This is a genomic window from Arthrobacter sp. zg-Y919 (assembly GCF_030142045.1).
Classification (GTDB): Bacteria; Actinomycetota; Actinomycetes; order Actinomycetales; family Micrococcaceae; genus Arthrobacter_B.
The window spans coordinates 2739425-2851054 of the sequence record NZ_CP126242.1; the positions used below are offsets into that span (position 1 = coordinate 2739425).

Sequence of the window (111630 nt, forward strand, 5' to 3'; positions counted from 1 at the left end):
CGCCGCGCTGCTCCAGGGACAGGACGGCACCTGGACCCTGACCGGAAAGGACGAGATCAGCTCCGGGCTGCGCGGGCCGCTGTCCGAAGCCCTGACCAGCTACGTCATCAGTGAAAACGCGGCCGCTGCCGGCACCACGGCGGAGGAGCTGACCGCCGGCAGCGCGCTGGACGAAGCCCTGCTCGAAGGAGACGCAGACAAGGCCGTTATGGCCTCCATCGTCGGCTTCGCCTTCAGCTTCCTCTTCTACATGGCCACCATCATCTTCGGCATGGCGATCGCCACCTCGGTGCTGGAGGAGAAGCAGAACCGGGTGGTGGAAATCCTGGCGACCGCCATTCCCATCCGGCAGCTCCTCTACGGCAAGGTCATCGGCAACACCATCCTGGCCGTCGTGCAGCTGGCGCTCTACGGCGGCGCGGCCCTGCTGGCCCTGAACCTGACCGGGACCGCGGACATGGTCGGGTCCATCATCCCGGTCTCCGGCTGGTTCCTGGTCTTCTTCCTGATCGGGTTCCTGATCCTGGCCGCCGGCTGGGCGATGCTCGGGGCCATGGCCAGCCGGTCCGAGGACCTGAACAGCAGCTCCACCCCGGTGATGGCGGTCATCTTCGCGGCACTGTTCGCCGGGATGTTCGCCAAGGGGCAGTTGCTGGTCATTGCCTCGTTCGTCCCCGTCATTTCCTCCGTGGCCATGCCCATCCGGATGCTTAACTCGGATGTGCCGCTGTGGCAGACCTTCGCAGCTTTGGCCATTGCGCTGGCCGCGGCCTACGCCCTGCTGGCCTTCGCCGCGAAGATCTACCGGCGGGCGGTACTGCAGAGCGGAGGCGCACTGACCCTGCGCAAGGCCATGAAGCTGGAGCAGTAGCCCTAGATCCCCTTCTGCATCAGGGCGGCCAGGGAGCGGAACCGTTCGTTCCGCTCCAGGCCGTCCAGCAGCACCGCTTCACCGTCGGGACCGCAGAGCGGAATCCGCCAGTTGGGATACTCATCGGCGGTCCCAGGCTGGTTCTGCGTCTTTTTCTCGCCGACCAGGTCGGCCAGGGCCACGCCCAGCAGCACCGACGGCGTCTGCAGGATGAACTTATGCAGCCCCTCCACGGTCTGCTGGATTTCTTCCCCATGCATCTGCCCGGCCACCTGCTTCGAGGCGGATTTCGGCAGCAGCCCGCGCTGCCGGAGCCCGTCCAGGACAGCTTCCTGGGCCTTGCTGTCCGCCGCACGTTCCTCTTCCACCGGCCGGTTCAGCAGGCCCAGGGACTCACGCAGGTTCACGTGTTCGCCGGCCAGGTAGCCGGCCGTCGGCGGAAGGTCATGGGTGTTCACGCTCGTCAGCGCCCCCACCCGGTATTCCTCGGGAGCGCGGGGACCATCCTCCGTCTGTTCGAACCACAGGATGGAGGTGCCCAGCACGCCCCGCTCCCCCAGGTACTCCTGAACCCACGGCTCGAACACGCCCAGGTCCTCACCGATTACGACGGCGCCGGCCCGCTGCGCTTCGAGCGCCAGGATGCCGATCATCGCCTCGTGGTCGTAGTAGACATAGGCACCTTCACCGGGCGACTCCGCGTTCTGCGGAATCCACCAGAGCCGGAACAGGCCCAGGATGTGGTCCACCCGGATGCCGCCGGCGTGCCGGAGGATGGTGCGGATCATGTCCCGGTAGGCGGCGTAGCCGGACTCGGCCAGGCGTCCCGGGTGCCACGGCGGCTGGCTCCAGTCCTGGCCGCGCTGGTTGAACATATCCGGCGGGGCACCCACGGAGATGCCCTCGGTCAGCACATCGCGGAGCATCCACGCGTCGGCGCCGCTGGGGTGCACTCCCACGGCAAGGTCATGGATCACGCCGATCCCCATGCCAGCCTTCTTCGCCGACCGCTGCACGGCCTCGAGCTGTTCGTCGCAGATCCACTGCAGCCACTTGAAGAACTCGATCCGTTCCTGCAGGCGGGGCAGCTGGCGGACGACATAGTCGCTGTCCGGGCTGGAAGCCTCGGCCCATTCGGGGGCACCGGGCGCCAGGTCCTCGGCGAGGGCGCACCAGAGCGCAAAGTTGTCCAGGCCCTGGCCGGCGTCGGCCTTGAAGGCATCAAACTGCTTCTGCCGGCTGGGGCTGCGCTCCACCTGGTACACATCCTGCAGCACTGACAGTTTGGCCCCGTAGCTGGCGTCGCGGTCCAGTTCCCCGGCGGAGGTGTTGGCCGGGTAGAGGGAACGGGCCGCTTCCTCCGCGGCTTCCCGCTCGCCGTCGGTCAGGTAGGCGTACTCCGGGACGGCTTCCACCCGGATGTACAGCGGATTGAAGAACCGCCGGGTGGTGGGCAGGTACGGGGACGGTTCGATGGGCGGCACGGGTTCCGCGGCGTGCAGCGGGTTGATCAGGACGAACCCGGCGTCGTACTCCGTGCCTGCGACGGCGGCGAGGTCCGCCAGGTCGGTCAGGTCTCCGATCCCCCAGGAGCGGGAGGAGCGGACCGAGTACAGCTGGGCCTGAACACCCCAGGTGCGGCGGGCTTCGAGGGCGTCCGCGGTGTCGAGCCGGTCCGGGGTGACCACCAGGACGGCGCTGGCGGAAATGTCACCGCTGCGCACCTGAAGCCGGTGCCAGCCCAGGTCCAGGTCCTGCGGCAGCGGGACCAGGGTGCGGGCCAGCAGTGTGCCGTCGATGTCCCGTTCCTCGTCGGACTGCTTCGGCCAGTCGAGTTCCTGCTCGGAGCCGTCCTCCAGCTGCAGGGTGAGCTGCGCGGAGCTGCCGGCGGGCAGATGTACCGGCACGCTGCCGGGCTTGCCCTGGCGGACGACGGCGGTGGGCGGCAACGGCCGTTTCCAAGCGGCGGCCCTGGACTCGGCCAGGGACCGTTCCAGATCCTCCTCCGAGCCGGTCGCCATACCCATCGCGGAAAGAACACTGCGCAGCGTGGCATCGGAGACCTGCTGCTCGGAACCGTCCCAGCCCGTGAAGGTGGTGGCTACCTTGTGAAAGTCGGCAAGCTGGCGGAGCAGATCCGGCGTGGAGGGGGCTGTTGGCTTTTCACTCATAAAACCAATCTATGGCCCGCAGGCCGACGCCCGCATCTTCAGCCCCGGCCCCGGACCCCCGGGCCCCGCCAGGCCCGGCCGGGCGGTGCTCCTAGGGACGTTCCTGCGTCAGGCGCCAGGTGTCCTGGAAATCCGGATGGTCCTCGTGCACGGAGGCAAGGGCGGAGAGGGCCAGCCGCGTCCATTCCAGTTCCTCACGGAACTGGGGGTCGTCGTCGGGATCCACCACCATGCGCGAAAGGGCATGGCGGCGGGCACCTCCGATGATCTCGATGAGCATAAGCTTCGTTTCGCATTCCTTCAGCAGCCGCTCTTCGTACCAGCGGTCGGAAAGTGAAACATCGGAGGAGGAGAGTAGTTTGCGGGCCTCGGAGATGTCTTCCTGGAAACGCGTGACCAGGAAATCGACGATATCCATGGCCGAATCCTACCTGCCGCCATGCCTGCCGGTCAGGGGTCCATGCGTGAACGGGAATATTTACCGGCGATGCCGTGGTTAGTGTAAGTATCAACTAATTCAGGAGATGCATTTTGTCGGTAACCAGCGACCACTCCCCCGTCACATCTGCGCGCGCCCGGCGCGTGCGCAGCATCCGTTCACTCCACCGTGGAGACACCGTTGAAGCCCGCAGCGGCGGCACCACCTATTTCCGTGGCGAGATCCAGGACACCGCGCCGGGCCTGGCCACGGTCTGGATCCGCGATGAGTCCACCGGCCTGCGGAGCGCGGCCAGCATGGACGATTTCAGCATCTGGAAAGTCTAGAAACCCCGCTGCCAACCTGCTTCAGCGGTCGATGAGGGCCCCGGCGCTGATATTCAGCGTGGCCGCGGTCATGCTCGCAGCGCGGTCTGAGGCCGCGAACGCTGCCGCGTAGCCCACATCCTCCAGGGTGGCTGCGTGGCCCAGCATGGTGGATTTAGTGATGGCGTCGGCGATCTCGCCGGCGCCTTCCATGTTTTCCGGCAGGGTTTCCGGGATTCCGCCCGAGCGCAGGGTCAGCACCCGGATGCCGTAGGACCCCAGTTCACTGGCAAGCTGGCGGCGCATGGCCTCCATAGCTTCAAAGGCGGTCAGCAGCCCGCCCAGGTACAGTCCCGGCACCGGATCACCGGAGCCGCCAAAAACCAGGATCACTCCGGAACGCTGGCGCATCATCTGCCGTGCGGCGGCCTGCGAGGTCAGGAAAAACGTCTGGACCGCCGTGGCGACCGGCCGCAGGTAGTCGGCCAAGGGCATCTCCACCATCGGTGTTCCCTGAACGTCGCCGTGCTGGATGACATTCAGGGAGATGTCCAGGCTTCCTGCAGCCGCAACCACGTCATCGGCGTGTTCGCGCACTGCCCGCTCATTCGTGGCGTCCAGCAGCGCCGTGTCCACTGTTCCGCCGGCATGGCGGATCTTCGCCGCCACGGCTTCGAGCGGCTCCGGCGTCCGGCCGGCGAGGAATACGCGTGCCCCTTCCCGGGAGAAGGCCTCCGCCACGGCGCCGCCGATCCCTCCGCCGCCGCCGTAGATCACCGCGTTCTTACCGTTGAGCATTCCCTGCTGCATGGCGTCCTCCCGGTTGGCTTGACCGGCCCCATCATGGACCGTGCCACGCGCAGAGGCAATGCCCGGGGAACGCCTAGATCAGCGCGTCCGAGAGGAAGTTCGGCGTTCCGAAGCGGTGGGCGGTGATGCTGACGGCCTGCTCGTGCAGGAACGGCAGCAGTTCCAGGCGGCCCGACTCGGTCACGGGCTGGGCGTAGACCGCAATGTCCGGGGTGCCTCCGGTGGCTTCGGCCAGTGCCTGCACAGACCCGCCAATCAGCCGGATACGTCCGGACGTGAGCGAGGCAGCGGAGGCCAGCCACGCGGCGTCGTCCTCCACCCGGAACTCAAGTCCAAGTTCGGTCAGTACGGCCCGAACCCCGGCGGGGAGGTCGACGGCGGTGGAGATGGTGACTGCCGATCCTGCGGTCAGTGCCGCGGCCAGGACCCTGACCAGCAGGGCTGCGGGCTGTCCCTCCGACAGCCGGACGGTGACGGGAACGGGCACGTACCGGAAGACGTTGCGTTCGGCGGAGAGGCCGGACACGTCCTTGGCGGTGCCGAATTCGCTGTTCCAGGCACGGATGTCGCGGTTCGCGGCGCGGCGGAGGAAGGCGCCGTCGTCGGCGGTGAACATCGCACCGGCCGATTCGGCGGCAGCGACAAGGCGTGCTGCCGGCGCGGCGGCGGGAAGCTCGGTGGCGGGAGCGGAGGTGCCGTTGACGGCTTCCCAGTTGCCCAGCCCGATCAGGTAGTTCGGGCCGCCGGCCTTGGTGCCGGCACCGACGGCGGACTTCTTCCAGCCGCCGAAGGGCTGGCGGCGGACGATGGCGCCGGTGATGCCGCGGTTCACGTACAGGTTGCCGGCCTGTATGCGGTTCAGCCAGACGTCCATTTCCGCGGGTTCGAGGGAATGCAGCCCGGCGGTCAGGCCGTAGTCAATGTCATTGGCGATATCGATGGCCTCTTCGAGGGTCGCGGCGGTCATCACGCCCAGGATCGGGCCGAAGTACTCGGTGAGGTGGTATTCGGAGCCGCGGCGGACACCGGTGCGGATGCCCGGGCTCCACAGCCGGCCGCTCTCGTCGAGCTGTTCAGGCTGCAGCAGCCAGGTTTCACCCTCGCCGAGTTCGGTGAGGCCCCGAAGCAGCTTGCCCGCGGCGGGTTCGATGACCGGACCCATCTGCGTAGTGGGATCCTCCGGGTAGCCGACCTTCAGCGACTGGACGGCATCCACCAGCTGGTTCCGGAAGCGCTGGGACTTCGCCACGGAGCCCACCAGGATCACGAGCGACGCGGCGGAGCACTTCTGCCCGGCATGCCCGAAGGCGGACGCGGCGACGTCGCGGGCGGCGAGGTCGAAGTCCGCGCTCGGGGTGACGATCACGGTGTTTTTGCCCGAGGTTTCGGCCAGCAGCAGCAGGTCGGGGCGGAAGGAGCGGAACAGTTCGGCGGTCTCGTAGCCTCCGGTCAGGATCACGCGGTCCACGGCCGGGTGGGAGATCAGCTGGCGGCCGAGTTCCGTTTCACCCAACTGCACGAGCTGCAGGACGTCGCGCGGAACGCCTGCTTCCCAGAGGGCTTCGACCATGACGGCCCCGCTTCGTGCGGACTGGCGGGCGGGCTTGATGACGACGGCGGACCCTGCGGCCAGGGCGGCGAGGGTCGAACCGGCCGGGATGGCAACCGGGAAGTTCCACGGCGGGGTGACCACGGTCAGGCGGGACGGCACGAAACGTGCACCCTCCACGGTGTCGAGTTCGCGGGCAAGCTCGGCGTAGTAATGCGCGAAGTCGATGGCCTCGGACACTTCGGGGTCCGACTGGTCCAGGGTCTTGCCGGTTTCGGCGGCCATGACCTCCATCAGCTCGGCCCGGCGTACCTCCAGCACTTCGCCGGCGCGGTGCAGGACCTCGGCGCGGTCGGCGCCGCTGAGTGCACCCCACGCCTTGCCCCTGGTGACCGCGGTGGTGATGACGGCGTCGAGCTCTGCTTCGGTTTCGACGGCGGCAGCTGCCACTGCGTCCTTGCCCAGCTTCGATCCGGGGACGCGGGACAGGATGGCCCGGCCCCAGGCCTGGTTGGCGGGCAGCGACGGGTCGCTGTCCGGGGTGTTGTCGAAGCTGTCCGTGACGGCGGCGACGGCGGGCAGGTTCCGGTCCTGCACGCGGTGCGGGGCGGGCACGGCGGTGTCCAGGTTTTCCAGCGAGGCCAGGAAGCGCAGCTTCTCGCGTTCGAACAGTGCCTCGTTGTCGGCCAGTTCGAAGACGGCGGACATGAAGTTCTCGGAGCTGGCGCCCTCCTCGAGGCGGCGGATCAGGTAGGCGATGGCGACGTCGAACTCCGCCGGGTGCACCACCGGGGTGTAGAGCAGCAGGCTGCCGACGTCGCGGCGCACCACCTCGGCCTGGCCGGCGGCCATGCCCAGCAGCATTTCGAATTCGATGCCGTCCCGCACTCCGCGTTCCCCGGCCAGCAGCCAGGCGAACGCGACGTCGAACAGGTTGTGTCCGGCGACGCCGATCCGCACGTTCTGAATGCGGTCCGGGTGCAGGGCGTAGTTGATGACGCGCTTGTAGTTGGTGTCGCTGTCCGCCTTGGTGTGCCAGGTGGCCAGCGGCCAGCCGTGCAGCGAGGCTTCGACCTGCTCCATCGGCAGGTTGGCGCCCTTGACCACGCGGACCTTGATGGCGGCACCGCCGTCGGCGCGGCGCCGGGCAGCGAATTCCTGCAGCCGCATCATGGCCGAGAGGGCGTCCGGGAGGTAGGCCTGGAGCACGATCCCGGCTTCCAGGTCCTGGAACTCGGGCTGCGAGAGGATGCCGGTGAAGACCGCCATGGTCATCTCCAGGTCCTTGTATTCCTCCATGTCCAGGTTGATGAACTTCTTCACCGGGGACTGCGCGGCGCGGCGGAAGAGCGGGGTCAGGGATTCGATGACGTGCTGCACGGCCTCGTCGAAGGCCCACGGGGAATGCGGGGCCACGGTGGAGGAAACCTTGATGGAGACGTAGTCGACGTCGTCGCGGGCCAGGAGGGCATGGGTGCCTTCCAGCCGGCGGGCTGCCTCGTGCTGGCCGAGGACCGCCTCGCCGAGGAGGTTCATGTTCAGCCGGATGTTGTCCTTGCGGATGCCGGCGATGGCCTTGCCCAGCTTGGCGTCGGTGGCGTCCACAATCAGGTGCCCGACCATTTCGCGCAGCACCTTCCGGGCTGCCGGAATGACGATCTGCGGAACCACCGGGCCGAGGATGCCGCCGGCACGCACGGCGGCGCGCATGTACCAGGGCAGGAAGCCGGGTACGCGGGGAGCCAGGGCTGCGAGGTTGCGGGCGGCGACGCGGAGATCTTCGGGGCGGACGACGCCGTCGACGAAGCCCACCGTGAACCCGAGGCCGTCCGGGTCCTTCAGGACTCCGGCCAGCTGGGCGGCGGAGGCATCCACGGGGACAGCAGCGGCTTCGGTCAGCCAGCGCCGGACGAGGGCGACGGACTGCTCCGCCAGCTCGGCGCTGGGAACGGCGTCGGCGGTGGCGCGGTCTTCAAAGATATCGGTCATGATGTGGTGCTCTTTTCACAAGTGGCTGTCCCCGGAGTACTGACCCAGTCTGCGCTTGATGTTCAATTAGATAAAGCGATCTTTTCCGACCGGTACAGATTGGTTTTCCTTAACGATTCGAAGGGCTCCCTGCATGCTCGATATCCGTCGCCTGCGGCTGCTGCGCGAACTCAAAATCCGGGGCACACTGGCCTCCGTCGCTGCGGCCCTCAACTTCAGCCCGTCCTCGGTGTCGCAGCAGCTGGCCCTGCTCGAAAAGGAAGTGGGAGTCCCGCTGCTGCGCAAGACCGGACGCCGGGTCACCCTCACTCCGCAGGCCGAGATCCTGGTGGATCATGCGGCCGGAATCCTGGACGCCCTGGAACGGGCCGAAGCGGATCTGGCCGAGTCCCTGACCACCGTGACGGGCACGGTCCGGCTGGCCGTTTTCCAGTCCGCGGCGCTGGCCCTGCTGCCGGACGCCCTGACGATCCTGGGCCGGGACTACCCCGAGGTGCGGATTGAAATGATCCAGCGTGAACCCGAAACGGCGCTGTATGAAACCTGGGCCCGGGATTTCGATCTGGTGATTGCCGAGCAGTACCCCGGCCATGCCGCGCCCCGGCATCCCGGGCTGGACAGGGTACAGCTCACCACGGACGCCATCCATCTGGCTGTGCCTTCCGGCGGGCAGGGCGGGGACATCCGTTCCATCGAGGACACCGCCTCCCGTGCCTGGGTGATGGAGCCCCGCGGTGCGGCGTCGCGGCACTGGGCCGAGCAGGCGTGCCGGCAGGCCGGGTTCGAACCGGATGTCCGCTACGAGACGGCCGACCTGCAGGCGCAGATCCGGCTGATCGAGTCGGGCAACGCCGTCGGCCTGATGCCGGAACTGGTGTGGACCGGCAGGGCTCCCACGGTCCGGCTCCTGGACCTGCCTGGCAGGCCGCGGCGGACCATCTTCACGTCGGTGCGGGAGGCAGGAGCCCAGCGGCCGGCCATTCTCGCGTGCCGGGAGGTGCTGGAGCGGACCGCGCGGCTGGTGTCCTAGGGCTGGTTTCCTGACGGCGTTCTCTGTCTGCGTTCTGGGGGTGGGATTCTGCGTTCCCGGGGTGGGATTCTGCTGACAGCGTTCCGCGATCCTGCTGCCGGTTCGGGGTTCTGCTGCCGGCGGTCCGAGATTCTGCTGCCAGTTCGGGATCCTGCAGCCAGTTCGGGGTTCTGCTGCCAGTTCGGGGTTCTGCTGCCAGTTAGGGGTTCTGCTGCCAGTTAGGGAAATTCCTCCACTGCAGCGTGGCAGGGATTTCCCAAACCGGCAGCGTTTTCCCATATCGGAGGGTTTACTGCGGTTCCTCAGCTCCCGGGTTTACTCCGGACCAGGTGGCGGCACCCCCCGAGTTGGGGAAGACGGTTGTCTTCATGGTGCGGTCCCCGGCCACCCCGGCCGGAACGTAGTACGCCGACAGGTCAGGAACGTTGGGGTCGTAAGGCGCATAAAGTCCCGGTGCGAGCGCAACCACCAGCCCGTCAACAAGCTTCCCGTCGAACCATGCGCCCACCCGGTAATCCACGGAGGCGACGTTGACGATCATGGGGTAGCCCGGGAACGATGCGCTGGCCTCGTCCGCCGTTGAGGAGGCAGGTGCAGCGGGTGCCGTCCCGGCGTCGGCCGCGGTCTCGTAGGGCGCGCACTGGATCAGGAGTTCCGAAACAGCGTCTCGCCAGGCAAAGATATCGAAGCCCGGGAAGGGACCGGGGCCCTCGGCCAGCGGTATGGCGCCGTCCATCGAGGCTGACAGGTCCTTGAGCAGGATGCCCATGCCCTCCGGGGCGCTGGCGGCGATATCTTGGACTTCCGCGTTAACGGTGCGGGCACTGTCGGCGGAGCCCTGGACGCTGAACGTTGTGTCGTTGTCTTTCACAAAGTAGATGGCTTGGTACAGGGGCCCGTTACCGCCGGTCCCGAGGAGCTTGAGACATGTTCCCTCCACCGAGTCCAGTGCCACCGTTTCGGCGGTTGCGGAAGGCTTCGCAGTTGCGGCAGCGGGAGCTGAAGCGTCCGGCTCCGCTGCTTCTGCGCTGCAGCCGGTGACGAACAGCAGGGCCAAGGCCGGTACGGCAGCAGTTTTGCGCATGGTTCCCCCAGGAATCGTAGACAGTGGCCCCACCCTAGCGCCTAAACCGGAGCGGCCGGGGTTTTTCGGTGCCGGGGCTCGGGTGTACAGCTAACGGGCTCATTCCCAACCGATGTCCGTTCGTAGTACAGCTGATGGGCTTATCGCCGCCGGATAAGCCCATCAGCTGTACTAGCAATGGTCCGCACGCCACGGCCGGGACCAAGGGCCAGTACCCGGGGTTGTGCCGACGGCCGCGCGCAGAAGGTCCCACGAAATGGTGCTGTTGTTACTGACGAGGTCCCACCAGTACCCGTATGCCCCAAAGGTTGGGACCCTGTGCTGGCCCTACTGAATAAGTGCTCCCAGCCCACGGCCGCGCGCACAAGGTCCCACGAAATGGTGCTGTTGTTACCGATGAGGTCCCACCAGCACCCGTATGCCCCAAAGGCTGGGACCCTGTGCTTGCCCTTCGATGCTGCGCCGTGCGGGACTGATCTACTGAGCAGCAAATGGGCTTATGGGCATCCCAAAACCCCGCTTTGTGCTCAGTAGATTCGGCCAGGGCCGGATTAGCCCCGTTATGTGCTCAGTAGATCCGCAAAACTCCCTTATCTGCTCACTAGATTCAGCCCCGGGAACCCGCACAAACAAGCCGCACAGCAGAACGGCGGACCCCGGAAACCCGGGACCCGCCGTCGTGCCTAGTGCGTCGTGCGCGCTGAAGAGTTAGGAGCCGGACCCCGACCCCGAGGACCCTGACCCCGACCCCGACCCCGAAGACCCCGAACCGCCCGACTTCTTCCCGTGGGAGGAGGAGTCGTTGACGTCCGTGTCGATCTGCTCCTTGCGGACCTCCTCGGAGACGCTCTCGGTGCCTGTCACCGTTTCGGTATCCAGGCGGACGCGTTCCACCGGCTCGGTGTGCTTGGACACCACTGCTTCTTCGGCGTGCAGCGTCACCTCGTGCTCGTCCTCAGTGAGCTCGGAGCCGGACAGTGCGTCCCCGGCATTGGCGTCCGTGATGGGTTCACGCTCGATCCGCACCTCTTCGTGACTGACCGGAACCTGCTTGGTGACGGTCTCCGTCACGATGTATTTGCGCAGCCGGGCCTTGCCCACCGCACGGCTCTCGGTGCCCACGTTCAGGCGCTCCTCGGACCGGGTCATGGCGTCATCTCCGCTGGATCCCGAACCGGAGGACGAGGAAAGGTTGGACGTGCCCGAACTGGTGGACGTGCCGGCGGTCCGCGAATCCGACACCGTGCCGCTGCTCAGGTCGCTGTCCCGCGTCTCGGTAATCGTGTCGGTTTCCGAAATCGATTCCGAAGAACCGTCGTCGTAGCTGAAGCCGTAATACCGGTACAGCGTGACTTCCTCTTCCGGGCTGATCGATCCGTCGCTTTCGATATGCGGCGCGTTCCGAACCTCTTCCTTGGAGTAAGGCACCATGACGTCGGCGCCGTCAACGCTCGCCTCACTGAGGGGGATAAAGGTCTCCGACGTGCCGAAGAGGCCGGTGTTCACAGTGACCCATGCCGGTTCGTCGGTCTGGTCATCCAGGTAGAAGGTGCCTACGGAACCAATTGTGTCGCCGTTCGGCCCCACCACGTTGCCCGAACCACTCATGAGTCCTTCGACCTGCTGATTCGTGATCATCTTGTTCTCCTCGCGACAGCGAATCCGCCGGATCGGTTGACCGGCGGCGATTCACCACAGGCCCGGTTCGGAGACAGACGACAAGACGGTCGGTTACCCGCCTACGGCTCCGGGGCCGGCTGGTTGACTGGTGAGGAACCTGGCATACATACCAAGCCCACTTATCATTCCAGCCCCCCACCGGGAGACCCGTCAATAGGTACTTGCAGCGAGGAGGTGAACTACGCGTCCTGCAGCAGTGTGTCCCGCACCTGGCGGCGCAGGACCTTGCCCAGCATGGACTTGGGCAGTTCCTCAATGGCGACAATCCGGCGCGGCACCTTGTAGGGCGTCAGACGTTCCCGGCAGTAGGCGCGCAGCGCGGCCTCAACGAGTTCGGCACCTTCCTGGAGTACGACGGCGGCCACCACCTGCTCGCCGCCGTCGGCCCTCGGCAGGCCCACCACCGCGGCGTCGAGAATGTGCTGGTGCGTGCGCAGCACGTCCTCCACCTCGGACGGGGAAACGTTGAACCCGCCGGTGATGATCAGTTCCTTGCGGCGGTCCACCACCTTCACGAAGCCGTCCTCATCCACAGTGACAATGTCGCCGGTACGAAGCCAGCCGCCGTCGAGCAGCACCTCGGCGGTACCCTCGGGGTTGTTCCAGTACCCGGCAAAGACCTGCGGTCCGCGGACCAGCAGTTCGCCGGCGGCGCCGGGCTCGACGTCGTTCTCCGGGCTCTCCGGATCCACGACGCGCATCTCGGTGCTCGGGAACGGAACACCGATGGTGCCGTTGCGGCGCGTCTCGGCGAAGGGGTTGCCCAGGGCCACCGGGGAGGATTCGGTCAGGCCGTAGCCTTCCACCAGCAGGCCGCCGGAGACCTCTTCCCACAGCTTCACGGTCGCGGCCGGCAGGGTCATGGCCCCGGAAATGGCGTACCGGATGGTGGACAGGTCCACGCCCCGCTTGATGGACTCGTGCGCGGTCTTTTCGTAGATCGGCGGAACGGCGCAGAAGACGGTGGGCTTCGACTTCTTGGCGGCGGCCAGCACCAGGTCCACGTCGAACTTGGGGAACAGGACCAGCCGCGATCCGGTGAGGACCGAGAAGGTCAGGTACAGGGTGAGGCCGAAGGCGTGGAACATCGGCAGGACACCGTAAATGACTTCCTTGCCCTCCTGCGCGCCGTGCATCCAGGCCTTGCCCTGCAGGGCGTTGGACCGCAGGTTGTAATGCGTCAGCATCACGCCCTTGGGCAGCCCGGTGGTGCCGGAGGTGTACTGCAGCGCCGCCAGGTCGGTGACCGCCGGGCGCGGGTGCTCCGGCGCCAGGGGTGCGTTGTCCAGCAGCTCTTCCCAGGACATGGTGTGTTCGGTCTTGGTGGTCAGGCCCTCGCGGGTGCGCCGCAGGGAGGGAACCGGAAGGGCGAGCGCCATCCGTTTAACCCGGGGCATCGCCTTGACGATGTTCACGGCCACGATGGTTTCCACGGCCACGTCGCCCGGGAAGTCCTGGACCTTCGCCACGGCCTTGTCCCAGACTATGGCGACCTTGGCGCCGTGGTTCTCGAACTGGTGGCGCAGCTCCCGCTCTGTGTAGAGCGGGTTGTGGCCGACGACGACGGCCCCCAGCCGGAGCACGGCGTAGAACGCGATCAGGTACTGCGGGCAGTTGGGCAGGATGACAGCCACCCGGTGGCCCTTGCGGACGCCGAGTTTGCGTAGGCCTTCAGCAGCCCGGCGAATCCGGTCGCCCAGGTCCTTGTAGGTGGTTTCGGCGCCGAAGAATTCCAGTGCCACCTTGCTGCCGAACCGGTCCACGGCGTCTTCCATCATGGAGGTGAGGGATTCGGTGGGCAGCTCAATCTGCGCGGGAACGCCGGGCTGGTAGTTCTTGACCCAATGCGGTTCCAGGGCAGCGGACATGGAGGTCTCCTTCGGGTTGGGCTTTACAGCACGACTATATCGACGCGGCAGCCCTGTGGATAAAAAAGTTGTGCCGCACCACGCTATCCCACGGGTGCTGTCAGGGAGGCGAGATACCGGGCGAGCGCGCGGGGCGCGGACCGCGGCGCCACGGCTTCGACGGCGGCGTTGTAGTTGGTGTTGGTGTTGACGTCGTACGTAAGCAGGCGGCCGTCGGCGGCTTCGATGAATTCAATACCGCACACCTCCAGGCCGGTGCGGCGGGCAAACTCCAGGTACTTGCCGATCACGGGATGGTCGAAGTCCCCGCGCAGGCTGAACAGCTGGGTGTCGGCATCCGGGGCAATGGTGGCACCCGGCGGCATGATGGGTTTGCCGGTGGACGGGTCGATGGCGCAGGCATCGGCCGGGCAGAGCTGAAACCCGCCGCGGGCCGTATCCGCCTTGATGGCGTAGATGAACTCCCCGCCCACGATTTCCGCCCGGGTGATGAAGGGTTCCGCTGCCTGGATGTACTCCTGGATCAGGGTGATGCCGTCCGCCGGCTCCTCGAACTCCGCCGATGCCACGTAGTCCGCCAGTTCCCCGTGCGAGTCGAACTTGCGGACCCCCAGCCCCTTGCCGCCCTGGTTGTGCTTGGTGATGAACGGTGCCTCGAAGTCCTTCGCTGCGGCCAGGATCTGGTGGCGCCCGACGGCGGCGACGGTGCGCGGAGTGTCGATGCCGGCGGCCCGCAGCGCGGTCAGCTGGTCGACCTTGCTCATTTCCAGTTCCAGCACCCGGCGGCCGTTGACCGTGCGCCGGCCGTGCGCTTCGAGCCAGGACAGCACCGCGCGGGCGTAGTCCTTGGACAGGCCGTGGTCCCGGGTGTGCGAGGAAGCGCTGATCCGCGACCAGAAAATCCCCTCCGGCGGCACCGAATCCAGGTCCAGGACGCCGTCGGTCAGCAGCCATTCCTCCACATGTACACCTTCGGCTTCGAAGGCGCGGGCAAAGGGCGGGAACCACTCCGGGTTCTCGTGAAGGGCATAGACCGTGGGGGTGCCGGTGCTCATGGGGCTCACTTTCGCCGGTGTCGTCGTCGGACCCGGGATGGGCCGGCGGTGCACAGCAACCCTAGGCCCGACGGCGGGGCACCGCCAGCTCCCGTGACGCCCGACGTCGGCCGCTCCCCTGCCGCGCCCAACCCGCCGGCCTGAGGTCAACCAACGTACTTACCGCCCGCGGCCCGCCAACCGGGCGACCAGCGCCTGCGGGGCCCGGCTGCCCACGGCCGCGAGGAACCGGTACCGCTTGGTCGGAATGGAGATGCCCTTGCCCGCGAAGGCATCCGCCAGGGCTTCGCGCACCACGCGGTCCGCGTTCAGCCACATCCACTTGGGGTACAGGCTCTTGTCCATTTCCATCCGGGCATGGAAGTCCGTGTGCACAAAGCCCGGGCAGACAGCTGTGACGGTGACGCCGCGGCCCTTGTAGTAGAGGTTGGCCCAGCGGCTGAAGCTGATCACCCAGGCCTTTGCCGCACTGTAGGTTCCCCTCGGGATGAAGCCGGCCACGGAGGCGACATTGATGATCCGTCCGCCGCCGTTAGACAGCATGGCGTTCAGTGCGGTGTGGCTCAGCTGCAGCGGCGCCCCCACCAACACGTTCAGGTGGTCCACCTCCGCCTGCAGCCCGTTGCGGGCAAAATCATTCTTCAGCCCGTATCCGGCATTGTTCACCAGGAGTCCGACGTCGGGCCGCTGCACCCGGCGGGCGACGGCGGCAACTCCCTCCGAGGTCGCAAGATCGGCGGCGATCCACTCGGTCTTGACGGAGTAGGCCCGCGCCAGTTCCGCTGCGGTGGATTCCAGCCGCTCGGTGTTCCGTCCGGTGAGGACCAGGCTGTAGCCGCGCTGTGCCAGCTGGCGGGCAAACTCGGCCCCAATACCGGAGGTGGCCCCTGTGATTACTGCTGTCTGAGTCATACCGCCACTTTTCTATGCCGCGCCGGGTTTGGCAACGCGAGCGGTTGCGCTGCCTCTTGCCGGTGCCCGCAGCGGACCCTAGCTTGGGAAGAACACGCTGTATTCCCCCACCCGATCCGGTCATTCCCATGTTTTCCGCCTCTGTTCCGTCCCCCGGCTGGCAGGACCGTACCGACGCCGGACGGGCGCTCGCCGCCCGGCTGGCCGGCTACGCGGGCGCCCCGGGCCTGGTGGTCCTGGGCCTTCCCCGCGGCGGGGTTCCGGTGGCCGCGGAGGTGGCCCGCGCCCTGGCCGCACCGCTGGATGTGGTGGTGGTGCGCAAGATCGGCTATCCGGAACAGCCTGAGCTCGCTGCGGGGGCGGTGGCGGGCATTGCGGGAACGGTCTGCGTGGTCCGCAACGAGGATGTGCTCCGGTACTGGCGCAGCCGCCGTTCCGATGCCGAGGCCCGGTTCGCGGCCGCCGCCGAGGACCAGCTCGCCGAAGTCCGGCGCCGGGAGGAACTCTTCCGGCCGGACGCACCGGCGCGGAGCATTACCGGCGGTACGGTCCTCCTGGTGGATGACGGACTGGCCACCGGAGCGACCATGCGGGCGGCGTTGGGTGCCGTCCGGAAACTGGCTCCCGCCCGCCTGGCCGCTGCCGCACCGGTGGCGTGCGGCAATGCGGCGGACCTCCTGGCCCCGCCGGCGGACGACGTCGTTGTTCTCTGGCCGGACAGCGGGCTGGAGGCCGTGGGGCTGGCCTACCGCCGCTTCGGCCAGGTTTCCGACGCCCAGGTCCGCGGACTGCTGGGACTGTAAGCCGGCCGCGGCCAGAGGCTCATGCCAGCCGCAGCGATCCGGTCCGGGCCACGCCCGATCCGCGGCCGGTCCCTAGAGAAGCCGGGTGCCTGCGGCCGATACTGGAGGGACCGGCGCTCCGCCGGGGCCGATGGGGGAATCTCCTTGGAGGTCTTGAGAATGTCCGCATCAGGCAGCACTTTCCATCAAGAGGGCGGGTTCGCGCTGGACGCCCTGAACCTGGCCAAGTCCGCCGTCCGCGGCATCCGCCTCGGCCTGGGTATCACCGGACTGGTCTCCGTGGTCCTGGGGCTGCTGATCCTGTTCTGGCCGGGAGCGACGCTCGAGGTCCTCGCCGTCCTCTTCGGCCTGTATTTCGTTATCGCCGGCGCTGTCCGCATCCTCCTCGGCGTCTTCACCGGGCTGGGCGCAGGATTGAAAATCCTGAATATCCTGGTGGGGCTGGCCCTGCTGGTGGTGGGGGTTATTGCTGTCCGCAACCCCATGGAAACCCTCACGGCCCTGGGACTGGTGATCGGGATCGCCTGGATTGTGGAGGGTGTGATGGCCCTGGCCGAGTCCGACCGCGGCGGGTCCCGCTGGTTCGCGATTGTCCTGGCCGTCCTGAGCATCCTCGCGGGGATCGTCGTGCTGTTTATCCCGCTCGAATCCCTCGCGGTCCTGGTGATTTACGGCGGCATTTTCCTGGTGGTCCTGGGCGCCATCCAGATTGTCCGCGCATTTGCCTTTGGACGCGGCATGCCCCGGACCGCCTAGTCTTCCGTTCTTCCCCGCCCGACGGCGGACCCCTCCGACGGCGGCCCTCCCCTGATAGCGCTGCCCTGGATACCGCGTCCAGAAACCTCCCAGCCGGCGTCCAGCCTGCGTTAACGCAGCGATAACCTGCAGGCGCTCCCGGACGAAACATCCCGCCCGCACCCTTAAAGCAGCACCTCGTGCAGTGCGGTGCCGGTCAGCCTCGGGGGGCTGGTCCGTCCATATTCTCCGTCCGGCTGCATCGGCAGAGGCAGAAACGGGCGCAACCCGAACGGGAGTACCTCCATGGACTCTGGAAACACGGCCTGGCTGCTCGCCAGTTCCGCATTGGTCTGCCTGATGATCCCCGGGATCGCCTTCTTCTACGGCGGCATGGTGGGCTCACGGCGGATCCTGAACATGATGATGATGTGCTTCGGCGGGGCCAGCCTCGTGGCCGTCCTGTGGGTGTTTTACGGCTACTCCGCAGCCTTCGGCGACTCGCTGGGCGGCTTGGGCCTGCTCGGCAGCCCCACTGAGTATCTCGGCCTGTCCGCCCTCCTGACGGAAGACCCCGAAGCGTCCATCCCGTTGGCTCTGTTCGCGGCCTTCCAGCTGATGTTCGCCTGCGTGACCACGGCCCTGGTGGCCGGGTCCGCCGCCGGCCGGATGAAGTTCGGCGCCTGGATGGTCTTCGCGGGCCTCTGGGCAACGCTCGTCTATTTCCCGGTGGCGCACTGGGTCTTCGCCTTCGACAGCGCAGACGGCACCGTCGTCGGCGGATGGATCGCCAATCAGCTGGGCGCAATCGACTTCGCCGGCGGCACCGCGGTGCACCTGAATGCCGGCGTCGCCGCCCTGGCCCTGGCGCTGGTCCTGGGCCGGAGCAAGGGCTGGCCCCACTCGCACGGCCAGCCGCACAGCCGGCCCTTGATCCTCCTGGGAGCGAGCCTGCTGTGGATCGGCTGGTACGGCTTCAACGCCGGCTCGGCCCTGAGCGCCGGACACTCCGCCGCCGTCGTCTTCCTCAACACCGCCGTGGCCGCGGCAGCCGGCCTGCTGGGCTGGGCGCTGATGGAACGCCTGCGGTTGGGCCGTTCCTCGAGCCTGGGCGCGGCATCGGGGCTGATTGCCGCATTGGTGGCCATCACCCCGGCCTGTGGAGCGGTAAGCCCGCTGGGCGCCGTCGCCATCGGTGCGATTGCCGGGCTGGTCTGCTCGCTGGCCATTGAACTGAAGTTCCGTCTCGGGTTTGATGACTCGCTGGATGTCGTGGCGGTACACGCCGTCGGCGGCCTGCTGGGCACCCTCCTGATCGGCCTGTTCGCCACCGAGGCAGCACCCAACGGGGTGAGCGGACTGTTCTACGGCGGCGGGTTCTCCCTGCTGGGCATCCAGGCCCTCGCCTGCGGCGCCGTCCTGGTCTACTCCTTCGTGGTGACCTGGCTGATTGCCAAGGTACTGCAGCTGACCATCGGGCTGCGTATCCCGGAAGAGAGCGAGCTGAAGGGCATCGACCTGATGGCGCACTCCGAATCGGCGTACCTGAATGACGAGGAACCCGTGGAACTCGGTGCACCGACCCGCACTTAGCCGGGGCGCCGAAAGGAGGAACGGGTGTATCCCTCGTGGGGTACACCCGTTCCGGCATGCCGGGGCCCCTCCCCCGACGGGGAATCAGAGATCCCGGTACAGGCCCTCTTCCTGTGCCAGATAGACATCCAGCAGCTGGCGCGAATGCTCCCCCGCCGCCCCTTCCTGCGCCAGCCCGGCCTTCATGGTTTCGGCCTGGGCTGCGCCGCTGGGGAACGGCGGCAGCAGGGGCACCGCGGGATCGGTGACCACCTCGATCAGGAACGGCCGCTTGGCGGCGAGCGCCACGTCCCAGGCCTCGCCCAGCAGCTCCGGATCCTCGATCCGGATGGCTTCCAGCCCCAGCAGCTTGGCGTACTCGGCGTATTTGAAGTCCGGCAGCGACTGGCTGTCCTCGAACCGCGGATCGCCCTCCATCTCGCGCTGCTCCCAGGTGACCTCCGCCAGTTCGCGGTTGTTGAGCACACAGATTACAAACCGCGGATCTTCCCACTTCTGCCAGAGCCGGCTGAGGGTGATCATTTCGGTCACCCCTGCCATCTGCATGGCGCCGTCACCGGAGAGCGCCACCACCGGCCGGTCCGGGTACGCGAGCTTCGCGGCCAGGCCGTACGGCACGGAGCAGCCCATGCTGGCCAGCGTGCTGGAAAGGTGGGCAGGTACACCCTCCGGAAGATGCAGCTGCCGTGCGTACCAATACACGGAACTGCCGACGTCGACCGCCACCTGGGCATTGCCCGGCAGGCGCAGATTCAGCTCGTACACCACGCGTTCCGGGTTGACCGGATCGGCGGGTGTCATGGCCCGCACCCGGGCCAGCTCGTGCCAGCGGCGGACGCTTTCCTCGATCTGCCCCCGCCATGCGGCGTCGGGGCGGGCTTCCAGCAGCGGGATCAGGGCGTCCAGGGTGGCTGCGGCGTCTCCCGTGATGCCTACTTCCACCGGGTAGCGGTTGCCGACCGCGGAAGCATCCCGGTCAATCTGCACGCCCCGGGCAGTGCCCGGCTTCGGATAGAACTCGGTCCACGGGTCGCTGGATCCGATGATGAGCAGGGTGTCACAGTTGTCCATCACGTACCCGGCGGAGCTGGTCCCCAGGTGCCCCATGGTTCCGGCGGCGAGCGGCAGGGTCTCATCCACATACGGTTTGCCGAGCAGGCTGGTGGTGATGCCCGCACCGATCTTCTCCGCCAGCGCGGCGACCTGGGCGCGGGCATCGCGTGCACCCTGCCCCACCAGCAGGGCCACCCGCTGCCCGGAGTTGATCAGGTCCGCGGCCGCCCGGATATCCGCTTCGGCCGGTGAGGTGCGCGCGGGGCTGAACACGGGAACGGTATTGAGGATGCCGTGTTCCTGTTCGAGTTCCGGTGCAGGGGCCTGCTGCACGTCATGCGGGATGATGACGACGGCGGGAGTGCCCGTGGCCAGTGCCTTCTTGAACGCGCGGTCGAGCACCAGCGGAACCTGTTCAGGAGAATTGATCTGCTGCCGGAACGCCGAGGCAACGTCCCGGGTCAGGTTCATCAGGTCCACTTCCTGCATATAGGAGGACCCCAGCACGCTGCGGGACTGCTGGCCCACTATGGCCACCACGGGCGCCCCGTCCAGCCGGGCGTCATACAACCCGTTGAGCAGGTGGATGGCGCCCGGCCCCTGGGTGGACATCACCACACCCACCCCGCCGGTGTACTTGGCATGTCCCACAGCCATGAAGGCGGCGTTTTCCTCGTGCCGGACCTGGATGAACTCGGGATCACCGCTGCGGCGCATCGCGCCCAGGACGGTGTTGATGCCGTCCCCGCTGTAGCCGAACACCCGGTCCACGTTCCAGGCCTGCAGGCGTTCGACAATCAGATCCGCTACGAGCCGCTCGCTCATATTCTTTTCCTTCCGCGCTGTTCCACCGGGCTGGTCCGGCGCAACACCGGCCGGCGGATAAATAGTCAGGCTGCTTATGGTCCACCGTCTATCAACCTATCCCAGATACGTCCCCCGACGCCTCCGCAATACATGATTTCCCTGCCCGGGGCGGGCGGACTATTGCGCAGGTATTCCGTCCCGCGAAGAACAGGTTTGGAACCCGCCACTGACAACCGGCATGTGGGCCCCGCTATCCTCATCCCATGCCCAAGGTCATCTATTACGTCGCGTCTTCCCTGGACGGTTTTATTGCCACCGAGGACAACCGGCTGGACTGGCTGCTCCACTTCGGCTTTGAGGCCTTCCAGGAGCATTACAACCGGTTTATGGCCGACGTCGGCGCCGTAGTGATGGGCGCGGAAACCTACCGCTGGCTCCGGGCGGAGGAGCCGGATACCTGGGAGTACGCCCAGCCATGCTGGGTGCTCAGCCACGGGGAGGAATCCGCACCGCCGGCGGGGGATGTCCGCTTCGCCGCCGGTGATGTGCGGGAAGTCTTCCAGGACGCGCGGAACGCTGCCGGTGAGGGCAACATCTGGGTGGTGGGCGGCGGGAATGTGGCGGCGCAGTTTGCGGAGGCGGGCCTGCTGGATGAACTGTGGGTGACCTACATGCCGGTTGCCCTGGGCAGTGGGCGGCGGCTGCTGCCCGTGTCCGGCCCCACCTCCCCCATGCGGCTTATTGCCAGCACGCAGTTCGACGGCGGCGCCGCCGAACTCCGTTATGCAGTGGGCTGATCATCAAGGCACCTGGTGGCACTTTCTTCGCGGGAAATGCGGCTATTGGTATAACCGCCTTTTCCCGTGCACTTTCTTCCTATTCCCTCCGGACCGCCACGGACATTCCAACCGCACCCCGGCTGGCCGTTTTAGGAGTCCCGGCCCTGTAAGGTTTGCTGTGACTCCGCTTATGGCATTGGGGCAAGGCGCATAAGAAGAAAAGCAGGCACACAGGCAAATGAAGACTGATATCCGCACCCGGAACAATGTTCGGGTTCTGGGACGAGCAGATGGACCCGTACTGCTTTTTGCCCACGGTTTCGGCTGCGACCAGGGCATGTGGTCGCGGGTGCTGCCGCGCTTCACCGACGAGTACAAAGTGGTGCTTTTCGACCATGTTGGTGCCGGCGGTTCCGATCTGGATGCCTACACCCCTGCCAAGTACGCCACCCTGGACGGCTACGTCGCCGATGTCCTCGAACTGTGCGACGAACTCGACCTGCAGGATGTCACCTTCATCGGCCACAGCGTCAGCGCCATGATGGCCATCGCCGCCGGAGCCGCCGCACCGGAGCGCTTTGCCCGGCTCATCCTGGTGGCACCGTCCCCCAGCTACATGGACTATCCCGAAGACGGCTACGAAGGCGGTTTCAGCCGGGCCGATCTGGACGACTTGCTCGAATCCCTGGACACCAACTATTTGGTCTGGGCTGCCAATATGGCGCCGGCGATCATGGGTGCCCCCGACGATCCTGCCCTGGGGGAAGAGCTCCAGGGCAGTTTCTGCCGGGTCAACCCGTCCATTGCCCGACAGTTCGCCCGCGTCGCCTTCCTGACGGACGTCAGGAGCCTGCTCCCGCAGGTAGCCGTCCCCGCCCTCATCATGCAGGCATCGGCGGACCTGTTGGCTCCGGAGCACGTTGGCCGGTACCTGCAGGAGCACATCCCGCAGAGCACGCTCGTGCCGATGAAGGCCACCGGCCATCTCCCCCACGTCAGTGCACCGGGAGAAACCGCGGACCTCATCCTCGCCTACCTGCAGCACTCAGAGTAGACGCGCCATGGACCTGGATTTCCGGCTTGATTACCGTGCCCTGTCCGAATCGGCTCCGGCGGGCTATTTCATCACCCTGACGGACGGTACGGTGGTGAACGCCAACGGCACCGCCCAGAGGTGGATAGGCAAGACGCTGGACGAAGTCCGCGGTACCAGCCTGTTGAAGCTGCTGCCCGTGGGAGACCGGATTGTCTACACCACCCATGCCATGCCGCAGCTGGAACTGAACGAGGAGTTCGCCGAACTCGCCGTCGACCTCCTGGGTCCCGAGGGCCAGCGGATCCCGGTGCTGCTCTCCGCCACCCGCTCCCCCGCCTCCGACGGGCGGCCCGCCCTCGACCAGGTGGTGGCGTTCTACGCGCACGAACGCCGGCTGTATGAACGGGACCTCATCTCCGCCCTGCGCACCGCCGAGGACGCCGAAGCCGCACGGGCGGAAGCCGAAGCCAGCCTTACCGCCCAGGCCGCGGTGCTGCAGGAAAAGGACGTGGTGCTGCAGGCATCGCTGATGGAAAGCCTCCGCAAGGAGTCCATGCTCGAAACCATCCTGAACACCATCCGCGTGGGTGTGGCGGTCATCGACGAGGACGGCCGGCGCATCCTCACCAACTCGCGCCAGCGTCTCCACGAGCGTCTCGCCGCGCCCTCCTTCACCCACCGTCCCACCGAAGCCGAGATGCAGATTTTCGGTCCGGACCGCATTACGCCGATCCCCGTGGACCAGCGCCCCGTGCAGCGGGCAGCCTCGGGCCAGTCCTTCTCCGACCAGCTCGTCTGGTACGGCAACGGTGAGGAGCAGAAGGCGCTGAGCGTCTCGGCCCGGTCCGTCAAGGGCGACGACGACGCCTTCCGCGGCTCCGTGATTGCCTACAGTGATGTCACGGGACTGGTGAATGCCGTGGCCGCGAAGGACGATTTCGTGGCCAATGTGTCCCATGAACTGCGCACACCGCTGACCTCGATCATGGGCTATCTGGAACTGGCCCTGGATGAGGAAGACGCCATCCCGTCCCATGTGGCCTCTTCGCTGAAGGTGGCACAGCGGAATTCGGAGAAGCTCCTGCACCTGGTCTCGGATCTGCTGACCGCCGCGGCCGGGTCCGCCAACATCCAGCAGGAAGTCACCGACCTCAGCGAACTGGTCCGCGCCGGCATCACCTCCGCCGCCCCTCGCGCCGAAATCAACTCGGTGGATATCGTTGCCAAGGTTCCCGAAACCCTGCCGGCCATGGTGGACCCCAAGCGCATTTCCCAGGTGCTGGACAACCTGCTGTCCAACGCCGTCAAGTACTCGCCCGACGGCGGACAGGTGACGGTCAGTGCCTGGCGCACCGACGCCGGTTCCACCGTCCTTCAGGTAGCGGACTCAGGCATCGGCATGACCGAGGCCGAGCAGGCGGAAGTCTTCACCAAGTTCTTCCGCTCCGGCACCGCGCGCCGGGCCCAGATCCCCGGCGTCGGGCTTGGGCTGGTCATCACCAAGCGCATCGTGGAGGAGCACGGCGGCACCATCGCCATGGCGAGCGAGGCCGGCAAGGGCACCGTCTTTACCGTAACCCTGCCCTGACCGGACTTGCATTCCTCCCGATTTTGCGGCCATTTAGGCGCTATGTAATCATCCGAAAGGTAAAAGTCCCAGCCCGCATACACGCAGCGGGCAAGGGCAGGGAACGGCGTCCCGCAGCAGCGGGTTGAATGGATTGTCGGCAATGGCAGAAACCAGCAGGATGCACAGGGTGGTCAGCCGACTGGGCTCGTTTTCCGCCGTCGGCGCCGTCGCCTTCGTGGTGGACGTCGGCCTGTTTAATCTTCTCTCCGCCACGCTGATTCAAGACAGCCCCATCCTGGCCAAGACCGTCTCCGTCCTGGCGGCCACCACCGTCTCCTGGCTGGGCAGCCGGTACCTGACGTTCCGGAAGCTGCGGACCCGCAGCATCCGCAGCGAATCCCTGCTTTTCGCCCTGACGAACCTGGTGGGCCTGCTCATCTCCACGGGCTGCCTGTACATCTCGCACTATGTGCTGGGTTTCGACAGCCACTTTGCGGACAACGTTTCGGGCAACATTGTCGGCATCGCCCTGGGCAACATCTTCCGCTATTTCGCGTACCGGTATGTGGTGTTCAACGGACCCAGCAGCCGCGCGGAGCAACCGGAGGAAGAACCGGAGAGCGCCCGCGCGGCCTAGGGAAGCGTTACTGCTTCCGCGGGGTGCGGATCAGCTTCTTGTTGACGAACTCGGCCATGCCGAAGCGTCCCAGTTCCCGGCCGACGCCGGAGCGCTTGACGCCGCCGAAGGGCAGGTCCTCCTGTGTGCCGGATGTGCCGTTGATCCAGACCATGCCGCTTTCGAGCCGGTCAGCCACGTCCAAGGCCCGGTCTTCGTCGGTGCTGAACACCGCTCCGCCGAGGCCGAACGGGGAGTTGTTGGCCAGTTCAATGGCCTCTTCCTCGCTGGCAACCTTGTAGATGACGGCGGCGGGGCCGAACAGCTCTTCGGAGAAGGCCCGCATTTCGGGCGTGACGCCGGTCAGGACGGTCGGCTGGACGTAGGCGCCCGGTCCGTCGATCAGGCTGCCGCCCGTGTGCAGGGTGGCGCCCTTGTCCACGGCGTCGCGGATCTGCTCCACCAGGCCGTCTGCGGCCGCCTGCGTGGAGAGCGGTCCGAACCGGGTCTCCGGCTGCAGCGGATCGCCCGGCTCAATAGCGGACATCCGGGCGGTGAACTTCTCCACGAAATCGTCGTAGAGGTCTTCCATCACGATGAAGCGCTTGGCGGCGTTGCAGGCCTGCCCGCCGTTGCCCATCCGGCCGGCGACGGCGGCCTTGACCGTGGCGTCGAGGTCTTCGGTGTCCAGGACGATGAACGGATCGCTGCCGCCGAGTTCCAGCACGTACTTCTTCAGGTTCCGGCCGGCCACCTCGGCCACGGCGGATCCTGCCCGCTCGCTGCCGGTGAGGGACACGCCCTGGATCCGCGGGTCGGCGATGATGTCCGCGGCCTGCTCATTGGTGGCAAAGAGGTTGACGTAGGCACCCTCCGGCACACCGGCGTCGGCGAAAATCTGTGCCATTGCCAGGGCGGACTGCGGGCAGTTGTTCGCGTGCTTGAGCAGGACGGTGTTGCCCAGCATCAGGTTCGGGCCGGCAAAGCGGGCCACCTGGTAGTACGGGTAGTTCCACGGCATGATGCCCAGCAGGGCGCCGACGGGCTCCGTGCGGACAACGGCGTTGCCGCCGCCCTTCACATCCAGCTGCTCATCGGCCATGAAGCCGGGGCCCTGGGTGGCGTAGTACTCGTAGATGTTGGCGGAGAGGGCTACCTCGTTTTTCGCCTCGCGCAGCGGCTTGCCCATTTCCAGGGCGATCAGCTTGGCGAGCTCCTCGGCGCGCTCCCGGTACAGTTCCGCAACGCGGGTAATGACCTTGGTGCGGTTCTCCACGGGCTCGTTCCGCCAGCTGGCGAAGGCTCCGTGTGCTGCGGTGACGGCCTGGTTGATTTCGGCGTCGGTGGATTCAGCGAATTCCTGAAGGGTTTCTCCGGTGGCTGGATTTACGCTCTTGTAAGCACTCATATTGGCCACGCTACTCCCGCAAATCGAGTCTGCAAAAGGCTGGAATTCCGGGACTAAATCCGCGTCGGGGCTTGTTGAACGGCAGCGGCGGGCCACCGCCGAACGGCGGAGATTAACGGCACACAGAGACCGGTTGCCGTCCGTCAGCGACGCAGGCGCGCTTTCCAGAATCGAGGACGCGGCCAGCCCTGCGCCGGGCTCCGGCGGTCCTCGGTGCGGGGGCGCCGGCTGAGCCGGACACTGAATTCCCCGGGTCCGGGCAGCCGCCACCCACGCCGGCGGGCCACCGTGCACAGCACGGCACAGGTGCCGATGGCCACGCCCATGCCCACGTTCTGCAGGCCCAGATCGTAGAGGATGGCCATTTCGACGGCGGCCACCAGGGCGCCCGTGGCGTACAGCGTGTTGCCGCCGAAGATGGCGGGCACCCGGCCCACCACGATGTCACGGATCATCCCGCCGCCCACCGCGGTGACGACGCCGATCAGGATGGCCGGCAGCCAGTCCAGCCCCAACCCCAGCGCCTTGGCGGTGCCGGTGGCAGCCCAGCAGCCCAGCGCGAATGCATCAATCACGATGAGGAACCGGTTGGCCCACTTACCCTTGAGCTCAATGGCATAGGCAATGAAGGCCCCGGCAATGGCGGTGAAGAGATAGGCGGGGTTGGTCAGCGCGACGGGCGGACCGGCCTGCAGCAAGGTATCGCGCAGCACGCCGCCGCCCAGCGCCGAGGTCAGCGCCAGAACCAGGAACCCCACCGGGTCCATCCGCAGCTGCCGCGCCACGGCTCCGCCAAGGACGCCGTTGGCCAGCACACCGGCGAGGTCGACGACGTCGAATACCGCCCCCGGGTCGAAAAGGTCCACGCCGCTCCTGCTGTTTCCGTCGCCGGTTCTGCCGGGGTCCATTCTACGTGGCTGCGGGCCCGGAAAGCGGGGTCAGCCCTCGTCCCCCGGCGGATAGTCGTCGTCGTTTCCCGGGACGGCCGTGTTCTGCTCCAGGATGTCGGCCTCGGATCCGTCGGGGTGGACCGCACCCTCGGGCCCGGCGTCCCCTGCACCCGGCACGGCGGGAATGTCCTGCTCAATGCCGTCCGCCTCGGAACCATCGCGGTGGATCTCCCCGGCTGGGCCGGCATCACCGGCACCGGGAACCGCAGGCAGTGACTGCTCCGCCCGGTCCGCATCCGAACCGCTGGGAATTACCGGTTGATCAGCGTCCTTGCGCATGTGCATGCCTCCAATGCGGGTTGCCGTTACCGCCGCGGGCGGCTTGGGTCTCTTCTGTCTATCACCGAAGCCGCCCGGTAGAAATAGCCTGCGGAACGGTTAGGCGTCCCGCAGGTCCAGCACTACCTTGATATCGCCGTCGTGGTCCTCGAAAGCCTGTGCATAGTCGGCCAGCGCAACGCGGCGGGAGATCAACTGCTCGAGCCACCGGGAATCGCTCTTGGCCAGGGCCGCGGCAGCCTTGAGGTAGTGGCGGCGGTTGGCATTGACGGTGCCGAAGACCACGCGGTTGTCCATCACCAGGTCCAGGTTCAATTGGCCCAGATCCACCGGCTGCTCACCGCCGGGCTCGGAAACGCCGGTGAGGCAGGTGACCGAGTTCTTGGCGCCGTGGTGCAGGACGTCGTTAATCACCGTGGGCACGCCGGTGCATTCAATGATGATGTCCGGCTTGATGCCGGATTCCGGAAGGGTGTCGGTGTGGAACACGGCGCCAAGTTCCTTGGTCAGCTTCTCCTTGGGCCCGTCCTCTTCCAGATCGAAGACATGCACTTCGAGTCCGCGCTGCACACCGAGCAGCGCGGCAAGCAGGCCCACGGGGCCGGCGCCGGTGACCGCGACAACGCCTGGCCGGAAGTAGGCACGGCCGCCGATCCGGTCGATCTGTTCCCAGGCCTTGGCCAGGATGGTGGCAGGTTCCAGCAGCACTCCTACGCGTTCCAGCGACGGTTCGAGCTTCACCATGTCCTCGGGGTCGCCGCGCCAGTATTCGCGCGCGAAGCCGTCGAGCCCCTCGATGCCGTGCTCGGTATAGGTGCCGGTCAGGCACATGTCCCACTCACCGGCCGCACAGGCCCGGCAGTTTTCGGCACAGGGGCGGCGGACAATGCCCACCACCAGATCGCCGGCGGCAAGCTCGGAATCCTCCGGCGCCTCGACCACGCGGCCCAGATTCTCATGTCCCATCACCAGGTAGTCCCGGTCCGCAGGTGCCGTGCCGAATTCGGCCGCAATAACCTCACGGTCCGTGGCGCACAGTCCCACTGCGAGCGTCTCCACCAGCACGCTGCCTTCGGCGGCTTCCGGCTCCGGAAGATTCCGCAGTTCGAGCGAGTCCTTCTGTCCGGGGGTAATCGTCAGTGCCTGCATGTGTTTCCCTTCCCGCGTACCAAGGCTGCTTGCCCGTCTGTATCCCAGATTAGCGCCGCCGGGCCCCGGTCAAGCAGGGGCGCCCGCCGGTGCGGCGCAAACCGGCGGGGAGAAGCCGCTGGAGCCAGGCGTTACGGAAATGGGTCCGGAAGGACTGGGTTCCGTGTCCGGGGCTTCCGTGTCCAGGAAATTCCGGGCCTGGAAACAACGAAGGCCCACCCCGGGGGCAGGCCTTCAAAGTGGTGGAGATGGGGGGAATCGAACCCCCGTCCGGTGTTGTTTTGTCAGGGCTTCTCCGGGCGCAGTATGCGTCGGATTTTCTCGGCCCCAGCCATCTTGCATACAGGTGGCTGTTCCAGGCCCAGCCGTCAAAATGTCCCGAACACCCCGACGGCGGGAGTGTTCAGCAGTGGCCCTCTAAACGACGCCAGGATCCGGAGCGAGAGCAACTCCGGGCTGACGGACTACTCCGGCTACTTAGGCAGCGAGAGCGAAGTCAGTGCGCATAGGTTTGGCACTTATTGTTTTGCAGAGAGCGTTAACGAGATAACTCTGCGTTCTCGGCCCGCTTCCCCTGGCTCAACAAACATCGTCGAAACCGATCATCCCCGTATTGAGTTACCAATCAAGCGGCAGCAGCCGGTGATCCGGCCCCTGCATCACGGCCCTGCTCAGGCCGTTCAGTAGATACAACGACCCGTTTCCGCAGATCATTCCCGGCTGCTGCGGCGTTTTGCTTCCGCGCGTGCGGCGGCTCCGAAGCCAGCTTTTCCCACCGCGGAACCGCTGCACGCCTTCGCGGCTGGCCCTAGCGGCGGCGGCCGAAAATCAGCGAAGCTGCGGCCACGGCACCGGTGACGGTGTACACGGCAGGCCAGGCACCCATCTTCTTGGCCAGCGGGTGGGACAGACCGAACGCGGCCACGTAGCCGGCGGTCAGTGCCGCGGCGGTGCCCGTTCCGGCGTCGCGCTTCCAGAGGGCAAACGCACCGGCGCCTGCGGCTGCGAGTACGGCGCCGCCCAGCTGGCGGTTGCCGGTGTCACGGGCGGTCTTGTAGCCGCCGATCAGGCCGGCTGTGGTGATCAAAGGGGTCAGCAGTGACAACGGTTTCTCCTCAGATAGATGACAGTCCCAGCTTATGCCGGGGCCGGCTGGCCGCTACCCGCTGAACCCGCCGTCGGACTTGTAGGTGAGAGTGGCAGTGGGGCCACTGAACCGGTCATCACTTTCGCTCCATCCCGATAGTTCGTAGCCACCGTCCGCAAACCCGGTAAAGCCGACGAGGACTTCGGGGTCCCAGTAGCTGCCGTCCGTGACGAAGGCAATGTGGTTGAAGCCGTCCGTCTCCCAGTCACCCAGAACCCCGTTCTCGGCAAGGAAGCGGTCGATCCTTCCGATGAGGTACTGCAGGTGCGCATAAACACGGTTGCCTTCAAGGTCCGCCGTCTGAATGGGTCCAGCTGCATAGGGGTCTGAACCCGACGGTGGCATAAAAGCGTCCAGCTCAGAGAGCGTAGCTTCGCCTGACTCCAGGCCGGACAATTCTCCGTCCACCCCACCTGCCGGTCCCGTTGCCCCACTGGTGCCGGGGGAAGGAAGGCTCTGGTTATCGCTGGCCGCGTTTTCTGGAGCCGACCGGCCCCCATCAGAACATGACACCACTGCACCCGACCCCATTAGCAGCGCAACGGCCATCAATGTGACCCGCTGATTCATCTTGGTTCTTACAGGCATGGTGCTACCGCACAATGCTTGGGTTGGCTGTGTATTCGATGAAATAGATCGGGACATTTCCGTGTCCCTCATGCCCCTGTTCCAACCACCAGGCCGCTGTCCCTTCGACCCGGACGAACGTTTCCCCGTCGCCGTGCTTGGGCTCCTCCTCCAGGAATGCCTCCCACTGTTCGTCGGTGGTATTGGCCTGGCTTCGTGAGATCTCCCGCGCCACCTCTTCGGAGACCCGATAATTCACCCACCATTCAGTGTCCAGCACTGTGTAGTAACCCTCATCGCGTTGGCTCCAGCTGGCATCACCGAAGCTGATGTCGGCATCGGCGATGCGGGGTTTGCCATCGTGGATCAGTGTTGATTCCCGGGCTGATCCGAAGAGGTTTCCCTCGCCCAGGACGCCCCACTGGTCCTGCCCTCCAAGTTCTCCGTTCAGCCACGACAGCGTCGTCGGAGAGGAGGAAAGCTTGCCTTCGGCCAGGGCAGCGGCCTTCCATGCATTGAAATCCTCCGCGCCGCCTTCCAGTGCTGCGGAGTCGAGCCAGTCATTAAAGAAGTATCTGGTGATCGTTGCCCGCTCTCTGATGGGGTGGTACGTCGAGAGCGGCATAGTTGGATCGTCCCGGTTGGGAATGTCAACAGAACCACTGCCCGCGGCTTCGAGGACGGAGTTGATGTAGTCGTCGCTGACGCGGATCGACGCGTACTTTCCAGTCGGCGTTTCGACTTCACCGTCGATTTCCAATTTCTCGGAATGGCTCGGACCAGAAACGGCCTCATATGCAGACTTCATCTCCGCACAGCCCGATAGTGCGAGGACAACTGCGGCACCTGCCAGCAGAGTCACGGATTTCTTCAATTGTTCCCCCCGGAATGTTTATTGCCGTTGATAAACGACGGTTCACTGTAACCGTCTCCCGAATACCGGGAACTGACCGGATTCGGCGTTTTGCCTGCCGTCCAAATCGTTATGCCGGAAGGGGTCAGCGGCGGGGTGCTGGCTGCGAAATCGTTGGCGGGGGCCGGCCGGAAGCGTGTAGAACTGAAAGAAAGCCGGCCGCTAAGACGGAGGAAAAGTGAACGGTTCCATTCAGCTTCCCGAAGGGCTGGCCGAGCGGCTCACCGGATTGGCCAGGACGTCGGCCGGGACGGTCGTCGTCGGCGTCGCCGGTGCCCCGGGAGCTGGAAAGACCACCCTGGCCGAAGCACTGGTCCGCGAGTTGAACGGCGGGGTTCCCGACGTCGAGCAGCACCGCTTTGCGCACGTGCCGATGGACGGGTTCCACCTTTCGGACCGGGAGCTGACCCGGCTTGGCCTGTTGAACCGCAAGGGCGCCCCGGAAACCTTCGACGCCTATGGCTATGCCGCACTTCTGGAACGGCTCCGCTCCCCGCGGACCGCGGTGGTCTACGCGCCAGGATTTGAGCGGACCCTGGAGCAGCCGCTGGCCGGAGACATTCCGGTGTTCCCGGCCGCGAAGGTGATCCTGACCGAGGGAAACTACCTGTTGCTGGACCGGCCGGAATGGCAGGAGGTCCGCTCCCGGTGCACCGAGGTCTGGTACTGCGAGCCCGACGAAGAGCTGCGCGTCCGGCGGCTGGTGGAACGGCACGTCCGGTTCGGGAAGTCCCCGGAGGAGGCCGCGGCATGGGTGCGGGACGTGGATGAGGGCAACGCGCGGCTGGTCCAGGAGACGAAGGCACGGGCAGACGTCGTCGTCCGCCCGGCGTGGCACTAGCCGCTCCGGACCGCTCCCGGACCCCCCCTGTCGCGGTCCAACGCCCGGCCCCGGGCTTTGGGCCGCAGTGCAGCCTCGCGTATAAAAGGACGCAGGCCACCCGCGCGAAAAGGCAGGACCCAATGATCAGGCCCTTCAGAAGGAGACACCGCATGGACGCACGCCAGACACTGCTGGAAGACGGAGCCTCGCTGGAGCAGGTGGGTACTGGCGCGGTCTGGGCCGAGGGTCCCATCTGGGTTCCGGAACGCAATGCCGTGCGCTACAGCGACGTACGCTCCAACCGGATCCTGGAATACAGCGAAACCACCGGCGAACTGAGCGTTTACGGCGAGGACATTGAGTTCACCAACGGCCGCGCCCTGGACCCGGACGGCTCCGTGGTCCAGTGCTCGCACGGGCGCCGGGCCATTGAACGCGACCGCAACGGCACCGTGGAAACCCTGGTGGACCGCTTTGGCACCGTCCGGTTCAACTCCCCGAACGACGTCGTCGTGAAGTCCGACGGCACCATCTGGTTCTCGGATCCCTCCTACGGGATCGATAACCCGGCCGAAGGCCACCCCGGTGAACTGGAATACGGCGACCGGTACGTGTTCCGCTTCGACCCCGCCAGCGGTGAGCTGACCGCGGTGATTACCGACATCATGGCCCCCAACGGGCTGGCGTTCTCCCCCGACGAGTCCGTCCTCTACGTCTCCGACACTGCCGAGGACGCCGTCTCCCCCTACGGCCCGGCGCAGTCCGCGGGCAACCCGATCCGCGCGTACGACGTCGTCGGCGGCCGGCAGGCGAAGAACGGCCGGGTCTTCGTGCGCGTTGCCCCCGGCGTACCCGACGGGTTCCGCGTGGATACGGACGGGAACATCTGGTCTTCCGGCGGCGACGGCGTACGCGTCTTCTCGCCGTCCGGTGAACTGCTTGAACACATTCCGGTGCCTGAAACCGTCAGCAACGTCTGCTTCGGCGGACAGGACGGCCGGACCCTGTATATGACGGCCACCTCCAGCCTGTACCGGATCCGCACCACGGCCAGCGACGCCGCGGCGGCCCTTCGGGCTAACCGGTAGCGGCGCGCGAACCGGTAAGGGACGACGGCGGTGCAGACTGGGCAGCCGTTCGCCCGCTTTAGACTGGGGATATGTCAGCGCCGCTAGGCAGTGCATTGGCGCAACGCGTCGTGGACCGCATCTCCCCCACGCTTCACCACAACGTCAACGTCATGGACGCAGCGGGACTCATCATCGCCTCGCGGGACGCCTCCCGCATCGGGACACTGCACGCGGGTGCCCGGGAGGCCGCAGCCACGGGGAAACCCGTCGTCATCCGGCCCTCCGCGGAACGCGACGGCATGCGGGCCGGTGTGAACTGTCCGATTGAACTCGACGGTGCCGTTGTTGGGGTGGTCGGCCTGACCGGCGCCCCCGACGTGGTGATGCCACTGGCGGACGTCGTGGTCCTGACCATCCGGCTGCTGCTCGAGCGCGACCGGGAGATGGACAGTACCGCGTTGCGTGAGGCGCGGGACAGGGAACTGCTCGCGCGCCTGGTCAACGGCGGCTCCCCGTCGGCCTCCCTGGAACAGGAGCTGGCGGCGGGTTCCCCAGCCCTGCCTGGACCGTGGCGACTGGCCGCCGTCCTGGACCGCACCGCCGCAGGTCCGCCCGCCCACCGGCTCCCTGTCCGTTCCGGCCCGGTCGGTGATCTGGTGTCCCGGTCGGGCCGCTACCGTTCGGCTTCGTTCCAGGGTGCCCTCTGGATTCTGCTGCCAGCCCACGACGCCGGAGCGCTCAGCACCGCGGCATCGGATAGCGGCTCGGTGCTGCTGCTGGGCGATGCCTGCACCGGGACGGAGTCGCTTCAATCGGCCGCGAGGTCCCTCGGCCTCCTGGTTGCCCGCCCGGAGATCCTTCCCACGGCATCCGCCGTCCTCCACCTTCGGGAGTTAAGCGCCGAACTTGCCGTGGCCTGCATGCCCCGTGAAACTGCCGGGCACCTGGCCTCCCGCATAGCTGACCTGACCGACACCCAGAGGACAACGCTGTCCGCTTTCCTGGACGCCGGCGGGTCCTTCTCCGAGGTTTCCCGCGTCCTCTACGCACACCGGAACACCGTCATCCAGAGACTCGACCGCATTGCGGAGGTGACGCAGCTGAACCCCCGGAACGCACATCAGGCGTTGACGCTGCGGCTAGGTCTGGTGGCTGCACGTCTATAACCCGTGCGTTATGACCACTAAACAGCTCTGAAAGAGAATACTTAATGGCCATTTTCACCATAGGACTGTGAGTATCAACACTCTAATGTTGACAGAGTGCCAAATTCCCGCCCACCCGTAATTGTCGTCGCGCCCGATTCGTTTAAGGGCAGCGTTTCCGCCGCCGGTGCCGCCGCAGCCATGGCCCGCGGCGCGCGATTGGTGTTCGGAGCGGCTGCCGAGATCGTTGAGCTGCCAATGGCCGACGGCGGCGAGGGGACACTCGACGCACTGCTGGCAACCTGGCACCGCCCGCCGTTGAGCACGGCGACTACCGACGCGCTGGGACGCCCGAAGGCGGCCCGCTACGGCAGCTCTGCAGACGGCCGAGTCGGCATCATCGAAGCCGCCGAGGGAAACGGTCTCCCTGGTGTTTCGGACGTTCCCCTGCAGCCGCTGCGGGCGGACAGCCACGGCGTAGGCACTATCGCCAAGCGGCTTCTGGATGACGGCGCCGAGGAGATCCTGCTGTGCATTGGCGGTTCGGCCAGCACAGACGGCGGAACCGGCCTGCTCACAGCCTTGGGGGCACGCTTTCTGGACGCAGCCGGCAATCCCGCAGCGCCAGGCGGCGGCGGGCTCACCAGTATCTGCTCCGTCGACAAGTCCGGCCTGCATCCGCGTGCGGCCACCGTGCAGTGGAGGATCGCCGTCGACGTGGACAATCCCCTGTGCGGGGAACGAGGAGCGGCGGCGGTTTTCGGGCCACAGAAGGGTGCAGGCCCGGCGGACATCGAGTTGCTTGACGCCGGTCTCGCCAACCTCGCCCGGGTCCTTGCCGACCTCGCTGCAGAAACCCGGCCACCGACGGAGGGCAAGTCCAGCCGTCAGGGCCCACCCTATCTCTCCACCCCCGGTTTCGGTGCTGCCGGCGGCCTGCCGTTGGCGCTGGTGGCCCTGCTCGGAGCAGAAACCGTTCCGGGAGCGCAACTGGTGGCAGACGCGGTCGGTCTCGACGCCGCCTTGGCGCGCGCCGACGTCGTCCTGACCGGTGAAGGCTGCCTGGATACACAGTCGCTGGGCGGCAAAGTGGTAGACGCCGTCCGCCGCCTCGCGCCGGCGTCCGCCCCCGTCCTTGTGGTCGCCGGAACCGTCCAGCTCAGCGCGGCGCAGTGCCGGGAGGCCGGCATCACCGCGGCAGTGTCCATCGCCCGGGGAGCCTCAACGCTCCCCGAACTTACGGCCGCTGCGGACACCCTCATTGAGGACGCCGCCGCCCACATGTGCTCCGTGCTTGCGTTCGACTCCGCCGCACCAAGGAGTTTGGGACTTCACGAAAAGTCGTGATTCCATGATTTGCCCCGTTGATGAACACCGAAGTTTTTCACTTTAAAGGAACCCCATGATTGATCTGCTGATATTGCTGCTGCTGGTGATCGGCATTGTCGCCGTCACCGCGAAGCTGAAAATCTCTCCATTCCTCGCCCTCCTCGCAGCCGCCTTCATCGGGGCATTGGCGTTTCGCCTGCCGGTCGAGGAAATCATCCCGACCATTACGACGGCGTTCGGCAACACCATGGGCAACATCGGCCTGGTGATCCTTTTCGGCACGATGATCGGCGTCATTCTTGAGCGGTCCGGCGGCGCGATTGCCATGGCTGACGCACTGATCAAGGTCCTGGGGACGCGGTTTCCCACCCTGACCATGAGCATCATCGGCTACATCGTGTCCATCCCCGTGTTCTGCGATTCCGGGTACATCATCCTCAACTCGCTTAAGAAAGCCATGGCTGAACGGGCCAAGGTGTCCCTGGTCGCCATGTCGATAGCGTTGATGACCGGCCTGTATGCCACTCACACAATGGTTCCGCCCACTCCGGGCCCGCTGGCCGCCGCGTCCAACCTGAATGTGGTGGACAGCCTGGGCCTGCTGATTGCCCTCGGCCTCGTGGTGGCCGCAATTTCGGCGGGGGCCGCCCTGCTCTTCGCCAACCGGTTCCTGAACAAGGACGTTGAACTGCTGCCCGTTCCCGCCGAAGAGGCGGACGTGAGCTACGAGGATCTGCGGACCCAGTACGGAAAGCTGCCGAGCGCCTTCATGGCCTTCCTGCCGATCCTGCTGCCCATTGCGCTCATCTGCCTGTCCTCGATAGCCAAGCTGCCCGGCGCGCCCATGGGTAGCGGCGGCCTGGCCGCAACCGTGAATTTTGTCGGCACCCCCGTGGTGGCTCTGGCGCTCGGCCTGGGGGCGGCGGTGTTCCTGCTGCGCGGCAAGGGCAAGCTCGAGTCCTTCAATACCCAGATCACGGATTCCATCGTGCTGGCAGCCCCCATCCTGCTGATCACCAGTGCCGGGGCAGCCTTCGGCGGGGTGCTGGGGAAGAGTTCAATCACCACTTTCCTGTCCGACAACCTTGCAACACTGGGTCTTGGCATTGCGGTGCCGTTCGTGATCTCCGCGGCGCTGAAGACCGCGCAGGGGTCCTCCACGGTTGCCATGGTGACGACGTCGGCCATGCTCCTGCCGCTGCTGGAGCCGCTGGGACTGGCCGGTGGTGCAGGTCCCGTCCTCGCGGTGCTCGCCGTCGGTGCCGGTGCCATGGTGGTGTCACACGCCAACGACTCGTACTTCTGGGTGGTCTCCCAGTTCAGCCGCATTCCGACGGCCACCGCGTACCGCACGCTGACACCGGCCACCGCCGTACAGGGCGTTGCCGGCTTTGCAGCGGTATGGGTCCTGAGCCTGCTTCTGCTCTAAGGCTGCCGGTGCCCGGCGGAATAAATAGCCGGCGGGGGTACCCGCCCGGCGGACGCAGGTCCATACTTCTGCGGTAGCTGGTGTCCAGGCACCTTCATTCCCGGCGGCACCGCTGCCGGTACGGATGGGAGCAGATATGTCCACAGCCGCCGGCCGCGGAGGTTCCGTTCTCCGCCGCAAGCCCATCGAGGAGATTGACGAGGAAAAAACCGGGAACAGGCTGTTCAAGAGCCTTGGGCTCTGGCAGCTGACCGCCATCGGGGTAGGCGGCATCATCGGCATCGGCATCTTCACCCTCGCCGGCCTGGTCGCCAACGGCGGCGCCGATGCCTCCCCCGTAGGCCCGGCAGTGCTGATTTCCTTCCTGGTCGCGGGCCTTGCCAGCGCCGCGGCCGCCCTGTCCTACGCCGAGTTCGCCGGGATGGTGCCGCGCGCCGGGTCCGCCTACACCTACGGGTATGTGGCGCTGGGGGAGCTGGTGGGCTGGTTCATCGGCTGGGACCTGCTGCTGGAATACACCGCGATCGTGGCGGTGGTGGCCATCGGCATTTCCGGTTACTTCACCGAGTTCCTGGCCGGATTCGGCATCGACATGCCGGTCTGGATGCAGGGCACCGGAGACACGGTGGAGGGCGGACTGATCAACCTGCCCGCCGCCGTCGTCTGCCTGTTCATCACCTGGATCCTCAGCCGCGGCACCAAGACCTTCGGACGCTTTGAACTGGTGGCGGTGGGCCTGAAAGTACTGCTGATTCTGTTCATCGTGGGGCTGGGGTTCTTCTACGTGAACACGGACAACTACACCCCGTTCCTACCCAGCGGTTTCGGCGCCGTCTTCACCGGTGCCGCCACCGTGTTCTTCGCGGTATTCGGCTACGACGCCATGAGCACGGCCGCCGAGGAAGCCACGGACGGCAAGAAACACATGCCCAAAGCCATCCTGCTCTCCCTGGCCGTGGCGATGGTCCTGTACATCCTCGCCACGCTGGTGCTCACGGGGATGCAGAATTACCGGGACATCAGCCCCACGGCCGGTTTCGCCTCGGCGTTCCAGTCAGTCGGGCTGCCCGTCATTGCCACGGTCATTTCCGCGTTCGCCGTGCTGTCCATCCTCACCGTCATGCTTACCTTCCTCTTGGGCGTCACCCGGGTGTGGTTCTCCATGAGCCGGGACGGACTGCTGCCGGGCTGGTTCTCCGGGACCGATAAGCGCGGAACCCCGCAGCGGGTGACGTGGATTGCCGGCGGCGCTTCAGCCCTGCTGGCCGGTTTCTTCCCCATCCGTGCCGTGGCCGACCTGACCAACATCGGCATCCTCGCTGCCTTCGTGGTGGTCTGCGTGGCGGTGATTGTGCTGCGCTACCGCCAGCCCGACGCTCCCCGCGAATTCCGGCTCCCGCTGATGCCCTGGGTACCGGCGTTCGGGGTGCTGGCCTCCGGGTTCCTGATGCTGCAGCTGCACTGGGAAACCTGGCTGCGCTTCGGCATCTGGCTGGTCATCGGGGTCCTGGTCTACGCGCTCTACGGCTACCGCCATTCGCTGCTCAATCCCAACAGTCCCCGGCACGGACGGATCAGCCCGGCTCCCCAGCCGGAAGGGTAAGCCGGGGACTGGATCAAATGAATGCGGCGGTCAGGAGCAAAGGAATGGGGCGCCGAATGATCTTCCGCTGGGGAAAATACCGGCTATTATCAGCGTTAAGCCTTCCGAATATAAGGGGCTTTCAGCTGGGGAGAAAATAACCGAAATGGGCAATCAGTCTCAGGCCGTGCCTTCTGCACGCGGACGCTCCGCCATGCTTTACCGCCGTGCACGCAGCGGCCTTTTCCTCATTGCCCTCTTCTGGGGATGGATGCTTTTGGGCGCCGCGGATTTCATCGCCGCCCTTTTCGGATCCCCCGCATATGCCGCCCTCGCCGTATTAGCTCTCGGTGCGCTGACGCTTGTTTCCTTGCTTTTCCTGCCGATCTGCATTGCCTACCTGGTGCTCAACCGCCCGCGGGTCCCGGGGCAGGCCGACAGGACGGCATCCCGGTCCCGGGACGCGCACCGCGCACGCCTGGCACCCGTGGTCCGGATGGCCCCACCCCGCGGCACCGCCCGCGGTGCCGCACCGGCCGCACCGGCCGCCCCTGCCAAGCGGCGGGACCTCGCCTCCTAACCGGCCTGCAACACCGTTTCGGCAGGAATGTCAGAGGCGGTTGTCATTGTGGAGGACATGAGTTCCTCCCTGGGCACCCGGATGCCCACCACCCCCGCCGCCCCCGTCACCCATGCCCACTACCGCCGGGAACCCTACGTCCGCTGCCGGACCGGCAACGGCACGGTGGACGGCAAGGCCGTGGCCTGGACGCGCACCGAGGTCCTGCTGCACTGGATTGACGACCACGGCCAGGCCCACAACCGCTGGACACCTGCCTCCACGGTCAGCCGGATTGCCCGGGACGAGTCCGCCTGGCGCGATCCCTACGATGATTTCCGGTTCTATTACTCCCCCTCGCCCGCCGCCGCCGGAGCTGGCCGCGCTGCCTGAAAGCGGCCTGAAAGCCGCCGCCGGCGGGCAATGCTCCCCCGTCATAGGGACTCCCGGAAGAATTGTTAGGCACGCCGAACTTTGAGTGCTAGGTTGCTGTCATGGTACGTACAGTCCCACTCCCAGACACCACCGCGCGCCCGGTAAGCAGGCCCCGCAATATCCTGTGGCTCCTCGGCCCCGCGCTCGTGGCGGGAGTCGCGTACCTGGATCCGGGCAACGTAGCCAGCAACATGACCGCCGGAGCCAAGTTTGGGTACCTGCTGGTCTGGGTGGTGGTGACCGGCAACGTCATGGCGTGGCTGATCCAGTACCTTTCGGCCAAGCTCGGCCTGGTCACCGGCCGCAGCCTGCCCGAACTCCTGGGCGAACGCATCGGACGGAAACCGGCCCGGCGGCTGTACTGGCTGCAGGCCGAACTCGTGGCGATGGCCACCGACGTCGCGGAGGTGATCGGCGGCGCCGTCGCACTCTGGCTGCTCTTCGACCTGCCGCTCTTCCTGGGCGGAATCATCACCGGCGGCATCTCCATGGTGGTGCTGCAGCTGCAGAACAGCGGCCGGCACCGGAGCTTCGAGTACGTCATCGTCACGCTGATGCTGGTGATCGCCGTCGGTTTCACCGCGGGCGTGTTCCTGAACCCGCCCGACGCCGGTTCGGTTGCCCAGGGTCTGCTGCCGCGGTTCGAGGGCAGCGAATCGGTGCTGCTGGCCGCCTCCATCCTGGGTGCCACCGTGATGCCGCACGCCATTTACGCCCACTCCGCCCTGACCCGGGACCGCTTCCCCCGCCGCACGGCCACCCTCACCACTCCCCGGCTGATCAAGGCCACCAAGTGGGACGTGACCATTGCCCTGGCTGTCGCCGGTACCGTGAACCTGGCCATCCTGCTGCTCGCCGCCGGTTCGCTGCAGGGCGTGGAGGGCACGGACACCCTGGAGGGCGCGCACGCGGCCATCTCCGCGTCGCTGGGCGGGGTGGTGGCCACCCTGTTCGCCGTCGGGCTGCTGGCCTCCGGGCTCGCCTCGACGTCGGTGGGCGCCTACGCCGGGGCCGAGATCATGCAGGGCCTGCTGAAGGTGCGCATCCCCATGCTGCTGCGCCGGCTGATCACCCTGATTCCCGCCCTGGCGATCCTCGCCGTCGGGATCGATCCCACGTGGGCGCTGATCCTCAGCCAGGTCATCCTGTCCTTCGGCATTCCCTTTGCCCTGATTCCGCTGGTCTGGCTGACCGCGCAGCGGGACCTGATGGGCGTCCACCGCAACCGCTGGTGGACCACCGGCCTGGGTGTGCTGGTCTCGGTGCTGCTGGTGGGGCTGAACATCACCCTGCTGGTGCTGACCTTCACCGGCGCCTGACCGCTACCCGTTCAGCACACCCTCCACCAGTGCGGTGGCGATGCTGTCCGCGTCCGCCTGCGCGGCCAGGTACCGTTCGGCATCCAGGGCGGCGGAACAGCCGGTGCCGGCCGCGGTGATCGCCTGCCGGTAGCGGTGGTCCACCGCGTCGCCGCATGCAAACACCCCGTCCAGGTTGGTCTGGGTGCTGGGGGCGGCCACTTTGATGTACCCCTCCGCGTCCAAATCCACCTGTCCGGCCAGCAGATCCGTCCGCGGGGCATGGCCAATGGCTACGAAGATCCCCTGCACCGGAAGTTCGCGGGTAGTACCCGTGACGGTGTCCGTCAGCGTCATCCCGGTGACCTTGTCCGTTCCGTGGATCGCGGTGACCTCGTTGTTGAACTCGAACCGGATCTTGGCGTGGTCGCGGGCGCGCTGGGCCATGATCCGTGAGGCGCGCAGGGCGTCCCGGCGGACGACGACGGTGACCGAGTCCGCGAAGCGGGTCAGGAACAGCGCTTCCTCCATCGCCGAGTCCCCGCCTCCGACCACCGCGATGTCCCGGTTCCGGAAGAAAAACCCGTCACAGGTGGCACACCAGGAAATACCCCGGCCGTTGAGCTGTTTTTCCTCCGGCAGTCCCAGCTCCTTGTACACGGACCCGGTGGCGAGGATGACGCTGCGGGCCTTGTAGCTGTTCCCGCCGCCGGTGGCCACGCGCTTCGTGTGGGCACCCAGGTCCACCGACACGACGTCGTCGTACTCCACCAGGGCACCGAACTTTTCCGCCTGCCGGCGCAGGTTCTCCATCAGGTCGGGCCCCAGGATGCCGTCCGGGAACCCCGGGAAGTTCTCCACCTCGGTGGTGTTCATCAGGGCGCCGCCCGCGGTGACGGAGCCGGCGAGGATGCGCGGTTTCATGCCGGCCCGGGCGGCGTAGACCCCTGCGGTGTAACCGGCCGGACCGGAGCCGATGATGAGGACGGAATCGGTGCCCATCTGGTCTTCCCTTCGACGGCGGTTCTTCCAGTCTGGCGGGCGGCAGGCCAGCGTCGGTAGACCGGGTGCGTCTTTAGCGGATGCGGGAGCGTATCCGCAGCGCCGCCAGCGCAGTCAGGACCACCACCATGGCTGCGAGCACAAACACCACGTAACCGGTGGGCACCACCCAGTCCCCCACCCTCGCGGTGATCCCGAAGATGTCCTGTACTACGGCCGCCGCTTCGGGCACGTCGGTCACGGTGTCCATGGGTCCGGCGGTCATTTCCTGGCGTATCACCATGGAGGACTGCATAAAGGGCAGCGCACTCACAAAATTCCGCACCCCTTCGGGAAAGGCTCCGACCGGAACATAGGACCCGGCGGCGAAGCCCAGGACCGTGCCCACCACCGTGGACATGGCGGCAAAGGCGCCGGGCGTACGGACATAGGTCACCGCGAAGGCGCTCAGTGCACCGAATGCCGCGCAGCTGAGGACCACGTAGCCGTACGTGCGGGCGAGCTGCCCGCCGGTGAGGGCCACGCCGTCGACCAGGCCGAGGTAAACCAGGCTGGCCACCATCACCAGGGTCGTCATGATCAGCGAGATAGCGATGATGGAAAGCAGGTACCCGAGCACCAGCTGGCCGCGGCTGATTGGAGAAACCAGGAAGTCCCGGAAACGGTCGGTGGCCGTGTCATCCACCACCACGTTCGCGGCGGCCAGGCCCGTGGTGATGGTGGTGATCCCAACGATTCCGGCGAACATCCAGCTGTCCACCAACCCCTTGACCTCCGCCCTGGTGGCCTGCGGAAAGGATTCGGAAAGGCTCTCGACCTGCTGGTTGCCAAGGAACAGCGTGTAGAGCAGGAACAGGACCAATACGGCAATCAGGGAAAAGAACACATTGAGCCGGTCGCGGAAATACAGGCGCAGGTTACGGCCGGTGAGGTCCATAACTATGTTCATGCCGCTTCCCCCTGCCGGCCGGTCAGGGCCAGGAAAACGTCGTCCATGGTCCCGTGGCGGAATTCGAAGTCGAGCACACTGTCGCCGTGCGCGGCGAGGAGCCGGCGGGCAGTGTCGGACCGGTCCACCCGCAGCCGGAGCACGTTGCGGTCCGAACCGACGACGGCGACTCCGGCGTCGTCGGCCAGGCCGGCCAGCGCCTGCGGATCGGCGGAGGTGATGGAGAGGATACTGCTGCTGTATTCGGCCCGCAGGGTGGTGGGCGTGCCGTCCGCGATGATCCGCCCCTTCTCAATCACGCAGACCCGGTCGGCTTCCTCGGTCTCCTCCATGTAGTGGGTGGTCAGGAAGACGGTGAGGCCGTGGTTTTCGCGCAGGTCGTGGATGGTGGACCAGACAACTGCGCGGCTGGCCGGGTCCAGGCCGGCGGTGGGTTCATCCAGGAAGATGATCGACGGCGAGTGCAGCAGCGCCCGGGCGATATCCACCCGGCGTCGTTCCCCGCCGGAATAGGTGGCATAGCGCCGGTCGAGGAAGTCCCCGAGGCCAATCATGCGGCCCAGCTCGTTAATACGTGCATTATTGGCAGCTTTGTCCGGGGAGTAGAACCGTGCCCGGGTTTGCAGGTTTTCCCTTCCGGTGAGGATGGGGTCCAGCAGGGAATCCTGGAACACCACACCGATGGCTTCACGGACCCCGTTGCCGCTGCTGCCCACATCATGTCCCGCGACGGTAACCGTGCCGGCGTCGGGCGGCAGGACGGTGGTCAGGCAGGAAATGGTCGTGGACTTCCCCGCCCCGTTGGCCCCCAGGAAGGCGAACACGCTGCCGGACTGCACCTCGAAGGACAGATCGTCGACGGCGGTCACGCGGCCGAACCGTTTGGTCAATCCCCGGACGGAAATAGCAGTTTCCGCAGTCACCTATCGAGTCCCCAGCCTTGCTGGTTGTCGGCGGCCGGCCCTTCCAGGCCGGCCGGGGCGGTCACAGCGCGCCGATACGGTCTTGGCTCTGCGCCTGGGCTGCTTTTTCCGCTTCTTCTTCGAGCTGGCGGCGCCAGCCGCGCGGCGGCGGCCACGGGATACCCCAAAGGGCAAGCTGCTGCTTGGTGAAACCACCTGCAGGTGTGCGTGCTGCTTCTATTTCTTCACGGGTCGGCATTGGCAAATCATGACATGCAACCGTGGGTATGTCACCGAATAAATCTGACATTTCTTAGTTGGTCTGGCCGGGTCATTGATGGTGCGCCAGCCAGCCCACCTAATTCCGCCAAAATCCGCGGATTCCCGCGGTTACAGGGACCGCCGGTACCGCTAAAAAATACTTATTAGATACTCCCGGTACCGCCAATTCCGGCAATTAGGAATTAGGGATGTGTGGTCACCATAAGCAATTGCCACCCTTCGGGGACCTGTTGCTGGAGCGCTTCGCGGGCCTCGAGGAATCCATCCCCTTCGGCTTCCAATTCACGGGTTTCGACGGGACGCATAATGCCGGTGACTTTCATGGTTCCAGCATAGGCATCCGGAACCGGACCCCTGTTCACCCGGGGCCGCGGAACACTCGGTACGCGGAAGAGTGGCTAGGCCAGGTTTGCCGGCTCGTTGTGGACCAGCTGATCCTGCACGACGGGATTTCCGGAAACGCTCAGCGAGGAAACTACGCGGTAAATGCCCCTGAGGAGCATCGAGACACCGGCGATGGCGACGGCCACGCCGAGATACAGGAACATCACACTGTTCCGCGTATCCGAATGAGCACCGGATGACATCAGAACATCCATGGCCGAAAAGAGGATAAAGAGGGCACCGAGGAACAGGATCGCGCCGCCCCAGGAGATGAGCGCCGCGCTCTGCTTGAAGTTGTTCACGGAGCAACTCTATCGCCCCCACCGGGCCCCCCGTCCCGGAGAGGCAAGGTCCGGACAAAGCAAAAACCCCCGGTTTCCCGGGGGTTTCCTTGTGGAGCTTAGGGGAATCGAACCCCTGACCTTTTCATTGCGAACGAAACGCTCTACCAACTGAGCTAAAGCCCCGGAACTGCACCGCGCGCCGTCGTACTCGGTCCGATACAAATCGAACTCGCTCGAACCACCGGCCCCGCTCGGTTACACCGATTCTAATCACCCTCTCCAGCCCGCACCAAACCCCTGGACACCTAGGAATGCCCCGGCACCCCCGTTACGGTCAAGGAACCGGCGCGGCCTGCCCGGGGAGAGCGGTCCTGCGAAGCACACCGGAACCCACACCGGAACCGAGGAGAAGGCGATGTCCCTGATCATCGAAATGCTCGAAAACCATCCCGCCGGAGCCCGCACTCCGGATCCCCGCCTTCTCGCCGAATGCCTGCGGGCCTGCGGTGACTGCGCCTCCGTCTGCAATTCCTGCGCGGATGCCTGTCTGGGTGAGGACATGGTGGGTGATCTGCTCAGCTGCATCCGCACCGATCTGGACTGCGCGGAGATCTGTGCAACCACGTCGGCGGTGCTGTCCCGGACAGGTACCACCGGTCCGGCCACCCCCAGCCTGCTGCACGCCTGCATTGCCGCGTGCGCTGCCTGTGCGGAGGAATGCCAGCAGCACGCGTCCATGCACCCGCACTGCCGGATCTGCGCGGAAGCCTGCCGCCGCTGCCTCAACGCCTGCCAGAAACTCCTGGCCTCCCTCGGTTAGGACCGCCCGGCCATCACCATGCCCCGGACATAGGCTGCCTGGCCCACGTGCTCCAGGCAGTCCGCCAAGGTGCTCACCAGCCGGACGCCCAGCGTCACCGGCGGATCCCAGGCCCGGTCCACAACCGCGTCCAGATCCTCCGCCGACAGCCCCGAGATGAAGGCCGCGGTTCGGGAGTGCACGTCGTCGTAGTAACCCAACAGTGTCTCCGCGGAGCGCACCTGGACCAGGGACACCTGCTCGGAGGTATGTCCGTAGCCGGTGTCCTCCACCGCCAGCGGCAGTCCCACCCGGTCCGCCCATCCGTCCGCGGTCCAGGCCTGTTCCTGACCGGCCACCTCGGCCACCTGGTGGTCCTCCACCCGGGCCAGGTGCCAGATCAGCCAGGAGATGGAGTTTCCGTCCGGGTAGGGACGGCGGTTCAAGGCAGCCGCATCAAGGTTGTTCACGGCACGCCGGACGGCGCCGGGCAGCCGCCCGAAGGCATCAACAAGGAGATCGCTCTGGTTCATGGCGGCAGGTTCCCTAGGGGTCGGCGGCACGGTTTCGTCATCCTTTCACGGTCCTCCGGGTCCCGGAAGGGGCATTTTTGGGCATCAACAGAAAAAGCGGGATGGGCCGGTTCCATTCGCCGCGTGCGGTTCTAAGATTGCTCGCATGAGCTGGACAGACGAGCGTCCTGCATGGCTTCCGCCCATCCCGTCACCACACCGCGGCCAGACCCGGATAGTTCTCGGAATGATCCTGGTCTGTTCCACTATGCTCGCCAGCCTCGTGGTCGCGGCGTTCGGCGCATTGTTGAGCATGTACGTCCTCTGGCCGCTCGCCGGCGGCCTGCTGCTGCTGATGTCCGGGCTGCTCAGCCGCCGCGGCGTGTAGTCCCGCCGGGACCGCCCGCGGATCGAGGCGGCCCTGCGCCCAAGGGCGGGGAAAATTTAGGTAAGGATTATCTTGCTGGAAAGTACTGCTCCGCAGGCTTAAAACGGAGGCATGTGGAGCGGAAGACTAGGGAGGATCCCGGAGGCGGTGCGCCGTTATCCGCTGGTGTTCGCCACGCTGCTGGCGGGTGTGGTGGTCCTTGCCCTGCTCACGGCCGGCGCCGGTACCGCCGCGGCCTGGACGGCAAGCCTGTACGCGGGTGCCGTGGCGCTGAAGACTGCCGCTGGAATGGTCCGGAATATCCGTGCCGGGAACTGGGGGCTGGACATCCTGGCGCTCATCGCGATCCTCAGCACCATCGCCGTCGGCGAATATCTGGCCGCGCTGATCATCGTGCTAATGCTCTCCGGCGGCGAGGCACTGGAGGATTATGCCGCCGGCCGTGCCCGCAGCGAGCTTGATGCGCTGCTGGACCGCGCACCCCAGCTGGCCCACCGGCTGGCGGCGGACGCCGTCGTCGACGTTGCCGCCACCGATGTCGGGCCCGGTGACGTCCTGCTGGTCCGGCCCGCCGAGCTGGTGCCCGTGGACGGCATCCTGCTGGATCCGGCCGCAGAGTTCGACGAATCCTCGCTCACGGGGGAATCCCTGCCCGCCCTGCGCACCGCCGGGGAGGCGGTGCTCAGCGGGTCGGTCAACGGCACCGCCGCCGTCCGCATCCGCGCCACGGCGACGACGGCGGACAGCCAGTACCAGCGGATCGTCGCCCTGGTGCAGGAGGCCGCGGCGTCGCGGGCACCCCTGGTGCGGCTGGCCGACCGGTATGCGCTGCCGTTTACCGGGCTCACCCTGCTGATTGCCGGCGCTGCCTGGCTGGCCAGCGGCGATCCCGTCCGGTTCGCGGAAGTACTGGTCCTGGCCACGCCCTGCCCGCTGCTGATCGCTGCCCCCGTGGCCTTTATGGGCGGAATGAGCCGGGCGGCCCGGCACGGCATCATCGTCAAGGGCGGCGCAACCCTGGAACAGCTTGCCCGGATCCGCACCGCGGCCTTCGACAAGACCGGCACATTGACCGCCGGCCGGCCGAAACTGGTGGCAGTGCATCCGCAGCCGCCGTTCACGGCGGATGAGCTGCTGTCCCTCGCCGCATCCGCGGAGCAGTATTCCTCCCATGTGCTGGCCGCCGCGGTCCAGTCGGCGGCCACCGCCCGGGGGCTGGCCTTGCTGCCGGCGGACTACGCCTCGGAGGCGGCGACCAACGGGGTGGAAGCGCTGATCGGCGGCCGCAGGATCCGCGTGGGCAAGCAGCGGTTCATTGTCGGCACCGGCGCCCACCCGGCCGAACAGTCCCTGCAGCCCGGCGAGCTGGCCGTCTATGTCGGGGTGGAAGGCGTCTTCGCCGGCACCCTGGTGCTCAGCGACACCGTGCGCCCCAATGCCGCGGCCACACTGACGGACCTGCAGCGCCTGGGCGTCCGGTCCACGGTCATGCTTACCGGTGATGCGGCCGCAACTGCGCACAGCGTTGCCCAGGGACTGGGCATTACGCAGGTCTCCGCCGGACTGCTGCCGGCGGATAAGGTCCGGGCCGTTGCCGCCCTGCCCGGCCGTCCGGTCCTGATGGTGGGCGACGGCGTCAATGACGCGCCCGTGCTGGCGGCGGCCGACGTCGGCATCGCCATGGGTGCCAGGGGTTCCACGGCGGCGGGTGAGTCCGCCGACGCGGTGATTGTTGCCGACGACCTCTCCCGGGTGGCCGTCGCCGTCGCCATCGGCCAGCGCACGCGGCGGGTGGCGCTGCAGAGCATCCAGCTCGGCATCGCGCTGAGCGTGGTCCTGATGCTGGTCGCGGCCTTCGGGTACATTCCGGCCGTCCTCGGCGCCATGACCCAGGAATTGGTGGATTTGGCCGCCATCCTCAATGCCCTGCGTGCACTGCACGGACCTCGGCACCGTGGCGCCCGGAGTGCCGGGCGGCACGGGGATCGGCGGGAAGGGGATAATGGTCAGTGGCCGGCGCCGGTGCCCGGCCTCTCACGTTCTATTTAGACGCTTTAGACGCTAGGGGATGTCCATGACGTTGGTCGACAATGCGGTGTACGTGGACGGCAAGCGCCACCATGATCCGGACAGCCTCGATGAAACCTTTGAACTCACCCGCAGCTCCGGCGGCATGGCCTGGATTGGCCTGTACCGTCCGGACGAGGTGGAACTGCTGGCCGTGGCCGAGGAATTCGGCCTGAACCTGCTTATTGTCGAGGACGCCCTCGCCGGCCACCAGCGCTCGAAGCTTGAGCAGTACGGTGAGCAGCTCTTCCTGGTCCTCCGCCCCGCCCGCTACCTGGACGACGTCGAACGCGTGGAGTTCGGGGAGCTGCACCTGTTTGTGGGTCCCAACTTCGTGGTGACCGTGCGCCATGCCGAATCCCCGGACCTGACCCGGGTCCGCAAACGGCTGGAACAGGAACCGGATCTGCTGGCACTCGGCCCGCAGGCGGTGCTCTACGCCGTGCTGGACCAGGTGGTGGATGAATACGCTCCCGTGGCCGCCGGGCTGGAAAACGACATTGACGAGATTGAGGACCAGCTGTTCAGCGGAGACGCCGAGGTGTCCCGCCGCATCTACGAACTCTCCCGCGAGGTCATCCAGTTCCACCGTGCCATCAGTCCGCTGGAAAACGTGGTGGGCGAACTGCGCCAGAATGCGGACCAGTACGGCATCCCGACGGACCTGCATGACAACCTCGGCGACGTGATGGACCACGTGCTGCGCCTGATCGACCGGGTGAACGCCTACCGCGCCATCCTGGACAACGCCCTCACCCTCTCCTCAACGCTGGCGTCCAACCGTCTCGCGGAAACCAGCATTGAACAGAACGAACAGGTCAAACGCATCTCCTCCTGGGCGGCCATCCTCTTCGCGCCCACCCTGGTGGGCACCATTTACGGGATGAACTTTGAACATATGCCCGAACTGGCATGGGAATGGGGCTACCCGCTGGCCATCCTGGCGATGTTCGGGATGGGCGCCGTCCTATACGTGACCTTTAAGCGGAACAAGTGGCTCTGATGCGTCCGGCCCTGGTTCCGGTGCTGCTTCCGGCGCTGCTGGTGGTGCTGCTGCTGGGCGCGTGCGGGAACGACGCCGGTGCGTCCCCTGATCCCGGGGAAAGCGGCGACAGTCCGGCGGCCGATGTCACCGGCGCGTGGGGCGACGTCGAAAATCCCGACGCACCGTCCCTGGACTTCAGCCCCGACGGGCGGGTCAGCGGCACGGACGGCTGCAACCGGCTGATGGGGCACTGGAGCATCTCCGGCAACCGCGTCAGCCTCCGCGACATGGCCACCACCCTGATGGCCTGCCCGCCCGGAATGGACACCTGGCTCTCCGCGGGTGCCGCCGCCGACGTCGACGGCGGCACCCTGCGGATCTACGACCAGGCTGGCACCGAAATCGGCGTCCTGCACCGGTAAATCACTGCCTTAGTGCCGGGCACGCTGCTTGGGTGAGCCCTCCACATGCAGGTCCGTCCCCTTGGTTTCCTTCACCATGGTCACCGCTACGAGGGAGACCACGCAGAGCACCATGATGTAGATGCCGATGGACGGCGACCAGCCGGTCTCGTTCAGCAGGGCCTGGGCAATGGTCGGCGCGAACGCTCCGCCCAGGATGGCCCCCAGCGCGTACCCGATGGAGACCCCCGAGTACCGCACCCGGGCCGGGAACATCTCCGCGTACATGGCCGACTGCGGACCGTAGGACAGCCCCAGCCCGATGGTCAGGACAAAGATGGACACCGCGAACAGCACAATGTTGGTGGTGTCGATGAGCAGGAACATCGGGACCGCCCACAGGAACACCCAGGCATACCCGATCTGGAAGGTGCGTACCCGCCCGATTCGGTCGGAGAGGATGCCGCCGTAGAGCGTGAAGATCAGCCAGCCGAAGGAGCCCAGCGTGGTGGCCAGGAGCACCGACGGCCGGTCCATTCCCAGCCCGCCGGTCTCCGGTTTGCCGGTGGCGTAGGACGCGAAGAAGGCAATCACCAGGTACCCGGCCGCGTTGTTGGCGACGAAGATCAAGGCGCTGAGGATGACCTCGCGGCTGTTGTGCCGGAACAGCTGGCGCAGCGGCGCGGAGGATTCCTTCTTCCGTTCCTGGATCTCCTTGAAGATGGGGCTTTCGGCCACGGAACGGCGGATGAAGTAGCCGACGACGATGAGCACCACCGAGAGCAGGAACGGGATGCGCCAGCCCCAGGCCAGGAAGTCTTCCTCGCTCAGGCTGGTGCTCAGCACGTACATCACGAACGTCGCCAGGATCATGCCCACCGGCACGCCGATCTGCGGGTACGCGCCGAAGAGTCCGCGCTTATTCACGGGAGCGTGTTCCACCGACAGCAGCGCGGCTCCGCCCCATTCCCCGCCGGCTGAGAAGCCCTGCAGGATGCGCAGCACAATCAGCAGGATCGGTGCGGCAATCCCGATCTGCGTGTAGGTGGGCACCAGACCGATCAGGGCCGTGGAAATACCCATCATGACCAGCGTGAAGACCAGCATTTTCTTCCGGCCGATCCGGTCCCCCAGATGCCCGGCGACGACGGCGCCCAGTGGGCGGAAGAGGAAGCTGATGCCGATGGTCGCAAAGGAGACCACCTGCCCCAGCGGTCCGTCATTGATCGGCCCGAAATACAGGGTGGCCAGCACCAGGCCGGCTGCCTGGGCGTAGATGAAGAAGTCGTACCACTCGATGGTGGTGCCCACGAGGGTTCCAGCGAGGACTTTGCGTTCCTCCCGGCTCATTTGTCCGGAAGAAGGCACGGCGGATGCGGCGTTGGTACTCATCTAAAACTCCATTGTTTTGAGACGGATAGTGATTCGACGCGGATAGGGGATCATGCACCTGCACGGTGTAAAACTGGTTGCGGGCCATTAGCTCCCGCAGGCAATCCAACACTTCCGGATTGCACGCATCGTAACCATCTCCTCGACCGAACGGCAGCAACGCACCGTGAATAGCTCCAAGCCGGACATCAGACCCTGGCCAGCACTCTGGTCCCTGGTCATCGGGTTCTTCATGATCCTGGTGGATTCCACGATCGTAAACATCGCCACCCCGGCCATCATGGCGGACCTGGGTGCAGGGCTGGACCAGGTGATCTGGGTGATCAGCGCCTACCTGCTGGCCTACGCCGTGCCGCTGCTGATCACCGGCAGGCTGGGCGACCGGTTCGGTCCGCGCCGCGTCTACCTGATCGGTCTGGTGGTCTTTACCCTCTCCAGCCTCTGGTGCGGCTTCGCGGACAGCGTGGAAGCACTGATCCTGGCGCGCGTGGTGCAGGGCTTCGGCGCTGCGCTGATGACTCCGCAGACCATGTCCGTGATCACCCGCATCTTCCCGCCGAACAAGCGCGGCACTGCCCTGGGCCTGTGGGGCGCGACCGCCGGCGTCGCCACCCTGGTGGGACCCATCCTGGGCGGCGTCCTCGTGGACGCGCTCGGCTGGGAATGGATTTTCTTCATCAACGTGCCCGTCGGCGTCGTGGGCTTCATCCTCGCCTACCGTCTGGTGCCGAAGCTTGCCACGTCCGTGCACCGCTTCGACTATCTGGGCGTCCTGCTCAGCGCGGCGGGCATGTTCTGCCTGGTCTTCGGCATCCAGGAGGGCGAGAGCTACGACTGGGGAACCATCGCCGGTCCCATCTCTGTCTGGTCCCTGATCATTTCCGGCATTGTGCTCCTGGTGCTCTTTGTTGTGTGGCAGCGGTTCAACCGTGCCGAGCCGCTGCTGCCGCTGAAGCTTTTCCGGGACCGCAATTTCTCCCTGGCGAACATCTCCATCACGGGCATGGGCTTCGCCGTGACGGCCTTCTCCCTGCCCTTGATTCTCTTCGCGCAGAACGTCCGCGGGTTGAGCCCCACGCAGGCGGCCCTGCTGCTGGCCCCCATGGCGGTCCTGTCCGGGGTCCTGGCCCCGATTGCCGGCAAGACCGTGCAGCGGGGGAATCCCAAGTTCATTGCGGTGTTCGGGTTCGCGGCGATGGCCGCGTCCCTCATCTGGCTCGGCGCGCTTCTGAGCCCTGACGTGCCGTACTGGCAGCTTGTGCTTCCCATGCTCCTGATGGGCCTGGCGAACGCCTGCATCTGGCCCTCGGTTTCCCTGACGGCGACGCGGAACCTGGCGGCCGACGTCGCCGGCGCCGGTTCCGGTGTCTACAACACCACCCGGCAGTTCGGCGCGGTGATCGGCAGCAGCGCCATCGCGGCCATCATGCAGTCCCGGCTCGCGGCGCATCTGGGCGGCGGAGCGGCCGACGGCGGGACGGCGCCGGCCGCGGGCGCGTTCCCCGAAGCGCTCAAGGCGGGCTACTCCGGGGCGATGGGCCAGTCCCTGTACCTGCCCGCCGCGGTTATTCTCCTGGCCCTGCTGGCGTCGCTGTTCTACGCCAAGCCGGACCCGGAGCTGACCTCCGGCGGTGCCCGCGAAACGGCACGGAGCTCTGGCCCCCAGGCCTGACCTGCGCGCCCGGCCCGGACCCGGACATTAGGAAGCCGGGCGGAGCACCGCTCCGCCCGGCTTCTTTCGTGCAGCGCAGCTATTCCTTGTTCAGCTTGTCCTGCACTTTGCCCGCGGCCTTCTCCACGGGGTTGGGCACATCAGTGGTGCCGTAGAACCGTGCGTCCGGCCGGGTGGGCGGAGGCATCGGAGCTCGCGTGGTGGGCCCGTCGTGGTAGCTGAACTCGCCCTTGCCGTCCGGCGTCGGACCCTTGGCCCAGGAACCTTCCTTCGCATGCTCCCCGTCGGAGAAGTTCAGGTACTGGTAGGACACCTCGCGGTGTTCCTTGTTGAGCGGGAAGTTGCTGGGTACCGGGAGCTGTTCCATGTTCTCCGCCTGAAGTTCCAGGGCCGCGGTGGTCCACTGGTTCTGGTGCATGGTGTCCCGGGCCAGCAGGAACGCCAGCAGGTCCCGCACCCCGTGGTCATCGGTCATGTGGTAAAGCCGGGCGACGGCGAGGCGGCCCTGCATTTCAATGTTGGCGTTGGACGTAAAGTCCGCCAGCATGTTGCCGCTAGCCGTGATGTAGCCGCCGGTCCAGGGATTGCCGTTGCTGTCCACCGGGCGTGCACCGGCACCGGCCGCAATCGCGTGCTGCACGTCCATGCCGCCCACCACTGCTGCAACCGTGGGATCGTCCTGGACGGCGTCGCTGGTAATCCCCAGCGGGGCCTTTTCCAGCAGCTGCGCAATCATGACGGCCAGCATTTCCACGTGGCCCATCTCCTCCGCAGCAATGCCGTACAGGAGGTCCCGGTATTTGCCGGGGATGTGCGCATTCCAGGATTGGAATCCGTACTGCATGGCTACCGTGATTTCGCCGTACTGCCCGCCCAGGGCCTCCTGCAGCTTCCGGGCGAATACGGCATCCGGCTTATCCGGGGTCGCTTTGAACTGGAGTTCCTGTTTGTGGAAAAACATGCATTCCTCCGCACCTTATGGACCGGCATCGAAGTCGGCTTTCTCCGCTGTCGGGGCGCCGTGGCCGGTCACGGTGGTTCCAACGTAGACCCGTGCCGGTACCCACGGAAGAGTAGGCAGACCACTTGGCCGACACAGGCAGCAACCGCAGCGTTTTCCTCCCTCTTTTTCTCCAGCCGCACCGGTAGTGTCCTTGCCATGGTCTCCTCGGAACACACTGAAACTCCCGCACCCGGCCCGGAAACGGCTCCTGCCACGGACGTCACTGACGACTTCGCCGTCCGCCGGCACACGCTGCCGTCCGGCCTCGGTTACACCACCACCACCGGGCGGATGGTGTTCCGTAAGGAAGAGGTGAAGGACGGGAAGTCGGACGGCTTCCTGCCCAAGGCCGAGATTTTCCTGGTCGCCTACACCGCGGATGCTCCCGAGACCGGACCCAACCGCCGTCCCGTGGTCTTTGCCTTCAACGGCGGCCCGGGTTCCTCCTCGGTCTGGCTGCACATGGGTCTGCTGGGACCGCGGATGGTGGATTCCGGCGACGCCGGCGCGCTGACCCCTCCCCCGTTTGATCTGGTGGACAATCCGCAGACCCTGCTGCAGCACGCGGACCTGGTTCTGATCGATCCCGTGAACACCGGTTTCTCCCGCGTGGTGGACGGCAACGACGCCGCCGAGTTCCACGGGTTCGAGGAGGACCGGGACCTGGTGGCGGAGGTGATCCGGCTCTGGACCACGCGCAACAACCGCTGGCTGAGCCCGAAGTACCTGGTGGGCGAGTCCTACGGCACCCTGCGCGCCGTGGCCGTGGCCGGGAAACTTTTCGATGCCTACGGACTGGCGGTCAACGGCCTGGGGCTGATTTCCACGGTGCTGAACCTGGCCACCCTGGATTTCGCGCCCGGCCGGGACGCCCCCTACGCCCTGCACCTGCCGACCTATGCCGCCATCGCGCACTTCCACGGCCGCCTTCCGGGCCGGGAGCTGGCCGACGTCGTGCGCGGGGCCGAAGAGTTCGCAGCGCGGGAGTACGGGTACGCCCTGACCCAGGGTGCGCGGTTGAGCGCCCAGGAATTTGACGACGTCGTCGCCCGCCTGGCGGAGATCACCTCCCTGAGTGAGGGGTTCATCCGCCGCACCAACCTGCGCTGGGACTACTCGCAGTTCTCCGCGGAGCTGCTGCGCGGGGAGAACCTGGCGGTGGGGCGCATTGACGGGCGCTTTACCGCCCCCGCGGAGGACCCACAGGCTTCCATTAACTGGGATGATCCCAGCCTGGCGGCCATCAACGGGCCCTACTCCGCGGCCATCAACCACTATCTCCGTGCGGAACTGGGGTACGAGAACGACCTCCCGTACGAAATCCTCAGCGCCCGGGTCCAGCCGTGGAGCTACAAGTCCTTCGAGGGTGTGCCCGTGGATGTCACCGGAACACTGGAACGGCTGCTGGCGCACAACCCGGCGATGCGCGTGCATGTGGACTACGGCTACTACGACGGCGCCACGCCGCATTTCGCGGCGGAGTACGTCTGGGCGCACCTGCGGCTGACCGAGGAAGCACGGGCGCGGTTCACCCACCACTACTACGAGGCCGGACACATGATGTACGTGAACCCCGGCTGCCGCGCGGACCAGCTGCGGAACCTGGCGGGGTTTGTGACCGCGGGCTAGGGTTCAGCCCTCCGGCGGGCGGCGGAACAACGCGGTGAGCAGGAAGGATTCCCCAAACCACGGTGAGTCCGGTTCCTGGGCAGCCATGGGGCGGATCTCGATTTCCTCGAAGTCCGCAAAGACCCACCGCAGGTCGTCGGGACTGAAAGCGATTCCCGCTTCGAATGTCCCGTCCATGTAGAGCTGTTCGTCGGGAGCTTCCGACCCCATCCGGCCCCGGGCAAAACAGGCCAGCCCCAGATAGCCGCCGGGCGCGAGGGTGCGCTGCAGCAGTTGCAGGTAGCTGATGCGGCGGTGCGGGGGAAGGTGATGCAGGCAGCCTGAGTCGTAGACCAGTCCGTACGTTCCCGAAAGCGCCTCCGTCGGCAGGGCAAAGGCGTCGCCACAGGTAAATGACACCTCCAGCCGCCGGGCTGCGGCACGCTCCCGGCCCCATGCAACGGCCTCGGAGGAGAGGTCCACGGCATCCACCGTGTAACCGTTTTCCGCTAGGAAAAGGGCGTTGCGGCCGGGACCCGAACCGATGTCCAGTACCCTCGTCGGCGCGCACACTTCGTCGCTTACCCACCGCGCCAGATTCTCATCGGGTTTGTCGGCGAAGAACGGGACGGGCCGGGTCCGGTCTGCATAGAACCTGTTCCACCAGGTGCTGCCGGCGTCGTTGGTCCAGCGGACCGAATCACGGGCAAACAGCCCGTCCATCAGTCTCAGGAGATCATCAACGGACCGCAGGCTGCGGTAGATCGGCGGCTCGCTCATAACGCCAGACCCTACCCAAGCGGATCACCCGGGGGAACGGTGTTACCGGGTGGCGAAGTGCAGCCAGACGGCTCCGCCCCAGATGGCACTTGCGGTCAGGGCCAGTGCCAGTTCCGCCAGGATGCCGATGCCCATTGCCTTTAGTGTTGCCACGCTCGAGGACCACGCGGCGGGCAGGTCCCGCTTGCGGAGCCATTCACTGAGCAGCAGCCCGGCGGCGAACCCGATGAACAGGCCGACGGCGGGAATGGTGAACATACCGACAATGCCCAGGCCCACCCCGGCCACGATGGAGCGGGTGGGGATCTGCCGCTCCTTGAGCCGGCGTCCCGTGAGGAACGCACTGGACAGCATGCCGGCGATCAGGAGCACCGCCCCGATCCCGAAGGCCCACCAGCCGGCAGCGCTCTGAACCCCGAGTGCCCAGCCCAGCAGGGCAATGATGATCAGGATGCTGCCCGGAAGCACGGGCACCACAATGCCGGTCAGGCCCACAGCAATTACCAGGGCGGCGGCACTAGTTACAAGAAGGTCGGGATCCATTTCTCCAGTCTTTCATCAGCGGTTCTGCCCCGGGCGCATTTGCGGTCCGGGGTGGTTTCGGCCTGCCGGTTTGGGATCCTGCTGCCGGTTTGGGAAATCCCTCCGCTGCGCAGTGGCAGGGATTTCCCAAACTGGTCGGTTTTTCCCGAACGGTAGCGTTTACGCGATCCGCCGGCCCTGAATCCCGGGCGTGGCGTGTCACACACCCGGCGCGGCCGGGTGGAGTAAATACTAAGGATGCTTATATGGTGGCATCTTCAGCCCGATTCACCGGACGGAAAACAGGAGAGCAGTAAATGAGCACCGAACCAGGGAACACCGCAAACGCTTCCACACCCGGACGCGGCGCCTCCGACGGCGGCCCCTTCCGGGACCGCACCGAGCGGCCGGCACCCATCGACGACAGCCAGGCTGTTGCCGACGGACACCGGGACGAGAGCACCGCCACCCGGGCAATGGACACCGACGCCGCCACGGCTCCCGCTGCTCCGCTGCAGACTTCCGGCCGCCGATCGGGCAGCCACGCAGCCGAACCGGCAGCGGGCTACCCGGACGAAACCGCCCGGACCGCACCCGTCACCGATGCCGATGACACCCGGACCCGGGTCGCACCCGTCACCGGTTCCGCCGCTTCAGCCGGTTCCGCAGACCAGGACGGCACCGGCGAACACCGGGGCGCCACTTCGGTTTCCGCCGTGCGGGATCACCGCGACACGGACAGCGACGCCGACGTCGTGCGCGACCGCGATGACCGGGACGCCGTCCACACCCGCGAGGCATCCCTGCCGAACCGCGAGGCACTGCTTGCCCGGGAGAAGGAACGCTTCGGCGGCTTCAAGTTCGGTGCAGCGTTCTTCGGCTGGCTGACCGCTACGGGAATGGTTGTGCTGCTTTCGGCACTGGCTGCAGCGATCGGCGCAGCCGTGGGTCTTTCGGCTGAAACCAACCTCGGCGCGGCACTCGAATCCGCGGCTGCCAACCAGTCCGCCGGGATCATCGGTGCCATCATCATGCTGCTGGTCCTGCTGCTCTCCTACTTTGCCGGCGGATACGTTGCCGGCCGCATGGCCCGTTTCAACGGCGCCAAGCAGGGCGTGGCTGTCTGGCTGTGGGCACTGATTGCCGCCGCCGTCGTCATCATCCTGGGCCTGATCTTCGGTAACGACATCCGCAGCATCAGCCAGCTGAACTCCGTGGCACCGCTGCCGGAGGATCTGGAAGGCGTTGACGCCGGAACCTGGATCGCCGTTGCCGCAAGCCTGGTCGCCACCCTGCTGGGTGCCATCCTGGGCGGACTGGCCGGCATGCGCTACCACCGCCGCATCGACCGTGCAGACTTCCGCACGGAGGAGACCACCGTCCGCTAAGACGCGGATTTCGGTTTCAACGGCCGCTGCCCCGGTTTTCGGGTGCAGCGGCCGTTTTGCGTTCGGTGCCTGTTAGTGGCGCAGGGTTTCCGGCCGGTGGGGCGACTGAGGCTCCCGGCTAGAGGCGCGCCGCAGGATGTCCCAGCTCCTGGGACGGGTGGTACTGGTGAGACCCCATCCGCACCAACTGCACCACTTCGTGGGACCCTCTGCGGCTCCAGGCCCCGGGACCGCACGGTGTCCCAGCCGGTGGGACACCTGAGGCTGCTGATACCCCACCCGCACCAGCCGCACCACTTCGTGGGACCCTCTGCGCGCCAGGTCCCGGGGACCACACAGTGTCCCGGCCGCTGGGACCTGTAAGGCCGGTGATACCCCATCCGCACCAACTGCACCACTTCGTGGGATGCTGTGCGGCTCCAGGTCCCGGGACCACACCAGACCCGGAAACCCCGCAGCGTGCCCGCCTGAACACCGGCTTAAACACCTGAGGCCCCGCAGATGCGGGGCCTCAGGTGTAGCGGGAGCAAACCGCCGTTACGGCGAAGGGGTTCCGCCGTTGACGTTCAGGGTTTCGCCGATCACGTAGCTGGACTCCGGGGACGCCAGGAAGACGTAGGCGGGAGCCAGTTCGGTCGGCTGGCCGGCGCGGCCCAGCGGGGTGCTCTGGCCGAACTCGGGCAGGTCTTCCTTATTCTGCCCGTCGGTCGGCTGCAGCGGTGTCCAGAACGGCCCCGGCGCCACGGCGTTGACCCGGATGCCCTTGGGTGCCAGCTGCTGGCCCAGACCCTTGGTGAAGTTGTTGATGGCCGCCTTGGTGCTGGCGTAATCCAGCAGGTTCGGGGACGGCTCGTAGGCCTGGATCGAGGTGGTGTTGATGATGCTCGAGCCGGCCGGCAGATGCTTCAGGGCAGCCTTCGTGACCCGGAAGAACGAGTAGATATTGGTCTTGAAGGTGTGGTCCAGCTGCTCGTCGGAGAGATCTTCAAGGTTGTCCACGGCAATCTGCTTGCCGGCGTTGTTCACCAGGATGTCCAGCCCGCCCAGAGCGGATACGGCATCCTCGACCACCTGGCGGCAGTACTCGGGATCCTTCAGGTCACCGGGAAGCTTCACAAGCTTGCGGCCGGTCTTCTCGACCACCTCGGCAATGTGCTGGGCGTCCGGCTCCTCCTCGGGAAGGTAGGAGATGGCGACGTCGGCACCCTCACGGGCGAAGGCGATGGCCACTGCGGCACCGATGCCGGAGTCACCGCCGGTAATGAGCGCCTTGCGGCCCTCGAGACGGCCGGTCCCACGGTAGGTGTCCTCGCCATGGTCCACGTGCGGGGTCATTTCCTTGTCCAGGCCGGGCTCAGGCTGGTCCTGGATGGGCGGCGCGATGGACGGGTAGCGGTCCACGGGGTTCTGGAAGGTGTACTGGTCCGACTTGTTGCCGTTTGTCATAGAAGTTCCCACTTTCGGTAGGTCAGTCCATTCGGGCGGTCCGGCTAGGGCCACCCTAAAAGGCGGACGCTCACGCTAACGTAAGCATGCTTATCACCCTATGCCCGATGAGCGGTTCCGCTCAAGTCCGGGGTTCCACCACACAAATCGCCGCTGCTCTGGCCCTGCCTACTGCCGGGGGCGCAGACTGCTGCATATCCAACTGCTTGGAAGGGAACATCATGGCTGAGGGAACCCGGAAGCGGATTGTCGTTGGCGTGGACGGCTCGGAGGAGTCGCTGGAAGCGCTTCGTCTGGCCCGGCGGCTGGCGGACCTGCTGGACTGCCGCATTGACGCCATCACGGTGTGGGAGTTTCCGGCAATGCTGGCCACACCGTTTCCCACCACCGATTGGTCGCCCCGGGTGGAAGCCGAGCGGGGCCTGGCCGAGGCCGTGGAAGCGGCCTTCGAAGGTAAAGGCACTCCGGAGGGTCTCACCCAGTCAGCGGTGGCCGGCCAGGCCGCCGGGGTGCTGATGGAAGCCAGCCGCGGGGCGGAGATGCTGGTGGTGGGCAACCGTGGGCGCGGTGGGTTTGCCGGCCTGCTGCTTGGTTCTGTCAGCACCACTGTGGCGGCGCACGCCTACTGTCCGGTGCTCATTGCCCGTCCCCACCGGGACTAGGACCACCGGTGGACCGGGCCCCACCGGGACTAGGACTACCGGTGGGCCGGAACGCGGCGCAGCAGCACGGCTGCACCGGCGGCGGCCAGCACCATGGTGAGCATGCCGATCAGCGACGTGATGTTGACGCCGGAATCGAAGGCGGCCTGCGCGGAATGCAGCAGCGCCGATCCTGCCTCACCCGGCAGGCCGCGGGCCGCTTCCACCGCTCCGCCGAGGGTTTCCCCGGCCGCGGCGGTCTGTTCGGAACTCAGGCCGGCCGGAACCTCGACGCCGTTGCGGTAGGAAGCGGTCAGGATGCTGCCCAGCACGGCCGTCCCCAGCACGGAGCCGATCTCGTACGCGGTCTCGGAAATGGCCGAAGCGGATCCGGCGCGGGACGGCGGAACGCTGGCCAGGATCAGGTCGTTGGAAATGGTTTCCGCGGCACCCACGCCCACTCCCAGGAACAGGAACGCGATCACCAGTTCCAGCAGGGTCACTGATTCACCGGCAACAAAGACCAGGCCGTAGCCGGCGGCGTTGAACAGCAGGCCGGCCGCAACCACGATCGCCGGGCGGACACGCTTCACCAGGGGCACCACGGCCAGGCCGGCGATGACGGTCAGCACCAGGCCGGGCAGCATGGTCAGGCCGGCTTCGATCGGCGTCTGCCCCACCACCAGCTGCAGGTGCTGGGAGAGGAAGAAGATGAAGCCCACCATGGCGAACAGGCTCAGCAGGTTCGAGGCGATGGAGCCGCTGAAGACCGGGTTCTGGAACAGCCGGACATCGAGCATGGGCTTTTCGCGGGACAGCTGGCGGCGGACAAACAGGAAGCCGAGCACCAGGCCGACGGCGATGAACGGCAGGCCGGCCGCGGCGCCGTCGTGCGCAAATTCCTTGATGCCGTAGGTCACGGAGAGCATGGCACCCATGACTAGCACGACGCCGAGCCGGTCAACGGCGCCGGGGCTGGGGTCCTTGGACTCGGGCAGCAGGATGGGGGCGAAGATCAGCAGCGGCAGCAGCACCGGGATGGACAGCAGGAACACCGAGCCCCACCAGAAGTGCTCGAGCAGCACGCCGCCCACAATCGGGCCGAGGGCCGCGCCGCCGGAGAAACCGGCCGCCCAGATGGCAACGGCAAACCGGCGCTGGGACGGGTCGGTGAAGATATTGCGGATCAGGGACAGTGTGGCCGGCATCAGCATGGCACCGAATACAGCCATCAGGGCGCGGGCAACGATCAGCAGCGCCGCCGAGGGCGCGAACGCAGCCACCAGGGAGAAGACCCCGAAGCCCACACTGCCGATCATCAGCAGGCGCAGCCGGCCGATCCGGTCACCGAGGCTGCCCATCGGCACCAGCAGGCCGGCCAGGACCAGGGCATAGACATCCACAATCCACAGCAGTTCGACGCCGGTGGGCGCCAGAGCCTGCGACAGCGACGGGATGGCGAAGCTGAGGACGTTGTTATCGATGGAGACGAGCAGCACGGGCAGCATCAGGATGACGAGTCCCCACCATTCGCGCGTGCCTGCACGCGTAACTGCGGGATTTTCCTGGACCGCCAGCACAGCGACCTCCTTCTGGAACAACGTTAGGGATTCATCACGGGAAACATACGAATATCTACTGTACCGTCTAGACTGTACGGTGGCGAATCTGCGGCAGTTTCGTCCGCCGATGGCGTAGCGTGAAACCATGCCCAACTCTCGTCCCGCCCGGGACCGCATCCTCGACGCTTACGAGGACCTGCTTATTAACGAAGGCCCGCGAGGTGCCACCCTGGATGCCGTCGTCGCGCGCGCCGAGGTTTCCAAAGGCGGCCTGCTCTATCACTTCAAGAACAAGGAAGCGATGGCCAGCGCGCTGATCGAAAGGCTCCGGGAGCTGGCTGCCACCGATCTGCAGACCATGCGTGAGGACCCTGAAGGCCCGGCACGCTACCTCGTCCGCAGTTCCGTGTATGTGGGCAGCGAGCTGGACCGGGCGTTGATTGCCGTGGTGCGCCTTGCCCAGGCCTCGGATACAGCGGCATCGGACCTGCTGCAGGAGATCCACCGCAGCTGGTTCGACCTGGTCCAGCAGGAGATCGGCGATCCGGCCATTTCCCGGGCGGTTATGCTGCTCGCGGACGGGCTCTACTACAACGAGGGACTGCCCGGCGGCTGGCCGCAGGACACCCGGGACACCCGCTCCCGCTCGGTTCCCGAACTGCTCAACGTGGTGGACCTGCTCAAGTCCCACGCGCAGCAGGCGCGGGCGTAACCCGCCCCTTCCCGCGATTGCCCGGCGTGGCAGGGCGGACTCCGCATGTGGCATCTGGCACTCTAGGGGCATGGAAACAAGCACAGCTGACCTGTACGACGAGCGCGGAGACGACCTGGTCTCGGTGTCCCTGCAGTTCCAGGACCTGGGCGGGCACATCGGTTTCACCGGACCGGTCCGCACCGTCCGCTGTCTGGAGGACAACGGGCTGGTCAAGTCCCTGCTGAACTCCCCCGGGGAGGGCGCGGTGCTGGTGATCGACGGCGCCGGGTCGCTGAACACCGCATTGATGGGGGACATGATCGCGGCCGCCGCCGCGGAGAACGGCTGGGCCGGCGTCGTCATCAACGGCGCCATCCGCGACCGCGCCGCCGTCGCGAAGCTGCCGCTGGGGGTGAAGGCGCTGGGATCCAACCCGCGCAAGAGCGCCAAGAACTCTGTCGGCGAGGTGGATGTGCCCGTAGAGTTCGGCGGCGTCACCTTCCGTCCCGGCGCAGTGCTCTACGCCGACGAGGACGGGATCCTCGTCGAACCCTAGGAGTCCCAATGGCCAACGTCCTGCTGTTCCACCACGCCCTTGGGCTGACGTCCGGCATGGACGCCTTCGCCGAGGTCCTGCGCGAAGCCGGCCACACGGTGACGGTGCCCGATCTCTATGACGGGCGCACCTTCACCGATCTGGCGGACGGGGTGGCCTACGCCCAAGAGATCGGCATGGACACCATCGAAGAACTGGGCGTCAGTATTGCGAACCGGTTCCCGGAGGAAATGGTCTATATCGGCTTCTCCCTCGGCGTGATACCGGCCCAGTGTCTGGCGCAGACCCGCCCCGGTGCCCGTGGCGCGGTGCTGGTCAGCGGCTGCGTGCCGCTTGGCGCCTTCGCTGACACCTGGCCGGCCGATGTGCCGGTGCAGATCCACGGCATGGACGCCGATGAAGAATTCGTCGACAGCGGCGACCTGGACGCGGCGGAAAACCTGGCCGCCACCACACCGAATGCCGAACTGATCCTGTATCCAGGCACCGCGCACCTGTTCGCGGACATCAGCCTGCCTGATTACGACATGGACCACGCGTTTGCCCTGACCCGGATGGTGCTGCAGTTCCTGGACCGGGTGGGCTAGCAGGTCGTCCGGTCCGGGAACCGCAGCACCCTACGCACCGACCACCTGCGGGTAGTGCCGCACGGTGAATGGACATGGTCGGCGCAGTCTGCCACCTTTATTTATTGGAAGTGTGGCGGGCATCTCACCGCACCCCCAACGACTGCACCACCTCGTAGACCAAGGACGTTCACGATCATGCAAACACAGAACCGGAAATGGGTAGTCATTCTTTGCTGGCTCACCGTCGTTTTCGAGGGTTTCGATCTGGTGGCGCTGGGCGCCTCGATCCCCACCCTTCTGGACACCCAGCACGCCGGCATCGACGCGGCAGGGGCCACCTTCGTGGCAACGATTTCCCTGGTGGGCGTCGGCATCGGCGCAGCCTTGATCGGCCCCATCTCCGACCGCTTCGGCCGCCGGCTGCCGCTGATCATCTGCGTTTTACTCTTCTCCATCTTCACGCTGCTGTTCCCTCTGATGCCGACCGTGGCCACCATGGGCCTCCTGCGCCTCCTGGCCGGTCTGGGCCTGGGCGGCTGCATGCCCATCGCCATCACCGCCATGCAGGAAGCATCCTCCAGTGAGCGCAAGGCACACTCCAGCACCCTGACCATGACCGGCTACCACGTCGGCGCTGTCGCCGCGTCAGTGGTGGCGCTCCTGGTGGGAGCGAACTGGCAGTGGCTCTTCTACGCCGGCGGCATCCTCGGGCTTCTTGCCGTTCCGCTGATGTGGGCGAAGCTGCCGGAAACCTCCCCCGTGGTCAAAGCCGTCAAGGCCGATAAAGCGGCAGCACCCAAAGTCCGGGTTGGTGACCTGCTGAGGAAGCCGTACCTGCGGATCACCCTGGGCCTATGGGTTGCGGCCTTTATGGGCCTGCTCCTGGTCTACGGACTGAATACGTGGCTGCCGCAGCTGATGCGCCAAGCCGGCTACAACGTGGCGGATTCCCTGGTGCTGCTCCTGGTCCTGAACGTCGGCGCCATTGCCGGCCTGCTCACCGGCGGCCGTGTTGCCGACCGCCGCGGCGTCAAGGGCACCACCATGTTCTGGTTCGCGTCCGCCGCCGTGCTGCTGGTTATCCTGAGCATCCGGATGGAGAATCAGCTGGTGCTCAACGGCGTCGTTCTCGTCACCGGCTTCTTTGTCTTCTGCGCCCAGGTGCTGGTCTACGGCTTCGTCGGCTACCTGTACCCCCGCCACATCGTCGCGTCCGGCATGGGCTTCGTGTCCGCCGTCGGGCGTCTTGGCGCCATCACGGGACCCTGGCTGACGGGCACGCTGGTGGCCGCCGACCTCGCCTACCCCTTCAGCTTCTACGTCTTCGCTGCGGCGGCCGTGCTTGGACTCGTGGCGGTGTCCGTTGTCCCGAAGGCAAAGCGCGGAGCCGACGAGCCCGTGGCGGCACCGGCAGGATAGGAAAGCACCACCATGACAACTGTCCGCGACGCCACCTACGAGCTCCTGCGCAGGCACGGCCTGACCACCATTTTCGGGAATCCCGGATCCAACGAGCTGCCCTTCCTGGCCGCCATGCCGGAGGACTTCCGGTACATCCTTGGACTCCACGAAGGCGTGGTCGCCGGCCTGGCGGACGGTTTCGCGCAGGCGACGCGGCAGCCCGCGCTGGTTAACCTGCACGCGGCCTCCGGGTCGGGCAATGCGATGGGCGCCCTGACTAATGCCTGGTATTCGCATACCCCGCTGGTGATCACGGCCGGCCAGCAGGTCCGCGACACGATCGGCCAGGAGGTGATGCTCTCCAACGTGGAGGCCGCCTCGCTCCCCCGCCCGCTGGTGAAGTGGAGCGCCGAGCCAGCCTCACCCGGCGACGTCGTGCGCACCATAGGGCAGGCCATCCACACGGCGGCGCTGGATCCGGCCGGTCCCGTGTACGTCTCCATTCCGTACGATGACTGGACGCAGGAGACGGGCGCGGCGGAAGCCCATCTGGCGGACCGCACGGTGGAACAGGCCGGCGAACTCTCCGAGGGCCAGCTCGCGGATCTCGTGGCGGCGCTCAATTCCTCCCGCCGCCCGGTCCTGGTGCTGGGTCCCGACGTCGACTCCGCCCGGGGGAACGCCGACGCCGTCGAACTAGCCGAGCGCCTCGGCGCGCCGGTCTGGGTTGCGCCGTCCGCGTCGCGCTGCCCCTTCCCCACCACGCACAATGCGTTCCGCGGCGTCCTCCCCGCGTCGGTTGCCGGGATCACCCGCCTGCTGGAAGGCCATGACCTGATCCTGGTCGTCGGTGCCCCGGTGTTCCGCTACCACCAGTACGAGCCGGGGAACTACCTGCCGGACGGGACCTCGCTGCTGCACATCAGCTGCGACCCCGGGGAAGCCGCCCGCGCACCCATGGGCCGTGCCTTCGTGGCCTCCATCGGTCCCGCACTGCGCCGCCTGGCGGCAGCAGTGGCACCGCGCGGCATACAGCTCGCCCCGCGTGCGAAGCCGGCCGCGGCACCGGCTGCCCGGGCCGGCGAACCGCTGGCACCCGAAGCCGTTTTCGACCTGGTCAACGAACTGGCCCCCGAGGACGCCGTGTACGTAAACGAGACGACGTCGACGGTCAACGCGTTCTGGGACCGGATGGACATGCGCCATCCGGGCAGCTATTACTTCCCGGCCTCGGGCGGACTCGGCTTCGGCATGCCCGCCGCGGTGGGTGTGCAGCTGGCGGATCCTACGCGCCGGGTGGTCGCGTTCATTGGCGACGGGTCGGCCAACTACGGCATCACGGCTCTCTGGACAGCCGCTCAGTACGGGATTCCGGCGGTGTTCGTCATCCTGAACAACGGCACCTACGGCGCGCTCCGCGGGTTCGCGGCAAAACTCAATGCCCTGGACGCTCCCGGGCTGGACGTACCCGGCATTGACTTCGTCTCGATTGCCGCCGGATACGGGGTGGACGCCGGCCGGGCGGAGACCCAGGACGAGCTCCGTGCCCTGTTCACCAAGGCGCTGGGCTCGGACTCACCCACCCTGATCGAAGTCCCCATCACCACGGTTTCCCCGTTCTGACCACGCGGGAGAACGCGTTGACCGGAGGTGCTGTGGCTAGGTTCTAGGCGTTCCAGAGTCCGTAGGAGTCCGCCAACGAGGAGATTTTCTGCGCACGGGCCAGGCGCGGCAGGTAGGAGCCGTCACCCACCACGGCGCCGGCGGCGTGTGCCTCCAGCAGTTCATGGGCCCACATGATTTCGGATCCGCTCGGGGAAAGTCCCTGGTTGATGAAGTCCGTGGCCTCGGGCATCAGGCACAGCTTCCCGGTCATACCCATGCTCTGGGTCACCTTGCAGGCTTCCAGCAGCTTGTCCCCCAGGGCACCGACGGTGGGACCGTCGATCGGGCCGGGCAGCTGGCCGACGCGGGAGGCGACCACCAGCTTGGAGCGGGCGTAGGCCAGGGCCATGGGATCGTCCGAAGCACCGGTGTCGCGGCGGAAGTCGCCGACGCCGAACGCGAGCCGGAATGTGCCCGGGGCGCTGGCAATGGCGGTGGCGTTTTCAATGCCGAGGGCTGATTCGACCAGGGCCAGCACCGGGGTTCCGGCCTGCAGGCGCATGGCGGTGTGGGTGACTTGTTCGGGCTTTTCCGTCATCGCCAGCATGACGCCGCGCAGGCCCGGCGCCTTGGACAGGGCAGCGAGGTCATCGGCCCAGTAGTCGGTTTCGATGCCGTTCACGCGCACCCAGGCGGTCATACCGGTGGAGAGGGCCTCGACCACGCGTTCGCGGGCTTCAGCCTTGCCTTCGGCGGGAACGGCATCTTCCATGTCGAAGACCACCGAATCAGCCTCGGACGCCAGCGCCGGTGCAAAATTCGCTTCATCTGCGGCGGAAGCCAGCAGCCAGGAACGGGACAGTTTTGCGGGAAGGGCAGCGGCGCGGCTGTTTCGGAAAGGGGCCATAAGTAGACATTACTTTCACGGCTGGCGGTTCCGAAAATGCGACGGGCGTCATGTGGCTACCGTCACCCGTGTAAGGGGCACGGATGCCGGTTACCCCTCGCCCCGGTGCAGCAACGGGTCATGCGTCCAGCAGTCCTTCGAGCCGGAGAATGGCGGTGTCGCGCAGCTGGGCGGCGGCCTCGTCCCGGGGTGGGACCTGCGTTTCGGTGCCGGCGGACTGGTCCCCAGGGTGCGGATGGTGGGCGAGGGCAGCGTCAATCTCCGCCTCAGTGAAGTCCGGGGCGGCGAGTTCGGCGAAGCTCAGCAACTCCCCTGCCGTGGTGAAGGGCCGGGCAGCGGCCACCTCGTTGTACCAGCGGGGAATGTCCGCGCAGGGGCGCAGCATCGCCTCCGCGTCCCGCCGGGAAGCGGTATTGAACGCGGTAAGGAAATCCGGTGCATCCGTCGGCACGTCTTCAAAAGGCACGGGTGGGTCAGCTTTCGGTCGGAACTCGTCCGCAGCCGGCGCGCTGGGTAGCCTTGCCCGACGCCGACGGGAGTTGATGATGTTTTGGTCAGTCTGTGCACCCGTGTGATGCCTGTCAAGGAACTTCCCACCACTCCGCCTCCGGATCCCACGGCTGATCGGCGGTCGCCGCCCTACGGGCCTTGGTCTTCTGCGAATCCCTCCGGTTTGTCGGAATCCGTCCAGTTTGGGAAATCCCTGCCACTGCGCAGCGGAGGAATTTCCCAAATTGGAGGGGTTTTCCCAAACCGTGCGGTTTTCCACACCGGCGTCCTGCGGCGGGATGCGCCTGAGCTACCCAGCCGCTGAACCCCGTAGGGTCCGCAGCACCCCGCCGATCCTCCCCTGAACGTCACCGGACAGGGGCCGCAGCGGAGCCGGCAGGTTCTCCCTCGGCAGCAGACCCAGTTCCGCCGCCACCGCGGAAGTCACCCGCAGGCCGCCGAACTGCCGGAACAGTTCCCAGACCGGTGCCAGCTGTGCCGACAAACGCCGGGCAGTCTCGGCGTCGGCGGACTGCGCCGCCCGGGTGATGGCGAGCGCCAGGTCCGGCAGGGTGCCGCCCAGCACGCTGAACCACACGTCCGCGCCGGCGAGCAGTGCAGGGGCGGCAAACTCGTCACCGCTGACCCCCAGAGCCATCCGGCCTGGCAGCGCGGCCCGCACCTCACGGATGCGCTGGTCCGCTTCGTCAACGGGGCGGGGCGGGATCTTCACGGCCTCCACATGCGGAAGGGCACCGAGCCGGGCATAGAACTCGTTTGTGAAAGAGAACCGGGTGTTGGTCGGATTGTCATAAATGCAGATCGGCACCGAACTGGCAGCCGACACGGCCTCGAACAGTCCGGCCACTTCGTCCTCCGTCAGCGGCTGGTAGGACACCGGAGCAAGCAGCAGTCCGGCGGCCCCGGCGTTCTGGGCATCCTCCGCTCCGCGCAGGACATCCGAGGTCCGCAGGGCTCCGATCCCCACGATCACGGGCACCGTCCCGGCCGCCTGCACCGCGGCCGCTGCCACCCGGCGTCGTTCCTCCCGGGACAAATAGGCGTAACTGCCGGTGGAGCCCAAGGCACCGATGGAATCCACCCCAGCCTTCACCGCACGGTGGACCAGCCCGGTGAACAGGTCCAAATCGACGGCGTCGTTGATAACAGGCGTCAGGGGAAAGGCGGACATGCCGGTGAACACGGGACCTCGCTTCAGCATCGGGTAACTGACCGGTCCAGCAGATCACGCGGCCCCGCCGACCTCGCGGTGGCGCGCCGTTGTCCGGCAGGCCCGGCCAGCACCAAGGCCCCAAGCACCACGGCGGCACCCAGGCACTGTCCCGGGCTGAGAACCTGCCCGGCGAGCAGCCAGCCGGCGGCGGCCGCAACCACCGGGCTGAGCAGCCCGAGCAGCGCCGTACTGGAAGCGGGAAGCCGGTGGAGACCGCGGAACCAGAGGCAGTAAGCCAGTGCAGTGCCGATCAGGCTGAGGTAGGCGTATCCGGCGAGGTTGATGCCGGTCAGTGCGGGCGGCGGCCCCTCCACCAGCAGGGCCACCGGCAGCAGGAACAATCCACCGGCCACCAGCTGCCAGGAGGTGGCAGCCAGCAACGTGTCCGGCGTACCCCACTTCTTGGTCAGGACCACCCCGGCCGCCATGGCCACCGCTCCCCCAAGCGCGGCGGCCACACCCAGGGCATCCAGCCGCGCCTGCGCCTGCAGCACCAGCAGCCCGACGCCGGCCAGCCCGGCCACGCCTGCCGCCAACCTGCGTCCCGTCAGGCGTTCGCCGATCCACCGCGAGGCAAACAACGCCACCAGCAACGGCTGGACCGCGCCCACGGTGGCGGCCACCCCGCCGGGCAGCCGGTAGGCAGCCACAAACAGCAGGGCGAAGAACAGGCCGATGTTCAACATCCCCAGCACCGCCGAGCGCCACCACCATCCGCCGCGCGGCAGCCGACGGACCAGCAGGAACAGCAGCAGCCCTGCCGGCAGCGAGCGCAGTAATGCGGCCAGCAGCGGCCGGTCCGGCGGCAGCAGCTCCGCGGCCACGATGTACGTGGTTCCCCAGACGATCGGCGCCAGGGCCGTCGTCGCGGTCAGGATCAGATGTTTGCTAAGCACTTAGCTAACATAGCTAAGTGCTTAGTTAATTGCTAGGGTGCATTCCATGAACGATCACGTGGGTATGGTTCTTGAGCAGTGGGCGGCGGAACGGCCGGACCTGGATGTGTCCCCGATGGCCGTCGTCGGCCGGCTGTCCCGGGTGGCCCGCAGGTTCGATGAACAGTTGGCGGCAACCTTCGCGAAGCACGGCCTGGATGCGGCGTCCTTCGACGTGCTGGCCACGCTCCGGCGCTCCGGCGCTCCGTACACGCTCAGCCCCAAGGACCTCACCGCAAGTTCCATGGTCACCTCCAGCGCCATCGCGCAGCGGTTGAACCGGCTGGAGGCGCAGGGATATGTGCTGCGCGCCCCGAGTTCCGAGGATCGGCGGGGCAAGCACGTGACCCTGACCGACGCCGGCCGGACCGCCGTCGACGCCGCCCTTCCGGACCATGTGGCCACCGAACACCGGCTGCTGGCAATCCTGGACGGGAGCGAGCGGAAGGTGCTGGCGGCACTGCTGGCCAAGCTGGACGCTTGACGGTCTGCTTCCGCCTGCGGGACGGCTCTATGACGTCTGCATATGCCGATGTCCGCCGTTGCGGTGGGCAGCGGTTAGACTCTGCGCAAGAGACCCTGTGGGAGGCCCACGGCGGCGCCCTGCCGGGCCGTCGGCTGCCGCACAGGCCCGTGGAATACCGTCACGATGCTGGAAGAAGTACAGATGCCCGGATTCACCCCTACACCGCCCCCGGCCCGCCGTCCGGGACAGACCCCGTCTGCCGCGCCGGGGGCCTGGACCACGCCCGAGTCACAGCTGCCGTCGCTGCCCGTCCGCACCACCCTCCCGTCGGCACCGGGCAGCCCTTCCGCGCAAAACGTGCGCCGGGTAGACATCCTCCGCGACGACCCGGCGAAGGCGGATGTCCGGGCCCTGCTCGCCGAGAACCGCGATCTGCTGTATCCCGGTCCGGGATCGGGAGCTGCCGGCCTTACCCCGCCGTTCCTGAAGGATTCCTCGGTGACCTTCTGGACCGTGCGCGAGGGCGGCATCCTGCTGGGATGTGGTGCCTTGAAGGAACTTCCGGGTGTGCCCGGGGGCGCGGCTGGCGAGTACGGGGAGATCACCTCCATGCGCACGACGGCGGCCGCCCGGGGATTCGGAGTGGGCAAGCTGCTCCTGCAGCAGATCATCACGAACGCCCGGGCGCGCGGTTATGTGGCCCTGCTGCTGGAAACCGGAACACAGGAGTTCTTCGCCTCCTCCCGGCGCCTGTACCAGCGGCACGGATTTGTTCCCTGTGCACCGTTCGGGGATTACCGGGCCGATCCCCGCAGCGTCTTTATGCGCCTTGATCTGCAGGCTCCGGCCGTCCCGACCGATGCGGGCATTCACGACCCGGCCCCGGCCGGCGCCGACACCGACACCCCGGCCCCCACCCAGGTCCGTCCTCCGCTGTCCCCGCCCGGCACGCTGACCGCTATCCTGGCCGCACAGCGCGCACTGGCCTCCAAGCCACTGAAGCGCTGACGGTCCGGGCGTGCTGCCGGACCAGCGGCCGGACCCGCAGCCGGACGCGTAGCCCGGCCGCGGGGCCGGACGCGCGGCCCGGGGGCAGGACTCCGCCCTCTAAACTGGCAGGCATGGCACTCTCCACGGCGGACCCGGCGTCCCGCACCCGCACCCGGATCCTCTGGCTCACGCTCGGCTTGCCAGTGGCCCTGGTCCTGGTGGTTGTTGGTGCGCAGATCCACGGCCTCGACTTCACGGTCTACCGCGAAGGTGCCCGGGCTTTCCTGGGCCTGAGCGGACACCAGCTGTACGACCCGAGCCTGGTGCAGACCGATACCCGCGGCCTGCCGTTCACCTATCCACCCTTCGCCGCGCTGCTCCTGACCCCGTTCGCTGTCCTGCCCACAGCCCTGGGGCTGGTCCTGCTGACGGCAACGTCCCTGGCCTGCCTGGTGCTGACCGCCTTCCTTGTTGCCCGCTACCTGCAGGAGAACAAGGTCCTGCCCGCCCGGCTCCACGCGGTACTCGGTGGGAACGCGGGCGTCGCCGTCCTCGCCGCCCTGCTGATCGGGGTACTCGGGCCGTGGCGGGAGGGATTGGGCTTCGGCCAGATCAACCCGATGCTGATGCTCCTGATTGTCGCGGATCTGCTGCGTCCGGCGTCGTCGAAGCTGCCACGCGGTGTCCTGATCGGGCTCGCCGCGGGCATCAAGCTCACACCGCTGGCCTTCGGCCTGATTTTCCTGGTCCGCCGTGACTGGCGGGCCATCCTGACGATGGGTGCCACCTTCGCCGCCACGGTCGCCGCCGGCTGGCTGGCCTCACCTGCCCAGTCCCGCACGTTCTGGCTCGATTCCCTCTTTGACTCCACCCGCGTCGGCGACACCACGGACATGTACAACGTGTCGCTGAATTCGTTCATCGCGCATCTGGGCACCCGCGAGGCGCTGCAGCGTCCGCTGTGGCTGCTGGCCTCGGCCGCCGTCGTCGTGCTGGGCTTTTTGGCCATCCGCCGCTCGGACGAGCGCGGCGACACGCTGGCCGCCATCAGCGCGAACGCCGTGGTGATGCTCGCGATCTCCCCGATTTCCTGGTTCCACCACTGGGTCTGGATCGCGCTGGTGCTGCCGGTGCTGTGGGTGGCGGTACGACGGCGGCGGGCCGGGGTCCGTGCCGGTGGCATCGCGCTGCTGGTGGTGATGGTGCCGGTGTTTATGCTGTCCTCGGTCACCGTCACGATGATGCTCACCGGCGTCGTGAGCGGACAGGGCCCGGTGGCACTGGAGCTATTCACCAGCCTGGGCGTGCTGCTGCCGGTGGCGGCACTGGTTTACCTGCTGGCAGCTCCGGTGTCCGCTGAGGACTCCCCGGCACCGGCAGCCGAAGCGACCGGCCAGCCCAGCGCGAAGTAGACCTCCGGCACGCCGGCATACTGCCGGTCGAGTCCGGGGACGCGTGCCAGGCCGGCCGCCTGCGCGGTCCGCTGGGACACGATGTTGGAGGCGGTGATCCGGGCCAGCACCGGAAGCTCCGGCAGCAGGTTCCGGCCGCGCCGGACGGCTTCGATGGCCCCTTCCTTGGCGTAGCCCCTGCCCCAGACGGCGGGGTCGTAGCGGTAGTACAGGTTCAGGATCTCCCGGTCATCCACCAGGGCCCGCTGCAGCCCGGTGAAGCCGATGACCGTCTCCGGCTGCCCGCGTTCGGCCACCGCCCAGTAGCCGAAACCCTCGCGCTCCCAGTGGGCGAGGAAAGCCTGCAGGGTCTTCGCCGCCGCGTCAACGGCGGGAGGTTCGGGGTTGTGCAGGTTGGTCCGGGGGTCAACATGGATCCGGATGGCGGCATCGTGATCGGTATTTTCCAGGCGGCGCAGCAGCAGGTGCTCGGTAGCTGCGGGGGTCCAGTCGCTCGGGTCTTGGCGCATGCGCCCATCCTAGGCGGGGACGCCCCCAGATCAGTTCCACAGCTTGCCATGGGGAGCGGGGTATTCTTCCTGCATGACAATTCCCGGGGGCCACGATTCCGACGACCGATCAAGTGACGCCATCATGTATTTCTGTGGTGCGGTTGCCCTGCTGATGTTCTCGATACTCGCGTTCGGCAACGCTTCGGAATGGTTCGACTACGCTTCCGGCGCCATCTGCCTCGGTCTCGCTGCCGTACTTGGTTACCGGGGATTCCGCTCGGGAGCGGTCTGAGCCGGACATACCCGCAAATAAACCCCGCACCTTCCCTTTCTCGCGTGGTCCGTCGCGGACCAGCATTAGTCCAGCACCTCCGCAACGTGACGCAGCCACCGGGCGACGACGGCCAGCTCCTGGGCGCTGAACCCGTCGGTGATCTTTCCGTTCAGCTCCCCGAGGGCGGACTGCACGACGCCGAGCGCTGACTTTCCCTCGGCGGTCAGGTTCACCCGGATGGTGCGGCGGTCCGCCGGATCCGCTGCCCGGGTGAGAAGCCCAGCCTTTTCCAGCCGGGACAGCAGCCCGCTGAGCCCCGCCGGCGAGGCGTCCACCGCTTCGGCCACCTCACCGGTACTCGCGCCGGGACGGGTGGCCAGATACAGCAGCACCCCCGCGGCCGGTGCACTCAGTCCGCGGTCCTCGCCCCGGCGTCCGATCCAGCGGCGCAGCCGGCGTTCGGCGGTCAGCGTCAGGAAGATCAGCCGCGGCGGACGCCGCCGGCCGCCGTCGTCCGTCCCGCCGCCGTCCGTTCCGCCGGCGCCGCCCGGCCTCATGGCCTGTTCGCGATCCGCCCGTCCAGCCACGCCAGCACCTGCGGCCAGAGGGTGTCGCGGACCCCGCGCCGGAAGAAGCCCATGTGCCCGATCGCGGGCACCCCGGCGTCGTCGGGTGTGTAGGTGCGCCGCTCTAGCGGGGCATTGGTGAGCCGGCTGTAGATGGCGTTGATCTGTCCCGGGGTGGCCCAGAGATCGTCGCTGAAGCCGATGGACAGCACGTCGGTCTTGACCCCGGCGGCGCGTTCGGCGGCGTCCATACTCGGATCGTCGAAGAAGTAATTCGGCCGGCGGGACCAGGAGCTCCACTCGAGCATGGCACCGCCGGGCATGTCCTCGCCCAGCCCCATTTTCCGGCCGGGCACCACGCCGAGCAGCTGGCCGGTGAGCGGGCCGAGGACCCGCAGGACCAGTCCCACGCGCACCCGTTCCTTCGGATCCTGGATGGTCTTGGTGACGCCGGCGTGCGAGGCCACGGCCACGAACCCCAGCAGCCCGTCGGTGCCGTTGTTCAGGGCCATCGCGTGTCCGCCGATGCTGTGCCCGACGGCGAGCCGCGGCAGGTCCTGGAACCGCTCGGCCATCCACCCGGCGGCGGCCGGGACGTCCTGGCTCATCCAGTCCCGCATCCGCAGCTTCCGGTTGGCCCTCGGGCTGCCGGACGCACCGGTCCCCCGGTAGTCGTAGGTCAGCACCGCATATCCGTTTTCCGCCAGGTACTCGCTGAAGCCGGTGTACAGCCGTTCGGCCACGGCCGTGGCGGGATGGACAACGACGGCGGCGCGGGGCGCGGCGTCGGCCGGCAGACGCAGGGTGCCGGCGAGCGCTCCACCGGCAGGGACGGGGATGCTGATTCGTTCGGATGTGACTGCTGCCACACTATTATTTCGCATGCGAAGTAATCTACACGGGACCGTGGGTTTCGGATACCCCGGGCTCTAGGCTTAGGGGAATCGAACCCCTGACCTTTCGGATCCAGCGTTAGTGTGCCGAATCGCGAAACGGTGAAGTCCTAGACCACCACAAGTTCCGTTTTCTCAGGCCCATGGTCGGCCATCGTCACGCTCTGGATCGCAGGGTTGTCGTACGTGTTCCAGTAATAGGTCATCGTCCGGGAGGAGAAGAGCCCGGTGTAGGTGGTTATCTCGAACTCGCCCGAGCCCATGGCCGCACTGCCATCCACCATCGAGACCCCCTGCAGAGTGTGGAAGGCTCGCGTGACGTTCTCCTCTTCGGTGGTCTTCGGCGGGTAGTGCGCGTGGACGTAGGCCGCACGCACAAACCGGGACGGCGAGTAGTAGTCGCCGGGGATCCCCCGCATGAGCGACCCGGAGCCGAACGGGGTCAGATGCGCCTGGTTGAGCACCACCTCCTCCGGGAAGTCGGGCGAGGTATTGAGGTAGTTGCGCAGGTTCTCCTGGTGCCAGCCGAAGCCGGGTTGGTTGGCCAGGACGTCGACGTCGTCATGGAAGACGTGCATGCCGTCGCTCGTGTACTCCACAACGATGGAGCGCGTCGAGTCGCCGATCAGCCAGTGCAGCAGCGAGCTCGGATACTGCTCGTTGATCGGCCGATCCACAATGACAACGTTGTCCAGGGCTGCCTCGACCTCGTCGACAGTGGCGAACTGGGAGGCCACCCAGAGCGGAAACTCAAACGCGGCGACGTTCGTCGCGCCGTCGACCGGTGCCGGCGCGTACTCCGCGTACCCCGGAAAGTTGAGGCCGCCGACGGCCAGGCCTGCGTCATTGCCGCAGTCAAAGTACAGCGGCGTGTCTTCCTGAACGATGCCCATGCCGATGACGGCATGCTCGATCTTCGGCACCGCCCCGAAGGGAGACTTGGTGGCGTACCCGGTGGGCGTCACCACCACCCGCTCCCCGAAATCAGACGTCCAATCGAGATTCCGGGCGAAATAGAGGTTGCCGCTGCCGTCCGAGAACCTGATGCCTGTGCACATGTTGATGCTCCCTTTTTTGGCGAAGCCCAAACGGCGGTTCGCCTGGTGGTGGGGTTACGCCGGAGAACCTGCCGAGGAGTCACGGAGCTGGTCGCCCGGCCCGCAACCGTTCTACGTTTTCAGGGTAGGCCCGGACCCCGGGCCAGCGGCAGGTTCCCCGCGGAACTTGGTCCCGAATCTGTGCAGGTTCATAGAGCACAGGGTCCAGGTGCCTATAAAAGGGACCATGACGAATCCGCCCGATAAACCGCTGGCAGTCTCCCTCCCCTTCACGGGGAAATGGAAGGTGCAGAACAGTCCCCTGCGCCGGGTGCCCAGCCACGGCACGCATCTGCTCGCCACGACCTACGCCATCGACTTCGTAGGCGTGGACGACGCCGGTCGGACGGCACCCACAGTCAGCTGGCGCACCGCGTTCAGCACCGAACCCCCGGAGCTGTTCTTCGCCTTCGGCCGCCCGATCCTTGCTCCGGTTAGCGGGAAGGTAGTGACTGTGCACGACGGCGAAACGGACCACGACGCCCGCCGCTCGCAGCTGGCCCTGGTGCCTTACATGCTGGGCCAGCAGGGCCGGCTGCGGCAGGGAGCCGGTGCGATTGCCGGAAACTACGTCCTCATTGCCATGCCCGACGGCGGGGCGGTGGTTGGGGTGATGCACCTGCGGTCGGGCTCGATCCGGGTTTCCACCGGGCAGCACGTCGACGAGGGCCAGCACCTCGGGGACTGCGGAAACTCGGGCAACTCCACGCAGCCGCACGTGCATGTGCAGGCGATGGACGGAACCGACCCGCGGACCGCCCGCGGGTTGCCGCTGATATTCCGGTCCTTCGGCGAGAAACCCTCCCGCGGCAGCACGTTTCTTCGCCGTGAAAATGCACTGCCGCAGGAAGCCTCAACGGTCGAAGCGCCCTGACCGCCATGAGGTCCCGTGGACACCTCCGAGGCCGGCGCCGCGTCCGGGATGGCCAGCACCGGGCGCAGCACAGCATCCCACCGGGTGGTGCGGATGTTATCTAAAGGGATCCCAGCAGCCCCATCAGCACCACTCCGTGGGACGCCCTGCGGACGACGGCGGCTGGGCGAATCGAAAGTGCAGTACTTACCGTTTTCCGGCCGAAAATCGGTAAGTTCTGCACTTTCGATTACCGGGGACGCCCGTTCATCGCGGAAACAGCTACGGCCCGGGCCCCAACCGGCGGTGCCGGCAGATGCAGCCGTGGAAATCCGCGTCATTAACTGGCCCGGGCTCCGTCGTCCGCAGAGGGAAGATACTTCGCAGCCAGGGCTTCGCTGCCCCGGGCCAGGAGCGCGACGTCCGCGCCCACCAAAATGAAGTCCACCCCGGCGTCGATGTAGCGGCGGGCAGTGGCTTCGGCGAAGGCGTTCACGCCCACCGGCTTCCCGGCTGCCTTCACCACGCGGATGCAGTGTTCGACGGCCGCAATCACGTCGGGATGCTCCTGCTGCCCGAGGTGTCCCATGGACGCGGCGAGGTCCGCCGGGCCGAGGAACAGCCCGTCCACTCCGTCGACGGCGGCAATCGCCTCCACGTTCTCGACGGCGGCGGCGGTTTCGATCTGGACCAGCAGCGTCACGGTCTGCGCGGCGTTTTCGAGGTACCCCTCGATCCGGTTCCAGCGCGAGGCGCGGGCCAGGGAGCTGCCCACCCCGCGGATACCCTGCGGCGGATACCGCACGGCGCGGACCAGATCCGCGGCCTGCTCCGGGGTGTCCACCATGGGGATCAGCAGGTTCTGCGCGCCTAGGTCCAGGTACTGCTTGAGCAGCACCGCATCCCCGGAGGGCGGACGGACCACCGCGGTGACGGGATAGCCGTGCACGGCCTGCAGCTGCGCGAGCAGGGATTCGATCCCGTTGGGGCTGTGTTCGGCGTCGATCAGCAGCCAGTCCAGGCCGGAGCCGGCGCAGATTTCGGCGACCAGCGGGCTGCCGGAGCAGACCCACATCCCGGTCTGCCGGCCGCCGCCGGACAGCCGGGCGGCGAAGGTGTCCTCTATTCGAAGCGGCATGTGATGGTTCCCAACGGTCCGTAGTCGACAAAGACGGTATCGCCCTTGTATACCCACATCGGGCGGGTGAAGGAGCCGGCGAGAATGATTTCCCCGGCCTCCAGCGAGGTGCCGTGCGCGGCGAGCTTGTTCGCCAGCCAGTACACACCCGCCGCAGGATGGTTGAGCACCCCGGCGGCGACGCCGGTTTCCTCGATGCCCTGGTTCCGGTACAGCAGGGCCGAGACCCAGCGCAGGTCGACGTCGGCCGGTTTCACCGGGTTCCCGCCGACCACCATGGCGCCCATCGCCGCGTTGTCCGCGATGGTGTCCACGATGGTCCGGCCCTCCATCTCGATCCGGGAGTCCAGGATTTCCAGTGCGGGCACCACATAGTCCGTGGCATCCAGGACGTCGAACAGCGTGCAGTTCGGCCCGGAGAGCGGCTTGCCCAGCACAAACGCCAGCTCCACCTCCACACGGGGATGGGTGTACCGGTCCCAGTCCAGGGTGCAGCCGTTTTCCAGCACCATGTCGTCGAGGATGACGCCGTAGTCGGGCTCGGTGATGCCGGTGGCGGCCTGCATGGCCTTGGAGGTGAGGCCGATCTTGTGACCGGCCAGGGACCGCCCGGAGGCAATCAGCCGTTCCCGCCACAGGTCCTGCACCGCATAGGAATCCTCGATGGTCATCTCCGGGTAGCGCGCGGTCAGGCGCGGCACCGGGGTGCGGGTCCGTTTCGCTTCGAGCAGCTCATCGGCCACCGCCCGGATGGTCTGTTTATCTAGCACGGCGGTTTCTTTCTGTTCGTGGTGCGGCGTGTTCGGAGGGTACGACGACGACGGGCCGGCTTCGGCGCCGCCGTCGGGCTGTTCTAAAGCCGGGCGGTTCAGAGCTGGGTGCCGATCTTGAAGCCCTTCGCGGGCTTACCCGCGGAGCTGCCGCCGCCGTCGTCGGGGCGGGTGTAGGAGAAGCCGTCTGCGCCAATGGTGACCGCCATTTCGGAGGTTTCGGTGCGGGTGGTGAGCGGCTGCGGGTTGCCGTCCAGGTCCAGGACCAGGGAGGCCTCGGTGTACCAGGACGGGACCACGGGGTTGCCCCACCAGTCGCGGCGCTGGTTGTCGTGGACGTCCCAGGTGATGGTGGGGTTGTCCGGGTCGCCGGTGTAGTAGTCCTGCGTGTAGATCTCGATGCGGTGGTCGTCCGGATCGAGGATGTAGAGGTAGAAGGCGTTGGAGACGCCGTGCCGGCCGGGGCCACGTTCGATCCGATCGGAGATGCGCAGGGCGCCCATCTTGTCGCAGATCTGGATGATGTTGTGCTTTTCGTGGGTCGCGAAGGCCATGTGGTGCATGCGCGGACCGTCGCCGCCGGTCAGGGCGGTGTCGTGCACGGTCTGCTTGCGGTGCATCCAGGCGGCGTAGGTGACGCCGTCGGAATCCTTGATGTCCTCGGAGACCCGGAAGCCGAGGTCCTCCAGGTAGGCGCGGCCGCGGGGCACATCGGGGGTGACCTGGTTGAAGTGGTCCAGGCGGACGAGTTCCCCGGCGGAGTAGAGATCGTAGCGCTGGGTGAGGCGTTCCACGTGCTCGGTTTCGTAGAAGAACTCGTAGGGGAAGCCCAGCGGGTCCTCCACGCGCACGGAGTCTCCGATGCCCTTAGTGAAGCCGTCCTTCCGGCGCTCGGTGCGGCAGCCCAGTTCCTTGTAGTACGCCTCGGCCACGTCCACGTCCTCGGGGGTGCGGACGCGGTAGGCCAGGGCGGCGACGGCGGCGACCGGGCCCTTGCGCAGCACCAGGTTGTGGTGGATGAACTCCTCGAGGGAGCGCAGGTAGATGGCGTCGTCGTCCTCTTCGGTGACGTGCAGGCCGAGGACGTCCACGTAGAACTTCCGGGACCGTTCCAGGTCGGTGACCACCAGGTCCGTGTAGGCGCAGCGGACAATGTCCGGCGGGGCGATGCTCGGGGTGGGGATGCGGTTTTCGATGTCCATGGTTTTGCTCCTTTGCAAAAGGCGGGCGAAGTGTCGGTGACGCTTAGCCGTCGACCTTGGCGGCGTCGTCGGTCCCGAACTTGGGGGTGTGGACCTCGCCCAGGGTGATGTGCACGGCCTGCTGGTCGGTGTAGAAGTCGATGGAGCGGTAGCCGCCCTCGTGGCCCAGGCCGGAGGCCTTCACGCCGCCGAACGGGGTGCGCAGGTCGCGGATGTTGTGGCTGTTGAGCCAGACCATCCCGGCCTCGGTGTTCTGCGCGAAGTTGTGCGCGCGGGTGAGGTCTGAGGTCCAGATGTAGGCGGCCAGGCCGTACTTGGTGTTGTTGGCCAGCTCCAGGGCTTCGGCTTCGGTGTCGAAGGGGGTGATGGCCACGACGGGGCCGAAGATTTCCTCCTGGAAGATCCGGGCGTCGGGGGCGACGTCGGCGAAGACGGTGGGGGCGATGTAGTTGCCCTCCTTCAGGCCTTCGGGGCGTCCGCCGCCGGCGAGCAGGCGGCCTTCGGTCTTGCCGATCTCCACGTAGGAGGCGACCTTCTTGAAGTGCTCCGGATGCACCAGTGCGCCGACCTGGGTCTTCGGATCGTGCGGGTCGCCGACGACGATGGTCTTTGCGCGGGCGGCGAAGCGGGCGCAGAACTCGTCGTAGACCGGGCGTTCGACCAGGATGCGGGAGCCGGCGGTGCAGCGTTCGCCGTTGAGGGAGAAGACGCCGAACAAGGCGGAGTCGATCGCGGCGTCCAGGTCGGCGTCAGCGAAGATCACGCAGGGGCTCTTGCCGCCCAGCTCCATGGACAGGCCCTTGAGGTTCTCGGCGGCGTTGCGGAAGATCGTCTGCCCGGTGGTGGTCTCGCCGGTGAAGGAAATCAGCGGCACATCCGGGTGCTTCACGAGGGCGTCGCCGGCTTCCTCGCCGAGGCCGTTGACCAGGTTGAACACACCGGCCGGAACGCCGGCGTCGGTGAAGATGTCCGCCCAGAGCGAGGCGGACAGAGGAGTGAATTCGGCGGGCTTGAGCACCACGGTGTTGCCGGTGGCCAGCGCCGGGGCGAGCTTCCAGGACTCCAGCATGAACGGCGTGTTCCAGGGGGTGATCAGGCCGGCGACGCCGATCGGCTTGCGGTTCACATAGTTGATCTGGCTGCCGGGGACCTTCATGGCGTCGTCGAACTGGGCCACAATCAGGTCCGCGAAGAAGCGGAAATTCTCCGCGGCACGCAGGGCCTGGCCCCGAGCCTGGGTGATGGGCAGGCCGTTGTCGAAGGTTTCCATTTCGGCCAGGCGTTCTTCCTGGGCTTCGACGGCGTCGGCGATCTTGTTGAGGATGCGGGCACGTTCGCGCGGCTTCATCTTCGGCCACGGGCCGTTCACGAAGGCTTCGCGGGCGGCGGCGACAGCGGCGTCGATGTCTTCCTTCTGCCCGGCGGCGGCAGTGGCGTAGGTGGAGTTGGTGACCGGATCCAGCACGTCGAAGGTGGCGCCGCTGGCGGAGTCGACGAACTTGCCGTTGATGAAGTGCTGGATATGGGTGGGGAGGTTCTCGGGGACGAAGTGCGTGGTCATGGGTGTTCCTCTTTCGTCGGTGAAGTCTTGGAAGTTCTAGATCGGCGAGGGCGGCTGGTGGCTCTGGGCCAGGAAGGCGTTCAGGGTGTTGGTGCGGTGCGCGCGGGCGGCGTGCTCGACGTCGGCCGCTACGGCGTGTGTCTCGATCAGGTCCAGCAGGTGGTCGTGTTCCGCGACCGAGGCGTGCGCCCGGTCCGGGACGTAGCGGAAGACGGAGGAGCGCATGCGGCCCAGCCGGTTCCAGCCGCGGTGGACCAGGTCCAGGATGTGCGGATTGGGGCAGCGGGCGTAGAGCAGGGCATGTAACTCGGTGTTGAGGGCGGTGAAGCGGACCGGGTCGAAGTTGCCCAGGACCTCGCGCATCTGGTTGTTCAGTTCCCGGGCCTTAGCCAGTTCCTCGGCGCTGATGTCCGGGGCGGCCAGGGCGGTGGCGGCACCTTCGATGATGCTGAGGGTCTGCATGGTGTGCAGGTACAGGTCCGGGTCGATGCCGGCCACCGTGGCGCCGACGTTGCGGACGAAGTGCACCAGTCCTTCTGCTTCGAGCCGGCGGATAGCTTCGCGGACGGGGACCACGCTGAAGCCCATCTCGGTGGCGATGCCGCTGAGTACCAGGCGGTAGCCGGGGACGAGTTCGCCGCCGAGGATGCGGTCCTTGATTTGCTGGTAGGCCTGCTCGGACTTGGACCCGGTGCCCGTGGCGGTGCTGGCGGCGGTGCTGCTGGCGGGGCCGGTCACGCTGCTCATGCCTGTTCCGCTGCCCAGGCCTCGTACTTTTCCTTCCAGGCGGCGTTCATCGGGTAGAGCCCGTCCACGCCGTGGCCGGCCCGAACCATTTCTGCGATGAACTCTTCCTGGTGTTCCTGCTTCAGACACGCCTCCACCAACTCCTCGGCCATGGCCGGCGGGATGACGAGGATACCGTCGTCGTCGGCCACGATGATGTCGCCGGGCTGCACGGTGGCGCCGCCGCAGGCGATGGTGAGGTCGGTGTCCCAAGGGACGTGCTTGCGGCCGAGGACGGCGGGGTGCGGGTTGGCGCAGTAGACGGGCAGGTCGATGCCGGCCACGGTGGAGTAGTCGCGGACGCCGCCGTCGGTGATGATGGCTGCGGCGCCGTTGTGCTTGGCGCGCAGGGCGAGGATGTCGCCCAGGGTGCCGGTGCCCTTTTCGCCGCGGGCTTCCATGACCAGGATTTCGCCCTCGCCCACGGAGTCGATAGCGCGTTTCTGCGCGTTGTAGCCGCCGCCGTGGGACTTGAAGAGGTCCTCGCGATCGGGGACGAAGCGCAGGGTGCGGGCGGTGCCGACCACCTTGCGGCCGGGGCGGGTGCCGGTGAGGCCGTCGATGGAGACGTTGTTCAGGCCGCGGGCGCGCATCTGCGAGGACAGGGTGGCGGTGGCGACGGATTCCAGCCGAGCCTTGAGCTCCGGGGTCAGGGTTTTCTGCTGGTCCTCGGTGGCGTGCGGGGCGAGGCCGGCCTTTTCCGCGGACCCCCAGGCTTCCTCGCGCTGCTTGTCGTCAATCCGAGGCTGCGCGCCGAAGGAGGCCAGCGGCGTGATGCCGTCGGTGACGGTAGTGGCAAGGCGGCCGGTGGTCTTATCGGTGCCGGGCACGTCGACTTCGACTTCGAGGCGGTCGCCGGGGACGGCCACGGAGGCGCCGGCGGGAGTGCCGGTGAGGATCAGGTCGCCCGGTTCCAGGGTGAGCAGCTGGGAGAGGTCGGCCACCAGCTGGGCGAAGGGGAAGAGCAGGTCCGCGGTGGTGTCATCCTGCGCGAGTTCGCCGTTGACCCAGGTGCGGACGCGCAGGGCGGCGGGGTCGACGTCGGCCGCGTTGAGGATCGCGGGGCCCACGGGGGTGAAGCCGTCGCCACCCTTGGAGCGGAGGTTGGAGCCCTTGTCTGCCCAGCGCAGGTCGTACACGCCCAGGTCGTTGCTGGCGGTCACTCCCCCGACGTAGCTCCACGCGTCTTCGACGGTGACGCGGCGGGCGGTCTTGCCGATGACCAGGGCGATTTCACCTTCGAAGCCGAGCAGTTCGCAGCCGGCCGGGCGCTCGACGGCGCCGCCGGTTAGGGCCAGGGAGGAGCTGGGCTTGAGGAAGTAGGAGGGCTGTTCCGGGGTGCGTCCGCGTTCTGCCGCCCGCGAGGGGTAGTTGATGTGGACGGCGATGACCTTGCCGGCCTGCTTCAGCGTGTCCGTGGTGGCGTCGTTGCCCATGTCTCTCCTGGATCAAGTACGAAATCGTATATGATGAGAGTGACATGTGGTGTAAGTCACGTCAAGGGGTCTTGAAAGACATATAAGGCTGACGCAGAACCCCGGGGAAGCCCGGGGCACTCCCTCGTAGAAAGCCGTAAGACCGACCCAGATGGTTTCTCCCGCATCACATCCCTACCGCTTGAAAGATACGTTGTGCACATTCACTGAATGAAGTCCCGAACCGACGAATTTAATGGGTCGGGCTTCGCCAGGGACATCCCACTGCTCAACTCCGGGTCCGTTACGGTCCCACTTTGTGAAGGATACGTATGTTGTCCTGGCCCCGGGAGCTATAGGCCGAAGCTTTCGGGCGAGTAGTGAAGCGAAAGCATGATCATGTGTCGTTACAACCAACTGGCGGAAAGGAAGAATTTTACGAAGCAAATCAACCAATCCGAGCAGGTGGACGTCGTCGAGGTTCTGTAAGGGGTCATCCAAGACCAAGGCTTTCATATGTGCCGGCGAGAACCCCAAGTTGAAAGCCAGAAATATCGAAACTGCAAGAGCATTAGCTTGGGACGTGGACAGCGTTTCCCCAGGAGCCCCAACATCGATCTTCGATTCCTCGTCGCGAAGCACCGGCGTTAGACGGTGCTTCCCCCTAAAACTGCGGGTCGTTATTCCTACTGATCGGAACGTCGGATGTGGATCGATGGCTGAATAGAACTGACCAAGGAGCGGCTGGAGCTGGGACAACCTCTCAGAGACGAACTTGTCAGCATCAGCTTTAACCAGTTCAAGCAAAGAGGCCGCAACATCGTTGGTATGCCGTCGAGCGGCGATGTCGCTTTCCTTAGCATCCAAGGTGTGGCGGATTTCGGATGCTTCAGCCATAATCCGATCTCGACGCGACTTAGTCGTTCGAAGCGCAGCAACAGCCTCGAATTGTCCACCAGCTTCAGACGCGCGCCTGATCTGATCCCTACGAAGGGTTAGATACTCCAGTTCCATTCGAATTCGGTCTAGCCCGCTGGTGACATCCAAGGCCTGCACAGTATCAACTCCGGCAGTCCTCAAGACCTCACGAAGGCGCTCCTCACGATGCTGCCGGGCAGCGAGTGCGGCGGCCCTACGTTCCCGAATCCCCCGTTGATCGTCTGTAAGCTGACGGAGCAAGAGGTCGGCTTCGCGCACTCGCTGCTTCGCTGAGTCCAACTGCACTCGTTCGCGGTTTACGCTCGTCCTGAGTCTCACGTCTTCCGAGTCAGCAGCCATTAGCTCGAGGCGGGCGCGATACCGCTCTGCTGCTACGGATTGCCCACACGCCGCACAGTGGTCGGAGACATGCCGCAACAGAATGTTGGCCATGTTTGCCATGTCTTCCCGCAGCGACTCCGCTCGCCTCAAAACGTCTTCTGCCTCTATTACCGCCTCCTGGAGGGCAGCTGCCTGAGTCTCAGCCTCGTCTTTTTGCATGGAAATCGCTATTATCTCAGCGGCGATATTCTCCATCGTTGAGTCATCAGGATAATCCGGAAGTGGAACACTGAGCTCGCCCTGGATGGCGGTGAGGGCGGACACCTTCTGTTCGACCTCGCTACGATCACGGGAAAGACTGGTTCGCAGTCTGCTTAACGATTCCTCGGTGAGCTCCGCGTCACCGAGATCAGATAACCCTCTTAGGTCCAGAGCTCGAACCTCCTTGAGCCAATCTCGCCAATGCGCTTGCACCTCAGGTCTGTCTGCGCTTGCAATTTCGGATTCAAGTATCTCAAGGCTCGCTTTCAAGTCCTCGAGTTTTCCCCGCTCATCAGCCAATGCGGTGTCTGCTTGGTTGCTAGCCTTTACCCAAGCAACTTTTTGAGACTGCAATCCGTCCGCGAATTCACGTAGCCGCCCGGCTCCAACCATTCTTGCGACGGCATCAAAGCGCTCCGTGTCTTCCCGTACCGTCAAGAACTCCCTCAAAGATTCTTGGCGGAGGTAAATAGAATCTATAAATGAATTAACGACCGTTTCAAAATCTTCGTCCGATTCGCTTCCAGCGAGTTGTCGACGCAACCAGCCTTCCGCCTCTTGACCGCGCCAAACCCTATTGTCGAGACGTACGCGAAGGGGACATTTCTGCTTGCGCGGATCCGATTCATCGGGGTTGTCGACAGATCTAACCACACTCGCAGATTCTCCATCAAAATCTACTTTTAGTTCTACGGACGTCGTGCCCGACTTTGTGTACAGGTTTTGGGGTCCTTGGCTCCCCGGACTCTTTCCAGAAAGAACCCACGCTATCGCGTTGCAAATCGTTGTCTTCCCGTATCCATTTGCGCCGACAACTATTACGACGTCGGCATCAAGGTCAACGCGAATCTCACTCGCGACTCCACCAAATCCGACGATTACGATTTCTTTCAGCCTCATGCTCTGAACTCCGTTTCGTGTGAAGCACCGAGGAGTCTGTGGAGAACCTCAAGTGTTGACATTCCTGATTCGAAGGCGTCAACCATTGCAGGAATATATGCAACTGCATTGGGGTACGACGATAAACGACTGGAGAGTAAGTCAAGCGGGTCTAACCGACCGTTACCTGGATCAACATTTAGGTCAAGGACAGGTGCTAGGGCTCGGCGAATATGAGGTGTTACTTCCAAGGCATCGGAGACACTTCGGGGAAGATCGTCGCCCGTAATAATTAGCTTACGAACCCGTCTCGTATCCGACCGAATGCGCGCGACATCAGCTACGAGGTCATCCGGAATACCATCCAGTGCGACCAACACCAAGTAGCCATCCCACGACTTGGGATCAGTGTTTACTATGGTCGCCCCAAGGAATTCGATGACCGCATCCTGGGCACGTCCCCAGTTGCTGACGAGGCTTGGGACTGAGTCGAAGGCCCAAATGGCTATTATTGAATACTCATCTTCAAAGGCTGCGGACCCCTTTGGCCATGTCTCTAGGTATCGCATTGGGTCTACACGAACCATATTTGATTCGGTAAACAATCGCGTAATCTCAGCAAGTAGAGACTCGTTAGTAACGACCTTGTTAGTCATCGCATGATCCCGTCAATAGTAGCCGCGACTTCGCTGAGTGGGGCGTGAAGGAATTCATCAACGAACAAGGGAAAGAGTGTATCCGCTCCTCTAATAAGGTCACCGGAATTGCTCGCTCTTATCAAGTCATCCACCCCAGACAAATCCACGTTTGAATTAGTTGCCCCCGCAACCATGACTATGCCGGTACGATTCTGGGGGGCCAGACCCTCGTTACGGTTGCGGACCTTGGTGCTGATCCCCGCCCAGGAGTTCAGACCCTTGCCATGTGCCATACCGACGACCATGGGAGCGCCGTGGGCGGGGTTCACTTTAAACCTGCCATGGTCATCAAGCTCGACTGACGTTGCACTTAAGGCTGTCTTCAACCTGTCCAGGCCCAATAGAAGATGCGCGATGTGTTGGCGCCGCGCAGAATCGCCTTCCGCTGTGTACTTGCTGGTCTCCAGCAGCCACGTGGAGCGCGCGCTGCCAAGTTTCAACAAGTCAATATTTTCGAGGGGAGCAGTGACACTCCGCGTCTGCAAAGAGGCCATGCTGGGTTCATCTTTTGCGAGTTGCTCGTGCGCCTCGGTTAGATGATGCAGATGTTCCGTGGTTACTCGCTCGGCGAGCTTCTGCATGAATTCACCCCAGTAGAGCCCAACAGAGCCAGTGAGGTTCACACCCAGCGCCTCAGAGAATTTTGACTCCTGATTTCGATCCACCAAGAAGTATGAAGAGTTAGCTTTCGTCGTGAGGCGTGCAACGCTCTCCGTTAGGACATTGGCGGGACTGCCTAGACCAACGAAAATAACAATAGGAGCGGAGAGATTTGCAGCCGCGATAACGCTCTCCCATTTATCTCGCCACTCAGTGTCTAAGTCGTTCTTCCGCAGCACCCAGTCTTCTTCATTTTGATTGACGCTGCGGTGGAGGTAGATAATAGAATGAGCACTCAACTTCGCATGCTCGTCGGGCCCCTCGACAAAGGTGACTTCGGACCTATTTCCTAGTTCGGTAAGTGCATTCTGAAAGGCAAGGTCATAGTTTAGGGAAATTACATGACGGAGAGCCCCCTCAATAAGCAGAGCGGCCGCGATTAGATGACCCACATTGGGTCTTGCGGTCCTCCACGAATCCTTGGGCAACCGACTGGTCAGTGGAACCTGGGACCCGTGCTTTGCGTACACTACATCGGCGAGGACAGAGAGGTCGTCCGGGTCATTACAGTCTCCTCGCTTCAGCAGACCGTCAGCAACGAGCCGCCGATGAGCCTCCCTCGAGTAGTGCGAACCACTCTCAAATCCTGTCGGTTGCTCCATCGAAACGCCTGCACCGACGACTAAGACCACTCGGCTTCCGGCTGCGTCAGTGATTTGTCCGAGAATTTCCGGCGGAATAGCAACCGTGGTTCCGTCCACAGCAACTACCTGAGATGTTTCGGTCACTCTTCCCCCATGACTCTGATGCAGGTGAACACGACGAATACGCGATTAAGTGTAATAAGTCAGACAGTCTAACCGGTTGAACCACATTTTGAACCTGCACACTGCGTTAGGTCGATAAAGGCCAGTCACCCAGCTAATAACAAGGTGTGAGATCTAGTCGCAAAGTCATGGGTGGCTTCATCGCACCGATATCGCCGCCGGACCCGATAGTCTCCGTGTGCGGTCTTTGTTGCAAAATCTCCAATTGCTGCGCTGCGGTCAAGACAACGGCTCGGCCCTCGCGAGTCCTCACCTAGGGACTTCGGTTCCCGGTCGCCAGTCAACGCGGTGTGTGACATTGACCTTGCCTCGGAATAGGCAAGGCCTTTCACGTGGTTGTCGCTGGATAGACAAACTTCAGCTCAATGGAACCTTCCTGCGGGCGCGCAACAGAAAGAACCACTTGAAACTCTTTACCCCCCTCACCGTCGGCGCCATGGAACTGCCCAACCGCCTCGTCATGGCACCGATGTCCCGCGTACGCGCCGACCGCAACGGCGTGCCCACCGACATCATGGTCGAGCACTACCGCCAGCGCGCATCCATGGGCCTGATCATCACTGACGGCATCTACCCCTCCTTCACCGGCCAGGGCAACGCCCTGATGCCCGGCCTGGTCACCGAGGAACACGTCGCCGGCTGGAAGCGCGTCACCGACGCCGTGCACGCCGCCGGCGGCCGGATCGTCGCCCAGCTGATGCACTCCGGACGCGTCGCGCACGAGAACATCAACGGCGGCCGCCCCGTCGTCGCCCCCAGCGCCATCGCGGTTGAAGGCATGGCACACACCTACGACGGCAAACAGCCCTTCCCCGTGCCGCACGCCCTCACCGAAGCCGAACTCCCCGGCGTCGTGCAGGACTTCGTCTCCGCCGCGCGGAATGCCATGAAGGCAGGGTTCGACGGCGTGGAGCTGCACGGTGCCAACGGGTACCTGCTGCAGGAATTCCTCTCCCCCGTCTCCAACACGCGCACCGACAACTACGGCGGATCGCCGGAGAATCGTGCCCGCCTGGTCATCGAGGCGTTCCGTGCCGTGGCCGAGGCCATCGGCGCCGAGCACACCGGCATCCGCATCTCCCCGGAGCACAACATCCAGGGCGTGCTGGAAACCGACCGCGCCGACGTGACCGCCACCTACACCGCCCTGGTGGACGGCATCGCCGATCTGAAGCCGGCGTACCTGAGCATCCTGCACGCCGATCCGGCCGACGAGATGGTCCAGGGCCTGCGCCACCGGTTCGGCGGACCGGTGCTGATGAACACCGGCTTCGGCTCGGTCACCACCCGCGACGACGCCGTCATGCTGCTCGAAGAGAACCTGGCCGACGCCGCCGTCGTCGGCCGTCCCGTGATCGCCAACCCGGACCTGGCCCGCCGCTGGCAGGAGGACCACCCGCTGAACGAGATCGACCAGGCCACCGTCTACACCGACGGTGCCGCCGGCTACACGGACTACCCGGAGCTGGCTCCAGTTTCCTAGCCCGACCGAACGACGACGGCAGGCCTTCCGCACGATGCGGGAGGCCTGCCGTTCCGTCGGTGCGGGGGAATCACGCCGTTGACGCGGCACGAACCAAGGGCAGACTGGCCAACCGCAGTGCGGGACTCCCGCACTTCCGTTGCTATGCTCGCGATAGATAGATAAGACAGAAACCGATTGGGGGTCGGGAAGCCGCATGGCTGACGACCACCGGCTCCACCGAAGCGGGCGAGCACAACTGCTTTCATACGGTCAGTCATAACACTGCTCCTAATCAGGATTGCTGCCCTGCGCCTGTCGCTCTGGCGCGGGGAACTAACGCTGTATCAAGGTGCCGGGGTGAGCACAGGCCCGGTATGCCGCGTGCGGTACCAGATCACCCCTGTGATTACCGCCAACAGGACCACGGGGATAAGGAAAGCCATGGAACCCACCCCGGAAGAGCGATCTGTCGTCGCATTGAGGTCGGCGTGAAGCGCAAGTGCCAACATCAGGCCAAGAGAATTATTGGCCGCGTGCAGCACGACTGACGTCTCAAGACCACCCGTACGCCATGTGATCAGCGCGAAGGTGATGCCCACGGCCAAGAACTGAAGATTGAGCCAAAGGTCGGTGGACAGGTGGATCGTCGCGAACAGCACCGAAGAGACGACCACCCCCAAGGCCAGGGCTGAGCGAGGGCTTCTCCCCCAGCTAGCAGCCACGCGAAAGATCAGCCCCCTGAACCCGTACTCTTCGCCCGCGGTCTGCAGCGGCACGATCAAGACCGTGACCACGAACATGAAGAGGAGGTCGCCTACGGCCCAGTCGGTCATTACGGAAGGCTGAAGAATAGTCAGGACGGTCATATAAACGGCCCAGACGGGCACAAGAACGAGTACTGCCCGACCCAGCACTGCCGCTCGGAACACTCCGGTAACGGAATGCATCGTGCGCCCCTTGACACCGTAGAGCCAGCGCTGGATGAGCATGCTCCACGGAATGAGTAGCGCGCTCGAGGCGAAGGTACCAGCCAGCGTAACGGTCGTGAATTCCGTGCCGCCAGTGACAATGCTGTCTCGGCCAAGCAAGAGATCAATCTGTCCACTGATCTGCGCGGCGACGGCACCAAATCCCAGCAATCCTCCAAAAAGAAGCACGATGGCAAGAATGCCACGCGGTATTCCGCGTCCTTTGGTTTTCCGGTCGAGCACCCGGTGGTACGGGGTGCCAGCCGGGATGTCTCCCCCGGCGCGGCTGGTGTCGTGATCGGTATCGCGGAGTGTGGATACCTGGTTGATGACATTCTCATTAGGACCCATGGCTGGCCTCTACTTTCGTGTTGTGTGTGGCGAGATGGCCCGGTTCAGCGGTGGCGGAGCCGTCGCGGGGCGAACCTAGGAAGGTGCGCAGGGCGTCATTGACGTCGTCGGCATGCGTCCAGAGCAACCCGTGAGGGGCGCCCTCCACCTCGACGTAGTGAGCAGCGGGCAGTGACCGGGAGAACCGGCGGGCCGTGTTGTCGATGGGCAGGATACGGTCGGCAGTGCCGTGCAGGATCAACACCGGCTTCCCGCTCCGGCGCACTGCTTCGACATCACGCCGAAAATCCTCGATCCACGAAGAGACGACGGCGTAGGCCGCCACCGGGGCGCTGGAGATTGCGGTGTTCCAGCTGCCGCTCACCGCCTCCTGGCTGACCCGGGTACCGAGGTTCTCGTTGAGGTTGTAGAAGTCTGAGAAGAACTGCGTGTACCAGGCGTACCGGTCGCTCCTGGCCGCAGCTTCAATTCCATCGAACACCGCCCGCGGCACGCCCTCGGGGTTGTCTTCACGCGCAACAAGGAAGGGCTCCAGCGAGGCGAGGAATGCAAGCTTGGCCACCCGCTCGTGGCCATACTTGGCGACATAGCGAGCGAGCTCGCCGGTCCCCATCGAGAAGCCCACCAGGACGACGTCCTGCAGATCCAGGGCCTCCAGCAGGATGCTCAGGTCGGCGGCAAAGGTGTCGTAGTCGTAGCCGACACTGACCTTCGATGACTGGCCGAAGCCGCGCCGGTCGTAGGTGATGACCCGGTACCCGCTGGCCAGGAGCTCCCGTGCCTGATGCTCCCAGCTGTGTCCGTTCAATGGATACCCGTGAATCAGGACGACAGGCTGCCCCGCACCCTGGTCCTCGTAATACAACTCGATTGGCGTGCTGTTCTCTGATCCGACGCTGATAAACGCCATGGTCTTCCCTCTCGGTAGTGTGCCCAATGACATGAACGCCCCAGCCGGTGGAGCTCCGCCCCTGGGCCGCGGCTGTGCCGGGATCGGATACCCGTTCACGGCGACGTTGCCAGACTCCCACCGGCGTCGGCGCTCTCGCGTCGGTGGCGAGCACCTAGAATCGGCCACCAGGCATTACCTAGAACGGCGACAGCAACCAAGAAGGAACAGAGCTATGCCGCGCTGCTACCAGGCCCCGTCCGCCGCGCCGTCGGACCCCGCGGCTAGGCTGGAGGAATGGCAACAGTAATCCTCGTGCGGCACGGCCGGACCCCCGGCGTCGAACTCGACGCCGCCCGGCGAAGCCACCGTCACCGTTGCCGACGTTGCGGCACTGCTGGCTCCGGTGGAATGGACCATTAGGTCCGCCGACACGCAGTTCCGCACCGTCACGGCGCCGGACGGACAGACCGTCACCCTGCCCGACGTCGTTGTGCAGGCCGCGCGCCGGAGCTAGAATCCCCCGCCGAGCTACGCCACCCTCCAGGACCCCGTGCCCGAGCTCGCCGTGTGGCCGCACCTAGCCGTCGCGCCAGGAACCCCGCAGAACCTCGATGCCATCCAGCAGAACGTCCAGCCCGACGGCGAACTCGGTGTCGTAGTCGTAGCCCTCCTTGGCTAGCTCCTCCACCACTTCGAGCAGGTACGGATACCGGGCAGCAGCCTCCGCCGACTCAGCATCGCGGGTGGCAGCGGCGGCCTCGGCCGACTCTTCCGGGGTCTCGAAGGACAGGGTCTCCTGCTGCAGCGCGAAGCCGTACACGTAGGCGTCCAGCAGGCTGGTGACGTGGACGGTGGTCCGGAAGGAAAAACCGTTCTCCCTTAAGCAGCCCAGCAGCGTGTTGTGTTGGCGCAGGCTCTCCGGGCCCGGGCGTCCTGCTGCTTCCATCCGCCCCACCGCCCAGCGGTGCCGGACCAGTGCGGCCCGGAGGGAGACGGCACGGTCCCGCATGGCCTGCTTCCAGCCGTGCCCGGCGTCAGGCTCCGTGACCTCGCTCCAGACGAGATCCACCATGCCCTCGAGCAGTTCCTGCTTATTGGCCACGTGCTTATACAGCGCCATGGGAACCACACCGAGTTCCTGGGAGAGGGTGCGCATGGTGAAACCCTCGATACCCACCTGGTCAGCCAGTTCGACGCCGGCGCGGAGTACGGCTTCCCGGTTCAGGCGCGGTCGGGACACGGGCGGCTGCTGCCGGTCCTTGGGTTCCTGCGGCAAAGCGGCCACCTTCCTGGGAATTGATGCTTGACAGAGTGTACGTCATACACCTACGTTCATCGCATGTGGTGTACGAAGTACACCTTTGGCCGACAGGGAGCACCATGCAAGCCTCCAACCGGACCGCCCGGACCGCCGGGATCCTTTTCCTCCTCACCTTTGTCTCGGCCATCGCCGGGGCCGCACTGTACGCACCGCTGCTCACCGACCCGAACTACCTCACGGGGCCCGGTGCGGACACCCGGATACTGCTCGGCGCGGTCTGCGAACTGGTGCTGATCATCACGAACATCGGCACCGCCGTCGTATTGTTTCCCGTCCTCCGCCGCTACAGCGAGACCGCCGCGGTTGGCTATCTCGCGGCCCGGATTGTGGAATGCACATTCATTGCCGTCGGCATCCTCAGCGTGCTCACCGTGGTGACGCTGCGGCAGACCGCCGGTGCCGACGCCGCTGAGTACCTGCCCGTGGCCCGGGCACTGGTGGCAGTGCATGGCTGGACATTCCTGCTGGGCCCGGGCTTTGTGGTCGGGATCGGGAACGGACTACTGCTCGGCTTCCTGATGTACCGCTCGCATCTGGTGCCGCGGCCGATGGCATTGTTCGGTCTGATTGGCGGTCCGCTGATGTCGATGTCCGGTATTGCCGTGCTCTTCGGAGCCTATGGGCAGTCCTCGGTTCCCTCTGCCCTGGCCACCCTTCCCGAGATCATCTGGGAGGCCTCGCTGGGGATCTACCTGGTGGTGGTCGGCTTCCGCCGGCCGCGGAACACTGGAACAACCGAAGCCACCCTCGAACAACCTCATGTCTTGGGGAAGCTCGCGAACGAGCACTCCTAAGGTGGTCGGACGCACGCCTGCGGTCACCCTGTTTGAACTGGCCGACGGCGCCATCCGCCCCTGACGATCGGGCCCTAGCAACAACCTATTCCGGCTGACCCGCACCGACAACTACGGCGGCTCCCCGGAGAACCGCGCCCGGATGGTCATCGAGACCTTCCGCGCCGTGGCCGAGGCCGTCGGCGCCGAGCACACCGGCATCCGCATCTCCCCGGAACACAACATCCAGGGTGTGCTGGAAACCGACCGCGCCGACGTGACCGCCACCTACACCGCCCTGGTGGACGGCATCGCCGACCTGAAGCCCGCCTACCTGTCCATCCTGCACGCCGATCCGGCCGACGAGCTGATCCAGGGCCTGCGCCACCGCTTCGGCGGCCCGGTGCTGCTGAACACCGGCTTCGGCTCGGTCACCACCCGCAGCGACGCCGTCATGCTGCTCGAGGAGGACCTGGCCGACGCCGCCGTCGTCGGCCGCCCCGTGATCGCCAACCCGGACCTCGCCCGCCGCTGGCAGGAAGACCACCCGCTGAACGAGATCGACCAGGCTACCGTCTACACCGACGGTGCCGCCGGCTACACGGACTACCCGGAGCTGGCTCCCAACGAAGCACCCGACGCGCCCGCCTCGTCGAGTGAGGCCCACGCCACTCCTACGAGGGAGCAACCGAACTGAAAGGATTTGCCCGGTAGCGCAATGCTTCGCCGCGGATGTACCGCCCGACTTCAGCAGCGATGATTTCTGCCGCGTTCCGGGCAGTTTCCTTGCTTGAGCCCGCCAGATGTGGGGTCATAACGACCCCGGCCGTGGTGAGGAGCCGTGAGTCGCCGGAGATCGGCTCTTCGGGGAATACGTCAAAGGCAGCTCCGAAGAGCTGGCCGCGCTCCAGAGCGTCCAGCGCGGCATCGTAGTCGAGGAGTGCTCCCCGAGCGCAGTTCACCAGTATGGAACCTGCCGGCATGGATGCAATTTCCGCAGCTCCAATCATGCCCGCAGTCTCTTCCGTTGCGCGGGCGTGGAGGGACACAATCCGGGACCGTCTGAGCAGTTCAGGCAGATCCACAAGTTGCGCAGAGCCGACGTCTTCCTGACGGACGTAGGGGTCGTAGACGAGGACATCAGCACCGAATCCTCCGAGGATGCGGGCCACTTTCCGGCCGATGGCGCCGTAGCCGATCAGTCCGACGATGCTTCCCTCAAGTTCAGGCCCAACACGGTCATACATGTAGTAGTCGCCGCGCCACTGCCCTCCCAGGAGATCGCCGTGGGTCGACGGGATCCGGCGTGCCGCAGCGAGCATCATTGCAACCGTATGTTCCGCGGTGGCAGTGGAGTTCCGCCCCGGGGCGTACGTTATGGCTACTCCGTGCCGGGTTGCGGCCTCAAGATTGGCGTTGACGGGCCCCCCTCTGCCGATGCAGAAGAGACGCAGGTCGGGACAGGCTGAGAGCACCTTCTCCGTTAGTGGAGCCATTTGGGTTACACATATCTCTACTCCCTGCAGCGCCTGGATCAACTCGTCCTCAGTACCGGAGGCCTCATCCACCTCTCCGACCCGGCCGAAGGGTTGCACCGGCCAAGGAAGTGTTAGTTCGCTCAAGGTAACTCCGGCCGGAATCTGACGATTGATGGCGTCGACGAGCAGGCTGGCAGTCACGAAGTGATCACCAGCGGCCAGAATGCGCATATTCATGAAGCGTCCTTAATTGGAGGAGTTGCAGACAGGTTTGGCTACGGCATCAGCGTTGTACCTCAAAAGGGCGGGTTGTCCGTTGTTTAGCCTGAGTTCGGTCAGCGAGCAGTTTTTCAACTCTGGGAAAACCCGCCGATAGTTGGATGTGTTGATGCCCAGGTAGGTGGCCAGGGCGAGTCGGAGGACGGTGGAGTGCGCGACGACGAGGACACGGCCTGCAGGGGACCCGGCGCTGATCCCCCCGAGAATCTCGCAGAACCGGGACGCAGCGCGAGTTGGATCTTCTCCGCCGGGAAGGTGGTGCACCACCGGATCCTTTTCGAACGCAGCCAAGGACTCGGGGAATCGCTCCTGCATCTCGGCCTTAGTTAGTCCCTCTCCCTCGCCGAAATCAAGCTCGGCGAGCCGGGCGTCCGTGTTGAGCGGAAGGGACGCAGCGGTTGCGGCCTTCCGTGCTGTGAATTCCGCCCGGCTGAGCGGGGAGGACCACACTCCCGTCAGGGACGCCGTCGCTGCCCACGCGGCGAGCCGGTCGCCCTGGTTGAGTCCGTGCGGCGTAAGCGCTACGTCTGTCAGCCCCGCGTAGCGGTTCTCCGCATGCCAGACCGTTTCTCCGTGGCGGACCAAAAAGAAGGTAGTCATAAAGCTCTCCTTGCATGTGCTGCGACACCGCTGTCGAGCCACCCGCGGTTCTCCAGCGAGGCCAAAAAGACCAGATAAGGCGCCGCAAAGCGGCCGATGTAGTCTGTTCGCGGTGCAATGGTCTTCGTAACCCGCACCATGCGGCCGGCCATCTCGGCAGTGGTGCATCCCGAAACTCCTGCGGCAGCGAGAACGGCAGCACCTAACGCCGGTTCCGCACTATGGGGCAGGTGAATGTTCCTGCCGAGAACGTCAGCCCGTAGCTGGGACCAGTAAGAGCTTTTCGTTGCTCCGCCGGTGAACAGTAGTCGTCCGGAAGTGTCCGCCCCGAGGTAGTCGAGGTAGTCAAAGCACAGCCGTTCGACGAAGGCGAGGCCTTGGAGTACTGCGGCGTAGCGCTCCGCTGCAGTGGTGGGCGTGCCGATGGTGAACCCGTGTGCATCCGGCGCATTGAAAGGAAATCGCTCACCATTGGAAACGAGCGGGTAGGTGGTTGTGACGCCAGGATGAAACGGTTGGGCTGCATGTTCGAGTCTTGCGAGGTCGCTGGCCGGAAAATCACGGCTGATGACCCCGGCCCCCGAACTGGAGGCACCTCCGGGGAGCCATTGGCCGTCGGGGCCTTTATGGGAATAGACCACGCCGAGGGGGTCTTCGATGATGGTTTCGGACACGCCCTTGAGGACGAGCGTTGTTCCGACGACGGAATTCCAATCACCGGGTGTCACTGCTCCGGCGCCCAGCTGGGCAGCGCATCCGTCTGTGGCCCCAGCGACTATCGGTGTTCCGTAGGGAAGACCCGTCGACGCGGCGGCGTCTGCTCCCAGAGTTGCCAGTAGCGTTCCGGACCTGACAAGGGGTGGAAGGATACTGGGTGAGATTGCCAGGTTTTCGAAGACCGACGTAGGCCAGGTCTCACTAATGAGATCAGCACCGGACTTGAGAGCGCTGCTGAAGTCGGAGGCAACCAGTCGGCCCGCAAGCCGGCTGTTGATGAAGTCGGTTTGGTGCATCAGCCTCGTGTCGAGACGGCTCAGAATTTCGGGCTGGTTTGCCTGCAGCCACGCGAGTTTCGGAAGGGCCCAAGTGGCCTGCATCCGCTGGTAGCCTAGCTTCGCCCAGTGGCCCTGGCCTTTCGCATTGACAAGGTGAAGAACCTCAGTCGCGCGGCCATCGTCATACATCAGTCCCCGGGTTAGTGGCTTGCCGCTGGCGTCGGCCAACAAAATGGTGCCGGATGTTCCGTCAACGCAGACACCGTGGATCATGGCATTAGTCGAGGCAAGGACCCGCCTGATGGCAGCCGTAGCGGCTTCCCACCATTGCTCGGGATCTTGTTCGTGGCGGTTCCCGTTACGGCGGCTGTTCAGCGGTGACGAAGCGGTGGCGAGGATTTCGCCGTCGTCGGCCACTGCGCAGGCCCGCACACTCTGCGTACCGAGGTCGATCCCGAGCCAAGCGTCGACGGTGGAGGCAGTCATAGGGGCACCGATTGCTCGCGCATGCGCACCAGTAGCGGCCAGGTACCTCGGGCACTTTCACGCAACTCGAGGAAGTTCCGGTACAGCCGGTCGTAGAAACGTGCAGTCTCAGGTGACGGGTCGAAACTCGTGCTGATCCGCACATGTGCGCCGACTGCTGCCTCGATAGTGGATGCTGCCCTAGTGCTGGTGAGACCGAGAAGGTAGGCGCCACGAGCGCCGACCTCTGTATCGCTGAGTTTGCGAACAGGCACCCCGGTCATGTCGGCGATCAGTTGAAGCCAACGCGTGTTGTCGGCGCCTCCACCACAGACACGCAGCTCGGCAGGAGCGGGCCCGGCGGCCTCAAGACAGTCCCGAATAACGAAGGTGAGTCCTTCGAGGACTGCGCGTGCGACGTCTTCGCGCCGGTGCTCAAGGGACAAACCGAAGAAGCTGCCTCGGGCGGATAAGTCGAGGAAGGGCGCTCGTTCCCCCGCCGGCGAGAGATAGGGAAGGAAAATAAGCCCATTAGCACCGCGGGGGCTGTGATACGCCAACTCGGTGAATTCCACCGGGGTGCTGCAGTTGAGCACTGAGCAAGCCCACTGAATGACTTCTCCGCCAGCCAGAGTAGGCAACGCCCTTAGGTAACGCCCCTCGACTCCCAGCCCCACGGTGAGCCCGGCCGGCTCTCCCCCGGTATCAATCCCGTCAGTGACCACTTCCGTGCACAGGGTTGTTCCGAGGATGCAGCACGCCTGTCCGGGAAGGATCGCGCCAGCTCCAATGGATGTCGCTGCAATGTCATAGGACGCCATGATCACCGGGATCGATGGTGACAGTCCCAGGCCGGCCGCGACGTCGGCGCTGAGGGGGCGAGAACGATCGGTGTCGCTGAGGATGGCAGGCATGAGGTCTTTCGCCCATGGCATCTCATACGCCTCGAAGACTTCCGCGGAGTACTCGCGGGTGCGTATATCCATGAAGGGTGCCGCTCCGTCGGAGCCGTCGACTGCGCGGATACCCGTCAATTTGAAGAACAGCCAGCCATCGCACGTCAGTGACGACGTCGACGCCCTAAGCCGGCCGGGATCGTTCTTTCCGAGCCAGGTCAGGATGGCGTTCGGAAGTCCCGCGAATGTTAACGACCCATTCTTAATGAAGGCACGCTCCAACGTTCCTTCCCGCCGCCAAGCTTCGACGATGTCACCGGCTCGCCCGTCATTCCAGAGAATGGCCGGCCCCGTTGGCTCCCCGTTCTCGTCGATAAGCCAACTGCCATCGCCTTGTCCGGTGACCGCGAGGAAGTCGACGCGTGTTGGGAGCTGGGCAGCGACGTTTCTGATGCATTGGGACACTGCGTCCCAGACGACGCCCATGTCCTGTTCAACCCAGCCGGGATGCGGTCTGTTGACGGCCGCGGGGAGGCGTGCGACGACCATCTCCCTTCCTTCGTCGTCATAACCGACGGCCTTGATCATGGTGGTGCCCGCATCTACGGCTATTGCTGCCATGGTTCACTCCTCGTTGAGTCGACCCAACCGCTAGTTTCGCCAGAAAATCTTCAGTACCCCCGATGAGCAGTCACGCTTTACTTTTTTCGTCCTGATCGAGTGCAAACTGCGCCGTGCGGACATCAGTGATGAGTACGTCAGCAAGCCCGGATTTAAGCGTCGCAACCACTGCGCGTTCCTTGCCTGGACCACCTCCGATCAGTATTTTCTGAGGAATCTTCACCAGCTGATCCTTTGAGATTCCGGTGATACGTCCATCAAACCCAGGTACTTCCTTGCCGTCGGCATCCAATAACGTGGTGCCGACTTCGGCCACCACGCCAGATCGCAACAGTCCCTCGAGCTCTCCAAGCAGGCGGGCTTGATCCGCAAGCAAAGAGCTGTCAGGCCATCCCCCGATAGTCAGCACGGCCATGTCGAGCCGGCCCATGCGGTGTAGGGACTCTTTTACTGCAGGCTGCGTCGCGATGATGCTTCCTGCTGCCCTATTTGTTGCCACCATGGGCGCGTGAAGCGCATACATTTTCCCGCTCGCCACACTGCTCAACGACGTAATGGCCTGCAGGCTCTCCCCCACGTCATTCGTTGCCGTACCTGTCAGCTGCACAACGTCGCACGTGGGGACGTCGCGCACCTGTCTGCACATTTCGATAATCGTTCGTCCCGAACCCAACCCAACCACTTGGTCCTCCTCCACGAGTTCCATAAATAGTTTGGCGGTAACGGATGCGATCACAGATCGTGTCTGTTCGGCGTCGTATACAGGTGCCACCAGTACAAGGGCAGAAGACAGCCCGAAACGTGCTGCCAACCGCCGCGATAACTCAGGATCAATCGGATCACGCATCCGTGCTCGTACTTCAACCAGGCCCGCGTCTCTGGCACGTTGGACCATTCTGCCCACCGTGAACCGTGAGACCCCCAGCTCCTCGGCGATGTCGATGGTCGAGCGATCGTGTTGCAGATGCTGGAGCGCTGCATAAACGTAGCGCACCTGTTCTTCGATAGAGAGTGGTCTGCTCATTCGAGCATCCTTCCGGCTCATCTGAGTAAGTGTGATTAGCATTACACCAGTTTGGTCCCCGACGCATCGACGGCGACGCGTCGCACGAGGGATCACACCAAGCCAAAGGACACAGTCGATGAAAAATCACACAGGAAACTTCGGCCTTATAACGCGCGCTGCGATTGCCTCAATCGCAGCCGGTGCGCTCCTGACAGGGTGTGCCGCCAGTGAGGGACCTTCGGCAGAGGCTGAGGTCGAGTCGTTTGACTGGCGAAACTTCGAGGGACGCGAACTTAATCTCCTCATGAGCGAGCACCCGCTTTCCGCCTCCATTAAAAAGAACCTTCCCGAATTCGAAGAGAAAACCGGCATCAAGGTGTCCATCGAGACACTGTCCGAAACCGACTACATGGTCAAAACGTTGACCGAGCTGCAGTCAGAGTCCGGGTCTTACGACGTGTTCATGACGTCCCAGCCGATGAACTACCAATATGCGGCATCAGGATGGATCGAGGATCTGCAACCCTGGGTGGACGACGAGAAGCAGACCGCGCCAGATTACGACTTTGACGACTTCTACCCCGCCCTCATCGAGGCCGAACGGTGGGACACCACGGATTTCGGCGGTGCCGGGGAGGGAAGCCTCTGGGCGATCCCCGCCAACGAGGAAGGGTACGCACTCTTCTACCGCAAGGACATCTTGGAGGCGGCAGGCATTGAGGTGCCACAGACGATCGATGAGTTGATAGCGGCCGCGAAGAAGCTCGACGGAAGCGAATTTGAAGGCAAGGAGATTTCCGGGTTTGTCAGCCGCGGAGACAAGACGTACCCCACTCTGAACCCTTTCTCCACTTTCGCGGGAGCATACGGGGTGAAGGACATCACCGATGGAGTCGCCACCGTCAATTCACCCGAAGGCATCGAAGCCACTAAGAAGTGGGTCGAACTTATGGGTACCGCGCCGGAGGCGGCGAGCAGTTACACCTGGTACGAAGCACAGCAGGACTTCATCGCCGGCAATGCCGCCTTCTACATCGATGCTGACCACATGGCACCGGACTTCGAGCGCGAAGGCAGCGCCATCGCCGGCAAGGTCGGCTACGAGCTTCCCCCTGCAGGGCCCGAGGGGCGCGCATCCAGCTTGTGGCTGTGGTCGCTGGGCATGAACGCTGCTTCCGAGGAGAAGGGAGCCGCATGGCAGTTTATTCAGTGGGCTACGTCCAAGGAGATGCTTACGCAGGCCATCGGCGACGGAAACATGAACCCCACGCGCGTCTCTGTAGCGGAAAGCCCGGAAATGGCTGCCGCAACCGAAGGATGGGACGACTACAACGCAGTTTGGCAGGAGATTCTCGCCGAACACGCCGCGTGGCAGTATGCGCCGTCGTCTACTTGGCCCGAGGTGGGCGACCTCTGGGCGACGGCGATTCAGTCGGCAGTCCTCGGTGAAACCAGCGTAGAGGACGCGCTCGACGATGCGGCAACGAAGATAGACGCGGCCATCAAGTAAGGCGCCTGCCGGGGCCGGCGCCCCTGCGTCGGCCCCGGCCCGACCCGAAGAAAGCTCCAATGAAAAACAAGCCAGCTCTGCCATATCTCTTGGCCCTACCTGGGATCGCGATCTTCGTCGCCATGCTTTACCCGTTCCTGACTGGTGCCTGGTGGTCATTTAACTCCTACCGGCTCAACAGGGGAGATCCCGAGTTCAACTGGGGTCAGAACTTCGTATCGCTGTTCTCGACCGGCGAAGGACAACATGCAATCGGCGTCACGCTCACCTATGCCTTCGTCGTGGTAGTAGCCGAATGCGTCCTTGGGATTGGGCTCGCGATGCTTTTGAACTACGGCAGGTACGGCAACGCCTTTAGACTGCTAATCGTTCTGCCGTTGTTGCTGCCTCCCGTTATCGCTGCGCTTATGTGGAACGTCATGTTGACAGAAAACGGTGTGGTCAACTGGTTCTTGGAAGCACTCGGAAGCCAGAGGCTTTTGTGGCTCAGCGGGCCCGATAGCGCGCTCTGGTCAGTAATCCTGATCGACGTCTGGATCTACACGCCGTTCGTCGTCCTGCTGGCACAGGCGGGGCTCAAGAGCATCCCGTCGGAACTGCGAGAGGCTTCCGCCGTTGACGGGGCCGGACCGATCCGAAACTTCGTCTCGGTGACTCTGCCCATGCTCATGCCGGTCCTGATTGTCATCATCACCTTTCGCGGCATCGACTCGCTGAAAATGTTCGACATCATTTACACCACTACTCAAGGTGGACCAGTCGATGCAACCACCAATCTGCATGTGCTCGCGTACCTCGACGGAATTCGTAATCTCAACTTCGGTATGGCCATGGCCTCACTGATGGTCTTGTGGGCGCTGTGCTACCTCATTTCCTTCCTGCTCCTGAAGGCCCGCCGTAAGGAGGCCATGGCATGAGCACCACGCTTGAGCCGACCGCTCCACCGCAGAGCACTTCTAGTGCGCACGAAAACGCCAGCAAGCGCCGCCGACGCAAAAAGAGCTTTAAGCACGGGGCGGTCATTGCCCTCTTGAGCGCATGGACACTGTTTGCGCTGGCACCTATCGTGTGGATTTTCATGATGTCCCTGAAAACCCCGGAAGACATCATCTCCAACCCACCAAAGTTTTTCTTCCTACCAACCCTGGCGAATTACGCCGAAGTATTGAGCGGGCCCGAGTTTTTGTCCCCGTTCTTGAACTCTCTGATCGTCACCATTGGTGCCCTGGTGCTGACCTTGTTCATCGGATTGCCCACTGCCTACGCGCTGGCCCGGTTCAAATTCAAGGGTGGAGAGTCCATCGCCTTCGGCATCCTCTCCCTGCGATTCGCCCCTGAACTGCTGATCATCCTTCCGCTCTACCTGATCTATCAGAAGAGCAATCTGAACGACACCTATCTGGGGCTGATCCTTGCCTATCAGCTGGTGACGCTGCCGATGCTCGTATGGATGCTGCGATCCTTCATCGAAGACTTGCCGCGGGAGCTGGAAGAGGCGGTGGCCGTCGATGGCGGGACCCGGTGGACTGCCTTCCGACACGTACTTCTCCGCCTAATCGCGCCTGGTCTGGGAGCCAGCCTCATGCTGTCCTTCATCTGGGCATGGAACAGCTACACCCTCCCACTCGTCCTCAGCGGGAGAGATACCCAGGTCATCACCACGGGCATCCAGCAGTACATTTCCTTCCAATCAATCGATTGGGGGCCCATGGCAGCGGCGACCATCATCTCGCTGATCCCGGGCATCCTCTTCGCCCTCCTCTCTCTGCGCTGGGTCGTCGACGGCCTGACCGCCGGCACCGTCAAGGGCTAGGGACCCAACCACACACCTCTAGGAGTTCTCATGGCCACCCCTTCCACCATGCTCGCGAGCGTCCTGACTGAGCCCAAAAACATCCAGCTCCAACGCGTCGATCTGCCGCAACCTCAGTCAGGCCAGGTCCTAATGCGCGTTACCGCAATCGGCGTGTGCGGGTCGGACACGCACTTCTACGAAACCGGCGCAATCGGCGATCTCGTAGTTCACGGCCCCGTGGTCCTGGGACACGAAACTGCCGGTGAGATAGTCGCGGTAGGCGAGGGCGTCGACCCGCAACGCATTGGTACCCAAGTAGCCATAGAACCCCAGACGCCCTGCCGCAGGTGTGACTTCTGCAAGGAAGGCAGCTATCACCTCTGCACCGATATGCGCTTCTACGGCGCTTACCCAGTGGATGGGTCGTTTTCCGAGTACGCGCTCATCGACGATGATTTCGCTCATGCCGTCCCCTCCACAATGACTGCGGAAGAGGCTGCGCTGGTAGAGCCGGTGTCCGTGGCCATCCACGCCTGCCGCCGCGGTAACGTCACGGCTGGATCCAAAGTCCTGATCACCGGCGCCGGGCCCATCGGAGCCCTATGCGCGCAAGTGGCACGCGCTTTCGGTGCCACTGAAGTCGTTATCAGTGATCCAATCCAGCATCGGCGGGAATACGTGGCTGCCCATGGTGCCAGCAGCGTGCTTGACCCGACTACTGATGGACTGGAGAAGTACGAGAAACACTTCACGGTCTATATCGATGCATCCGCAAACGCCCGCGCCATCCTGTCAGCCTTCCCCGCCATCCGGCCTGGCGGGACAGCGGTGCTCGTCGGCATGGGTGGAGAGGAATTACTGGTTCCAATCGCCATGATCCAGCACCGCGAGATAACCCTCACTGGAACCTATCGCTACGTGAATACGTGGCCCACAGCGATCGAACTCATCTCGACAGGTGCCATTGAAGTACGATCGCTGGTGACAGGGCGCCTCGGACTCGATGCAGTCGAGGAAGCGCTGATGAAGGCGAAGACGGATCCAACCGCCATCAAGACCATGATTATTCCGTCACTGACAGAGTCCGCTCAGTGACCGGTGTCAGGAACGCACGGCGGCCCCGACCACCCGTTGCCGCCCTCTATGTCGACGAGTTGCTCTTCGACATGGACGGTACCCTCATCGATTCCATCGCCGCCGTCGAAGCTGCATGGAAGACTCTCGCCGAGGAAGAAGGGATAGCAGTGCCTTTCGGTGCCGAGTTCCATGGGCGGACCGCAACTGATCTGGTCCGTTCACTTGTTGTCCCGGACCGGTTTCGCGCTGTTGTCAGGCGGCTGGAGGAGCTGGAAAGTTCTCAGGTCGGGCCAGTTGTAGGTCTTCCTGGGTCCGCCGAGCTCCTCGCGCGGCTTCCCCCGAATCGCTGGTCCATCGTCACCTCTGCTGCCAGGCCGGTTGCTCTGGCACGCCTGGCAGCGGCAGGTCTTCCGATGCCGACCCTGCTCATCACCGGTGATGACGTTGCGCGCGGCAAGCCGGACCCCGAAGCGTATCTGGCAGGCAAACGCTACTCCGGCCACGCACTGGCTTTCGAGGACACAGTCGCAGGCCTGGAGTCTGCGCGCGCAGCCGGATGCACAACAGTGGCCATCGTGGGAACATCAACCGCCTATGAGCTCAGCCCCTATGCCGACTTCCTCGTCGATTCTCTAGCATCAGTCACTGCGGAACCGGTGGCTGGCGGTGTTCTTCAAATCAACCTTCGGTTGGCCGCCTGAGGCTTCAGCGGCTGCGTCATCACCCGCGACGACGCGATCATGTTGCCGCGAAGAGGACCTGGCCGACCCCGTCGTCGGACGCCCGTTCACTTCGGTGATTTAGCCGACGGCATCAGAGTTGGTCATTTGTACCCGGGGTTCCCATCCGGCTGCATTTCGAGCGGAGCGCTGGCCGGGACCGGCCAGCGGCCAGTCGCCCGGTGGTAGTCAATAGCGCGCAGCAAAGGTGTCACGTCAAACGCGGTGATGTTCAGGCTGAGTTTGGTGCCGTTGGTCCACTTAGCCGTCAAAAACCGCTGCCCTCTCATTACCGTCATGTGGTAGTCAGCAATGTCGCTGTAGGGAAGAACGTGTTCCTTGCCGAGGCTGCTGCGGAAGGCGACCTCATATTGACGCGGCGCCACATAGAAGTTGCGGTACATCGCCACGAAGGCCAGCCCGCCCAGCAACATGGCCAGGGAAGCAATCCGGGCACCAAGCGGCCCGTCTGACGAGAACCAGGCCCATGAGCCCATGAGGACCCCGACGCCGGCGCCCACCCACCCAAAGATCGGCACCACTTTGGGCATCCGGACCCGTTCCGGGTATTCCCTGGACCGGTTCGGATGCGTCCTCGCCCACCACGCAATCGCGCCAATAAAAACCGTAATGGATGCCGCGAGGAGAAACTCGAGGATATTCGCTGACATTGTTATTTACCTGTCCTGTTTCCCAAGGCGCTAGCTCAGCATTCCTGCCTGAAAATCTACCCCAGGCGGACCTGACTTCCGCCAACGGTTCCGCCGGGCGGTGGCAGGGAAAGGCCATGCAGTTCCGCGAAGTCCGAGCAGCAGGACCGATGATCCGCTGGGACGGACTGCCATACTCTGACCATGACCGTTTACTTCGAATGCACCACCCGGACAAGCCTTCCCATGCCGGAGCTGTTCGACCGTGCGCGGAGCATTGACGCCCACAAGGATTCGATGGCGCGGTCCCGTGAAGAGGCCGTGGGCGGCGTGACGTCAGGCCTCATCTCAAAAGGTGAGGAGGTCTCCTGGCGAGCCTGGCACTTTGGCGTGCCGCTGCGGATGACAAGCCGGATCACCGAGATGGACCCGCCGGACTATTTCGTCGACGAGCAGGTCAAAGGCCCCTTCCGGCGGTTCCGGCATGTCCACGAGTTCAGCGCGGATTCGGAGGGCACCACGATGGTTGACCGGATCGAGTTCGAGGCGCCGTTCGGCCCCCTCGGGAGAGTGGTCGAGAAGCTGGTGCTGGCCCGCTACCTCCAGAACCTCATTGAGACTCGCAATCGGCATCTGGCTGGGGATTTCACCCGTTCATCGGAGCAAGCATTAGGAGACGACCCCGCAGAAGAAATGCCGGCGAGGCCTCCTCGAAACATGGGATGATCCATCAAATGACATCTAGCGCGAATCCGGCGACCGAACGTGTCGCCCAAGAGTCTGAAGCTGCGGGCAGCACCCTAACGACGGATTCGAGAGTGCTCTCGGTCAGCCGAAGCAGCAGGCACAACTTCAGCAAGGACCGGGTGGAATCGGTTCTGCTGGTGGAAGGGCTCGGCATCGACGGAGATGCGCATTCCGGCACCACCGTGCAGCATGTGTACAGAAAGCGGTTCCACCCGACGGAGCCCAACCTGCGGCAGGTGCACCTCATCCATGCGGAACTGTTCGATGAACTGGCACCGGCCGGCTTCGAACTGCACCCCGGCGACCTCGGAGAGAACATCACCACCCGCGGCATCGACCTCCTGAACCTGCCCGAAGGAACACTCCTGCGCATCGGGCCCGACGCCGTCGTGCAGGTAACCGGCCTGCGGAGTCCCTGCCGGCAGATCGACCGCTTCCAAACCGGGCTGCTCAAAGCGGTGCTGCCCCGCGACAGCGCGGGAAAAGTCGTGCGCAAGACGGGAGTCATGGGCATCGTGCTGGCCGGCGGGCTGGTAAACATCGACGACGAGATCCGCGTCGAGGTTCCGGCCGGGCCGCACCGTCGACTCAAGTGCGTCTGAATCCTTGCCAGCAGTCCACTAGGTTGTGGCGAGAACCCTCAACTTGTCGATTACGTCGCCAATGGCGATCTCGATGCGACTGTAAACCTCGGCGTTAAGCACCAGGTTGCCCTCGAAGTCGCCCGCATTGGCGTAGAAGCCCACCGGGATGGTGGCGGCTTGGAAGAATCCGAAGAGGGGTCGAAGCTCGTGTTCGATCACCAGGGCGTGCCGGTCACTTCCCCCTGTTGCTACGAGGATGACTGGTTTGTTTGTGAGTGCGTACTGGCCGGTGAGGTCGAAGAAATGCTTAAACATCCCAGAGTATGAACCCCGGTATACGGGAGTAGCCGCGATAAGTAGATCGGACGACTCTACGGCGCTGAACTCCGCCTCAACTTCCGGCAACAGGGTTTCGCGCTCGATAGCGGTGAAGAACGATGGGCCCAGGTCGTACACGTTGGTTTGATGTACTTCCAGGTCCAACTTCTGCCCTAGCGAATCCGTGATAAGCGAGACGAGCGCCATGGTCTTGGAGTTCGCATTCGGACTGCCGTTGACGATTGCGACCTGTAGGGGGCGGCTCATACCTTGACCGCGTTCTGCTTCGCGGTCTCCTCACGGATGACGGGAGCTACCTCTGTCCCCAGTAGTTCGATCGCTTTCAGATGCTGTTTCTGGGGAAGTCCGCCAAATCCCATCTGGAATACTGCTCGCGAAACCCCATACAGCTCGTGGTACGCAAGCAGCTTGTCAATGATCTCTTGGGGGCTGCCCACGAGGAGACCGCCCGAGGGTGTCGCCTGTGCGTTGAAGGCGTTGCGCGGGATATCGAATCCGACTCCGCGTTGATGATTGTTCTCCCTCAATCCGCGAGCGAAGTATGGGTAGAAATCGTCCCGCGCTCCCTGACTCGTATCGCCCACCAAGCCGTGGGCGTTAATGCTGATCGGCAACGCGGCGGAGTCGTGGCCGGCGTCTGCTGCGGCCTGGCGGTAGAAGTCGACAGGGCGCTCGAACTGTGTGATGGGTCCAAGAAGTAGAGCTAAGGCCATGGGCAGGCCCAGCTGCCCGGCCCGGATGGCCGAGGCTGGGGTTCCGCCTACTCCGACCCAGATGGGCAGCTCACCCACGGGCCGTGGTGCAATATCCAGGCCAGTCAGAGGCCGTGTGAAGGCGCTGCCGGGCCATGTGCCAGGGTTGTTGGCACGAATGGCGAGCAGGGCATCGAGTTTCTCCCGGTAGAGCTCGGCGTAGTCCGCCAAGTCATAGCCGAACAGGGGAAATGACTCTGTGTAGGAGCCCCGGCCGGCAATGATCTCCGCCCTGCCGCCGGAAATCAGGTCCAGCGTTGCAAAGTTCTGGAAGACACGCACCGGATCCTCCGAACTCAAGACGGTCACGCCGCTGGTGAGCCGAATGTTCTCGGTAACCGTCGCGGCCGCTGCGAGCACCATATGAGGTGCTGATGCGATGAAGTCCGATCGGTGGTGCTCACCCACACCAAAAACGTCCAGTCCCACTTCGTCAGCCAGCCGCGCCTGCTCGAGAGTCTGACGCATTCGTTCCTCCGGAGAGGGCATGCTGCCCGTCGCAAGATCGGTCGTCAGCTCCCCAAAGGTAATGATCCCTACTTCGAACGCCATAACTACTTCCCCTCGCTGTCGGTCGGAGCTGCCACCGGAGTGCTGGCGTCTTGCTCACCGAATGAATAGGCGTGTCCCCACGATGTGATGTCACGCAGAATGGGCAGGAGTGCCAGACCTGCGACGGTCAAGGAGTACCGAACGCGAACCGGCCGGCCATCGACGACTTCACGTTCCACGAGGCCATCGTTCTCAAGTTCCCGCAGTCGCTTGGCGAGCATGGTGTCACCAATGTGCGGGATGAAGCGGCCGATGTCCGCGAATCCAGTCTCGCCGCGCCCTATTGCCTCGATGATGATCCCACTCCAACGGCGGCCGATGATGTCCATGGCGGCGATGAAGGATGGGCACGCCCCGTCGGCAGCTTCCTCTTCGTGCACCATCGGTGCGGGTTCTGCGTGCGTCACGGTTCTCCTCGTTTGCTGTGGAGTTTGGATACTTTCATAAACGTAGTAGCTACGTCAATAGAAGTACTCCAGTGACAGGATCGCATGGCGGCTCAAGTGCGTCTGATTCCTGACCCGTGGTTAATCCTCGAGTGTCCGAATCACCCGCGCGGGTGAACCCACGGCCAGGGACTGCGCCGGAACGTCCTTGGTGACGACGGCGCCGGCTGCCACCACGGCATCGTCACCGATGCTCACGCCCGGCAGCACCGTGACGTTGGAACCGAGCCACACGTTCCGGCCGAGCGTGACCGGTGCCGGATGCATATCCGCACGCCGGTCCGGCGACAGATCGTGGTTCAGCGTCGCCAGGACCACGTTGTGGCCGATCAAGCAATCGTCGCCGATATGGATGCCGCCCTGGTCCTGGAATTTGCAGCCGGCGTTGATGAAAACCCGTTTCCCCAGGGTGATGTTTCGGCCGAAATCTGCGGAGAACGGCGGGAACAGGGCCACGGACTCGTCCACCGGTTTCCCAGTGAGGCGGGAGAGCAGCTCCCGTACCCGTGCCGGTTCGTGGTAGCCGCTGTTGAGCTCGCCGGTGATCTGCAGGGCCGTCTGGCTGGCGTGGTGCATGGCTTCATGCAGCGGTGAGCCCGCGGTGATCGTTTCGCCGGCGTTCAGCACTGCGAGCAGTTCCTCGAGTTCCATGGGAGTCCTTTACGCGTAGGTTGCGGATCAAAGTGCCGGCGCAGGCCGCCGCGCAGCTTCACAGACTTTGCCCACATTCGCATCACCCGCTGCGCGGGACAAGAGCCGCGCTGTGGCAGGATCGGCCGCATAAGCCGCTCGGGATTTCACTGTTTCATCCGCTGCAGATGCTCATCTGGGACGGCAGGTACGACCAGATGCACCGGGCCAACAAAGAGGAGAAGCCATGCGTGGCTCAGCACTGATCGTCGGAGCAGGCATTGCAGGAACCGCCGTCGCGCGGGGACTGCTCCGAGCAGGATGGTCGGTGCGGGTACTTGAACGCTCTGCCCATCTGCCCGGCAGCGGAACGGCACTGGCCATGTGGCCCGAGGCGATGAAGGCCCTGGACGCGTTGGGTGCCGGTGACGCAGTCCGCGCTGGTTCGGTGGAAGAGCACGGCGCACGGCTCCTGAAACCCGACGGCAGCCAGATCGCAGCCATGGGCCGCGGCCGAACCGCGCGCATGGTCCCGCGCACGGTCCTGATGGACGCTCTCTCCGGGGATTTGCCCGCCGGAGTTATCGAATGGAATTCACCGGTCGCCGGGCCCTCATCCCTACCCGATGCCGCTATTGTGGTGGCCGCCGACGGGATCTCCAGCCGCCTACGCGCCGCCTACCTCGGAGCACCGCCCCGGGCGCTGGGTACGGTGGCTTTCCGCGGTGTTGTTTCCGGCCCGGCCGGCGGGGTTACCGAGACGTGGGGCCGCGGCCGGCTGTTCGGCATTACGCCCCTGGATCCCGGCAACACTAACTGGTTTGCCTGCCTCCGTTCCGCAGACCTTCCTCCATTGGGTTCCCCGGAGGCCTTCAGCATCCACGGGGCAGATCTGCTGCGCAGCCTCTACCACGGGTGGCACCCGGACGTCACCCGGGTGCTGGGAAAACTGGACGGGAGCCCGCTGGATTACCGGGAACTGTTCGATGTTCCACCTCTCCGCTCCTACATTTCCGGCAACGTTGCCCTGCTGGGCGACGCCGCGCATGGCATGGCACCGAACCTTGGCCGCGGCGCCTGCGA

Annotated in this window: 108 protein-coding genes, 1 tRNA gene, 1 other RNA gene and 1 pseudogene (2 of these 111 only partly in view); 49 read left to right on the forward strand and 62 right to left on the reverse strand. The window is 65.3% G+C overall.

Annotated features, from left to right (window positions below; translation table 11 throughout):
- A protein-coding gene (locus tag QNO10_RS12910) for an ABC transporter permease (protein WP_229946556.1) crosses the window boundary here: on the forward strand, positions 1-871 show its 3' portion. 359 nt of this gene lie to the left of the window's left edge; only the last 871 of its 1230 coding nucleotides appear in the window; its start codon lies off the left edge, out of view; it ends in the stop codon at positions 869-871.
- Between the two features lie 2 nt (positions 872-873).
- Here QNO10_RS12910 and malQ read toward each other — a convergent pair whose 3' ends face one another.
- Both malQ and QNO10_RS12920 read right to left on the reverse strand, forming a co-directional pair.
- Positions 874-3042, reverse strand: a complete 2169-nt coding sequence (malQ, locus tag QNO10_RS12915; protein ID WP_229946554.1) for a 4-alpha-glucanotransferase — start codon at positions 3040-3042, stop codon at positions 874-876.
- A gap of 91 nt (positions 3043-3133) precedes the next feature.
- Positions 3134-3460 (reverse strand): DUF6221 family protein, encoded by a 327-nt coding sequence (locus tag QNO10_RS12920; RefSeq protein ID WP_229946551.1) that lies wholly within the window; start codon positions 3458-3460, stop codon positions 3134-3136.
- Positions 3461-3573: 113 nt separating this feature from the next.
- On the opposite strand from QNO10_RS12920, the gene QNO10_RS12925 reads away from it, so the two are divergent.
- Positions 3574-3807, forward strand: a complete 234-nt coding sequence (locus QNO10_RS12925) for a hypothetical protein (RefSeq protein ID WP_229946548.1) — start codon at positions 3574-3576, stop codon at positions 3805-3807.
- Between the two features lie 21 nt (positions 3808-3828).
- On the opposite strand, the gene QNO10_RS12930 is transcribed toward QNO10_RS12925, so the two are convergent.
- Positions 3829-4596 (reverse strand): SDR family NAD(P)-dependent oxidoreductase, encoded by a 768-nt coding sequence (locus QNO10_RS12930; RefSeq protein ID WP_229946545.1) that lies wholly within the window; start codon positions 4594-4596, stop codon positions 3829-3831.
- Between the two features lie 73 nt (positions 4597-4669).
- Positions 4670-8134 carry a proline dehydrogenase family protein gene (locus QNO10_RS12935; RefSeq protein ID WP_229946542.1) on the reverse strand — a complete coding sequence of 1155 codons (3465 nt, stop codon included), beginning with the start codon at positions 8132-8134 and terminating at the stop codon, positions 4670-4672.
- Between the two features lie 133 nt (positions 8135-8267).
- On the opposite strand from QNO10_RS12935, the gene QNO10_RS12940 reads away from it, so the two are divergent.
- Positions 8268-9164, forward strand: coding sequence for a LysR family transcriptional regulator (locus tag QNO10_RS12940; RefSeq protein WP_229946539.1), 897 nt, complete (start codon positions 8268-8270; stop codon positions 9162-9164).
- A gap of 289 nt (positions 9165-9453) precedes the next feature.
- On the opposite strand, the gene QNO10_RS12945 is transcribed toward QNO10_RS12940, so the two are convergent.
- From QNO10_RS12945 to QNO10_RS12965, 5 genes are all read right to left on the reverse strand, one after another.
- Positions 9454-10248, reverse strand: a complete 795-nt coding sequence (locus QNO10_RS12945) for a hypothetical protein (RefSeq protein ID WP_229946537.1) — start codon at positions 10246-10248, stop codon at positions 9454-9456.
- Between the two features lie 708 nt (positions 10249-10956).
- On the reverse strand, positions 10957-11886 hold the full coding sequence (locus QNO10_RS12950; protein WP_229946535.1) for a YsnF/AvaK domain-containing protein: 930 nt from the start codon (positions 11884-11886) through the stop codon (positions 10957-10959).
- A gap of 221 nt (positions 11887-12107) precedes the next feature.
- Positions 12108-13796, reverse strand: coding sequence for a long-chain-fatty-acid--CoA ligase (locus QNO10_RS12955; RefSeq protein WP_229946532.1), 1689 nt, complete (start codon positions 13794-13796; stop codon positions 12108-12110).
- Between the two features lie 83 nt (positions 13797-13879).
- Positions 13880-14851 carry an ATP-grasp domain-containing protein gene (locus QNO10_RS12960; RefSeq protein ID WP_229946528.1) on the reverse strand — a complete coding sequence of 324 codons (972 nt, stop codon included), beginning with the start codon at positions 14849-14851 and terminating at the stop codon, positions 13880-13882.
- A gap of 159 nt (positions 14852-15010) precedes the next feature.
- Positions 15011-15763 (reverse strand): SDR family NAD(P)-dependent oxidoreductase, encoded by a 753-nt coding sequence (locus QNO10_RS12965; protein WP_229946524.1) that lies wholly within the window; start codon positions 15761-15763, stop codon positions 15011-15013.
- A gap of 128 nt (positions 15764-15891) precedes the next feature.
- On the opposite strand from QNO10_RS12965, the gene QNO10_RS12970 reads away from it, so the two are divergent.
- From QNO10_RS12970 to QNO10_RS12980, 3 genes are all read left to right on the forward strand, one after another.
- Complete coding sequence (locus QNO10_RS12970; protein WP_229946522.1) at positions 15892-16566, forward strand: phosphoribosyltransferase family protein; 675 nt, start codon at positions 15892-15894, stop codon at positions 16564-16566.
- Positions 16567-16725: 159 nt separating this feature from the next.
- Positions 16726-17322 (forward strand): HdeD family acid-resistance protein, encoded by a 597-nt coding sequence (locus tag QNO10_RS12975; RefSeq protein WP_229946518.1) that lies wholly within the window; start codon positions 16726-16728, stop codon positions 17320-17322.
- A 285-nt stretch (positions 17323-17607) separates the two neighbouring features.
- On the forward strand, positions 17608-18894 hold the full coding sequence (locus tag QNO10_RS12980; RefSeq protein WP_229946515.1) for an ammonium transporter: 1287 nt from the start codon (positions 17608-17610) through the stop codon (positions 18892-18894).
- A gap of 84 nt (positions 18895-18978) precedes the next feature.
- On the opposite strand, the gene QNO10_RS12985 is transcribed toward QNO10_RS12980, so the two are convergent.
- Positions 18979-20772, reverse strand: a complete 1794-nt coding sequence (locus QNO10_RS12985; protein ID WP_229946512.1) for a thiamine pyrophosphate-requiring protein — start codon at positions 20770-20772, stop codon at positions 18979-18981.
- 245 nt (positions 20773-21017) lie between these two features.
- On the opposite strand from QNO10_RS12985, the gene QNO10_RS12990 reads away from it, so the two are divergent.
- The 4 genes from QNO10_RS12990 to QNO10_RS13005 all read left to right on the forward strand — a co-directional run bounded on the left by QNO10_RS12990 (position 21018) and on the right by QNO10_RS13005 (position 24776).
- Positions 21018-21551, forward strand: a complete 534-nt coding sequence (locus tag QNO10_RS12990; protein WP_229946510.1) for a dihydrofolate reductase family protein — start codon at positions 21018-21020, stop codon at positions 21549-21551.
- Between the two features lie 220 nt (positions 21552-21771).
- A complete protein-coding gene (locus tag QNO10_RS12995; RefSeq protein ID WP_229946507.1) occupies positions 21772-22587 on the forward strand; it encodes an alpha/beta fold hydrolase in 816 nt (271 codons plus the stop codon).
- A 7-nt stretch (positions 22588-22594) separates the two neighbouring features.
- Positions 22595-24157 (forward strand): PAS domain-containing sensor histidine kinase, encoded by a 1563-nt coding sequence (locus tag QNO10_RS13000; RefSeq protein WP_229946504.1) that lies wholly within the window; start codon positions 22595-22597, stop codon positions 24155-24157.
- 142 nt (positions 24158-24299) lie between these two features.
- The gene (locus QNO10_RS13005; protein WP_229946502.1) at positions 24300-24776 is read left to right on the forward strand and encodes a GtrA family protein; all 477 of its coding nucleotides are present in this window, start codon (positions 24300-24302) and stop codon (positions 24774-24776) included.
- A gap of 7 nt (positions 24777-24783) precedes the next feature.
- Here the strand turns inward: QNO10_RS13005 and QNO10_RS13010 are convergent, their stop codons facing one another.
- The 8 genes from QNO10_RS13010 to QNO10_RS13045 form a co-directional block, all read right to left on the reverse strand.
- Positions 24784-26163, reverse strand: a complete 1380-nt coding sequence (locus QNO10_RS13010; protein ID WP_229946499.1) for an NAD-dependent succinate-semialdehyde dehydrogenase — start codon at positions 26161-26163, stop codon at positions 24784-24786.
- A gap of 143 nt (positions 26164-26306) precedes the next feature.
- Positions 26307-27071, reverse strand: a complete 765-nt coding sequence (locus tag QNO10_RS13015; RefSeq protein WP_229946497.1) for a trimeric intracellular cation channel family protein — start codon at positions 27069-27071, stop codon at positions 26307-26309.
- A gap of 30 nt (positions 27072-27101) precedes the next feature.
- On the reverse strand, positions 27102-27392 hold the full coding sequence (locus QNO10_RS13020) for an Rv3202a family protein (protein WP_229946494.1): 291 nt from the start codon (positions 27390-27392) through the stop codon (positions 27102-27104).
- Positions 27393-27491: 99 nt separating this feature from the next.
- Positions 27492-28541, reverse strand: coding sequence for a glucose 1-dehydrogenase (locus QNO10_RS13025; RefSeq protein ID WP_229946492.1), 1050 nt, complete (start codon positions 28539-28541; stop codon positions 27492-27494).
- 240 nt (positions 28542-28781) lie between these two features.
- Positions 28782-29151, reverse strand: a transfer-messenger RNA (tmRNA) gene (ssrA, locus tag QNO10_RS13030).
- Between the two features lie 198 nt (positions 29152-29349).
- Positions 29350-29646: a hypothetical protein gene (locus tag QNO10_RS13035; RefSeq protein ID WP_442860215.1), complete on the reverse strand. Its 297-nt coding sequence runs from the start codon at positions 29644-29646 to the stop codon at positions 29350-29352.
- A gap of 54 nt (positions 29647-29700) precedes the next feature.
- Positions 29701-30033 carry a hypothetical protein gene (locus QNO10_RS13040; protein ID WP_229946488.1) on the reverse strand — a complete coding sequence of 111 codons (333 nt, stop codon included), beginning with the start codon at positions 30031-30033 and terminating at the stop codon, positions 29701-29703.
- 247 nt (positions 30034-30280) lie between these two features.
- Positions 30281-31015 carry a hypothetical protein gene (locus QNO10_RS13045; protein WP_229946486.1) on the reverse strand — a complete coding sequence of 245 codons (735 nt, stop codon included), beginning with the start codon at positions 31013-31015 and terminating at the stop codon, positions 30281-30283.
- Between the two features lie 331 nt (positions 31016-31346).
- Here QNO10_RS13045 and QNO10_RS13050 point away from each other — a divergent pair, with 331 nt between their 5' ends.
- From QNO10_RS13050 to QNO10_RS13090, 9 genes are all read left to right on the forward strand, one after another.
- Positions 31347-32009 carry a nucleoside/nucleotide kinase family protein gene (locus QNO10_RS13050; RefSeq protein ID WP_229946484.1) on the forward strand — a complete coding sequence of 221 codons (663 nt, stop codon included), beginning with the start codon at positions 31347-31349 and terminating at the stop codon, positions 32007-32009.
- 152 nt (positions 32010-32161) lie between these two features.
- A complete protein-coding gene (locus QNO10_RS13055) occupies positions 32162-33079 on the forward strand; it encodes an SMP-30/gluconolactonase/LRE family protein (RefSeq protein WP_229946482.1) in 918 nt (305 codons plus the stop codon).
- Positions 33080-33150: 71 nt separating this feature from the next.
- A complete protein-coding gene (locus QNO10_RS13060; RefSeq protein WP_229946481.1) occupies positions 33151-34227 on the forward strand; it encodes a CdaR family transcriptional regulator in 1077 nt (358 codons plus the stop codon).
- Between the two features lie 96 nt (positions 34228-34323).
- Complete coding sequence (locus QNO10_RS13065) at positions 34324-35553, forward strand: glycerate kinase (protein ID WP_229946478.1); 1230 nt, start codon at positions 34324-34326, stop codon at positions 35551-35553.
- A gap of 55 nt (positions 35554-35608) precedes the next feature.
- Positions 35609-36964 (forward strand): GntP family permease, encoded by a 1356-nt coding sequence (locus tag QNO10_RS13070; RefSeq protein ID WP_229946477.1) that lies wholly within the window; start codon positions 35609-35611, stop codon positions 36962-36964.
- A 136-nt stretch (positions 36965-37100) separates the two neighbouring features.
- Positions 37101-38567: an amino acid permease gene (locus QNO10_RS13075; protein ID WP_229946475.1), complete on the forward strand. Its 1467-nt coding sequence runs from the start codon at positions 37101-37103 to the stop codon at positions 38565-38567.
- Positions 38568-38712: 145 nt separating this feature from the next.
- A complete protein-coding gene (locus QNO10_RS13080; protein WP_229946473.1) occupies positions 38713-39126 on the forward strand; it encodes a hypothetical protein in 414 nt (137 codons plus the stop codon).
- Between the two features lie 57 nt (positions 39127-39183).
- Positions 39184-39498 (forward strand): hypothetical protein, encoded by a 315-nt coding sequence (locus QNO10_RS13085; protein ID WP_229946470.1) that lies wholly within the window; start codon positions 39184-39186, stop codon positions 39496-39498.
- A gap of 101 nt (positions 39499-39599) precedes the next feature.
- A complete protein-coding gene (locus QNO10_RS13090; RefSeq protein ID WP_229946468.1) occupies positions 39600-40859 on the forward strand; it encodes an Nramp family divalent metal transporter in 1260 nt (419 codons plus the stop codon).
- 3 nt (positions 40860-40862) lie between these two features.
- Here the strand turns inward: QNO10_RS13090 and trxB are convergent, their stop codons facing one another.
- The 7 genes from trxB to QNO10_RS13125 form a co-directional block, all read right to left on the reverse strand.
- The gene (gene trxB / locus QNO10_RS13095) at positions 40863-41840 is read right to left on the reverse strand and encodes a thioredoxin-disulfide reductase (protein ID WP_229946466.1); all 978 of its coding nucleotides are present in this window, start codon (positions 41838-41840) and stop codon (positions 40863-40865) included.
- A 73-nt stretch (positions 41841-41913) separates the two neighbouring features.
- Positions 41914-42789 (reverse strand): ABC transporter permease, encoded by an 876-nt coding sequence (locus QNO10_RS13100; protein WP_229946464.1) that lies wholly within the window; start codon positions 42787-42789, stop codon positions 41914-41916.
- Positions 42786-43712: an ABC transporter ATP-binding protein gene (locus QNO10_RS13105; RefSeq protein ID WP_229946462.1), complete on the reverse strand. Its 927-nt coding sequence runs from the start codon at positions 43710-43712 to the stop codon at positions 42786-42788. The genes QNO10_RS13100 and QNO10_RS13105 overlap by 4 nt, the downstream gene beginning before the upstream one ends.
- Positions 43713-43773: 61 nt before the next feature.
- A complete protein-coding gene (locus tag QNO10_RS13110) occupies positions 43774-43950 on the reverse strand; it encodes a hypothetical protein (protein ID WP_284162242.1) in 177 nt (58 codons plus the stop codon).
- A gap of 205 nt (positions 43951-44155) precedes the next feature.
- Entirely contained in the window at positions 44156-44296 is a 141-nt protein-coding gene (locus tag QNO10_RS13115) for a hypothetical protein (RefSeq protein ID WP_229946457.1), read from the reverse strand.
- A 75-nt stretch (positions 44297-44371) separates the two neighbouring features.
- Entirely contained in the window at positions 44372-44659 is a 288-nt protein-coding gene (locus QNO10_RS13120) for a hypothetical protein (RefSeq protein ID WP_229946456.1), read from the reverse strand.
- Positions 44660-44751: 92 nt separating this feature from the next.
- A tRNA-Ala gene (locus QNO10_RS13125) sits at positions 44752-44824 on the reverse strand.
- Positions 44825-45056: 232 nt separating this feature from the next.
- Here QNO10_RS13125 and QNO10_RS13130 point away from each other — a divergent pair.
- Positions 45057-45461 (forward strand): four-helix bundle copper-binding protein, encoded by a 405-nt coding sequence (locus tag QNO10_RS13130; RefSeq protein WP_229946454.1) that lies wholly within the window; start codon positions 45057-45059, stop codon positions 45459-45461.
- On the opposite strand, the gene QNO10_RS13135 is transcribed toward QNO10_RS13130, so the two are convergent.
- Complete coding sequence (locus QNO10_RS13135) at positions 45458-45973, reverse strand: mycothiol transferase (RefSeq protein ID WP_229946451.1); 516 nt, start codon at positions 45971-45973, stop codon at positions 45458-45460. The two genes, QNO10_RS13130 and QNO10_RS13135, sit on opposite strands and share 4 nt — an antisense overlap.
- Positions 45974-46118: 145 nt before the next feature.
- On the opposite strand from QNO10_RS13135, the gene QNO10_RS13140 reads away from it, so the two are divergent.
- The 4 genes from QNO10_RS13140 (at position 46119) to QNO10_RS13155 (ending at position 49814) form a co-directional block, all read left to right on the forward strand.
- A complete protein-coding gene (locus tag QNO10_RS13140; RefSeq protein ID WP_229946449.1) occupies positions 46119-46340 on the forward strand; it encodes a hypothetical protein in 222 nt (73 codons plus the stop codon).
- Between the two features lie 111 nt (positions 46341-46451).
- Positions 46452-48389 carry a heavy metal translocating P-type ATPase gene (locus QNO10_RS13145; protein WP_229946448.1) on the forward strand — a complete coding sequence of 646 codons (1938 nt, stop codon included), beginning with the start codon at positions 46452-46454 and terminating at the stop codon, positions 48387-48389.
- 25 nt (positions 48390-48414) lie between these two features.
- Complete coding sequence (locus QNO10_RS13150; protein ID WP_229946447.1) at positions 48415-49410, forward strand: magnesium and cobalt transport protein CorA; 996 nt, start codon at positions 48415-48417, stop codon at positions 49408-49410.
- Positions 49410-49814, forward strand: a complete 405-nt coding sequence (locus QNO10_RS13155) for an META domain-containing protein (protein WP_229946671.1) — start codon at positions 49410-49412, stop codon at positions 49812-49814. The genes QNO10_RS13150 and QNO10_RS13155 overlap by 1 nt, the downstream gene beginning before the upstream one ends.
- A gap of 9 nt (positions 49815-49823) precedes the next feature.
- Here the strand turns inward: QNO10_RS13155 and QNO10_RS13160 are convergent, their stop codons facing one another.
- Positions 49824-51185, reverse strand: a complete 1362-nt coding sequence (locus QNO10_RS13160) for an MFS transporter (protein ID WP_229946446.1) — start codon at positions 51183-51185, stop codon at positions 49824-49826.
- Between the two features lie 166 nt (positions 51186-51351).
- Here QNO10_RS13160 and QNO10_RS13165 point away from each other — a divergent pair, with 166 nt between their 5' ends.
- A complete protein-coding gene (locus tag QNO10_RS13165; protein ID WP_283995856.1) occupies positions 51352-52857 on the forward strand; it encodes a DHA2 family efflux MFS transporter permease subunit in 1506 nt (501 codons plus the stop codon).
- Positions 52858-52936: 79 nt separating this feature from the next.
- On the opposite strand, the gene QNO10_RS13170 is transcribed toward QNO10_RS13165, so the two are convergent.
- Positions 52937-53818, reverse strand: coding sequence for a manganese catalase (locus QNO10_RS13170; RefSeq protein WP_229946445.1), 882 nt, complete (start codon positions 53816-53818; stop codon positions 52937-52939).
- Between the two features lie 198 nt (positions 53819-54016).
- Here QNO10_RS13170 and QNO10_RS13175 point away from each other — a divergent pair, with 198 nt between their 5' ends.
- Positions 54017-55489: a S10 family peptidase gene (locus tag QNO10_RS13175; protein WP_229946443.1), complete on the forward strand. Its 1473-nt coding sequence runs from the start codon at positions 54017-54019 to the stop codon at positions 55487-55489.
- A 3-nt stretch (positions 55490-55492) separates the two neighbouring features.
- Here QNO10_RS13175 and QNO10_RS13180 read toward each other — a convergent pair whose 3' ends face one another.
- Together QNO10_RS13180 and QNO10_RS13185 are read right to left on the reverse strand one after the other, a co-directional pair.
- Positions 55493-56248, reverse strand: a complete 756-nt coding sequence (locus QNO10_RS13180) for a class I SAM-dependent methyltransferase (protein WP_229946441.1) — start codon at positions 56246-56248, stop codon at positions 55493-55495.
- Between the two features lie 42 nt (positions 56249-56290).
- A complete protein-coding gene (locus QNO10_RS13185) occupies positions 56291-56791 on the reverse strand; it encodes a DUF456 domain-containing protein (RefSeq protein ID WP_229946439.1) in 501 nt (166 codons plus the stop codon).
- A gap of 296 nt (positions 56792-57087) precedes the next feature.
- On the opposite strand from QNO10_RS13185, the gene QNO10_RS13190 reads away from it, so the two are divergent.
- Positions 57088-58158 carry a YrzE family protein gene (locus QNO10_RS13190; protein ID WP_229946437.1) on the forward strand — a complete coding sequence of 357 codons (1071 nt, stop codon included), beginning with the start codon at positions 57088-57090 and terminating at the stop codon, positions 58156-58158.
- Between the two features lie 537 nt (positions 58159-58695).
- Here QNO10_RS13190 and QNO10_RS13195 read toward each other — a convergent pair.
- Complete coding sequence (locus QNO10_RS13195) at positions 58696-59604, reverse strand: SDR family oxidoreductase (protein WP_229946435.1); 909 nt, start codon at positions 59602-59604, stop codon at positions 58696-58698.
- 221 nt (positions 59605-59825) lie between these two features.
- On the opposite strand from QNO10_RS13195, the gene QNO10_RS13200 reads away from it, so the two are divergent.
- Positions 59826-60266 (forward strand): universal stress protein, encoded by a 441-nt coding sequence (locus tag QNO10_RS13200; RefSeq protein ID WP_229946434.1) that lies wholly within the window; start codon positions 59826-59828, stop codon positions 60264-60266.
- Between the two features lie 35 nt (positions 60267-60301).
- Here the strand turns inward: QNO10_RS13200 and QNO10_RS13205 are convergent, their stop codons facing one another.
- Positions 60302-61825, reverse strand: a complete 1524-nt coding sequence (locus tag QNO10_RS13205; RefSeq protein ID WP_229946433.1) for an MFS transporter — start codon at positions 61823-61825, stop codon at positions 60302-60304.
- A 127-nt stretch (positions 61826-61952) separates the two neighbouring features.
- Here QNO10_RS13205 and QNO10_RS13210 point away from each other — a divergent pair, with 127 nt between their 5' ends.
- From QNO10_RS13210 to mdlC, 5 genes are all read left to right on the forward strand, one after another.
- Positions 61953-62519: a TetR/AcrR family transcriptional regulator gene (locus tag QNO10_RS13210; protein WP_229946432.1), complete on the forward strand. Its 567-nt coding sequence runs from the start codon at positions 61953-61955 to the stop codon at positions 62517-62519.
- Between the two features lie 70 nt (positions 62520-62589).
- Positions 62590-63057, forward strand: a complete 468-nt coding sequence (gene rraA / locus QNO10_RS13215; RefSeq protein WP_229946431.1) for a ribonuclease E activity regulator RraA — start codon at positions 62590-62592, stop codon at positions 63055-63057.
- Positions 63058-63065: 8 nt separating this feature from the next.
- A complete protein-coding gene (locus QNO10_RS13220) occupies positions 63066-63644 on the forward strand; it encodes a dienelactone hydrolase family protein (protein WP_229946430.1) in 579 nt (192 codons plus the stop codon).
- A 177-nt stretch (positions 63645-63821) separates the two neighbouring features.
- Positions 63822-65045 (forward strand): MFS transporter, encoded by a 1224-nt coding sequence (locus QNO10_RS13225; protein WP_229946429.1) that lies wholly within the window; start codon positions 63822-63824, stop codon positions 65043-65045.
- Between the two features lie 12 nt (positions 65046-65057).
- On the forward strand, positions 65058-66650 hold the full coding sequence (gene mdlC, locus QNO10_RS13230; RefSeq protein ID WP_229946427.1) for a benzoylformate decarboxylase: 1593 nt from the start codon (positions 65058-65060) through the stop codon (positions 66648-66650).
- A 43-nt stretch (positions 66651-66693) separates the two neighbouring features.
- Here mdlC and QNO10_RS13235 read toward each other — a convergent pair whose 3' ends face one another.
- The 4 genes from QNO10_RS13235 to QNO10_RS13250 form a co-directional block, all read right to left on the reverse strand.
- Complete coding sequence (locus tag QNO10_RS13235; protein WP_229946425.1) at positions 66694-67539, reverse strand: HpcH/HpaI aldolase/citrate lyase family protein; 846 nt, start codon at positions 67537-67539, stop codon at positions 66694-66696.
- A gap of 118 nt (positions 67540-67657) precedes the next feature.
- Positions 67658-68005: a 2-oxo-4-hydroxy-4-carboxy-5-ureidoimidazoline decarboxylase gene (locus QNO10_RS13240; protein WP_229946423.1), complete on the reverse strand. Its 348-nt coding sequence runs from the start codon at positions 68003-68005 to the stop codon at positions 67658-67660.
- Positions 68006-68338: 333 nt separating this feature from the next.
- Positions 68339-69250: a dihydrodipicolinate synthase family protein gene (locus QNO10_RS13245; protein ID WP_284162244.1), complete on the reverse strand. Its 912-nt coding sequence runs from the start codon at positions 69248-69250 to the stop codon at positions 68339-68341.
- Positions 69244-70158, reverse strand: coding sequence for an EamA family transporter (locus QNO10_RS13250; protein WP_229946418.1), 915 nt, complete (start codon positions 70156-70158; stop codon positions 69244-69246). Before QNO10_RS13250 ends, QNO10_RS13245 begins: the two co-directional genes overlap by 7 nt.
- A 46-nt stretch (positions 70159-70204) precedes the next feature.
- Between QNO10_RS13250 and QNO10_RS13255 the strand changes: the two genes are divergently transcribed.
- From QNO10_RS13255 to QNO10_RS13265, 3 genes are all read left to right on the forward strand, one after another.
- The gene (locus QNO10_RS13255) at positions 70205-70681 is read left to right on the forward strand and encodes a MarR family winged helix-turn-helix transcriptional regulator (RefSeq protein WP_229946417.1); all 477 of its coding nucleotides are present in this window, start codon (positions 70205-70207) and stop codon (positions 70679-70681) included.
- 165 nt (positions 70682-70846) lie between these two features.
- The gene (locus QNO10_RS14595; RefSeq protein ID WP_331460316.1) at positions 70847-71671 is read left to right on the forward strand and encodes a GNAT family N-acetyltransferase; all 825 of its coding nucleotides are present in this window, start codon (positions 70847-70849) and stop codon (positions 71669-71671) included.
- Between the two features lie 113 nt (positions 71672-71784).
- Positions 71785-73065: a glycosyltransferase 87 family protein gene (locus QNO10_RS13265; RefSeq protein ID WP_229946416.1), complete on the forward strand. Its 1281-nt coding sequence runs from the start codon at positions 71785-71787 to the stop codon at positions 73063-73065.
- On the opposite strand, the gene QNO10_RS13270 is transcribed toward QNO10_RS13265, so the two are convergent.
- Positions 72984-73574 (reverse strand): GNAT family N-acetyltransferase, encoded by a 591-nt coding sequence (locus QNO10_RS13270; RefSeq protein ID WP_229946415.1) that lies wholly within the window; start codon positions 73572-73574, stop codon positions 72984-72986. The two genes, QNO10_RS13265 and QNO10_RS13270, sit on opposite strands and share 82 nt — an antisense overlap.
- Before the next feature lie 73 nt (positions 73575-73647).
- Here QNO10_RS13270 and QNO10_RS13275 point away from each other — a divergent pair, with 73 nt between their 5' ends.
- On the forward strand, positions 73648-73848 hold the full coding sequence (locus QNO10_RS13275; RefSeq protein ID WP_229946413.1) for a hypothetical protein: 201 nt from the start codon (positions 73648-73650) through the stop codon (positions 73846-73848).
- A gap of 65 nt (positions 73849-73913) precedes the next feature.
- Here the strand turns inward: QNO10_RS13275 and QNO10_RS13280 are convergent, their stop codons facing one another.
- The 3 genes from QNO10_RS13280 to bsh form a co-directional block, all read right to left on the reverse strand.
- Positions 73914-74387 carry a MarR family winged helix-turn-helix transcriptional regulator gene (locus QNO10_RS13280; protein ID WP_229946411.1) on the reverse strand — a complete coding sequence of 158 codons (474 nt, stop codon included), beginning with the start codon at positions 74385-74387 and terminating at the stop codon, positions 73914-73916.
- Positions 74384-75280 carry an alpha/beta hydrolase family protein gene (locus QNO10_RS13285; protein ID WP_229946410.1) on the reverse strand — a complete coding sequence of 299 codons (897 nt, stop codon included), beginning with the start codon at positions 75278-75280 and terminating at the stop codon, positions 74384-74386. Before QNO10_RS13285 ends, QNO10_RS13280 begins: the two co-directional genes overlap by 4 nt.
- A gap of 119 nt (positions 75281-75399) precedes the next feature.
- Positions 75400-76347: a choloylglycine hydrolase gene (gene bsh / locus QNO10_RS13290; RefSeq protein WP_229946409.1), complete on the reverse strand. Its 948-nt coding sequence runs from the start codon at positions 76345-76347 to the stop codon at positions 75400-75402.
- A 226-nt stretch (positions 76348-76573) separates the two neighbouring features.
- Here bsh and QNO10_RS13295 point away from each other — a divergent pair, with 226 nt between their 5' ends.
- Entirely contained in the window at positions 76574-77260 is a 687-nt protein-coding gene (locus QNO10_RS13295) for a M23 family metallopeptidase (protein ID WP_229946408.1), read from the forward strand.
- Positions 77261-77579: 319 nt separating this feature from the next.
- Here QNO10_RS13295 and QNO10_RS13300 read toward each other — a convergent pair whose 3' ends face one another.
- The 8 genes from QNO10_RS13300 to QNO10_RS13335 all read right to left on the reverse strand — a co-directional run bounded on the left by QNO10_RS13300 (position 77580) and on the right by QNO10_RS13335 (position 88108).
- On the reverse strand, positions 77580-78377 hold the full coding sequence (locus tag QNO10_RS13300; RefSeq protein WP_229946407.1) for an HpcH/HpaI aldolase family protein: 798 nt from the start codon (positions 78375-78377) through the stop codon (positions 77580-77582).
- Positions 78362-79147, reverse strand: a complete 786-nt coding sequence (hpaH, locus tag QNO10_RS13305; RefSeq protein ID WP_229946406.1) for a 2-oxo-hept-4-ene-1,7-dioate hydratase — start codon at positions 79145-79147, stop codon at positions 78362-78364. Before hpaH ends, QNO10_RS13300 begins: the two co-directional genes overlap by 16 nt.
- Positions 79148-79245: 98 nt before the next feature.
- Positions 79246-80343: a 3,4-dihydroxyphenylacetate 2,3-dioxygenase gene (gene hpaD, locus QNO10_RS13310; RefSeq protein ID WP_229946667.1), complete on the reverse strand. Its 1098-nt coding sequence runs from the start codon at positions 80341-80343 to the stop codon at positions 79246-79248.
- Between the two features lie 49 nt (positions 80344-80392).
- Positions 80393-81910 (reverse strand): 5-carboxymethyl-2-hydroxymuconate semialdehyde dehydrogenase, encoded by a 1518-nt coding sequence (hpaE, locus tag QNO10_RS13315; RefSeq protein ID WP_229946404.1) that lies wholly within the window; start codon positions 81908-81910, stop codon positions 80393-80395.
- Positions 81911-81946: 36 nt separating this feature from the next.
- Positions 81947-82657: a GntR family transcriptional regulator gene (locus QNO10_RS13320; RefSeq protein ID WP_229946401.1), complete on the reverse strand. Its 711-nt coding sequence runs from the start codon at positions 82655-82657 to the stop codon at positions 81947-81949.
- Entirely contained in the window at positions 82654-84132 is a 1479-nt protein-coding gene (locus tag QNO10_RS13325; protein WP_229946398.1) for a fumarylacetoacetate hydrolase family protein, read from the reverse strand. Before QNO10_RS13325 ends, QNO10_RS13320 begins: the two co-directional genes overlap by 4 nt.
- 174 nt (positions 84133-84306) lie before the next feature.
- The gene (locus tag QNO10_RS13330; protein WP_229946397.1) at positions 84307-86532 is read right to left on the reverse strand and encodes an AAA family ATPase; all 2226 of its coding nucleotides are present in this window, start codon (positions 86530-86532) and stop codon (positions 84307-84309) included.
- Between the two features lie 631 nt (positions 86533-87163).
- Positions 87164-88108: a hypothetical protein gene (locus tag QNO10_RS13335; protein WP_229946390.1), complete on the reverse strand. Its 945-nt coding sequence runs from the start codon at positions 88106-88108 to the stop codon at positions 87164-87166.
- A gap of 931 nt (positions 88109-89039) precedes the next feature.
- On the opposite strand from QNO10_RS13335, the gene QNO10_RS13340 reads away from it, so the two are divergent.
- Positions 89040-90119 carry an alkene reductase gene (locus tag QNO10_RS13340; protein ID WP_269437779.1) on the forward strand — a complete coding sequence of 360 codons (1080 nt, stop codon included), beginning with the start codon at positions 89040-89042 and terminating at the stop codon, positions 90117-90119.
- Positions 90120-90445: 326 nt separating this feature from the next.
- Here QNO10_RS13340 and QNO10_RS13345 read toward each other — a convergent pair whose 3' ends face one another.
- The 4 genes from QNO10_RS13345 to QNO10_RS13360 form a co-directional block, all read right to left on the reverse strand.
- Complete coding sequence (locus QNO10_RS13345) at positions 90446-91420, reverse strand: CPBP family intramembrane glutamic endopeptidase (RefSeq protein WP_229946387.1); 975 nt, start codon at positions 91418-91420, stop codon at positions 90446-90448.
- Positions 91410-92330, reverse strand: a complete 921-nt coding sequence (locus tag QNO10_RS13350; protein ID WP_229946386.1) for an alpha/beta fold hydrolase — start codon at positions 92328-92330, stop codon at positions 91410-91412. The genes QNO10_RS13345 and QNO10_RS13350 overlap by 11 nt, the downstream gene beginning before the upstream one ends.
- A 225-nt stretch (positions 92331-92555) precedes the next feature.
- Positions 92556-92744 (reverse strand): hypothetical protein, encoded by a 189-nt coding sequence (locus tag QNO10_RS13355; RefSeq protein ID WP_229946384.1) that lies wholly within the window; start codon positions 92742-92744, stop codon positions 92556-92558.
- Between the two features lie 145 nt (positions 92745-92889).
- Positions 92890-93588: a TetR/AcrR family transcriptional regulator C-terminal domain-containing protein gene (locus tag QNO10_RS13360; RefSeq protein ID WP_229946382.1), complete on the reverse strand. Its 699-nt coding sequence runs from the start codon at positions 93586-93588 to the stop codon at positions 92890-92892.
- A gap of 104 nt (positions 93589-93692) precedes the next feature.
- On the opposite strand from QNO10_RS13360, the gene QNO10_RS13365 reads away from it, so the two are divergent.
- Both QNO10_RS13365 and QNO10_RS13370 read left to right on the forward strand, forming a co-directional pair.
- Positions 93693-94427, forward strand: coding sequence for a DUF4386 domain-containing protein (locus QNO10_RS13365; protein ID WP_229946380.1), 735 nt, complete (start codon positions 93693-93695; stop codon positions 94425-94427).
- A 100-nt stretch (positions 94428-94527) separates the two neighbouring features.
- Positions 94528-95019, forward strand: a pseudogene (locus tag QNO10_RS13370) (oxidoreductase); the annotation flags it as partial.
- A gap of 61 nt (positions 95020-95080) precedes the next feature.
- Here QNO10_RS13370 and QNO10_RS13375 read toward each other — a convergent pair.
- The 5 genes from QNO10_RS13375 to QNO10_RS13395 form a co-directional block, all read right to left on the reverse strand.
- Positions 95081-96121 (reverse strand): 2-hydroxyacid dehydrogenase, encoded by a 1041-nt coding sequence (locus QNO10_RS13375; protein ID WP_229946377.1) that lies wholly within the window; start codon positions 96119-96121, stop codon positions 95081-95083.
- A gap of 9 nt (positions 96122-96130) precedes the next feature.
- Positions 96131-96763, reverse strand: coding sequence for a histidine phosphatase family protein (locus QNO10_RS13380; RefSeq protein WP_229946375.1), 633 nt, complete (start codon positions 96761-96763; stop codon positions 96131-96133).
- Positions 96760-98244: an FGGY-family carbohydrate kinase gene (locus QNO10_RS13385; RefSeq protein ID WP_229946373.1), complete on the reverse strand. Its 1485-nt coding sequence runs from the start codon at positions 98242-98244 to the stop codon at positions 96760-96762. Before QNO10_RS13385 ends, QNO10_RS13380 begins: the two co-directional genes overlap by 4 nt.
- Entirely contained in the window at positions 98241-99740 is a 1500-nt protein-coding gene (locus tag QNO10_RS13390) for an FGGY-family carbohydrate kinase (RefSeq protein ID WP_229946370.1), read from the reverse strand. The genes QNO10_RS13385 and QNO10_RS13390 overlap by 4 nt, the downstream gene beginning before the upstream one ends.
- A gap of 70 nt (positions 99741-99810) precedes the next feature.
- Entirely contained in the window at positions 99811-100764 is a 954-nt protein-coding gene (locus QNO10_RS13395; protein ID WP_229946368.1) for a sugar-binding transcriptional regulator, read from the reverse strand.
- A 118-nt stretch (positions 100765-100882) separates the two neighbouring features.
- On the opposite strand from QNO10_RS13395, the gene QNO10_RS13400 reads away from it, so the two are divergent.
- Genes QNO10_RS13400 through QNO10_RS13420 form a run of 5 tightly spaced genes read left to right on the forward strand, consistent with a single transcriptional unit; the run spans position 100883 to position 105829 of the window.
- A complete protein-coding gene (locus QNO10_RS13400; RefSeq protein WP_229946366.1) occupies positions 100883-102256 on the forward strand; it encodes an ABC transporter substrate-binding protein in 1374 nt (457 codons plus the stop codon).
- A 59-nt stretch (positions 102257-102315) separates the two neighbouring features.
- Positions 102316-103173 carry a carbohydrate ABC transporter permease gene (locus QNO10_RS13405; RefSeq protein WP_229946364.1) on the forward strand — a complete coding sequence of 286 codons (858 nt, stop codon included), beginning with the start codon at positions 102316-102318 and terminating at the stop codon, positions 103171-103173.
- Positions 103170-104069, forward strand: a complete 900-nt coding sequence (locus QNO10_RS13410; RefSeq protein ID WP_229946362.1) for a carbohydrate ABC transporter permease — start codon at positions 103170-103172, stop codon at positions 104067-104069. Before QNO10_RS13405 ends, QNO10_RS13410 begins: the two co-directional genes overlap by 4 nt.
- A gap of 30 nt (positions 104070-104099) precedes the next feature.
- Positions 104100-105146: an NAD(P)-dependent alcohol dehydrogenase gene (locus tag QNO10_RS13415; RefSeq protein ID WP_229946359.1), complete on the forward strand. Its 1047-nt coding sequence runs from the start codon at positions 104100-104102 to the stop codon at positions 105144-105146.
- Positions 105143-105829, forward strand: coding sequence for an HAD-IA family hydrolase (locus tag QNO10_RS13420; RefSeq protein ID WP_229946357.1), 687 nt, complete (start codon positions 105143-105145; stop codon positions 105827-105829). Before QNO10_RS13415 ends, QNO10_RS13420 begins: the two co-directional genes overlap by 4 nt.
- Before the next feature lie 122 nt (positions 105830-105951).
- Here QNO10_RS13420 and QNO10_RS13425 read toward each other — a convergent pair whose 3' ends face one another.
- Positions 105952-106518, reverse strand: coding sequence for a DUF4282 domain-containing protein (locus QNO10_RS13425; protein ID WP_229946354.1), 567 nt, complete (start codon positions 106516-106518; stop codon positions 105952-105954).
- A 183-nt stretch (positions 106519-106701) separates the two neighbouring features.
- Here QNO10_RS13425 and QNO10_RS13430 point away from each other — a divergent pair, with 183 nt between their 5' ends.
- Positions 106702-107223, forward strand: a complete 522-nt coding sequence (locus QNO10_RS13430) for an SRPBCC family protein (protein WP_229946351.1) — start codon at positions 106702-106704, stop codon at positions 107221-107223.
- An 8-nt stretch (positions 107224-107231) separates the two neighbouring features.
- The gene (locus QNO10_RS13435; RefSeq protein WP_229946348.1) at positions 107232-107846 is read left to right on the forward strand and encodes an MOSC domain-containing protein; all 615 of its coding nucleotides are present in this window, start codon (positions 107232-107234) and stop codon (positions 107844-107846) included.
- Between the two features lie 18 nt (positions 107847-107864).
- On the opposite strand, the gene QNO10_RS13440 is transcribed toward QNO10_RS13435, so the two are convergent.
- From QNO10_RS13440 to QNO10_RS13455, 4 genes are all read right to left on the reverse strand, one after another.
- A complete protein-coding gene (locus QNO10_RS13440; RefSeq protein ID WP_269437778.1) occupies positions 107865-108413 on the reverse strand; it encodes an NAD(P)H-dependent oxidoreductase in 549 nt (182 codons plus the stop codon).
- The gene (locus QNO10_RS13445; protein ID WP_229946344.1) at positions 108410-109471 is read right to left on the reverse strand and encodes an LLM class flavin-dependent oxidoreductase; all 1062 of its coding nucleotides are present in this window, start codon (positions 109469-109471) and stop codon (positions 108410-108412) included. Before QNO10_RS13445 ends, QNO10_RS13440 begins: the two co-directional genes overlap by 4 nt.
- Positions 109472-109473: 2 nt before the next feature.
- Positions 109474-109878, reverse strand: coding sequence for a winged helix-turn-helix transcriptional regulator (locus QNO10_RS13450; RefSeq protein ID WP_229946342.1), 405 nt, complete (start codon positions 109876-109878; stop codon positions 109474-109476).
- Positions 109879-109998: 120 nt separating this feature from the next.
- Complete coding sequence (locus QNO10_RS13455) at positions 109999-110568, reverse strand: DapH/DapD/GlmU-related protein (RefSeq protein WP_229946340.1); 570 nt, start codon at positions 110566-110568, stop codon at positions 109999-110001.
- Positions 110569-110794: 226 nt separating this feature from the next.
- Here QNO10_RS13455 and QNO10_RS13460 point away from each other — a divergent pair, with 226 nt between their 5' ends.
- Positions 110795-111630, forward strand: partial view of an FAD-dependent monooxygenase gene (locus QNO10_RS13460; protein ID WP_229946338.1) — the 5' portion only. 205 nt of this gene lie beyond the right edge of the window; only the first 836 of its 1041 coding nucleotides appear in the window; the start codon lies at positions 110795-110797; the stop codon falls past the right edge of the window.

Bases quoted from the DNA above. Each gene is read 5' to 3' on its own strand.
- malQ (WP_229946554.1), bottom strand. From the start codon at position 3,042: ATGAGTGAAAAGCCAACAGCCCCCTCCACGCCGGATCTGCTCCGCCAG.
- QNO10_RS12920 (WP_229946551.1), bottom strand. From the start codon at position 3,460: ATGGATATCGTCGATTTCCTGGTCACGCGTTTCCAGGAAGACATCTCC.
- QNO10_RS12930 (WP_229946545.1), bottom strand. From the start codon at position 4,596: ATGCAGCAGGGAATGCTCAACGGTAAGAACGCGGTGATCTACGGCGGC.
- QNO10_RS12935 (WP_229946542.1), bottom strand. From the start codon at position 8,134: ATGACCGATATCTTTGAAGACCGCGCCACCGCCGACGCCGTTCCCAGC.
- QNO10_RS12940 (WP_229946539.1), top strand. From the start codon at position 8,268: ATGCTCGATATCCGTCGCCTGCGGCTGCTGCGCGAACTCAAAATCCGG.
- QNO10_RS12945 (WP_229946537.1), bottom strand. From the start codon at position 10,248: ATGCGCAAAACTGCTGCCGTACCGGCCTTGGCCCTGCTGTTCGTCACC.
- QNO10_RS12950 (WP_229946535.1), bottom strand. From the start codon at position 11,886: ATGATCACGAATCAGCAGGTCGAAGGACTCATGAGTGGTTCGGGCAAC.
- QNO10_RS12955 (WP_229946532.1), bottom strand. From the start codon at position 13,796: ATGTCCGCTGCCCTGGAACCGCATTGGGTCAAGAACTACCAGCCCGGC.
- QNO10_RS12960 (WP_229946528.1), bottom strand. From the start codon at position 14,851: ATGAGCACCGGCACCCCCACGGTCTATGCCCTTCACGAGAACCCGGAG.
- QNO10_RS12965 (WP_229946524.1), bottom strand. From the start codon at position 15,763: ATGACTCAGACAGCAGTAATCACAGGGGCCACCTCCGGTATTGGGGCC.
- QNO10_RS12970 (WP_229946522.1), top strand. From the start codon at position 15,892: ATGTTTTCCGCCTCTGTTCCGTCCCCCGGCTGGCAGGACCGTACCGAC.
- QNO10_RS12975 (WP_229946518.1), top strand. From the start codon at position 16,726: ATGTCCGCATCAGGCAGCACTTTCCATCAAGAGGGCGGGTTCGCGCTG.
- QNO10_RS12980 (WP_229946515.1), top strand. From the start codon at position 17,608: ATGGACTCTGGAAACACGGCCTGGCTGCTCGCCAGTTCCGCATTGGTC.
- QNO10_RS12985 (WP_229946512.1), bottom strand. From the start codon at position 20,772: ATGAGCGAGCGGCTCGTAGCGGATCTGATTGTCGAACGCCTGCAGGCC.
- QNO10_RS12990 (WP_229946510.1), top strand. From the start codon at position 21,018: ATGCCCAAGGTCATCTATTACGTCGCGTCTTCCCTGGACGGTTTTATT.
- QNO10_RS12995 (WP_229946507.1), top strand. From the start codon at position 21,772: ATGAAGACTGATATCCGCACCCGGAACAATGTTCGGGTTCTGGGACGA.
- QNO10_RS13000 (WP_229946504.1), top strand. From the start codon at position 22,595: ATGGACCTGGATTTCCGGCTTGATTACCGTGCCCTGTCCGAATCGGCT.
- QNO10_RS13005 (WP_229946502.1), top strand. From the start codon at position 24,300: ATGGCAGAAACCAGCAGGATGCACAGGGTGGTCAGCCGACTGGGCTCG.
- QNO10_RS13010 (WP_229946499.1), bottom strand. From the start codon at position 26,163: ATGAGTGCTTACAAGAGCGTAAATCCAGCCACCGGAGAAACCCTTCAG.
- QNO10_RS13015 (WP_229946497.1), bottom strand. From the start codon at position 27,071: ATGGACCCCGGCAGAACCGGCGACGGAAACAGCAGGAGCGGCGTGGAC.
- QNO10_RS13020 (WP_229946494.1), bottom strand. From the start codon at position 27,392: ATGCGCAAGGACGCTGATCAACCGGTAATTCCCAGCGGTTCGGATGCG.
- QNO10_RS13025 (WP_229946492.1), bottom strand. From the start codon at position 28,541: ATGCAGGCACTGACGATTACCCCCGGACAGAAGGACTCGCTCGAACTG.
- QNO10_RS13040 (WP_229946488.1), bottom strand. From the start codon at position 30,033: ATGCCACCGTCGGGTTCAGACCCCTATGCAGCTGGACCCATTCAGACG.
- QNO10_RS13055 (WP_229946482.1), top strand. From the start codon at position 32,162: ATGGACGCACGCCAGACACTGCTGGAAGACGGAGCCTCGCTGGAGCAG.
- QNO10_RS13060 (WP_229946481.1), top strand. From the start codon at position 33,151: ATGTCAGCGCCGCTAGGCAGTGCATTGGCGCAACGCGTCGTGGACCGC.
- QNO10_RS13070 (WP_229946477.1), top strand. From the start codon at position 35,609: ATGATTGATCTGCTGATATTGCTGCTGCTGGTGATCGGCATTGTCGCC.
- QNO10_RS13075 (WP_229946475.1), top strand. From the start codon at position 37,101: ATGTCCACAGCCGCCGGCCGCGGAGGTTCCGTTCTCCGCCGCAAGCCC.
- QNO10_RS13080 (WP_229946473.1), top strand. From the start codon at position 38,713: ATGGGCAATCAGTCTCAGGCCGTGCCTTCTGCACGCGGACGCTCCGCC.
- QNO10_RS13085 (WP_229946470.1), top strand. From the start codon at position 39,184: ATGAGTTCCTCCCTGGGCACCCGGATGCCCACCACCCCCGCCGCCCCC.
- QNO10_RS13090 (WP_229946468.1), top strand. From the start codon at position 39,600: ATGGTACGTACAGTCCCACTCCCAGACACCACCGCGCGCCCGGTAAGC.
- trxB (WP_229946466.1), bottom strand. From the start codon at position 41,840: ATGGGCACCGATTCCGTCCTCATCATCGGCTCCGGTCCGGCCGGTTAC.
- QNO10_RS13100 (WP_229946464.1), bottom strand. From the start codon at position 42,789: ATGAACATAGTTATGGACCTCACCGGCCGTAACCTGCGCCTGTATTTC.
- QNO10_RS13110 (WP_284162242.1), bottom strand. From the start codon at position 43,950: ATGCCGACCCGTGAAGAAATAGAAGCAGCACGCACACCTGCAGGTGGT.
- QNO10_RS13115 (WP_229946457.1), bottom strand. From the start codon at position 44,296: ATGAAAGTCACCGGCATTATGCGTCCCGTCGAAACCCGTGAATTGGAA.
- QNO10_RS13130 (WP_229946454.1), top strand. From the start codon at position 45,057: ATGTCCCTGATCATCGAAATGCTCGAAAACCATCCCGCCGGAGCCCGC.
- QNO10_RS13135 (WP_229946451.1), bottom strand. From the start codon at position 45,973: ATGAACCAGAGCGATCTCCTTGTTGATGCCTTCGGGCGGCTGCCCGGC.
- QNO10_RS13140 (WP_229946449.1), top strand. From the start codon at position 46,119: ATGAGCTGGACAGACGAGCGTCCTGCATGGCTTCCGCCCATCCCGTCA.
- QNO10_RS13145 (WP_229946448.1), top strand. From the start codon at position 46,452: ATGTGGAGCGGAAGACTAGGGAGGATCCCGGAGGCGGTGCGCCGTTAT.
- QNO10_RS13150 (WP_229946447.1), top strand. From the start codon at position 48,415: ATGACGTTGGTCGACAATGCGGTGTACGTGGACGGCAAGCGCCACCAT.
- QNO10_RS13155 (WP_229946671.1), top strand. From the start codon at position 49,410: ATGCGTCCGGCCCTGGTTCCGGTGCTGCTTCCGGCGCTGCTGGTGGTG.
- QNO10_RS13160 (WP_229946446.1), bottom strand. From the start codon at position 51,185: ATGAGTACCAACGCCGCATCCGCCGTGCCTTCTTCCGGACAAATGAGC.
- QNO10_RS13170 (WP_229946445.1), bottom strand. From the start codon at position 53,818: ATGTTTTTCCACAAACAGGAACTCCAGTTCAAAGCGACCCCGGATAAG.
- QNO10_RS13175 (WP_229946443.1), top strand. From the start codon at position 54,017: ATGGTCTCCTCGGAACACACTGAAACTCCCGCACCCGGCCCGGAAACG.
- QNO10_RS13180 (WP_229946441.1), bottom strand. From the start codon at position 56,248: ATGAGCGAGCCGCCGATCTACCGCAGCCTGCGGTCCGTTGATGATCTC.
- QNO10_RS13185 (WP_229946439.1), bottom strand. From the start codon at position 56,791: ATGGATCCCGACCTTCTTGTAACTAGTGCCGCCGCCCTGGTAATTGCT.
- QNO10_RS13190 (WP_229946437.1), top strand. From the start codon at position 57,088: ATGAGCACCGAACCAGGGAACACCGCAAACGCTTCCACACCCGGACGC.
- QNO10_RS13195 (WP_229946435.1), bottom strand. From the start codon at position 59,604: ATGACAAACGGCAACAAGTCGGACCAGTACACCTTCCAGAACCCCGTG.
- QNO10_RS13200 (WP_229946434.1), top strand. From the start codon at position 59,826: ATGGCTGAGGGAACCCGGAAGCGGATTGTCGTTGGCGTGGACGGCTCG.
- QNO10_RS13210 (WP_229946432.1), top strand. From the start codon at position 61,953: ATGCCCAACTCTCGTCCCGCCCGGGACCGCATCCTCGACGCTTACGAG.
- rraA (WP_229946431.1), top strand. From the start codon at position 62,590: ATGGAAACAAGCACAGCTGACCTGTACGACGAGCGCGGAGACGACCTG.
- QNO10_RS13220 (WP_229946430.1), top strand. From the start codon at position 63,066: ATGGCCAACGTCCTGCTGTTCCACCACGCCCTTGGGCTGACGTCCGGC.
- QNO10_RS13225 (WP_229946429.1), top strand. From the start codon at position 63,822: ATGCAAACACAGAACCGGAAATGGGTAGTCATTCTTTGCTGGCTCACC.
- mdlC (WP_229946427.1), top strand. From the start codon at position 65,058: ATGACAACTGTCCGCGACGCCACCTACGAGCTCCTGCGCAGGCACGGC.
- QNO10_RS13235 (WP_229946425.1), bottom strand. From the start codon at position 67,539: ATGGCCCCTTTCCGAAACAGCCGCGCCGCTGCCCTTCCCGCAAAACTG.
- QNO10_RS13245 (WP_284162244.1), bottom strand. From the start codon at position 69,250: ATGCTGAAGCGAGGTCCCGTGTTCACCGGCATGTCCGCCTTTCCCCTG.
- QNO10_RS13255 (WP_229946417.1), top strand. From the start codon at position 70,205: ATGAACGATCACGTGGGTATGGTTCTTGAGCAGTGGGCGGCGGAACGG.
- QNO10_RS14595 (WP_331460316.1), top strand. From the start codon at position 70,847: ATGCTGGAAGAAGTACAGATGCCCGGATTCACCCCTACACCGCCCCCG.
- QNO10_RS13265 (WP_229946416.1), top strand. From the start codon at position 71,785: ATGGCACTCTCCACGGCGGACCCGGCGTCCCGCACCCGCACCCGGATC.
- QNO10_RS13270 (WP_229946415.1), bottom strand. From the start codon at position 73,574: ATGCGCCAAGACCCGAGCGACTGGACCCCCGCAGCTACCGAGCACCTG.
- QNO10_RS13275 (WP_229946413.1), top strand. From the start codon at position 73,648: ATGACAATTCCCGGGGGCCACGATTCCGACGACCGATCAAGTGACGCC.
- QNO10_RS13280 (WP_229946411.1), bottom strand. From the start codon at position 74,387: ATGAGGCCGGGCGGCGCCGGCGGAACGGACGGCGGCGGGACGGACGAC.
- QNO10_RS13285 (WP_229946410.1), bottom strand. From the start codon at position 75,280: ATGCGAAATAATAGTGTGGCAGCAGTCACATCCGAACGAATCAGCATC.
- bsh (WP_229946409.1), bottom strand. From the start codon at position 76,347: ATGTGCACAGGCATCAGGTTCTCGGACGGCAGCGGCAACCTCTATTTC.
- QNO10_RS13295 (WP_229946408.1), top strand. From the start codon at position 76,574: ATGACGAATCCGCCCGATAAACCGCTGGCAGTCTCCCTCCCCTTCACG.
- QNO10_RS13300 (WP_229946407.1), bottom strand. From the start codon at position 78,377: ATGCCGCTTCGAATAGAGGACACCTTCGCCGCCCGGCTGTCCGGCGGC.
- hpaE (WP_229946404.1), bottom strand. From the start codon at position 81,910: ATGACCACGCACTTCGTCCCCGAGAACCTCCCCACCCATATCCAGCAC.
- QNO10_RS13320 (WP_229946401.1), bottom strand. From the start codon at position 82,657: ATGAGCAGCGTGACCGGCCCCGCCAGCAGCACCGCCGCCAGCACCGCC.
- QNO10_RS13325 (WP_229946398.1), bottom strand. From the start codon at position 84,132: ATGGGCAACGACGCCACCACGGACACGCTGAAGCAGGCCGGCAAGGTC.
- QNO10_RS13330 (WP_229946397.1), bottom strand. From the start codon at position 86,532: ATGAGGCTGAAAGAAATCGTAATCGTCGGATTTGGTGGAGTCGCGAGT.
- QNO10_RS13345 (WP_229946387.1), bottom strand. From the start codon at position 91,420: ATGGGTCCTAATGAGAATGTCATCAACCAGGTATCCACACTCCGCGAT.
- QNO10_RS13350 (WP_229946386.1), bottom strand. From the start codon at position 92,330: ATGGCGTTTATCAGCGTCGGATCAGAGAACAGCACGCCAATCGAGTTG.
- QNO10_RS13365 (WP_229946380.1), top strand. From the start codon at position 93,693: ATGCAAGCCTCCAACCGGACCGCCCGGACCGCCGGGATCCTTTTCCTC.
- QNO10_RS13375 (WP_229946377.1), bottom strand. From the start codon at position 96,121: ATGAATATGCGCATTCTGGCCGCTGGTGATCACTTCGTGACTGCCAGC.
- QNO10_RS13380 (WP_229946375.1), bottom strand. From the start codon at position 96,763: ATGACTACCTTCTTTTTGGTCCGCCACGGAGAAACGGTCTGGCATGCG.
- QNO10_RS13385 (WP_229946373.1), bottom strand. From the start codon at position 98,244: ATGACTGCCTCCACCGTCGACGCTTGGCTCGGGATCGACCTCGGTACG.
- QNO10_RS13390 (WP_229946370.1), bottom strand. From the start codon at position 99,740: ATGGCAGCAATAGCCGTAGATGCGGGCACCACCATGATCAAGGCCGTC.
- QNO10_RS13395 (WP_229946368.1), bottom strand. From the start codon at position 100,764: ATGAGCAGACCACTCTCTATCGAAGAACAGGTGCGCTACGTTTATGCA.
- QNO10_RS13400 (WP_229946366.1), top strand. From the start codon at position 100,883: ATGAAAAATCACACAGGAAACTTCGGCCTTATAACGCGCGCTGCGATT.
- QNO10_RS13405 (WP_229946364.1), top strand. From the start codon at position 102,316: ATGAAAAACAAGCCAGCTCTGCCATATCTCTTGGCCCTACCTGGGATC.
- QNO10_RS13410 (WP_229946362.1), top strand. From the start codon at position 103,170: ATGAGCACCACGCTTGAGCCGACCGCTCCACCGCAGAGCACTTCTAGT.
- QNO10_RS13415 (WP_229946359.1), top strand. From the start codon at position 104,100: ATGGCCACCCCTTCCACCATGCTCGCGAGCGTCCTGACTGAGCCCAAA.
- QNO10_RS13425 (WP_229946354.1), bottom strand. From the start codon at position 106,518: ATGTCAGCGAATATCCTCGAGTTTCTCCTCGCGGCATCCATTACGGTT.
- QNO10_RS13430 (WP_229946351.1), top strand. From the start codon at position 106,702: ATGACCGTTTACTTCGAATGCACCACCCGGACAAGCCTTCCCATGCCG.
- QNO10_RS13435 (WP_229946348.1), top strand. From the start codon at position 107,232: ATGACATCTAGCGCGAATCCGGCGACCGAACGTGTCGCCCAAGAGTCT.
- QNO10_RS13440 (WP_269437778.1), bottom strand. From the start codon at position 108,413: ATGAGCCGCCCCCTACAGGTCGCAATCGTCAACGGCAGTCCGAATGCG.
- QNO10_RS13445 (WP_229946344.1), bottom strand. From the start codon at position 109,471: ATGGCGTTCGAAGTAGGGATCATTACCTTTGGGGAGCTGACGACCGAT.
- QNO10_RS13455 (WP_229946340.1), bottom strand. From the start codon at position 110,568: ATGGAACTCGAGGAACTGCTCGCAGTGCTGAACGCCGGCGAAACGATC.